We start from the raw sequence: 115,343 nt of genomic DNA, 5'->3' as shown, positions 1-115,343 counted from the left end.
TCACTAATATGGTATCCCATTTATATGCCGTTTCGATAGAGTAAGACACATTTGGAACATACTGGCATAATTCCGGAGCTAATTGTTTTTCTAAGTTTGTTAAAATTTTCACTAGTCCAAATTTCTGTCAGGGATTGATGGTTTAAATCTCCGATCGCAAGTTCAGGAAAAAACTTACTACAAGTACCGACTTTGCCATTTGCTAATACTTCCGCCCGATTAGCTAAAGCAAAACAGCGTTTAGGTGAGTCGTATTTGTCAGTTATAAAGTTCATGATCTCATGAGTTTCAATTTCCTGGCTAAACCTTACCCTTGATTTCCAAACCCTTTTATTCATACGTTTAATCTGTTCCTGCAGAATAACCTCTGAGCTTTCGCTTAGCTGAAAGGTATAAGAGTGCCAGCTGGCAGGGCCAGAATTCTGATCAGGGTTTATCCATGTGAGGTTATTTGAAAAATAATTATCCATTTCCAGTGCGCGTTCGGGTGATATATACCATGGATAATTTAGATAGATTGAATCTACTTGCTTGGCTTCGAAGTACTCTACAAACTCGTATAAATGTGGAATAAGATCGTCATTAAGGACTGCGCTTACCGAAATGGAACCTCGATAATTTCCTTTTCTTTGCTCCTCCAATATAATGTCCATTTGACGTACCAGGCGTTCGAAAGTAGATTTTCCGCGTAGTGCATTATTGGCTTCAGAAAGGCCGTCAACACTTATCAATAGTGCCAAATGTGGTGAGATTTTTAATAGGGATTCCATATTTTTCTCAAGCAATATCCCGTTGGTACAGATTACAGTGTGTCTTGGATCTTCAACAATACAATCAGCAATTCTATCCCATTCTGAATGATACAAAGGCTCTCCACCCCACAGATATAGCCTCGACTTTACCTCTTTTGTTTCTTCCAGAATGTTTTTAAAGGCTTCCACACTCAGCTCTTTATTTTGGATTTCCTGATTGTAGCTATGGAAATACCCATCATCATTCCATTGGTAACACATTTTACAACGGAGGTTACAGGCATGTGTCAGTTGAATATTGACCTCTGTCGGGACAGAAAGTGCATATGCGCCGTTCTTTTGAACTTCCCGCCTGGTAACAGCAATATCTTTGATCCTTTTTTGTAACCTGCTGAAAGTTTCAGCATTAAATGTGGTAGTTGATTTAAAGCCCATGATTGATGATATAAGAGTTGATATAATTTTCTGTGCGGGCCCTGATATTGAGCAGGTTTAAATGCATCTGTTCCAAAACTTCTGAGGAGAAGCCAGTCTTTTTCCAATCCTCAAATAACATTCCCAACCCGTATTTTATCCACAACAGCCCGTTTTTATTTTCACTGTTTCCATAAGGTTCCAGGATGATAATCGGGGTAGCAGAAGATAACGAATCAATTAATGTGCCCGCCCCTGGTTTACTGATTATAGCTTTACTTTTTCTGATGATCTCATACAGTGGAGAGAATTGACTGTTGTCTAAAAGTTCCATCTTATTCTCCCCGTTGCTGTCAATTTGAAAAAGAGGAGGGAAGTGATGTTGATTATTTTTCTGGTCCCAGATGTTCCATTCGGGATCCAGAAAATAAAAATGGAACTTTTCATTTTCTTGCACTAAATCCTGTTTATCATAAGCTATGATGGATAGGGTAAATTCCGTAGATGAAAGCGCTTCGCCTTTCGCCTGGTAATCTCCTAATCCCCAGCCCCCGCCATGAATAATAAGGTTGTTATCTCGCTTCTTAAAAGGAACAGGGGATAAGCCATCTACATTCATGTAATAATTAATCTGTTGCTTTTCCCAGCTATGGAACCATACGGTATTGGCAGTAGCTGATGTGCAATTATACATCTTCCATGATACCGAGTAATCGGCGTCTAGGTGGCATAAATCAATTTTGATATCCTTATGGTCTGTTATCTCCAGAAACCTGTTTAAAATTGATAGCCAAAAACCAGAGAATACAACAAAATGGTGTCTTTTTTCTTTCAGCCAGGTGTCAAGAAGTAGCGTCACCATTTCTTCGTTCAGCGCGCTACTGGGATCGGTGGCCATACTTTGCCCCATCAATGCAAATGAAAAGTTTTTATGGAACTTGGACTTCATTCTAGGGATGATGTTTTTTTTATCCCCTTTATAAAAATTTTCAAATACATGTACAATGGTAGGAATGCCAGCCTCCTTTAATTGCTTGGCCATAATTACCCCGGGAACATAAAATCCCATACCAGGACCAGCATTTAATATTGTAACACAAGGTTTGCTCATATGGTTGATTAATGTTTTTTTAGGTCTAATTTGTTGCAGAATGTGTACATGTTTTCCTGAAGCGCATCAAGCTCAGCAATTGTCGTATAGATGATATGGTAATATAAGCGCCCTTTATACGGCCCATCGGTTATTAACCTTGCATTAATATCTACCGTGTTAGCTGATAATGGTAGTATGCCCTTGGTTTTACCTTTAGAAAAAAGTAAACCATCTTGATCGAGTTGTTCCAGTAAGTGATCAAAGCTTAGCCGGTAGTCAACCATGAAACTAAGCGTGACCATTCTACAGCGCAGGTTTTTATCAAATTTATTGATAAAAGCGCATAAGGCATGATTGATGAGCCCCATTGATTTTCTGGCATTGATTTCTACGATAGGGATAAGCCTGTCATCAGATAATATCATCGAATCGATGCATACAGGACCAAAATAGCCAGATTCAGCGATGTACATTGCTGCTTTTTCTATATACACTAAATATCCGGATAGTTGTATTTTTTTTATAAAAGACTCATCGGCTTGCTCGATACCTGAAAAGCGAAACTTTTCGTTGTGCATGATATGAAAGGAGATGATTTTAAAGTTTCCGCTCTGCTCAATCATCAGCTGACAGGAGAAGTCAGTCAGTTTGTCTAAATAAGGTTCTATAATAAACTGGATTAACTTTCCCTGCTGTTCCTGATGGTATAGGTGCTTTACTATGGATTTTAGCGCAAGCTCCCTTTTAATCAGGATGTTACCGCTTCCAGATACGCCAAAAGGGTCTTTAATAAGTACTGGAGATTCCTTTAGCATATCTTGCCCATATTGCTGCAATGATGCAGTAGAATTAACAACATAGCCTCCGCTTCCTGTTTTTAAGGTATCAGAAATACGAGTGGAAAATATTTTAGAATTTACTTTCTTTACAGCTCCGGTATTAGGAAAATGCACTTTAGTATTAAAAATATCCTCTGAAAGACGGGGATCACTAACAATTGCATATGAATCTAATTTCACCGATTCATATTTAAACGACTTAAACAGATCTTTATATTTTTCCTTTAATTGACCTATTATATCTTTTTTAATGTTTATTTCCTGGCCAGTGCTTAAATCTTCGTTGATGCCCATATTGGAAAAATTAAAACCCAGTTCTGAAAGATACCGGAGATGAGCATTATTCATTTTAAACCTGGTGATGATCACACTGTCTTGCTGCTCAGCAAAAACAAATTGCATTTCATCCATTGCCTCTACAATCATATTTGCCTGATTGTCCTTGAAAAACGGAAGAGTTGCGTAGTGCTGGTCCCGCCAAAAACGTTCTGCATTAAATGAACCAAGTATGATATGCTTTTGACGATCGGACATACAGTTAGAATATTATGCTGCGGGAATTTGAGTCATGAGATAGTCTGCCAATATCCTAATCGAGGTGAGATGACTAAAATCAATTTCATCGAAATTGATCTCAATTCCAAAATTTTCTTCAATCTCCAGCATAAACTCAATCATTTGTACAGAATCCAGGGCAATGTCAGTGATAATATTGGCATCATCACTAAACTCCTGGGCAGATCCCGGATTTTCCGTAACTGTTTCTAAAATTGTTTTCAGTTTTTTTATAATATCATTGATTTGCATAGGTATAGGTTGGACGATAGGTTTGGGATTGGATATTAAGTTTACTTGGATAAGTAAAGTATTACTAAATTACTAATTTTTGTTCAAGCAAACAATTTTAAATTAGATTTAAAAGGTCTATGATTTACCATGATATTTAATTCGAAAATACTACATTTAGGTTTGTCAAAAAAATGTTCCTTTTTCTTAAAAGTAACTGGCTATAAAATTTGTAATAATTATTTCCTGGTTTACATGTAGAGTTATGCTAAAAATAGATAGTTGCGGTCCGATTACTTTCCAGCAAAAGCAATCCTATGATTATCATATGTCCTTAACGGATCTAAATAGTTCCGAGATTATGCTTTTGAATCTGGATGTCAGTGATTTAAATCCGGTTTATTTACCTTTGACAATCAATCGGCTCTTTAAAGATATTGACTCATTCAGGACTGTTTTTGCCAGTGAAAATGGTGACGTTTTTCAAAAAATTTTGAAGTTTGATGACCTTGATGATTTTTATTTTGATAGCCTGGATAAGTCTGATGAAAAATACAATGAAGCAGTTGCAGATGAATTGATTGCAATGGTAAGTAGTGCAATGGGATTAAGGGGAAACTCCCCGCTTTGCAAATGTTTAATTGTAAATTTTGAGGGAGGAATACGCAGATGCATGTTTTTTATCCATCATATTATAGTTGACTTGTGGTCGATATTGATTATCAAAAATAAATTTTATGAATTATATAACAGTTATGTAAGCAATCAGAACTACCCGGATGCATTGGCCGGCAGGTCTTACAACATGATCGACTATGCAAAAGAACAGAAAGAAGCCTACCACTTAAACGGGCAATCGGCAATAGCCTATTGGAATAATAAATTAGCACCCATTTTTAAGGACCGCAGTACATCGTTCACTGATATAACAGGGCAAAAAGTGTTAAAGTTTAATGACGAAAGTGGTGTTAATTCAGTGCTGGATCATAGCGAATGTGGATTTATAGCATTAAAAGTACAAGGTAAACGGCTTGAAATCATCTACCAGATATTAAAAGAATCAAATACCAGTTTTATGGCATTGTTTAACGTGGTTTTTAGTCTTTTGCCCTGGTATCACGGTGCTAGTAAGGACGTTTTAATTGCCTCACCAGTTAATAATCGCTTAAACAGTAGGTTAAAATATGTCGTTGGATTATGTGGAGGATCTATTTATACCTATTTACATATGAAACCAGAGCTTACAGTTTCCAAGATCCTTAAAGACGCTTACATAGATATTTTGAGGTCTTTTAAATATGCCATAACGGAACATACTGTTTATGAACTGGATGGTCGGCATTTAAGGGAGAAATGTGATCTGTTTTTAAACATAACAGCCAAAGAGTTTGAGAATAAGATACCTGAAAATTATTACAGGGGCGAAGGTTTTGAAGGAAAGAGGACCTATTATGCTTTGCAATGTTCCATTCATGAGCAAAAGGATCATATCAGCATGATCTGGGGGCATAACAAAAGTATCTACACCCAAGGACAGGTTGAGCACTTGGTAGCGTCTGTTTTTAACTTACTGGAATTGGTTAAAGCCCGTATGGATAAGCCCTTAACTAATTTATATACCAGTAAAAAGAGCCATTAATATAGAATTTTATTTATGTCGGTTAAAAAAAATCCCTATATACAGCTTGCAAAGTTTTCCTGGAAAATTGGTAAGGAATACAGAAATAAACAAATAATTTATTATCTCATATTCGTTTTATCGATGACAGTTTCGTCTGTTAATCCATTTTTATATAAGTGGCTTATAGATGAAATTCAGACAACAGATCATGTAATGAAAGCAATCTGGATATTTGCTTTATTAAGCGTTTCTCTCAAGCTCGTGGATTGGATCATTTATGCTCCGATATATTTGAAAACAAGAGATATTGCTTTTGAACTGAGTACAAAATTTCTTGTCGATCTTCAGCACCGCGTGATAAACCTGTCAACGAAATGGCACCAGTCCAATCATACAGGTGCTACTGTAGATAAGATTAAAAAATCTTCTGATGGCTTCAAAAAATTTTTGAATGATGATTTTCACTATATCAAGGTTTTTTTTCGGTTTGTTTTCGCATTGGGGGGCATGATCTATTTTGCTCCATTGTACGGAATGGTTGCATTGCTAATTGGAGGAATAATTGTATACCTCACAACAATGTTAGATCATAAGTATTTCGCACAATTGAAGCAGATTAATGAAAAGGATTATATTGCCACTTCTGTGTTGCTCGATAATTTAGCTAACCATAATACCATTACCTCCCTGAAGCTGCAAAAGCAGATCACAAATAATTTTCAGGATAAAGTGCGTCAGATTGGAATACCCTATTTTAAATCGGTTAAAATTGATGCGTTGAAATGGGCTGTTGTCGAAATATTAGTTGTACTGATATACGTAATAATGGCAGTTGGTTATGTATCTGAAAATTTTCATCCCGGGCAAAAGTTTTTGGTTGGAGGCTTGGTAGCGATGTTGGCCTATGCCTTACAGTTTACCAGTGGTTTTCAGGAAATGGCCTGGCTTTATGCCTTGGTAATTGGGACCTATGCAGATTTCTCGGCCTCGGAAAGCCTAAGGTTAAATGAGAAAGGAAATTTAAGCAACGGACAAACATTAGAAAAAACTTACTGGTCAGCGCTTACGCTAACTAATGTCAATTACGTCCATACTGGCGATGACATTCGTCAATTTACGTTATCAGACATCAATTTTAAAATCAATAATGGAAAAAAGATTGCTTTAGTCGGAACTAGTGGTAGCGGTAAAACCACTTTTTTAAAATTAATTAGAGGTTTATATGCTCATCAAAATGGTTCTGTTATGCTCGATGGTGTTGAAATACAATGGAATCAACTCGAGCAGTTGGCATTATTCCTGCCACAGGAAGCCGAAATATTTAATGATACGATACTTTATAATTTGTGCCTGGATATTAAATTGGATCTTCAGGAAATCGAAAAAGTTTGTAAAATGACCCTGTTCGATAGGGTGGTGAAAAGGCTTCCTGATGGTTTGCATACCGTCATAGACCAGAGTGGCAGTAATCTTTCCGGGGGAGAAAGGCAGTTGTTAGCAATTACCAGATGTATTCTGCTTGACAGTTCTTCTTCAGTATTATTATTTGATGAGCCTACAAGCAGTATCGATCCTTCCAGTGAAAAAATATTATTGAAAAACGTCTTCAACCATTATGCTGATAAATCAATAATTTTTACGCTGCACAGGCACTACCTGCTTCCAATGTTCGATTATATTTATGTTATGGAGGAAGGAAAGGTGATATGGGAGGGAAGTTATCAAAAAATGCTGATCGATGAATCCGTGAGTAAATATATTTATGAAAACTATAGCGACTGACCTCATGAAAGAAGATTTGATTAAATCTAAAACGCATCCCAGTAATCCACCATTAGTCTCCTGCCTGTGTGTAACCCATCAGAAACCCTGGCTACTGGCAAAAGCCGTCGCCTGTTTTTTACATCAATCTTATCCGTTTAAGCAGCTGGTAATGGTTTATGAAAATATTGATCTGTTGACAGAAGCGTATGTGAAAGAATTGCGCTTTATTGCTAATGTTAAATTAGTTAGAGTAGATTCCTTAGCCGTAAAAAAAACTTTAGGGGAGTTAAGAAATATTGCAGTTGAGGAAGCCGATGGCGAATATGTTTGTCAATGGGATGATGATGACTGGTACCACGCTGATAGAATTTCCCGCCAGATGCAGTCAATTTTGAAGTCTGATAAGCCTGCATCAATTCTTAACCGTTGGCTCATCCATAACGCTGTAGAACAGCGGTTTTATTATTCTCATCAAAGACGCTGGGAAGGCAGTATTGTGTGCCGCAAAGATATATTTCAGTTAAAAAAGTATTCGGCGGTGAGCAAAGGCGAAGACACCGATATAATAGATTTTCTGGATGAACATCATTACCTGATTTATTTAGATGCACCTTATCTATACATATATACCTACCACAATGGAAATACATGGACTATCGATCATTTTAAAAAGATTTTTGAGGCCAGTAATGAAATGCCCAAGTCCTTCTCTGGTGTGATACAGCATATCCTTGAGAGTAATATTTCGCCAGTGAGGAGATCAAAATATCTTGAGAAAGCCGTCAAGTTATTTGCAACTGTATACAGTTGAGTAATTAAATATTTTATAAAGGAAAATAATTTACACTATCCGATGTATGAGGAAGATCAATTAGCCATCATTATACCGGCATATAAAGCTAAATATTTACGGTTGACGATGGAGTCTATATGTAAACAGACCGACCAGAACTTTCATCTCTATATCGGTGATGATGCCGGAGATAGTAAAATTGCTGATATTGTCAACTCTTTTAAAGGAATGATCAAAATGACTTATAAAAGGTTTGAAGAGAATCTTGGTAAAAGCTCATTGGTCTCTCATTGGAATCGGTGTTTCGAGATGGTTGGATCTGAAAAATGGCTTTGGCTATTTAGTGATGACGACTTAATGAGCCATAATTGTGTGGAAAATTTTAGAAAAGAAGTTAAAGGAAATCAAGCATCCAAAATTTTCAAGCATGATTCCGTAAAATTTATCAATGATCTCGAGATCGTCAGTAGAAATGCTTTTGATGGTAATGTAACAACAGGCCAATTTTTAAAATCAAAATTCACCTATTCCATAGAAAGTTATGTTGTCGAATATATATTTGATCGTGAATTATTAAAAAAGATTGGTGGGTTTCCTGATTTTCCATTGTGTTGGTGCGCTGATGATCTTTTTTGGGTGTTAGCCAGTCAGTACTCGCTGATCGTAAAAATCAGAAAGACAACCGTATTTTGGCGCTACAGCGAATTAAATATTTCAGGCGGATCAAATTCACGTTCAACCAGCAAGAAAAAATTGCAAGCGTGCCATATGTTTTTAAAGGCGCTCAAATCTTCAAACGTGTTTACCTCAGAACCTCCTTTAAGAAGGTTGGCAGTTTTCTGGTATCTGGAACAATATATCTATTTAAAAAAAGGTTTAAACTATTTCGATCGGATGTTCTTTCTGTTAGAACTGTTTTGGCTTTTTCCGCTTCAAATCCTGAATCGCATCAGTTTAGGGAAGTTTTCTGTGAAGAATATTTGATGGTTTCCCTAATATGCTGTGTCGGGAATGAGATATGCTTTTTAATTTTTATTTTAGAATATTGATCAATGGATTTATTGAATACAGGCTTTATGAAGGAATTCCATATACTAGTTATAGGTAAATGTTTATGGTAAATATTTTAATTACCGGTGGCGCGGGGAATTTAGGAAGTTCTCTCGCTTGTAAGTTGATTGAAAATGGCAGCTACAATGTAATAGTAATAGATAACCTCATAACTGGCAATATAGGGAATCTACCAATTGGGTTTAAAAACTTGACATTTTTGGAAAGCAACGTAAATAATTATACGCAATTGTCTGAAATCATGCGGAAAAGGAAGTTTGATTATATCTTTCACTATGCCGCTTTAGTCGGTGTGAAGCGTACATTGGATAATCCGATGCTGGTTTTAGAAGATATAGAAGGCATTAAAAATGTGCTTGCTTTAGCCAAAGAAACTGGTGTTAAACGGGTATTTTATTCATCCTCTTCAGAAGTTTACGGTGAGCCAGTATCGCTACCACAAAATGAAAATACTACCCCCCTTAACTGCAAATTGCCTTACGCCATTGTTAAAAATGTAGGAGAAGCTTTCTTTAGATCGTATCACAAAGAATATGGGTTAGAGTATAATATTTTTAGATTTTTTAATACTTATGGGCCAAATCAGAGTGAGGATTTTGTAATTTCAAAATTTATAGATGCAGCGTTGCAAAATAAAGATATTACTATTTACGGAGATGGAGAACAAACCCGCACATTTTGTTATATTGACGACAACGTGGAAACAGTAACAAGAGTTTTTGAAGAATCTTTGTATGTTAACGAAGTAATTAATGTGGGTAACACTGTGGAAATTAGTATCAATGAATTAGCATCTACCGTGATCTCCTTAACCCATTCATCTTCTGCAATAGTTCATTTGCCTGCTTTAAAGGAAGGAGATATGTCAAGACGCCAACCTGATAACTCAAAAATGATGAAATTAATGAATAGGTCCTTGCTTGGGATTGAAGAGGGGATCAAAAAAATATTATCAATTAGATATGATATTCCTCCGAGATAGCAAAAACCTGAGGTATTACTTTCCGTCATTGTACTGGTAATTATGGTGCAACAAATAGTGCTCAAACCATAAAAACATTGTTAAGTATTCATATGACCTGTCGTAATTGACAGGAAGGTTCATTCCGTATTTCCGGCTCTTTTAGGATTTAATTCTATAGATATTAATTCGAGATCGTAAAAAATCTCCAGATTCATACTGATGATGTAATGCATTAAACTGGATTTTTATGTTTAATATTTACGTTTCCAAATCTTACTGAATTTTCCCATTTAAAAAGGTCTCTGCTTATTATTTTATATATAATTATGATGTATGTGATGAGTATTAATTGCCTGAGCATCAATCTTTGCGGTACGATATATATAACTTCCTTACTTGTCTTGTTTTTGATCAGAATTATCGAACAAATGATCGAATCAAACAGGATAAATGCAAAGTAATAATATAATAGATCTGATTGATCGGGAGTGAGCATAGCGTAAACAAAAATGTAATCAGCAATTGGGGTTATTATGGGTAGTATGAAACTAAACATAATCAGATAAGGGATTACTAAATATCCAAATAGCTTATTTTTAACGTTAAAGATTGTACTACTATACTTATATAGCACCTGCATACTTCCAACTTTCCACCTGACCCTTTGTTTGATGAATGCCTGAATATTTTCTGGAGCTTCTGTATAGCCTTTTACATCATATGCATTCCGGATAATGTGGTTCTTACACAATAGCCTTAAAGTCATTTCATTGTCTTCAGTAAGTGTATCGTTTGAATATCCTCCCAGTTTTACTAAAACAGACCGTCTAAATGCTCCAATTGCACCAGGGATAACTAAAATTCCATTTACATACTGAAAAACGTGTCTTTCATAATTAGGGGTAGTAATATATTCGACATACTGCAAGTAGGTGATCAGATTTCGCTTATTTCCAACTTCTATTTGACCAGCCACAGCGGCAACCTCCTGATTGTGGAAGTAAGGAAGTATTTTTTTGATTACGTTTGACTCAACCTGTGTATCTGCATCAATGCATATAACGATATCCTTATCGGATAGGGAAATGGCATTGTTTAGTGCCAATGCTTTTCCCTTATTTTGTTGATTTAATATTTTAATGTGTGTATTATCTCCAAACCTGCTATTTACCAGTTGTAAGCTGTCGTCTGTCGATCCATCATCAATAATTGTTACAGAATAATTTTCATAATCAATATTTAATGCGCTTTCGATAGTCTTAAGGATAACAATTTCTTCATTATACATCGGAATTATAATTTCGACACTTAATAAAGATGAGATAGTACTCGGTGAATGTTTTGGAAGCTTTTCCTCGTTCCTGAGCATGATATAAAAATATCCAACAGTTTTAACTGCGTAAACGAAGAGTAGTATTTGTACTAATAACATGTTATAAATTTATATAAAAAATTAGTATTTGTTTAATATAAATAAGTACAAGTTGGTATCTATTAATGTATATTTTCCTTTTTGATAAACGAGAATTCTCTCACAGTCAAACAACCTTTGTCTGAAAATACAAAAGATGAAGTCATAAGGAACTTTATGCTTGGTAGTGATTGGGTATACTTTAAGATCTATACTGGCAAAAATGGTGCAGACTTGCTTGTTAAAGAATTGTTTAGCATTGGTTGACAAATGGTTTTTTATCAGATATTCAGATCCAAACCATCACCTTAGGGTTTAGGTGGTGATTCCGTTGGAAGTTTTCTAGTGGGTGGAAGTAAGGTCGGATGTGGATGACTAAAAATTGAAGCGCCAGAATTTAACCCGACAGAAACGTTGTTTAATGATGCTGTATTGATCCGTATCTTAAGGTTTTCCTGCAATTATAGAGACAAAAGCCTCCTGCAACTACTTGCTCAAAATGCCGAAATGGCTTATGCTACTGAACCAGCTGAGTTGGCCTTCTGCAGTATAGGTTCTGACTTTGTTGCTGAGGTGATAAATAAAGGAGATGGTGTCACGGACTTGGAAATCGGTGATTTAGTCATACCTGATTCCACTTATCCCATCAGCACTTCTGGCAACATACCGGAGGGGATTCCAACTAATGAATATTCCACTAGGCTTAATCAATACACCCTAATCGAATCTCTCAGAGCATGGAAATAGCGATTGCTTCAGGTTTCTCTTTAGCTGCACAAACTGCTTCCGCAATGATCAGAAAAGCTGAAATATCATCTGAGCAGAGGGCTGGTTGTAACTTTTCTGGAGATTGCTGATATGAATGCTAGTGGTGTTAGCACCTATTTCAGCTGTATGCACCGCATTGAATAAAAAAAGAAATTAAACTGGATGGATTTCTGATGTTATTGGTGCATTGGTTGATAGGGAATCAAGATGCAGAGGACTGTGTTGAAAAGCCTGTTGCTGATGCGGTTCTTTTTTAGCTTGCTGTGATTTCATTCATCACCTTATCTTCAATGCTTAGTGCTTCGAAGGTGATGAGCATAAAACCTGATAGCAGAAGCACTACTGCTAAAAACTGCAATACCCTTTCGGTGCTTTTGGTGTTGACCATTCTGTCTGAGCAGGTGAATGCACTAATTCCAACGAGTTTTCGCCGTTTGTTTCTTCTCCAGATGGCGAAGGCGAAAATAAAGGTCCCGAAAATAAGGGCTAAGATGCCACTCACCAGGGGCATTGTGGTGTAATTAAAGGTTTCCTGTGTTGTTAACATATAAATTAGACGGATAGGAGGCTAAAAAAGTTTGAAAATATATTGTTCTGGCATTTATACTGGGGGTATAACTGGTTGTGCATCTGATTTCCCGGGAGGCATTTGCTGATCGTGTTTTTTGAGCATTTTTTCGGGAAAAAGCTTTAGGTTTCACATCTGTTACAGTAATTTAACTGGATTCTGTAGTGCGATTTGTAGTTTTGCATCCAAATCAGTGTGCATCGATGGTTAGAACAAGGGAAGATTCATTCTTTAAAATCCATTCTGCTGTTGCGGAACATTTTCCGTTGCTGCTATTGCTGCTGCTGGCTTCCTGTTTTTTACGTTTTTCCCCGCTAACCGGGGATCTTTCCCGGGAGATTTCGGCTGTTTCGGTGAAGTTTACCACTATTGTGAGCCCCGTTTCAGGGGAGGATTATGCGCAAGCTTCGCTATCCGCGGTAGACCAGAAAGAGCCAAAGTACCGTAAGAAATTTAAGCACGTTAATGATGCCGCGAGTGACCTTCAGCCTTTCGAGAAACGCCTGCAGGTGCGCTACCATTTTCCGGTTTCAACTTTAGCTGGTTATGAGGCGCCACAATTTGTTTGTGGTCAACATGCCTTCCTGTACAGGCTGACTTATTTCTAGTTTTTCCCGCCCATGTATTCCATTTGGAACACATTATTTGCCGGATTAAATTAAATATCAGTTAAGCTGCTGTGTGCTAACCTTTGGTTATGGCCACGGCATGAGAAAAATAAGGAAAACACACGAATGAAAATTAAATGGATGGCCATTCCTATCCTTGCTGCCGCATTGCAGGCATGTACAGGGGGGACGGCCCAGAAAAAAGATAATGAAATTGCCGAGATACCGGTATTAAAGCTGAAACAGCAGGATACTTCACTTTTCTTTGATTACGTAGCTGATATTCAGGCTTACAAGAATGTGGACATTAGGTCTAGGACGCATGGCTTTATTGAGAAAGTGCTGGTAGATGAGGGAGAAAAGGTTCATAAAGGACAGCTGCTCTTTCAGCTGAACGACCGGGAACATGTTATTGCACTCAATAAAGCCAAGGCAAACCTGGCCAGCGCGGTTTCTGCAGCCAGTATTGCCCAGGTTGAGCTGGAAAGGATTTCTACACTTGTGGATAAAAAGGTGATCTCTCCATCTGAACGCTCGCTTGGACAGGCCAGGCTCTCTGAGGCTGAAGCGCAGATCAAAACGGCAAAGGCGATGATCGATGATGCCAACCAAAAGCTTTCCTATTCGCGTATCCGCTCTCCTTTCCAGGGGACCATAGACCGCATTCCTTTGAAGGCCGGGAGCCTCATTGATGAGGGTGCGCTGCTCACCACCATTTCTGATACCAAAGAGATGTATGCTTATTTTGACATCTCGGAAAATGAGTACCTTCAATTTACGCGCAGTGGAAAAGGGCGCTTTGAGCAGAATAAAGCGGTTCAACTTATCCTCTCGGATGGATCAGTCTACCCGGTAAAGGGCAAGATCCAGACGCATGAAAATGCATTCTCGGGAAATACCGGGTCAATTGCCTTCAGGGCCGTTTTCGCTAACCCCAAAAATATCCTGAAGCATGGAGCCTCTGGAAAAGTGCAGCTAAACTCTAAACTTGCAGGCAGCCTCCTCATTCCCCAAAAGTCAGTGTTTGAAATCCAGGACAAAAACTATGTTTTTGTGGTGGGTAAGGGCAATATGGTCAAAATGAAAAGTTTCGTGCCCAAGTTGCGTCTGCCTGGTTTTTTTGTCTGCTCAAGTGGCCTTGATGCGGGGGAGACCATTGTTTATGAAGGTATACAGAATATCCGGGATGGCGCTGTCATTAAACCGGTCTATACCTCGGATAAACCTCTGCTGGCCAGAAAGTAATTCTTTTTTTCATTTTCCATCCCTCCTGCGGAAATTTTTCCGGCGGGACAGGATGGGTATAACCCAAAATAAATGGTTGAAACCTTCATCAGAAGGCCAGTACTATCACTGGTCATTTCACTTATATTGATTTTATTGGGCGTCCTTGCCCTTTTTAAGCTCCCGATTACGCAGTTTCCGGACATTGTTCCGCCTTCCGTGGTGGTCACGGCGAGCTATAACGGCGCGAATGCGGAAGTTTGTGCCAAGGCTGTGGCCACCCCGCTTGAGCGCGCAATTAATGGTGTGCCAGGCATGACTTACATGAATACGGTGAGCAGCAACAATGGCGTAACCTTGGTTCAGGTGTTTTTTAATGTCGGTACTGATCCTGACCAGGCGGCGGTGAATGTACAGAACCGGGTAACCACTGTGCTTGATGAGCTTCCCGAGGAGGTCATTAAGGCTGGTGTGACCACGGAAAAAGAGGTAAACAGCATGCTGCTCTACCTGAATATCACCAGCGGCGATAAAGAAATGAACGAGGAGTTCATTTATAACTTTGCGGATATCAATGTGCTGCAGGAACTCAAAAGGATAGACGGGGTAGGTTTTGTGGAAATTATGGGTGCCAGGGACTATTCTATGCGGGTATGGCTGAAGCCGGACCGGATGCGCTCGTACAATATTTCCGCTGAAGAGGTTATCGATAGGATGCGTCAGCAGAATATTGAGGCGGCGCCGGGTGTGGCTGGTGAGAATTCCGGCAAGGGCAAAGAAGTAAAGCAGTATGTGCTGCGCTATAGCGGTAAGTTCAATAACAAAGAGGATTATGAGAATATGGTGCTTCGTGCCGGGCGGGACGGGGCGCTTGTACGGTTAAAGGACATCGCGGACTTGGAATTCGGAACGGTCAGCTATGACATGGTTTCCAAGACCGATGGTAAGCCTTCCGCCTCGATTATGATCAAGCAGCGCCCGGGCTCAAATGCGAGTGAGGTCATCGACAACATTAAATCCAAAATGGCTGAACTTAAATCAACCAGTTTTCCTCCGGGCATGGAATATAATTATGCCTATGATGTTTCCCGTTTTCTGGATGCCAGTATCCATGAGGTTTTAAGGACGCTTTTGGAAGCTTTCATACTGGTATTCATCGTTGTTTTTATTTTTCTTCAGGATTTCAGGAGTACGCTGATTCCAGCGCTTGCTGTTCCCGTTGCGTTGATCAGTACGCTGGCTTTTCTCCAGGTCATGGGGTTCTCCATCAATATTCTGACCCTTTTTGCGCTGGTGCTGGCTATAGGGATAGTGGTGGATAACGCGATTGTCGTGGTCGAGGCCGTGCATGTGAAAATGAGTGAAGAACACTTGCCGCCGATGGAAGCAACAATCGCTGCGATGAAAGAAATTAGCGGGGCAATTGTGGCCATTACCCTAGTGATGTCGGCGGTATTTATTCCCGTAGCCTTTCTTTCCGGGCCTGTAGGGGTGTTTTACCGCCAGTTTTCACTTACTTTGGCCATTTCTATTGTCATATCGGGCATTAATGCGTTAACGCTAACCCCGGCGCTTTGCGCCTTGATGCTCCGGCATAATGTTGAGACTAGCAAAAAGGGGTTACTCCAGCGGTTTTTTAATCTGTTCAATAAGGGATACGAGCGGACGGAGAAAAAATTCGGACGGTTGGTCCGGTTGATCATTTCCCGAAGGGTGGTCACTATCGGCTTGCTCTTGCTTTTTATTTTCCTGAGCTGGCTGGGCTCGAGCATGCTTCCGTCAGGATTTATTCCAACTGAGGACCAGGGTATGATTTATGTGAACGTGACCACCCCTGCGGGCGCTACGGTTGAACGTACAGAGCAAGTGCTCGATGAGATAGCGCGGGTGACAAGCCGTTTCCAATCCGTTGAAAACATCAGTACTTTGGCAGGATACAGTCTGATGAGTGATATCACAGGGGCTTCCTATGGCATGGCGATGATCAATCTTGCCGCATGGGACGGCCGGGAGGAGAGTGTGGATGAGCTTATGGTAGCGCTTAAAGCCAAGACCCGTGGAATCAGTGATGCTTCTATTGAATTCTTTTCCCCGCCTACTGTTCCCGGTTTTGGAAACGCGAGTGGTTTTGAGCTCAGGCTGCTGGATAAAAATAAAAGCGAGGATATGGCGAAAACGGCGAAGGTAACCAGTGATTTCCTCGCCGAACTCCGTAAAAGCAGCGCCATTTCCGGCGCATTCACGAGTTTTGATCCTAATTTTCCGCAATATATGATCCATGTCGATCAGGACATGGCAGCGCAAAAAGGGGTGACGATCGATAATGCAATGGGTACCCTGCAGACCCTTGTGGGAAGTTACTATGCCACCAATTTCATCCGTTTCGGGCAGATGTATAAAGTGATGCTGCAGGCTTATCCCCAATACCGGGGCAAGCCTACAGACCTGTTAAACCTTTATGTGAAAAACGACCGGGGTGAGATGATACCTTACTCGGCATTTATAACCATGGAAAGGGTTTACGGTCCTGAACAAATCAATCGATATAATATGTATCCCTCGGCGATGATCAATGGCGATGCAGCAGCAGGTTTCAGCAGCAGCGATGCGATTGCGGCAGTGGAGAAAACTGCCAGGGAAAAGCTTCCACGTGGTTTTAGTATCGAATGGTCTGGAATGACCAGGGAGCAAATCCTTTCTGGAAACCAGGCGATTTACATTTTTATCATTTGCCTGATATTCGTTTACCTCATTTTGGCTGCGCAGTATGAAAGCTTTCTCTTGCCGCTGCCTGTTCTGCTCTCGCTTCCTGCCGGAATTGCCGGGGCATTTTTTACCCTGAAACTGGCAGGACTTGAAAACAATATCTACGCCCAGGTGGCGCTGGTCATGCTGATCGGACTTCTTGGAAAGAATGCGATTCTGATTATTGAGTTTGCCGAACAAAAACGCAAAGCTGGCTTTTCAGTGGCCAGGGCTGCAGCCCTCGGCGCAGTATCCAGATTGCGCCCGATACTGATGACTTCTTTCGCCTTTGTTGCAGGCCTGATTCCACTTTGCATAGCCTCTGGCGCAGGCGCGGTAGGAAACCGTTCGATTGGTATGACTGCTGTAGGTGGAATGCTCATCGGAACGCTCTTTGGTGTAATCCTGATCCCGGGACTATACGCGGTATTTGCAGCCCGGAAAAAACAGTCGGCAGATAAAAGTTCTACGCTAAAAATTAATTAAAATGAAATTCAATATTAAAATCATTATCCCTTTTTCGATCATGGCCTGCCTGATCGCAGTCATCACTTCTTGTAGCTCCGTCAGGCCGGCAAAACTTCCTGAACTTAAAAAGCTTCCTGATTCCTTTAGCCGGCTCTCTTCTGCGCCTGCTGAGGCTTTGAACTGGAAGGTGGTCTTCACGCAGCCTGATCTCAGGGGGCTTATTGATAGCGCCCTTAAAAACAACCTTAGCCTGCAATCCGGGGTTCAACGGGTATTGGTTGCAGGGCTGAATCTCCGCCTTAGCCGCTCAAAGCTCTATCCCTCACTTAGTGCTGGCATATCTACCAGTCTTGACCATTATGGTGACTATACCATGAATGGGGTAGGGAATTATGATACCAATTTTTCGGATAACCTGAATGACAAGCAGCGCATTCCCAGCCCGACGCCGGATTATTTTGCGGGTTTCAGGAGTTCATGGGAAATTGACATCTGGGGAAAGTTATCTGAGAAGAAAAAGGCTGCCTATAACCGCTATCTTTCGAGTCAGGCCGGTCTGCAGTGGTATAAAACACAAATGGTCAGCCAGGTTGCAACACTTTATTACGAACTCACCGCTCTTGATAAACGTCTGGAGATTTTGCAGCGAAACATCCAGCTGCAAAATAAGGGACTTGAAATTGTGGAAGCTCAGATGGCAGGCGGCCGGGCAACTGCTCTTGCCGTCAGCCAGTTCCGGGCCCAGCGCATGGCCACTCAGGGCAGGCAGTTTGAAATCCGCCAGGGGATCAATAGGATTGAGAACGAACTGAACCTGCTGTTGGGCAGGTACCAGGGAAACCTCGAGCGTGACACCAGTGCGATTGCCAAAGTCTTGCCTAGGGAAATTTATGCCGGGATTCCTGCAAATGTGATTCTCTCCAGGCCGGACGTAAGGGAGGCGGAACTGCAACTCGCTGCCTCGAAGGCAGATGTAAATGCCGCAAGAAAAGCATTTCTGCCCTCGCTGACCCTTGATGCCTATGCTGGCTATAACTCCTTTAAGCTTCCATTACTTTTCTCGCCTGCTTCAATGGCTGCGGGCTTCCTTGGCGGAATCAGCGCGCCTTTACTCAACAGGGCAGCACTCAAAAACAGTAGTCTTGTGGCAAACTCCGCACAACTTTCCGCCTTTTACAACTATCAGCGTAGCATCATCAAAGCCTATCAGGAAGTCTCTGTTCAGCTTTCAGCGATAGAAAACTATAAACAGGCATACCGTTTGAAATCAAATGAGGTTGAGGAATTAAAGAAAGCGGTCTTGACGGCTAACGACTTGTATTTATCGGGATATGCCAGTTATCTGGAAGTCATTGTTGCCCAGCGCAGCGTGCTTGAAGCGGAAATGCAGCAGGTTGATCTAAAACAAAAATCCTACTCCTCTCTAATTAACCTTTTCAGGGCGCTTGGAGGATGAAAGTCGTCAATTCGCTTTTAACAAATGATACATTACCCTGGGATTTATGTTGCGTAGATCTCAGGGTTTTTATCACGCGCCATCTTATTTTTGTTTACAGTGCCATTACAAAGGCTATTCTTGCGCCCTGGAACGATGTGGATTCACCGTTTCTTAACCAGCTGCCCTAGCGGATGAACGGTTCGTATGAAAACACCATAAGGCAGATGTTAAGAAAATCAGAATCAGTCGGAATTTCTATTGATCAATGAGCTTTATTTAAGAGGAAGTTTGTCCAGGGCTATCGAAAATTGAAACACCCGGTACATTTCAATTTTTAGTCTGTAATCGGGTGAACTTTCTTCTGCCTGAAAAAAACGCATATTCAATAGTGGCGATAATCAGCGAAAGCGAAGAAAGTATCGCCGTTAGCGCATCAATTTTTAACATACGGACTGGGATACCTACCAGGATAATTGTTGCATAAAAAAGTACCAAATAACGGAAAGGTTTACCCTACATCCTTATGTGTCATGTCTGATTATGCCACTTTTCGCCCTGGCCAATTCCGGAATAATCATTGGTGCTGATTTTTTTTAGCGATACTTAATCCGGTTTCGACAGGGTTGACAGCGGGCTTTGTGCTAGGTGAGTTTACCGGCATATTGCTGTTTGCTTTGTAATGGTCAGGCTGGGTATTGCCAAATTGCATGAGGGCAGGACCTGGAAACACCTGATTGCTTTTTTGCTTAAAGCATCCAAACCGATAATAGGCTGGCAAATGTTCGAAATGACATGCTTAAGGTGCTTTTAAATGCAGTACCGTTGTTGATGATTTATTGCGAAAAGGTTGTATTGATTTGTTATTTCTTATGATCCAATCGAAAAAACTATCTAATTTAATTGTCTTTAAGTTGTGTGAAATTTTACTCATCCCAGAATGGATAATCAGCATAACCCTTTTTCCCGCCCCCATACATTGTTGCCCTGTCAGGCTCAATCAGTGAGGCATTTTTCTCGAACCGTTCGGGCAGGTCGGGGTTTGCGATGTATAGCCTGCCAAAAGAAATAAGCTTTGCAATGCCTTTTTCAAGTTCTAATTCGGCAGAAGCCTTGTCATACCCTGCATTGGCAATAACTGTCTGGCGGATCTTCCTGCCAAAGAATTCGATCTCCTCGTCAGCGGCATAATGTTCAGGTGAAGGAAAATTGGCATTTCGCCTCATGAGTTCCACATAGGCAAAGTTCATTTCGTTCAGTTTTTCGATCAGATAGGTATAGGTAGCGGCAGGGTCATCCAGTACCATCTCACCATAGGAATGGAGAGGAGCTATTTTAATGCCCACCTTTTCACCGCCCACTACACCGATCAGTTCCTGCATCACCTCCAGTACGAAGCGGACTTTATTGGGGATGCTGCCGCCGTAAGAATCCGTCCTTTGGTTGGAACTTTCAGCTAAGAACTGGTTGGGCAGATAGCCATTGCAGGCGTGAAGCGTAACCCCGTCAAAACCTGCTGCTATCGCATTTTTTGCGGCCTGACCATACTCCGTTATGGTTTGCCTGATTTCCGTGATAGTCATTTCCTGAGGTATCTCGAAATCTTTCTTGCCCTGAGAAGTAAAATGCTGCATTCCCAGGATGGGCAAGGGGGATGGTGCAAGTGGGAGCTTTCCATTCCGGTCAATAGAATGTCCCATACGACCGGTGTGCCAAAGCTGGGCGATTATCACCCCGCCTTTGTCATGTACGGCTGTGGTTACCTTCTTCCAGGCTGCTATTTGCTGATCGGTAAAAATACCTGGCGTAAGCGGACTCCCGGTAGCCTCTTCACTGATTCTGATGGCTTCGCTGAATAGCAAACCTGCACTTGCCCTTTGTGTATAGTATTCTACTGTCATGTCACCCACCAGGCCATTAATGTCCGAGCGGCCCCTGGTCATCGCTGCCATGGCTATTCTGTTTTTCAGGCTGACCTTGCCCAACTGTATTTTTTCTAAAAGCTTCATAGGACTAATTTTTCTTCTTTTCGCCGGGCCATAGCCTGAGCGATGATGCTGGCGGCAATCAATTGCAGGGCATGATAAAGCATGAGTGGCAGCAATACAATACCGGTGATGGTACTGTGCTGAAAGAGCACTTTTGACATGACAGTACCATGTACCAATGACTTTTTAGAACCACAAAATAATACCGTGATGCGATCTTCATCTGAAAAGCCGAACAAACGGCTGAGTAATCCGATGCAAAAGAATACGGCAAAAAACAAGGCTATCATCCCTGCGGCAAGTCCTGCAAGTTCAAGCGCGGTAAAGCCTGCAAATAAATGTTCGGAGAATGACTTACAGAACGAGGTGTAAATGATGGTAAGGATGATTGCCTGGTCGAAATATTTCAATTGTTTCTTATACTTTTCAGCAATGGTGCCAAAACGTGCGTTAAGACTAATGCCAATGATGACAGGCAACAACACTTGAAGAACCAACTTGATGACGATATCGGTAACATCAAAATCGCCTGTCGCGGGAGCGATGAATAGTCCAACCCAGAGTGGTGTTACCACTACGCCGATCAAACTGGAAATGCTCGCATTGAATATGGCTGCAGGAATATTGCCTTTAGCGATGGAAACCATGACTACCGAAGAGGAAACTGTTGATGGTAAAGCTGCAAGAAAAAATATACCCAACCAAAGCACTTCGAAATCGGTACCAACCAACAGCGGGCGGAACGCCAGAATGATGAGCGGAAAAAACAAAAAGGTCGTCAGTTGGACGATGATGTGCATCTTATAGTTGACCAGCCCGGCTTTTAATTTCTCCACGCTCAGTCTTAGGCCATAAAATAAAAAGATCAACGAAACGCCTGCATTAGCGATCTGCTCCAGGGAAACAGGTTCTTTGACCATGCCCGGCTGCGGTAAAAAATAGGCCATCAGTATCATGATGCCTATCATGAGCAGGAAACCGTCGAAACCTGCTTTACTTAATATTGCTAATAATTTCTTCAATGTCATTCCATATATTATTAACCCGCATTTTCTTTGCGTATGATCTCTGCGCCAGCGCTCAAAGCGATTAACTTACCTCTGGCTACGTTTCGGGATAAAGGAGCCATACCACAGTTTGTACTAGGGTAAAGGTTTTCGATATCTACGAACTCAAGGGCTTTACGCAACGTATTGGCTACTTCTTCAGGTGTTTCGATCTTGCCTGTTGACACGTCAATAGCGCCGACCATCACTTTTTTACCGCGAACAAGTTCCATCAGATCTAAGGGCACCTTTGAGTTGTGGCATTCTAATGATACCACATCAATCTTAGATTTTTGAATTTTAGGGAAAATTTCCTCATATTGACGCCATTCTGAACCCAATGTTTTTTTCCAGTCGTTATTGGCCTGTATGCCGTAACCGTAGCATATATGCACCGCAGTTTCGCATTTTAAACCTTCAATTGCCCTTTCCAGCGTTGCCATTCCCCAATCGTTTACTTCATCGAAAAAAACGTTAAACGCAGGTTCATCAAACTGGATAATGTCTATCCCAACATCCTGCAATTCTCTGGCTTCTTGGTTGAGTACTTTGGCAAATTCCCAGGCCAGTTTTTCCCGGCTTTTATAATGGCCATCGTACAACGTATCGACCATGGTTAATGGTCCAGGTAATGCCCATTTGATGGGTTTATGGGTCTGTTTTCGCAAAAATTTGGCATCTTCAACAAAAACTGCTTTTTGTCGGGCAACATCGCCCACAACCATCGGAACACTTGCATCATAACGGTCACGTATTCGCACGGTTCTGCGATTTTCAAAATCTACACCGCTCAAATGTTCGATAAAAGTGGTCACGAAATGTTGGCGTGTCTGCTCACCATCACAAACGATATCCAGTCCTGCCAATTCCTGTTCCTGAAGTGTAATGCGCAGCGCATCCTGTTTTCCTTCTATCAACTGGTCGCCTTCTAATTTCCATGGTGACCATAATTTTTCGGGGGGGGCAAGCCATGCAGGTTTTGGTAAACTCCCTACAATTGAAGTGGGTAATAATAATTTCTTGGTCATAGCATAATTTTAAGGTGTTGTATTAATTAAAGTGCGAAATTGGCAGACCATTGCTCAAGGATATCCTGATAAGGCTTGATGAAATGTTCTTCAGCATATCTGCCCTGTTCAACAGCCAAACGGCTGCGCTCTTCGCGGTCATATTCCACTCGGGTCAGTGAATAATCTTCGTGCTGAAGACTAGGCCTATAGATTTTGCCGGCCACTGAATTTGCATTGTAAATTTCAGGGCGATAGATCTTCTGGAAAGTCTCCATTGTGCTGATTGAACTGATCAGTCCAAGATCAGTATAATCAGAAAGCAGATCTCCGGAATGATAAAAAGCCATCGGTGCCACAGCGTTCGCAGGCATGAAAAAACGAACTTTTAAACCCATTTTAGAGAAATATTCATCGGTGAGTGAATACTGATCCTGTTTATACTCAAAACCCAGAACAGGATGATGGTACTCCGTGCGGGTATACGTTTTGTTTCCTGATACACTCAGGCACATGATCGGAGACATCTTAAAGTACGCTTTATAAGTTGCCGAATTCACAAAGCACTTATAAAGTTTTCCATGCAGATTGCCAAAATTTTCAGGAATAGTAAAACTGGGTTTATCTTTATTGTAGTCGATTAATAAAACACTGAAATCATAATCACGCACATAAGAAGAAAAATTATTTCCGGCAACACCTTCGATTTGCTGATTAGTCTTACGGTCAAAAATATTGGTTTTTAAAACCTCAATCATCGGCAGATCGTTAATGCCTTGCTTATCATCGATGCGCATCGTTACAGTGAGGATTTCGAGTTCTACATGGTAACGATCGCCTTTTGGATTATCCAGATAAGCCAGTGCATTGAATCGATTATTAATCATATTTAAGGCATTACGCAAGTTTTGCCGGCGGTTAGCTCCCCTGGCCAGGTTTGCGAAATTGGTGGTCAGCCGCGTCTGACTTGAAGGGTGGTAGTTTTCATCTAAGCAAGTGCTCTTTAGGGTGAACACAAATTCATTCCCCTTGGTATCCTGGATGTTTTCCATGTATTTCTTTTAACTTTTTAAATGGTTAATAATCAGTAAAAAGCCCTTGATTATTCAGGATACGACAGGCCAGAAAAAAGGATTTGAGAAGGAGAGATAGACACAAAAGGGCATGACCAACCCATGAGGGTTTGCACCTTTAAGCGCTACAATCTGATCAATAACCTCTTTACGCGGAAGTATCGTCAATTCGGTAAAGGCAGGTATCCTGACTTGTAACGGCTTTTACCGGCCTTCCCGTTTTGCACAGTGACCGTCATTGGTAAAACCTTTTGTGTTACTTACAGTTGCGCGACAGTTCGTGATTTACACACGATTCCCTATTAATCCACAGCGAAGTAAAACCTTTCCCGATTGCTGAAAAAAGCAAAGAACCACGAGTTTTAAACTCTGTACAAACCTACAAAACAGCGATTAAAGTCAAATAATAAATCCGATTTCGAATTAAATCACTTTAAATTGAGGATTTATTGAATTTTTATGCGGTTTGTGCGTAATTTTAGATGCTGGAAAAGTGATTTATGCTATGGAACAACTGGATGAGATCGATCTGAAACTATTAAAAATCTTAGGCAATGACTCAAGTCATACCATCAAGGAGCTCGCTGCGAAGGTCAATTTGACCGCTTCGCCGGTTGTCCAGCGTGTAAAACGCCTGGAAAATAGTGGTTATATAAAGAAATATATCGCGCTGCTTGACCCGGAAAAATTTAACCAGGGTTTTATCGTGTTCTGCAATATCAGACTCAAACAGCATGACCGGAAGGTGGGCCACAGCTTTGTGGAGGATATTCTCAAGATCGAGGAGGTTGTAGAATGTTATAACATATCCGGAGATTACGATTTCTTTCTGAAAGTCTTCGCCCGGGACATGAAGCATTACCAGGACTTTGTTTTTAATAAGTTAGGCTCGGTTGAAAGTATTGGCAGTACACATAGTACATTCGTGATGGCCGAGATCAAGAATACCCACAATATCAGTTTTTAATACCGGCGGAAGTTAGGGTTAATGGGTATCCTTATTTCATTGCCCCAATCTATCAACACCCGGTACAGAACAGGTATACTGAAAGGGGAGCCCAGGCAATCCGTTAAAGCGGCCATTAATTTATTCAGTTCAGATGGCGATATTTTTATTCGAGGATGGCCGCTAAAAAGTTGCCTGGCTGCTTTTTTCAGAAGAAGTACATCGCCAAAGTAAAATTGGCCTGGTTCAATACCAGCTATTTTCAGATGACTGACCATGCATAAATAATCCAGCTTGATCTGTTTCTTAAAGCTGGCGTGCGCATTCATGGACAAATAGATCCGATCAAACGCTGTGGTTGACTGCCCTTGACAATCTGCTATTATATTTTGAAACAGTTGGGTGTAGTCACCGGCTGATTTGACCCAGGTGATATAACTTTTGACCCCTTCGCCCATTGCTTTGGCGCGATGTGGGTCAAACGCCTGGTATTTATGTACCATCCTTAAATAGCCGGCGTTTTTCAGCTCTCCCTGGTTATCCATAAGCCATCTTTCAAAGCCATCTACATCTGCAATAACTTTTTCCCAATTCCAGGATTGATAGATAAGATTTAATAGCCCGGAGCTGCCGATATAACAGTAAAGAAATAACAACCAGCAAGCTTCATCAGTTGCTGACTGTTGCTGGTAGTTTAAAATTTGAGTCAATACAGCATCATCAAGGAATTCTGGCGCAAGCAGCGAACCTTTTGCCGAATCTACTAACAGCGAAACAAATCTTTGCAAATCACCGTGCCCGGAAAGGCCCAATAGAGGATGTGATAGGCGATGAAACTCAGCCAACCGACTTTCAATATATCGCGCTGACACTGAACTGTTCAGGTCAGCTACCATAATAGTTTTCACCTAATTTTATCTTTCCACGCCCATTCTCCATGCGCCACTTATTGGTATCGCGAAGGGAATAAGCACACCTGCAGTATTCCTGCATATAAAAGTTCTTGCCTTTGCTGATCTCCGGCATACGCTCGGAACCACCTTTTGTACGCCAGTTATAGGTCAAGTAGGTCAGGGGAGGGTAATGACTTGCGGTCCGTAAACCACTGTCGTTGATCTGCTCGATGTTCTTCCAGCGGGAAATACCCAAAGCGCTCGAAACGGTATCAAAGCTGTTCTCATGGGCATACATGGCCATACGTTCAAAGCGCATATCAGAACACATCGTGCATTGGATGTCGCGTTCCTGTTCCAGCTCCAGGCCTTTAGCGCTCTTAAACCAGTTATCTAGGTCATAATCGGCATCGATAAAAGGGATACTGTGTTTTTCTGCGAAACGGATATTTTCCTGCTTGCGCAGTTCGTATTCCTTTTTGGGACGGATATTGGGATTGTAAAAGAAAACGCTGAACTCAATACCAGAGGCCCTTATGGCTTCCATTACTTTGCCCGAACAGGGCGCGCAGCAGGAATGTAGCAACAATTTTTTGCCGTTATCCGGCAAGACCAATTTTTCTCTGACCATATTTTTTAAATATAGCCCGCGCAAACTGATGGGAGTGAATACCTCTCAGACAAACCTATCCCAGCTTCGGTCCGCGAAAGCTTTGATGTATGATGCATTGGCAGGTCTTCTGACTTAATCCCCTGGGCCCGGTCTTCCCATCCGTTGGTTAACGAACAGTGACCCTTGGAATGAGCCTCGGTTTTAATGGAGCTTACAGCTGCGGGACAGTCCCGGATTCTCACCGGAGTTCCCTTTTAATCCCGATTGTGAGTTCGGGAACCAAAAGCGGGTCAAAGGTAAAAAATATTCTAACTAAACAGCAAATGGCCTGGAATTAAGAATCAGCTTGTGTATTTCGGCGAGTTAGTTCGTCTGTTTTTCATATACCGATGCAAGGGTCATGTTCACGTTTCCTTTTACAGTTGGTCTGATAGGTTTTTCCTTTACACTTCGTCTAGTACGGGAAAGTCTATACACTCAAAGGTGACAGGCTTATTATCCGCCAAGGACTCGATGCCAGCGCAAATGTGGATTTTTTACCAGTCAAGGTCAGTATTATGAAGGATGTATTTAACTGTTATTCTCTGGCAAAGAAAAGTGTATCTGAAAATAAAAAAGAATACAAAATGCCGGAGATCAGCGAAGAGATCAAAATTTTGTTCACTGTAATGAAAAGTTATCGTGTGGCCAATACCATCTTCATGAATAACAATACCCTTAAGCGGAATACTGTTCTTCAGTTTACTGCGACCCTTGCAGGCAAAATGCCGGATACGGATAAAAACAGAATGGAGAAGTGGCTTAAGGTGAGGTTCAATTCTGATAAGCTCAAAGTCGTTTTAGAATAAAAAATAAATCAGTTTTTAACTTCAATGATATTCATTTTCATTGACTATCTGGGTATAGTTATTCAGTTAGCTAACTCTTAATTAGCATTAATTTTATTTCTACAAAAGGATGAGCTGATGCGAAATATTTTACAACATTCAGTAGTTTCGCCCCCGATGAAGATGATAGTATTGAAGTTAAGGTTGATCAGCTGGTAAAGGATTACCTGGGTATTAGTGGGAGGGTATTGGCAAGCGGGATCGTAAAGCAGGGTCGCCTGAAGCCTGTTTGATTATTGCCGATTTGAATAGTCAATAGATACCAATAATCAATAGATATCAATAAGTTGTGAAGTTGTGCCATCTTGAAACTAAATGCAAGTTGCAAAGCTAATCTTGCTGTATCACTAGAATTATTACCGGCCGGTTTCAATTTGATAATATAAATTTAACTTCTATATTAGCCAAAAAGTATAGCGATGCACGTGCCTGAGGAGCATTCTGATGAAATTCTATTTGAGCAATTGAGGAAGGATAATCAAGGTGCATTCAAAATGCTTTATAATCGATATTGGGATAAACTGCTCCAGGTTGCTTATGCTAAACTTAAAGTTCAGGAAGAAGCGGAAGAAGTTGTACAGGAGGTTTTTCTGAGTATATGGGCTAATCGCCATAAAACTACTTTAAAATATTCTTTTAGAACCTATATTTCTGCCGCGCTTAAATATTCCATTTATTCCAAAATTGCCTCCAGATTAAAATATCAGAATGTAGAAATCGGAGCGGATATGGAGAATCGGTTAATGGATCATAGCACCGAACAATATTTAGCATTTAGTGAAGCGATCATTCAGATCGAAACCTTGGTTGCGCAACTTCCTGAGAAATGTCAGATGGTTTTTCGTTTAAGTCGTGATCAGGGGCTCACCACCAAGGAAATTTCAACCGAACTTGATATTAGCGAGAAGACAGTCGAAGGACATATTACCAAGGCCGTTAAATATATTAAAGGTAATTTGAACGGATTTACATCATTTTTATATTTTTTTTAATCTGGAGCAAGGGTCTAGTGAGGTTTTTTATACAATAGAGGTATAAGACCATGAAAAACGCTGACAACCTACCTCCTGAAATCATGAATCTAGCTAAAAAGCTGGTTAACGGAACAATCAATGCCGAAGAAAAAGAGCAATTAGAGGCTTGGTATTCCAATCATCCGGCGAAAATTCCGACTTGGGAGCTTAAAAATGAAACTAAAGTTCAGTTAAGCGAGCGATTATATCAATCTATCGCATTTAAAATAGAATTGGTTCCTTCAAACCGGTCAAAGTCGTTGATCAATTATTTTGCAATAGCGGCTTCCATCCTCCTCGTTTGTGGTATCGGTATTTTCCTATGGCTACAAACAGCAAGGCGAGAACCAATTGTTAAGAACATTAGTGCTTTTTCCAATGGATTGATCACTAAAATCCATTTACCTGATCATTCCATTGTATGGTTAAAAGGAAATAGTAAGCTGGAGTACCCAAGTAAATTCAGCGACAGCACCCGTAATGTTACGCTTCAGGGCGAAGCGCTCTTTGAGGTTGCAAAAGATAAAACACATCCTTTTGTGATCAAAACAGGAAATTACCTGGCCCGTGTTTTAGGCACGAGTTTTAATATTAAAGAAAGTGTAGAAAACAAATCATTTAAGTTGACCGTACTTACTGGCAAGGTTGCCATCGTATCTGCTAACCGTCAAAATAGTAAATCTGCGAAGCCTATAATCATCACGCACGGAACTGAATTTGAGGTTAACGGACATCAAAAATCACCAAAATTAATCGCTGCGCCAGTTGCTGAAAAAGTGCTGATTTTGGATGGTACAGAATATGACATGAATTTTGAAAATATCGCCTTTAATGATGTGAAGAACCGGGTAGAGAAAAAATTTAATGTGAAAATTAATACAGGAAAAACTAACTATTCGAATTGCTTGCTATCTGCTGATGTAACTGATCAGTCTTTGGAGAATACCTTAAAAGTAATTTCGGCTGTTATTAATGCTCAATACACCATAAACAAAAACCAAATTGACTTAACTGGAGGAGGATGTAACTGATGAAATAAACCTATATACAAACTATTTTAAAAAAACAACAGCAGGCGTGCTGTAACACCCTGCTGTGAAGATTTAGAAGCCTAATACTTTACTACTAAAACCAAACAAATGTACAAAAAATTGTTCAAAAGGCCAGCCTGTGCCCTAAACTTTGGGCTGGTTAAACAAGAGATAAGTAAGTATCTCTTTGAAGCAGCAGCGCTCCCCATTTTAACTAGGATTATGAAATTTTCTATACTGCAAATTTTGGGTATCGCCATTGCTGTTCAGTTTAGCTGGTCATCATCAGTTAATGCGCAGCTAACTGAAAAAAGGTTATCCATTGAGTTTTCTGACCAAAAACTCGAAAATGTACTAAAAAATATTGCTCATAAGGCGAAATTCAGATTGGTATACAATAATCAGATCAAAAAGAATATTAGCGCGATTAGTGGCAGTTACAATAATGTAAAACTTAAAGATCTTCTTGATGAAATTCTGAATGCCAATAAACTTACCTACGAGGTGATTAATGATCAGTTCGTAGTGGTAAAATCACAAAGGGAAAAAGAAATTGAACCCGTTAAACCATCTAATGCACTAACAGACAATTTTTTTGGTAAACGAGATGGTTTTGTGGTAAACGGTAAAGTAGTTGATGAAAAAGATGAACCATTGGTTGGTGTATCTGTCCGGGTTAAAAATGGCAATCAAGCTGTTTCAACCAATGCGAAAGGTAATTTTGCCATTGGCATAGCAGGCCCAAACACTATAATAGAATTTAGTTACATTGGCTACAGCACCCAAAATATGACCGTAAATACAGCAGAGATTGTAACGGTTAAAATGAAACCGGATCCTGCTAAGTTAGATGAAGTTCTTGTTATTGGTTATGGCACTACAACCAGAAGAACCACCACAGGATCACAATCGGGAATTACCGCTCAAGAAATAGAAAAGCAACCGGTAACCAACCTCCTGCAAACGCTTCAGGCCAGAATGCCTGGTGTATCTGTTGTGCAAAGTAATGGTCTGCCAGGAGCAGGGATGAATGTCCAGATTCGTGGAGCCAATTCAATTGGTAAAGCGAACAGACCACTTTATATTGTTGATGGTGTGCCATTCTTATCAGAACAAATTAACTTGGCTGCATCCCCATCAGGAACTACTGGATTGCCCTCAGCAGAAGGCCAGACCAGTCCACTAAATATCATTAACCCTGCTGATATTGAAAGTATTGAAGTATTGAAAGATGCAGATGCAACTGCGATTTATGGCTCAAGAGCAGCAAATGGTGTGGTTTTAATTACTACAAAAAGAGGCAAATCAGGTAAAACCAAGTTCGGTGTAAATGCCTCATCGGGCGCTTCTGTCGTTCCGCGTTTTGTAGAGATGTTGGGCATAGATCAGTATCTTGCTTTACGTAAAAAAGGTTTTGTCAATGCAACAACAACGCCGGCGGCGCACTCAGCTACCACTGCTCCTGATTTATTGGTGTGGGACCAAACCACAAATACAGATTGGTTAAGGGAGATTTTGGGTGGAACTGCCAGAACAAACGACGTCAGCGCCAATGTTTCTGGTGGAGATAGTCGGACGAATTTCTACATCAGTGGTACGTATCATAAGGAAGGCAATGTGTTTCCTGGCGATCAGTCTTATCAGCGTGGTGGTTTTAATGTAAATCTTAATCATAGCTCACTCGATCAAAAGTTCAATATGGGCTTTTCTGCTATCTATTCTACCGATAAGAATGATATTTCGACTACAGATTTGGCCACATTTGCCTATAATTTGCCGCCAAACTATCCGCTGTATAAAGCAGATGGAAGTTTATACTGGGTTTCAGGTTTAAATAATCCTCTTGGCTTTTTATACCAGACTAATGATAACAGAAGCAGTAATTTATCGTCAAATTTAAATTTGAAATACAATCTTTTAGATGGTTTGGATGTCAAAACGTCATTTGGTTACAGTAAAACGGATATGAAGCAAATGACCATCAGGCCGTTAAGTTCTTTAAATACTGCGTTTTCTGTTCCTACTTCCGGATCAGCATCATACGCTTACACTTACACCAACACCTATATCTTAGAGCCGCAAATTACCTACAACCGTAAAGTTTGGAAAGGATCGCTAAACGTTTTAGCAGGTGGAACCTATCAATATAGAAAATCAGAACAGCCTTATTATTCAAGTGCGACAGGTTTTCCTTCTGATGACTTCTTAAGAAACTTATCTTCAGCCACTACTATTTCTACAAGCGCTTCTTCAAACGAGTTTAAATATGCCTCACTCTTTGGTCGGGTGAATTATAACGTCGAGAACAAATACATCGTCAATGCAAACTTCAGAAGAGATGGTTCATCTAGATTCGGGCCGAATAAAAAGTTTGGTAATTTTGGTTCGATAGGAGCTGCGTGGATTTTCACTGAAGAGGATTTTCTAAAAGAAAAAACAAACTGGTTTAGCTTTGGTAAGCTGCGTGGAAGTTATGGTACTGTTGGTAGCGATGATATTGGTGATTATGCTTATTTGGCAACTTATTCAACTTCTACAGCGGTTTATAACGGAAACTCAAGTTTAAATCCATCCCGTATTGCTAATGATGATTATCAGTGGGAAACCACCAAGAAACTGGAAGTCGCCTTGGAATTGGGGTTTTTCAAGGATAGACTATCATTGGTTACTTCTTACTATAGAAATAGAAGTGGAAACCAATTAATTACTTATCCATTAAGTCCGCAAGCTGGTTTTACAGGTTATCAAAGCAACTTGGCAGCAAATGTGCAAAACTCAGGTGTAGAATTGAGTTTGATTAGTACCAACATTAAAAGCAAAAAATTTGCCTGGACTTCATCATTCAATATCAGTAAGAATGAGAACAAGTTATTGTCATTTCCAGGTATTGAAAAAACATCGTATTACACCACCTATTTAGTCGGCAAACCGATTAGTTTTATTGCTGGTTACCAGTTTTTGGGCATCGATCCGACTACTAATTTACCAGCATATGCAGATTTAAATGGAACAGGGGGAACTGCTTCTCCTACCACAGGATTATCAGAAATTGGAAGGGGAGATCGATATTACATTGGAACCACTTACCCAAAATTCTTCGGTGGCTTAACCAATTCAATTACTTATAAAAACTTCAACCTTGATTTTACCTTTCAATTTGTTAAACAGCAGGGTAGAAGTTTGGCTAACGCATCTTTTTATCCTCCGGGATATATGTACAACTCGGCAGCTAGTGTAGTGAATGATTATCTGGCTTTAGGGTCTCAAGATTATTTGGTAACCGCCGGAACTGCCGGTGTAAATGGCAGAGCTGCTTACTTTGGTTACAGCAATTGGACAGGATCTGATGCTAATGTGGTTGATGCTTCCTTCATCAGACTTAAAAACGTAAGCTTATCGTATAACTTGCCTGCTCAATGGCTATCAAAAGTGAACGCAGAAAATATAAGGGTATTTACTCAGGCGCAAAATTTATGGACCATAACAGGTTATAAAGGTTTTGATCCGGAGTCACAGGGGGTAGCTACTCCGCCATTGCGTACCATTGTTGCAGGTTTACAATTCACTTTTTAACATTTCGATCATGACAAAATCATTTCATAAAATATTGCTTTGTAGCATGGCTCTAGCCACATTGATTTTTTCTGCCTGTGAAAAAACAGTGGAGATTGATCCACCTTTAAATGAGATTACAACAGCTGTTGTTTTTTCTTCTGATAAAATGGCTTCGAATGCTTTGGCTGGCCTTTACACCGGTTTGGCATCTACCTCTACACAAAGTGCAGCGCTGCCGGTCTACAGTTCTGTACAGGCAGATGATTTGCTGTATATTGGTGTCAATCCAACATATCGTGAACTTTTCGATAATTCATATACTACGGTTAGTTCGGCACAGGGAACTATTTTTTCAGATTGGTATGCCATTATTTACAGGGCTAATTCAATTATTGAAGGACTACAAAAGTATTCTGGTACCTCAGGTCAAGTAAAAAAACAATTAGCCGCCGAAGCGAAAGTAATCAGGGCTTATTGTTATTTCAATCTGGTGAATACTTTTGGAGGTGTTCCATTGGTTTTAACCACTGATGTGAATGTGAGTGCCATGTTAGCAAAGGAAACTGTGGCAAACGTTTATGGTCAAATCACTGCGGATTTAACAGAAGCTAAAGCCGACCTTTTAGCTAATTATTCTGCTTCATCCAATACCAGGTTAGGTGTTAACAAATTTGTAGCTGCTGCTTTACTGGCTAGAGTAAGTTTATTTACTGAAAATTATGCTGCTGCGGAGAATAATGCTTCCGAAGTGATTGCTTCAAGTTTATATGCAATGATTCCCTCTGCAAATATGGCGACCGGAGTGTGGACAAAAAATAACGCAGAAAGCATTTGGCAAATGTCATCACCATTAGCGGTAACTAACCAATATACCGTGGAGGCCGGTACATTTTTACCATTTACCGGTAGTGATCCACAATTTGAAATCCGTCCGGCTTTTTTAAGTCTTTTTACCAGTACTGATCTTCGTCGTCAGCGTTGGATGACCAATTATACAGTTGCTGGAAAGGTTAAAGTTGTGCCTTACAAATACAAATATACCACCCAGGCATTGGCCGTGGCTGCAGGTGTGGCAGAATCGCCTACGGTTTTGCGTTTAGCTGAGCAATATTTGATCAGGGCAGAAGCACGAGCCAGAATCGGAACCAACTTAAATGGGGCATTGAGCGATTTAAACGTAATCCGTTCAAGGGCACAAACTGCCGCCAGTACAACTACTGCACAAGCCACACTGTTGGATGATATTTTATTAGAAACCAGGAAAGAGTTTTTCTGTGAACAGGCACACCGCTGGTATAATTTAAAAAGAACCGGTCAGGCTGATGTTGTTCTTGGCGCCTTGAAAACGAGTTACCGGCCAGCAGCAAAACTACTTCCATTACCCAATAATGCCATTGATGCCAATCCTAACCTCATCCAAAATCCGGGTTATTAAATAGAAACATGAAAAATAACATATTCCACCTTCACACGGGGCCTAAATGCCTGGTGTTAGCTACCGCTTTGCTTATTATTACGGCAAGCTCTTGTAGCATTTTTAACAACAATAAGAAGAAAGCAGTTGCTGCAAAAGCCGCTGCTGCAATCGCGGCGAAACCAAAAGCCGATAGCACAAAAAACGCAATAAAACCTTATGCGGAAGTTATTACCGCTAAAGCGGTAACCCAAAAAGGTTTATTCACGGTTCACAAACTGAATGATAAATATTTTTTTGAAATCCCTAATCAGCTTCTGAAGAAAGAAATCCTGGCGGTTAACCGCTTGAGTAAATCTACGCCTGGTGCAGGTAATTACGGGGGAGAGGAAGTTGCCTCGAAAATTATTTATTGGGAAATAGGTCCAAATAATAAGTTGTTTTTAAAAGTTTCAGCAACGGTAAGTATTGCAGATTCTACGGACATGATTTCCAAAGCTGTGGAGAGCTCAAATCTGAACCCGATTTTGGCTGCTTTCCCTATTAAAGCAAAAAGCAAAGATTCATCAGGAGTTGTGATTGATGTTACTGATTTTCTAATCAGTGAATCGCCGTTACTGGCTTTTAATGGCGAGAATAAAAAGGCTTATGGTCTTGGAATGCAGGCTGCCGATCGATCGTATATCGAAAGTGTGAAAAGTTTTCCTATGAATACAGAAATTAGAAGCATCAGAACATATACAGCCACTGGCGTCAAATTGCCGGCAGTAAGTGAAGCTGGGGCAGTAACGTTAGGAATGAATACCTCCTTTATCAGACTTCCTGAAAATCCGTTAAGGAAACGTTTATACGATCCCAGAGTTGGTTTCTTCGCCAGTGCTAACGTTAAATACAATGATAATCAGCAAAAAGTAGAGCAGGAAGCTTTCATTCACCGCTGGAGATTGGAACCAAAATCCGAAGATTTAGATAAGTTCAGAAAAGGCGAATTGGTTGAACCGAAAAAGCAAATAGTTTATTACATCGATCCGGCAACCCCTAAGAAATGGAGACCATTTTTAATCGCAGGCGTTAACGATTGGCAAAAAGCTTTTGAACAGGCTGGTTTTAAAAATGCAATTGTGGCTAAAGAATGGCCAGAGGCAGATACTACCATGAGTTTGGATGATGCCCGCTTTTCGGTAATCCGTTATTTCGCATCGCCTCAACAAAATGCCTATGGTCCAAACATTGCTGATCCAAGAACTGGTGAGATATTGGAAAGCCATATTGGCTGGTATCATAATGTGATGAATTTAGTTCATCGCTGGTACATGATCCAGGCTGGTGCTATTGATCCCAGAGCCCGTAAAAATAAGTTTGACGATGAGTTGATGGGGCAGTTAATCCGCTTCGTTTCTTCACACGAAATCGGCCATACTTTAGGTTTAAGGCACAATATGGGTGCAAGTAGCACTGTTCCGGTTGAAAAACTGCGGGATAAAGCGTGGGTTGAAGCGCATGGTCATACCCCTTCTATTATGGATTATGCACGTTTTAATTATGTGGCACAGCCCGAAGATCATATCAGTGAGGCAGGCATTTATCCAAGAATCAATGATTACGATAAATGGGCAATTCAATGGGGCTATAAACCTATTCTTGATCAGCCCAGCGCTGAAGCAGAAGCTAAAATATTAAACAAAATAACGATAGATAGTTTAGCGAGCAATAAGCGTCTTTGGTTTGGTGGTGAAGGCAAAGATCACGATCCTCGATCCCAATCTGAAGATTTGGGCGATGATGCAATCAAAGCGAGTTTATATGGGATTAAGAACCTTAAAAGAATTGTTCCGCAGTTAATCAACTGGACAAAAGAGGATGGAAAAGGCTATGGCAATTTAGATGAAATGTATAAAGAAGCCGTTGGACAGTATAGCCGCTATGCATTTCATGTTTTGAAATATTTAGGCGGTGTAATGGTTACGGAGAAAACAACCGACCAGCCAGGTGCTGTTTATCAGGCTGTAAGCTTAGCTAAACAAAAAGAAGCCATAAAGTTTTACAATGATCAGGTATTCAATACGCCAAAATGGTTAGCCAACAAAGAGATTTTAAATAAAATCGATCCTGGTTTTAGTTTTAATGCCGTACAAGTTGTACAACAAGGTGTAGTAGCATCAGTGACTTCGCAATCACGACTTTATAGGATGATGATTAACCAGAGAGATCATGGAAAAGGCGCATATTCACCAACGGAATGGTTAAATGATTTAAAAAAAGGGATTTTTAGTGAGTTAAAAAGCGGTAAACCAACAGATGAATATCGCCGGGCACTACAAAAAATGTATGTTGGCAGTATCATCACCATGTATAACAAACGTTTTGCCTTACAGGGATCTACCGATAATATTTTAGCATCCGTAACGCCGACTGATGTATTGTTGTATTCGAATGTGAAGGCTTTGGCTTTTGCACATCTTAAAGATTTACGTATAGATATCGGAAAAGGTGCGATTACGGCAAAAGATCAAGACACCAAAATTCACTTTCAATATCTAAAACACATGTTAGATAAAATTATAAACGAAAGTCCGATTCCAGGCCTAAATTATTAATGCGATGAATAAATTCAAGCTATTAGGAACTGTCATTTTGATCTTAGGTTTTATGGCTGATCTACATGCACAATCTACTGTGCATGTAGCAGCCAATATTAGTGGATTAAAGAATGGAAAAGTGATATTTGCCTATGAATTGGATGATGTTTTTAGTCGGGATTCTGTTTTGGCCAACTCAGATATCTTCTCGAAAGACATCATGCTGGTCGAATCGGTGCGATGCACTTTAACCAACTCCGTAAATAATCAAATGCGTATATTTTTGATGGAGAAGGGTAGTTCAGTAACTATAACAGGCGATATCTCTAAATTTTTCGACTTGAAGATTGCAGGTTCTAAAGAAAATGAGGTTTTAGATAAACTTAAGGCATCCTTATATGCTATTCCTGGAAAAAGACCTAAGGCAACAGGTAAGGATGAGGAAGATAAAGAAGCACGGAGGAAATTTGCAAACAAGCAACAGACTCTAAGAGATAGCGTCTTCCACACATTTGTAAGCGCAAACCCTGCGCAAGTCGCTACCGCAATAGCAATTTTTGATCAGTATATCACTTATCCAAATAGAGCAAAGGCTTCAGAGAATTATCATCTCTTATCGGAAGAAATAAAAAACACTTCTTATGGTAAGCGGATTAAAACCTTTATTGATGCCAATTTTAATACCAGTATCAGTTCAAATGCCATCGAATTTTCTCTTGAAGATGCAGATGGGAAATGGTTTAGCCTAAAGGATTTTAAGCGTAAATATATTTTGCTGGATTTTTGGGCCAGCTGGTGCGGTCCCTGCCGGTTAGAAAATCCAAATCTGATCAAAGCTTACAATCGATATCATTCAAAAGGTTTTACAATTATTGGTTTATCAATGGACAGCTCAAAGGAAAATTGGTTAAAGGCAGTTGAAGATGATGGCTTGATCTGGAAACAGTTAAATGATCCAAAATCTGTTAATGGAAAAACTGCGGACCGTTATGGTGTTAAAAGTTTGCCCGCCAACTTTTTAATTGATGCGGATGGCAAAATAATAGCCCGTAATTTGAGGGGTACTGCGCTTGAAGAGAAGCTTGAAGAACTTCTGAAATAGCTCCTAAAAAAAATTAAACATTAGTTAATGATGACAAGCGCAGCTGGTGGATGCCGCTGCGTTTTTTATTAAATCAAGATTTACACTTACTATGAAAAAGAGTTTATTAATATTGAGTTACCTCATTTTTAACTTGTCATTCGCAAAAGCGAATGAAATCCGTTTTGAAGCAGATACGATCCTTATTTTAAAGGATGCCAATGTTATCGATGTTTCAAAAGGTAGAATTCAAAGGGGTAAGTCCATCATCATAAAAAATGGAAACATTTTTAAAATTGGCTGCATTCCTAAAAAAATGAAAAATGCTAAAATTTTAGATTTGAATGGTCAGTTTATTATTCCGGGGCTGATTGATACCCATATCCATGTTACCTCGCCGCACAAGAATTCAATCGAAAAAACGTTTGATCATCTTGAATATTACTTAAAACATGGCATCACCAGCGCTAGAGATGCAGGTGGGGATGGCAGTGCTCTTTTACAGGCTCAAACTCAAATCCGTAAAGGAAACCGGATTGGAACGGATGTTTTTTTCTCTTCTTTTATGGCTGGAGACTGGTATTATAACCGTGGTCAGAATATCAGGACTGATCCATATTCTCCCTGGGAGCAACGGTTAGTGCCTGGCGATGATTTGGATAAAGCCATGAGTGAAGCAAAAGCTTGTGGTGCAACCGGCGTTAAATTGTATCATTCATTTGATAAAGATTTTTTGGCCGATGTTATTGCCGCTGCGAAAAAGCATCACCTAAAAGTCTGGGGACATACCATGTTGTATCCTGCCAAACCTATCGAAGTTGTAAAGGCAGGTATGGAGGTGCTTTCACATGTTTCAATGTTGGAAACGATGCGCACAGATTCACTTTTTTATCGCAGATCTACTCCAATGTCTTATAAAGATAGTGTTATCGCAGGTATCGATATCATTCCGTTCTGCGATGCTATGAAAAAACATCATGCCATTTTGGATGCTACGTTATGTGTTTCTGAAGCAAAAGATCCATGGGTATTTACCTTACTGAGAAGGGTTCATGAGCAGGGTGTTAAAATTTCGACAGGAACCGATCAAATTGTTGATTTGAATAGCGCATACCCACGCCTGATAGATGAACTGGATTATTTTGTGAAGAAATGTGGGTTTACATCTGCTGAAGCATTATACTCAGCAACGCAAATATCGGCAGAAGTGATAGGCCAGGAAAAAAACCGTGGAAGTATTGAGGTTGGGAAAAGGGCAGATTTATTAATTCTACTGGAAAATCCTCTCATCGATATTACCAGCTTAAAAAATGTCAACATGGTGATTCAACGCGGTAAGTTGATTGATAAATAATGCCTAGCGGTAATCGACTGAGAAACTTCGTTTAGTGTGATCATACTATTTAGAAGGTATGATTTTTTCCTTTTTAGAAGGAATTCATGAATTCGCCATGTAAGTGGTCCTTTAGCAGAGGCAAATAAATGCAAAAAGGGCTAATATTCGCATAAACCATTATCATAATTGCATATACCAATAAATTTGACCCCCTTTCGCCAATTTCAAATTGACCCCCAGAGTTGTTGCTTGAAAAAAGCAGAAGTTGTTGTGCAAAAAGGCCTTTTAGAGTTGATCTTTTAAGTCCTGTTTAACAACTGTTATTTTACAAAAATACGTTTTCAATCTTAGAGTTTCTTCTCCTCATTGATTCGCCGAATAATTCAAACCTCAAGGAGTGATGAACTATACGGTCAAGAACAGCGTCAGCTATTGTTTTCTCGCCAATTATATCATACCATTCCTTTACTGGTATCTGCGATGTAACTATTGTTGAACGCTTCTGATGCCTGTCTTCAATGATATCGAGCAAAGTAACCCTTTACTGTGGGTCGAAGGGCTGAAGTCCGAAGTCGTCAAGAATAAGAAGATCAACCCTTTCAATCTTTTTCAGTTCTGCCAGGATGGTACCCTTAGCCTTCGCCAACTTTAGCTGCCCCATGAGCTTTGCAGTATTGACATACAGAACCTTGTATCCACTCTGACATGCCTGATATCCAAGAGCGGTTGCCAGGTAGCTTTTCTCGGTACCGGTGGAACCGGTTATAAAAATATCCTTGTGCTCCTTAATGATCCAGGGCCGCAAGCCTGTGTACCTGGTTCCTGTCGAGGCCTCGGTCAATGGAGTAATCAATATGCTCAAGAGATGCGTTATATCTGAACGCAGCCGCTCTAATTGTTCTTTCCACTGAACGGTTGCGCCTGTCATCCCACTCGCAGGCAACCAATACGGATATAAACTGATCAGTGGTCAGCGATTCCTTTACCGATGATTCCAGATTGGTCCTGAATGCATCGTACATCCCAAACAGCCTTAGCTGTTTCATTTTTTCTAATGTTTCATTGTTCATTTCTAATTGCTGTTTATTGTTACTGGTAATATTCCTTACCTCTGATGTTTCCATGCTCAGGTATCTCTATCGTCTGTTCTTCTGCAGATAGCTGATCAAGCTGCTTTCGCAGTATCTCCTCAATTATACGGTAGTTTTACTGCCCAAGATTATCTGCCCAACGGCAGGCATTTCTTAGCCGGACCGTCCCAACGCGACGTGCAAAGTTCGGTATGCCCGAACAGGATTTATGGGCCTGCTCCGGATGTCCCTTATACTCAAGTACCTTTGATATATAACCGGCAACATCACTATGGATCTCTTCTGCCTGCCGTATAAAGTTTTCAGGGGTCCATTCTGAGATATACCGGTGTTGTGGCGCCAGATGGGTTTCCTGAGTGGTATAATGGTGCTTTGTCCGAACTCTTTGATGAAAGGCTATCATGGTATAGTTGTAATAGACTTTTACTGAGCCGGAAGTGTACAGCAACTTTACCTTTTTGCCAACATAGTTATAGGGAACACTGTAGTAGTGAACATCTTCGCCCAGCCGTACATGCCCGTTTCTCATTACGGTAACCATCACCTGCTTGTGCACCTCATATCGAACCGGATTAAGCAAGACAAGTGCTTCACGTTCTATTTCCTCAAACTGTTCCCTGCGTGAGTAGTTTCTGCCGGAAAAGGGTTTGTTATTATGGATTTCCAGCAATGGGACAATCGCAGAATTGAGCTGCTCCAGAGTCTCAAATCGGCTGTTGTCAAGCTTATTATAGATGCTTCGGTAGATAAGCTTTACAGCTCCTTCTACAAGTGATTTGTCGCGAGGTTTGTAGGCACGTGCGGGAATAACTGTTGTGGCATAATGTTCCGCAAACGCTGCAAACTCATCGTTCAGTACCGCCTCGTACCTGCTTCCCCTTGTAACAGCAGAGCGAAGGTTATCAGGGACGATCGCCTCCGGTACACCTCCGAAATAGCGAAGTGCATTTTCACAGGCGGCGATGAGGTCCTCTTTTTTTTGTGAGGCCACAGCCTCAACATAGGTGAGCTGGCTGCAACCAAGGATCGCCACGAATACCTCCACATCCTGCCTGATATTATCAATCCTGCTAAGAGATAGCTTTTTACCGGCAAAATCGATATACATTTTATTGCCAGCCTTATGTTCGATGTGCATTACCGATCTGGAAAGCTGCAGATAAACCATTATGGCATTATTGAAGTGTGAACGACTATATCCATCCGGGTGTTTCTTTACATACTCCTCATGGAGAGATTCCCTTGTAACATCCTTTTTCTTCTATCTTTTGCAGTAATCAGGCAGTAGTGTTTGGAGAATCTGCATACGGGGTGCGCTGGAGATCCTGGCCACGGGGGGAGTGAAAATGATGGCCAGATCGCTATCGCTCTTGGCATTGAACTCCTCATAGCCAATACCAAGTGTCTGCCAGATGCGAATATACTTTTTAATGGTATTGCGTGAGGTTGATACCATTTCATGGATGCGCTTGGTCCCAATCCCCTGACTGTACAGACGGATGATCTGTCTTAGTTTATTCATTTTGATAGGCTTATTGGACATTGTAATCAGCAGTTTTTTTGTTCAGCTAAAAGCTAAACAAAAACATATTCCTACAAACCATTCAGCACAAACGAATCTGCGATTTCAAGGGAGTCAATTTGGATCGGCGCAAAGGGGTCTTTTTGCTTTGGCGGACCTTATCAAATTAACTCGGCAAAGGGGGGCTTTTTTGGGGGTCAATTTGAAGCGGTTTATCCACCGTGCGCATCAGACATGCTGAAAATATCATCAAGAGCATTATTGCAAATAACGGATATGAGGTGTGTACCTCTAAACGCAGGGGAACTTATTTAATCAGACAAAGATCATAAGAACCAATTTTTTTCAAGCCTTACAATCTCTGCAAAGTGCAAGGGCATGGCTAATCAATGTTAGCTTCTGCGCAGAGAATGAATTACTCGTTTCTGTTCTGTTAAAATCTCAGGAAGGAGTAAATCAAAAATGCCAGTTGCCGCCAATGGTTTTTAAAGGCACAGCACAGGAGATTGACGAGGAAATCCTCGAGGGTTTGACGCAACCTGTTACGGAAACCAGACCCCTTTTTGCCAATATCTCCGCTTACAACAAAGATATAGAAGAAGCAAAGTCAAAACTGCTGGCTAAACCAAAAGCTGAAAAACAGGCTGCGAATGTTGAAAAGCATAAACCTTCGGAAACTATTTTGAATAAGCCAAAATTCGAGGACATCCTTGAGGAAATCAATGCACTGAATGCATACTGTAAATATGCAGAAGCCATGGGCATCATTCCAAGTGCAGAAGATTATCCAGATAAAAAGGCAGATATTCAAAAGCTCAAAACTGATCTGTAATGGAGAATGAAACAATTAACCTTATTGATTACCGAGTGCAGCCAATAGCCATTTTCAAGTAGTGCGGGAACCCAGGGCTTCTTTACTTCTTTGGCCAGATCCATTTCTTTGTTTTCCTGCTCAATGGCATCCCACCTGTGCCTGATCCTGATTTCCTGGACACCCTCATTGGCCAGTTGCTGTACATGGAACCGATCTGAAACAAGCTTTGCCTTTGGAAAACTCCTTTTTACTATCCTGGCCATGGTCGGGGCCAGATCAAGAGTTACTTCCTTTACCTTTTTCCTTATTCGCTCCTTGATCCTATGAAGGACTTTTATTACAGACTCGCTTTCCGTGCCTTTTACAATGGCTACCAAAGCACGTTTTTTACCTTTTGCACCTTTATTGGTAAGTACCGTATATAATTTCCCTTGTGAAAGGCTAGTTTCATCAATAGATAAATACTCACCTATATTGTCAGGAAAAAGCAGCCAGTTCTCCGCATGCTCAGCTTGGTCCCAGCTGGTAAAGCCACTTAAATGACTCGCATACTGCTCTTGCAGCCGCTTGCCGTCCACGCCAAAGAGACTGCCAAGGGTTTTACAGCTTATTGGGCTTGAATCCAAATAGGCTTTCAAAAAAAAAGGCAAACTCCTGAGTCATTTTTGTGCCTTCGGCAACCACATTCCAATCTCTGGATACTATTTTACCTGTACTGGTATTTAGCCATTTACGACGCTTAAGGTTCAAAAAACAGGGCTTGCCGCGTAAAGGAAAGTCCCTAACAGAAACCTCATCGAAGAAGCCCTTGGATAACAGCTCCTCGCCTAAAAATTCCTTAGGATGAATGTTCTTTTCGATAAGATAAATGTATGTTGAACCGCCGACGGTCTCCACTTTGTCGAAAGCAAAATATTCACTAAGCCCTACAGGTAGAATAAATGAAAGTAAAGTAGAATCCAAAATAATGATTGTATAAAGCAAAATTTAAACCTCCCCAACTTTTTCGCTTGATCCCTGAAAACGAGTAATAGCCCATCAAATGGCTTTTAAAGGCATGAAAAAGCCCTTCAGTGTAACTGAAGGGCGACTTTTTATTAGTGGGCCCAGCTGGGCTCGAACCAGCGACCAAAAGATTATGAGTCTTCTACTCTAACCAACTGAGCTATAGGCCCCGAAAAAACATTTGTTTTTTGCGAGTGCAATGTTACAAAATTGCATCGGCTTTTGAAAAACTTTTTTTCAAAAAATATCGTAAATCTGGCATCGGCTTTATTTTCAAGGTATTGTAATCGTTTTGAAAAAGCATTGCCTGGTTTAGGCTTGGAATTATAAAACCATCCTGATTAAATTGCGTTGATTCCATTTGCATAACAATGAAGCCTAAATTTTGTTAAATGTTAAAAGGCTGTATTTTATTTAAATTTAGCGTAGTTTTATATCCATTATTACCAGTAATTTTTAGTTTTAAAAGATTTACAAAACCGTACAGGCGTACCATAAAAAAAGATCACATTACAGCCATATGCCCTTAGACTATAAACAATTGCAACACGAGGTAGAAAAATACGTTGGCAATTACTTTCATACCCATCATGATCCAAGATTGGTTTATCACAACCTCGAACATACGCAGGAAGTGGTAAACGCTGCGCAGCAAATTGCCAATCATTATCAATTAAATGAACAGGATTTTTTCACCATTACGGTTGCAGCCTATTTTCACGATACTGGTTATTTTGACGATGCGCTAAAACATGAAGAAAAAGGTGCAGAACTGGCTGAAAAATTTTTAACGGAAAATCAGGTTGGTAACGAAATTAAAGAAAGCGTTAAAAGCGCTATTTTAGCCACCAGGATTCCACAAGATCCAAAAAATCAGATCGATAAAATTATTTGTGATGCAGATTTATTTCATTTGGGCTTACCTGATTTCCGCAAGAAGGGAAAACTGATGCACAAAGAAGTTGAACTGATTTATAATAAAAAAATCAGCAAACTGGATTGGCGAAAAAGAGACATTCAGTTTATGGAATCTCATCATTACCAAACCGACTATGCTGCGCTGTTACTCACCGATCAGAAACAGGCCAATATCAGTAAACTTAAAAGCAAACTTACCACGCAGGAAGAAATTGCGGTTGAGCAGGAAGAACCTAAAAATTTTGCGCCACAATTGGTGCCAGACAACAAGGATTTTAAAAAGAAGAGCAAAGGTGATCGACCGGATAAAGGGATCGAAACCATGTTCAGGATTACCTCAGCCAATAATCAAAGATTGAGTGATATGGCCGATAATAAGGCTCATATTTTAATTACCGTAAACTCAATTATGCTATCGCTGATTGTGAGTTTGCTTTTAAGAAGATTGGAAGATCATGGCAACCTCATTATTCCAACCTTTATTTTATTGATTGTGAGTTTAAGCTGTGTAGTGGTTTCCATCTTATCCACCCGTCCATCCATTCCTGAAGGAGAATTTACACAGGAGGATATGGATAACAAAAAGGTAAACCTCCTGTTTTTCGGTAACTTTTATAAAATGAGTTTGCCTCGCTATACCGATGGCATGATCCAGGTAATGAATGATAAGGACTTTTTATATGGCACACTGATCACAGATGTATATTCTCAGGGGGTAGTTTTAGGCCGGAAATACAAACTGATCCGCCTGGCTTACAATATTTTTATGTTTGGGTTAATTGCGGCGGTATTGGCCTTCGTTATTGCATATGCAGCTTACGGTAAACTTTAATGGAACAAACTACTGAAACTGCTTTTTTCAATAGAGATTTAAGCTGGTTAAAATTTAATGAGCGGATTTTAACAGAAGCTGGCCGAAGTACCGTTCCATTGCTGGAGCGGATTAAATTTCTGTCTATTTTCTCCTCTAATCTGGATGAGTTTTATCGCGTTCGCATGCCTGTATTACTCGCACTCGAAAAATTGAGCAATAAAGAAAATAATGATATTCACATTGAAGAAGATCTGCTGAAAAGTGCCAATCATTTGATTTCCCGTCAGCAGCAGCAATATGGTAGAATCCTGCAATTGGAAATTATTCCACAGTTAAAGGAACAAAATATTAATCTGCTTTACGGGCAACCATTTCCAGCCGAAATTCAAAAGCCAATTAAAAGATATTTTTTGAGTCAGGTGATGGCCTTTTTACAACCTGTTTATTTAGACGAGGAAACTAATTTTTTTCCCGCAAATAATGAGCTGTACTTCCTGATTACTTTAAAAAATGGTGAGGAAACCAAGTCTGTTATTTTAAATATTCCATCAAATGAGTTGCCCAGATTTTATAAAGTTGATGGTGAACAAGAAACATTTGTTGTTTTCCTGGATGATATTATTCGCTTTCATTTAGATCGTATTTTTCCTCATGATGAAGTACTGGGTTGTTTCAGTTTTAAAATTACCAGAGATGCAGAAATTGATTTAAAGGATGAATATGCTGGAAATTTATCTGAACAGCTTGAAAAGCAGCTGATGAAGCGTGATTTGGGCTTGGCTACCCGATTCTTGCATCAGCCAGGTATTCCTGCAAATGTTTTTGAGGTAATTAAAAAACTTTTCAACCTTAAAAAAGCAAATATGGTAGAAGGGGGGCAATACCATAACCTGAAAGACCTAATGGGGTTTCCGGTTAAGAATGACCGGTTATTAAATGCTCCCTGGGCAAAAATTTGTAATACCGATTTCGTAGAAAATACCCTTACAGCAGCCATTACTAAAAAGGATATCATTATCCATACACCATTTCAGAGTTATGATAGCGTGTTGCGGTTCTTTAATGAAGCCGCGATAGATGAGGCGGTAAAGGAGATTTATGTTACGCTTTATCGGGTAGCGAGCGACTCAAAAATTGTGAATGCCTTAATTAGTGCGGCTAAAAATGGAAAGAAAGTAACTGTTCTGGTTGAATTGAAAGCCCGGTTTGATGAAGCAAATAACATCAAATGGGCAAAAAAAATGAAATCAGTAGGAGTAGATATCATTTACAGTGTTACGGCACTTAAAGTCCATGCGAAGGTAGCCTTGGTGAAACGTGAGGTAGCAGGCCGGATGCAGTATCTGGGCTTGTTTGCTACAGGGAATTTTAACGAAAGCACTGCTTCATTTTATACCGATCATATTTTAATGACGGCTCATAAAGAAATGCTGCGTGAAGTAGAGTTATTGTTTATTTTTCTGGCAAAACGAGTGAAACCAACTTCTGCAGATTTGATTCCTTTTCAACACTTGCTGGTGGCGCAGTTTAATCTTCAGCAAGTTTTTTTACAGCTAATTGAGCGGGAAATTGAACATGCCAAACAAGGTAAGCCAGCAGCCATTACCATCAAAATGAATAACCTGGAAGAAAAGGTTTTAATCAATAAACTTTACGAGGCCTCGCAAGCTGGAGTCAAGATTGAAATGATAGTGAGAAGCATTTGCAGGCTTATTCCAGGGGTGAAAGGAATGAGTGACAATATTAAAGTAACAAGAATTGTAGACCGTTACCTGGAACATGGAAGGATTTTTATCTTCCATAACCTCGGAAAAAATGATGTTTATCTGGGCTCTGCCGACTGGATGAACAGGAATATTTACCGCAGGATAGAAGTTTGCTTTCCTATTTATGACGAGCAAATTAAAAAAGAAATTCTCGAAATTATTGAGATTCAAAAACAGGATAACGTGCAGGCTGTTATGATAAATGATCAAATGGAAAATGTTCCTGTTTTGGCTGGCGAATCAGCCATTGCTTCACAACAGGCCATCTATCAATTTTTAAAAAACAAGTATTAATTTTTATGAACAAGAATAAAACAAAACTGACATCGATCATTATACTTTTTGCCATAGCATTTATTGGGGTTTCATGTGTAAACGGTCAGCACGATGATAAAGGCAGCAAGAAGAACAAAGTAACGACAGAAAATAGCGCTTCAAATACGGGAAATGCAGATTTTCCTTATGATCTGGCCAATCCGGTTAAATATAATATGCCACAAAATTTGTTCGAAATATCTGGCATTACTTTTCACAATGGCGATCCGAAACAGGTTTTTGCTATTCAGGATGAGGATGGAGATTTATTTCATTTAGGCTTAAATGATAAAGAGGCTAAATTCACCAAATTTGGTGGGAAAGGCGATTATGAGGACCTGGCGATCATTAATGATCAGGTAATTGTGTTAAAAAGCAATGGAGAACTGCATACTTTTCCGATTTCAAAAATTAATACAGCTGAAATAGCTGATGTTACTAAAACAAAAGATTTGGTGCCAAAAGCTGAATATGAAGGTTTAGCTACAGATGAAAAAGCCGGAATGGTTTATATTTTAACTAAAGAGGTAAAAAAGGGCAAAAAGGGTAATACTGAAATTTTCGCTTTTAAATTTAACCAAGGCACTTTCACACCCTCGGGCACTTTTGGCCTGTCTCATCAGGAAATTGCTGCTGCGGCAGGTACATCTAAAATGAATTTCCGCCCCTCGGCATTAACTAAAAATCCGAAAACAGGAGAGTGGTACATCCTTTCTTCTATGAATAAGTTATTGGTGATTACAGATGCAAACTTTAAAATAAAATCAACTCAAGCTTTAAAGGGAGGTGCTTTTAACCAACCCGAGGGTATTGCTTTTGATCGGGATAATAATCTTTATATTTCAAATGAAGGTGGATCTTTGTCTGCAGGGAATATTTTATTGTTTAAGGGTAAATAGCCTTTCTCAAAATTAATTATCTTTATATCAATTAAGCCCTAAGCGATGATCAAAACGTTTACCCTAATTATTACCTTCTTTTTTATATTTGTTTTTAATTCTTTCGCTCAGGATGATGTTAAATACCGTGTTATTCTTTTCGGCGATGCCGGAGAAATGAATCCCGGCCAGATGCAGGACTTAAAAAATGCTGCCAAGCAAATTATTCCAAAAAAAACCACTGTGGTATATCTTGGTGATAACATTTATCCCACCGGGATGGGCTTGCCGGGAAGCATTGAAGAAGAGGAAACAAAAAAAATCTTACGCTCTCAGTTTGAACCCATGCGCAATATGGGTGCAACAGTTTATTTTATTCCGGGCAATCACGACTGGGATAAATCCGGACCAAATGGTTTGGCGAAAATTAAAGCACAGGATGATTATTTAAAAGCGCAGAACGATCCTTTATTAAAATTAGTTCCCGCAAATGGATGTCCTGATCCGGTAGCGATTAACCTTACTGATAAACTGACCATTATTGCTTACGACAGTGAGTGGTGGTTATTTCCTTATAAAAAATCCAATCCGGCAGGCGAATGTGATTGCAATACCAAAGACGAAGTGCTGGTGCGCATGGAAGAACTGCTGGAACAAAATAAAAACAAAGTGATTTTATTGGCTTCACACCATCCATTCCAAAGTTATGGTCCGCATGGTGGCTATTTTAATTTGAGGAATCACCTTTTTCCACTAACTTCATTAAATAAGAATTTATATATCCCAATGCCGGTTTTAGGCTCAGTTTATCCTTTTCTGCGTTCTACACTTTTAAGCCCTGAAGATTTGAATCATCCGGCATATAAAGATATGATCAAGTCTGTTAATGGTGTTTTTGGTGATTATCCGAATGTAACTTATGTAGCAGGTCATGAGCATGGTTTACAAATGATTAAGGGTAAACAGTTGCAGATTATCAGTGGTTCTGGATCAAAGGTCTCTCCAAATAAAAAAGGAAAAAATTCCTTATTTCAGGAAATGCAACAGGGTTATGTTATTGCTGATCAGTTAAAAAATAATGATATGCGCTACGAATATTATGTTTATTCGGATACCAGTGTTAAAAAGGTTTACAGCTATGTCAAAAAGTTTGAGGAAATTCCTTCAAAAATTAAAAACAGAGATAAGCCGCTTACTGCCGATAGTATTTTTGTACGCATTAAACCGGAATATGATAGTGTTGGACGTTTCCATCGTTATGTTTTTGGAGAAAATTACCGAAAAGAATATGCAGAAAGAACCAAAGTTCCGGTGTTGCACGTCTCAAAAATGAAAGGTGGACTTAAAGCCACTCAACGTGGTGGAGGTAATCAATCACGTTCTTTAAGATTGGAAGATAAAGACGGCAAGGAGTATGTATTGCGGAGTATCGAAAAATATCCGGAGGTTCTGCTTCCAGAAGCTCTGCGCAATACTTTTGCTAAAGATGTGATTAAAGATAACATGTCTGCCCAGCACCCATTCTCAGCATTGGTTGTGCCTGATTTGGCTGATGCTGCGAAAATTCCGCATTCCAATCCAATTATCGGCTGGGTTTCTCCAGATGATGGTTTAGGAGAATTTGAATCAGCTTTTGCCAATACGCTATGCTTATTTGAGGAGCGTGAGCCTGTAGGTGAATCAGACAGTTCACCTAAAATGGACAAAAAATTAACAGATGACAATGATAATAAGTTAGATGGAGCGGCCTGGGTAAAGGCAAGATCACTTGATGTATTATTAGGCGATTGGGACAGGCATGAAGATCAATGGCGCTGGAAAGAAACTAAAACCAAGGATGGTTCAAATTACACGCCCGTACCAAGAGACCGTGATCAGGTTTTCTTCCGTTCGGATGGTTTTTTACAACGCTTTACACAATCATCTTCCTTGCTGCCGATGATGCAGGGCTACGAACGCCCAATACAAAACATCAACTGGTTTTTATGGGAAGGAAGGGAAATCAGTAGCCGCTGGACTGCAAGCATAGATGAAGAAGAATTTAACCAGATCGTTAAAGATTTCTGCGCAAACTACAACGATGCTGTTTTTGAAAAGGCATTGCGAAAACTTCCTGAGCCAAGCTATTCACTGCATCATGATGAATTTTTAAAAAGGTTGCGTGAGCGGGTGGCCAGTTTGCCTAAACTAATGAATGATTACTACCACTTTTTTAACCGAATTGTTGATATTGAAATCACGAATAAAAATGAATTAATTAAGATCAGCGATACCAAAGACAATGGTTTGCGGGTGAAGATTAATAAAATATCAAAAGAAGGCAATATCAAAGATGAACTGTTCGATCGCAAATTCGACCCGAAAGTAACTAAAGAAATTCGGGTATATATGCACAACGGGAATGACAGCTTAATTCTCGATAATAAAAATTCTGCCATCAAAATCAGGATTATTGGTGGTAAAGGGAATAAGTATTACGATTTTGCCAATAGTAAAGGTACCGTTAAATTATACGGACGCACTGATAAAGCGACTTACACAGGTGATGATCAAAATAAAATCAGCAAAATTATTTCTAATGACACAGCAAACTTTAGTTACATCCCTAAAGATATGTATGTAAGAAGATCTTATAACTTAAACGCAGGTTATAACAGAGATGATGGTATTTTATTGGGTTTAATTTACAAGCAAACTAATCCGGGTTTCCGTAAGCAGCCTTGGGGAAATTCTCAAACAGTTTCTTTTTTACATTCTTTTTCTACAAAGGCTTTTCGCTTTAATTATAAGGGAGAATGGTTAAAGGCATTGGGTAAGGGTGATTTACTTATCAATGGTAATGCGTATGCACCAAACAATAATCAGAACTTTTTCGGGTTAGGTAATGATACCCATTTTGATGAACATGGTGATGATATTCGCTATTACAGGGCCAGGTTTAACTTGTATCAGTTAGATGCAGCCATCAGATGGCGCAAGCCGAAATCAACTTTTTCGGTTGGTCCGTCTTATCAATATTATAAATTTAACCGGGAGGATAATGATGGGCGCTTTATCCTTAATCCGGAGCAATTACATTCTGCAGATAGTTTAACGGTTCGCAATGAAAAAATGTTTGCTGGTGCCATTGTTAACTTTACCAATAATACCAGAGATAACGATTTGCTTCCTACTTTGGGCAGTTTTGTAGATTTTAAATTGCTTGGTTATAAAGGTGTTAATCGATATTCCAATTCTTTTGGGCAGTTTACAGCAAGTATTGCCTTGTATAAAAATTTAGATGGAAGGAAAAACTTTATTCTGGCAGATCGTTTTGGCGGAGGAATAACTGTTGGAAAGCCAGCATTTTATCAGGCCTTATATCTGGGCGGACAAGGAAATCTTCAAGGTTACCGTCAGTTTAGATTTGCCGGTGAACATATTTTCTACAATAATTTAGAACTAAGGGCAAAACTGGGTGATTTGGTTAGTTATGTTTTACCCGGACAAATTGGCTTACTTGGGTTTTATGATGTTGGCAGGGTTTGGCAACGTAATGAGGTTTCCAATACATGGCACCACGGTGTTGGAGGAGGGCTTTATTTTGCTCCGGCATCACTCACAGTTGTGCGATTTGTGATGGGACATTCATCTGAAGGCTGGTATCCTTACGTCTCTTTAAACTTTAGGTACTAAATTTGTAACTGAAGGATATAAGGCATTAATTTAAGTATTACGTTTTACAGACCTATAATAGCGAAAACTGTTAATATCTTTGTACTGAACAAGATAGCAAATCAATTTATTCCATAGAAAGGAAACCCAGGCATGAATACCAATGTAATACAGATAAATAAAAACGAATGTGTTAACTTTCAGATAGATTCTTCTTTATCTTTTCGTCCGCTCGTTGAATATTTAAAAGGCAGATTGAAGACAGAAAAGTCTGTAAAATCTGAATTTTACAGGTTCCTTTTGGAAAAAATTGAAAAAGAGAAAGTGCTTTTAAACAGTATTAAAGCAAAAGATCTGGTTCAATATAAAGATACACTGGAATTAATTTTTACCATTCTTACACCTTTAATGGATAATGAGGATGATTTATTCTGGGCCTTGAGTACGCCGGTTCCGGATGAAATTTTCTTTAGCACCAATGCATTTTATAATTTCTTTAAAGATCACGACCCTAAAAATAAAGTAACTAAAGATAGTGATCCGGTAGAAAAGAAGCAGCTCAAATTCATTTACAACATTATCTTAAACCGTTTCTATAACTTCACTACAGTAATTAAAAGTGAAATTATATACGGACATGTTAATGTAGAAACCAAGATTACACAGTATTACAATATCCAGACAGATACCAAATTTGTAGATATTCAACATAAAGGTGAACTGCCCGAACTAAATTTCGAAGAGCTTGGCAAACATTTTCAGGATGATAACGAACTGGATTATTTACTGAAACATTTACCGCTTAAAGATTTTATTTTCGATGGATTTAGTATTATTTCCATCACTGATGTAACGCTTCAACACTCTATTGATGGAATCCGTGATGCATTGGTGAACCACAATTATCAAACAGAAGCTTATACACACGTTATTCAGGCTTTAAAAAGCTTAAGTGGCGATGGCAATCTGGAGTTTGGATTGATGCCTTTTTTAACGGTAAATAACAAACTTGTTTTTGATAATAAAGAATTTTCTCAAAGTAAATTAATTAATTCTGCCAAGGCATCTAACCTCGAAGAGGAGGTATTTTATTCGTTGGTTGATAAGTATAAAGAAAATCCTAAGGCTATTTTTGTGAGTTCCATTAGTGACGATCAGATTACTAAAGATCCATTTCTAAGGGTGCTTAAAGAGGCCGGCGTATGTTCATACTCTGTATTGCCCGTTTATTACAATACGCAACTGGCTGGTGTATTAGAAGTTTATTCTGATCATGAAGTAATTATTGATGATAAATTATTATCAAGATTGCGCCCGGCAATGCCCCTAATCGGACAGCTTTTTCAGTACAACATTGAAGATTTTAATGCCAAGATGGATGAAGTGCTGATGGATAAATTTACAGCCTTACAGCCATCGGTACAATGGAAATTTAACGAAGCCATCTGGCGTTTTATTCAAAAAAATAATGGTAAAGCTAAGATCAACGAAATCGAAACGGTCACCTTTAAAAAGATGTACCCGCTATTTGGTGCCATTGATATCCGCAACTCTACCGTTGAGCGTAATAAGGCTTTAAAAGATGACTTAAATGTACTTTTAAATCATTTAACCAGTGCCCTAAAAGCCATTAAAAAATTGGTGACATTGGAGATTACAGATAAAATTTTGTTTAACTGTAAAGATTGGATCAAGAGAATTGGTGACCTATCATCATCAAACGATGAAAACCAGCTTAATGAATTTTTAACTGTTGAGGTTTATCCATTTCTTTCTATTATCAAAGGCAATTACCCACAAACCGCTGATGTTGTAGATGATTATTTTAAGGTAATTGTTCCGGAAACTGGTGCAGCTTATGCCAACCGCAGGCAGCTTGAAGTTTCCATGCAGTTGATTAATACAGAGGTGAGTCAATACCTTGAAAAATCACAGGCAAATTTGCAGGCTTCCTATCCTTGCTATTTTGCCAAATTTAGAACAGACGGGGTTGAATATGACATTTATATCGGACAGGAGATTGCGCCGAATAAACCTTTTGATTTATTGTACTTAAAGAATATTCGCTTGTGGCAATTAACATCAATGGTGGAAATTGCAAGGTTATCTAAGGGATTAATCGGAGAGATGCCATTTCCTTTGGAAACTACCCAGCTGATATTTATACATTCAAATGCTATCGATATTAGTTTTAGAAATGATGAAAGAAGATTTGATGTAGAAGGTGCTTATAACATTCGTTATGAAGTAGTGAAGAAACGTATCGATAAAGTGTTGATTAAAGGAAAAAATGAACGTTTAACCCAGCCACATAAAGTTTCAATGGTTTATTTCAATCCTGACGAAGCGAAGGAATATATGGAATATATTAAGTACATGCAGGTGGAGGGGTATTTTAATGATGATTTAGAACAACTCGAACTGGAAGAGTTACAAGGTGTTTCTGGTTTAAGCGCACTACGTGTGGGCGTTAAATATCTGGAAAATAAAAAAGATCCGGTTAAAAAACTCAAATCAAAAGAGATAGAATCTATTGAGAAAGAGATTGCCTCTATGATGGAGAATTAATTTTATTTTAAATAAATCTTATAGGTTTTAAAGCCTATAAGATTCATTTGAGTTTCAATTTTCCATCCTTAAATAAATCAAAGGCTGTTTGATAATTTGCAATGCCTTCATTCACCACTTTTTTCGATAGTTGATGAGGAATCTGTATATTTTTAGATTTATTATATAAATAGGTATCTACCTTTCTATGTGGACTTAACAACAGTAAACTGTCGCCTTTAAGATAGGCCAGCTTTTGATAGGTACCCAGGAATACACGTGATTGGTAATGATCATCCAAAACGTTCTGACCGTAAAATTCACTCGTATAATTCCAGCCCAATAAATGCCAAAGTGTTGGAAACAAGTCTATTTGTGACGTCATTTTAGAAATGTTCATAGCAGGCTGGTTTTTTAAATTAAAAATCATACAGGGAATCTGATATTTGGAAATATCAACTTCATTTTTACCGGCACTACTGGCGCAATGATCTGCAACAATGATAATAATCGTATTTTTAAAATAGGGTTTGGTTTTAATCTGCTCAATAAATTTCCCAATTGCATAATCAGTATATCTTACAGCAGCCTCTCTGGTGCCTGATGGAAAGTTAATTTTATTGGCAGGAAAGGTAAAAGGCCTGTGATTGGAGGTGGTCATCACAAAATCATTAAACAACTGCTGATGCTTATATTTTTCATCAGCATCTTTCATTACTACATTAAAAATATCTTCATCGCAAATGCCCCATGCGTTTTCAAAGGTTACATCCTGATCTGCAATTAATTTTCGGCTACCCTGATAAGTTTCATCCAATAATTTTCTTCCTCTGTCTACAATATTATAGCCGTTATTGCCAAAAAAGTGATTCATGTTATCAAAGTAGCCATCACCGCCATAAAAGAAAGTATTTATATATCCCTTTTCCTTAAATACATGGCCAACTGTAAATAGATTCTCATTGTCATTTCGTCTAACAATACTGCTCCCTGGTGTTGGCGGTATAGATAGGGTGAGTGCTTCCATTCCCCTAACGGTTCTGGTACCTGTTGCGTACATATCACTAAAGAAAACACTTTTATTGGCAATCGTATCCAGGTATGGTGTAAGCTTTTGAGTGTTTCCATAATGAGCTAAAAATTCAGCACTTAAACTTTCAACCGTAATCATAATCACATTCGGCTGATAAATTGATTTTGCTCCTTTAATCTCACGCGAAATGGTTAAACCTTTTTCAAAGGATACTCCCTTTTGAGCCAGTTGATTTCTTATGATAGTGAAGGCATTTTTGTTGTCAATAAGCTTGTAAAATTCATGGTAGTTTAATTCGTTATTTTTAAATGCTGCAAAGAAGGAATAAATACCAGCTTTACTCAATTCATTGGCATAGCGATTATTGCCTCGCTCTGTGGCACTATTTTTAACAACAAGAGAAAACAAAATTGCCGTCAAAATTAGTGGTACAGTATAAATTAATCTGCTCTTTAAAGGCGTTATGCCTTCAAAACTTAATTTAAAAATCTTTAATCTGCTGAAAATATACGTGATGATCAAAGCAATAATCACCATTATTGAAATTAAATAGGGCAATGGATAAGACTCATTAATGTTATGAATTACCTCATAAGTATAGATAAGATAATCTACAGCAATAAAATTGAATCTGCTTTCAAATTCTTGCCAAAAAGTGATCTCAGCGAAGAAAGAAAAAAGCGTCAGTAAAAGAAAAAGAAAAAATGCAGAGAAGGTAATTACCTTATTCCATTTAGTATGATATAGCCGATCTGGAAAAATCAGTAAATACAAGGCATAAAATGAAGTGATAATTAAAGCTGTCCCAAAATCAAAGAAAAATCCAAAAAGATAACATCTGCAGATTTCCAAAAAAGTAAAATCAGCATGTGGAAAGGATAGCACAAATAAAATGGTGCGAATAATGAAAGAGAAGGTAATAAAATAGATAATAAAACCAATAAGTATAGAATATCGGCTTTTAAATATATGGCTCATTTAATTAGAAATTTGAGCAAGTTACAGATCATTTCTGAAGATAATCTGAAGTTCGGCAGGCCTTAAATAAAAATGGCTTCCTGAAGAATCAGAAAGCCATTTCTAGAATTGTGCTTTTAAATTAGTTGATTGATGCTATTTCTTTTCCTACTGCTGAAATTTCTATTGAGCTGATATTGGTTTTTAAAGCAGCAAACTTATCAATGGTAAGTTTTTGTGTGTTGCCCATTACCAATGTATGGTTATCAGTTGAGCCACTTAATTTTAAATCTGCGTTATCCTGAATAACGGTATATAAGCCTTCTGTGGTAGTATTAATCTCTGCATGTGCATTTCCTTTTAAAAAGATTTGAAGATATTTTGAGTTTAATTTGCCTTCTGTTTTAACCACAGCATTTTCTGCTGCTTCAATTCTGTAAATGTCTGTTACGTATACAATTACTTTTGCAGTTGTTCTGTCGGTAGAAGTAATACGGAGAACATCGCCATCGTGCATAATTTTAGCAGTTCCTGCATTGTCTTCTGCATAAGCAACACCATTGTTGGCGCGCTGAATTAAAATAACTTCTACATTTCCTTTTACTGAGACTTTTTTGAAATTGCCTACTGCCGAAATTGTTAAGGGGTGAATTTCTGAAGCAGAAACTCTTGTTGAAAATACAGCTGTAGATAAAACGATAGCTGTTAATGAAGTTGCGATTAGGGTTTTGATTGAAGTTTTCATAATGTCTTTTATTTAATAATTAAATGTTAATTAATTGTTATTGAATTGTTTAAGTCTTTTTATTGTTGTTTTGTAGATAAGACGCAACGAATGAGAAAACGTTGCAGGCCATTTGTCGCTTTTATACCATTGATGTAAAATTCTCGACGAACGGGCTTTAATTCAAGACGAAATCATGAAAAATTTTTGAACCAATTGTAAAAAAACGAAGGATTGAATTTTGAATAGTTCCTTTTTATTATCTTTAAAAAAATATTCTTACAAACTCTATGAAGAAAAAGGTTGTGCTTGTTCAGGACAATAAAGAAATTCTTGAAATAATGGACCAGGTATTGGAAGAAGAGGGGTTTGATGTTACCGCATCATTAACAACTGATCCAGTAGAAAGAATAGATGAAATTGAACCGGATGTTGTGATTGTAGATGACCACATCAAAGGTAAAAAGAAAGGATCAGAAGTAATTAAAGAATTAAAATCTGATCCTGAAACTGAAGATGTTTCTGCTGTACTCACCTCTACCTCTAATAAACTTCCTGAAGAGGCAAAAGAATGCAAAGCTGATGATTATATCGAAAAGCCATTTGATATTGACCATATGATCAATGTGGTGAAAAAAAACAGTTAATTATCTATTTAAAGTCGGCTCATAAGTATCCGTATTCACCATCGCTTTTAATTCGTGTAAAATTTGATATAAGCCAAAGTTTGTACGGTTTACATAAATGAAATGTTTTACACCTCTGGCTTGTTTAAATTCGGGCATTTTTGAAATCTTCTCACCATAAAGATATAATTGTTCAAAAAATTCTGTTTTGCTAAAATCAAATACCTTGCTGATGTAAGGTTTTGCAAAAAGACTAATCATTTCCTTATATGCCTTATAGTAAAATTCTACCTGCTCATCTGTATCATCCGAATGAATCATATCCAGCTTTCTAAAGGCATCAATCGTTTTGGTTTTATCATTAATTACATCTGTAGAAATCAACGAGAAGAAAGGGTAATAGAAATCATTAGGCAATTCTTTAATGCAGCCAAAATCAATTACACCTAAATCTTCATCTGGCGTAATCATAAAGTTGCCAGGATGCGGGTCTGCGTGAACAGCACGAAGTTCATGCTGCTGAAAATTATAAAAATCCCAAAGAGCCTGACCGATCTTATTCCTCAGTTCCTGAGAAGGATTTGTTTTTAAAAACTCTTTTAAGTGTAATCCATCCAGCCAATCCATCGTAATAATTCGTTTACCAGATAAATCCGGATAGTATTTTGGAAAAATAACATGATCAAGGTTTTTGCAGTCTTCAGAGAACTGGATTGATCTTCTTACTTCAAGCTCATAATCTGTTTCTTCTAATAAGCGTTCTTCCACTTCTTTGATGTAGATATTCAGTTCCCGCTCAGACATTCCTAATAACCGGAAAGCAAATGGCTTTACCAGTTTTAAATCTGATGAGATACTGTCACCAACACCGGGGTATTGAATTTTAACGGCAAGTTTTTTGCCATTAAGCGTAGCTTGATGCACTTGTCCGATAGATGCGGCATTGCTGGAGTTCAAATTAAATGTATCAAAAATTTGCTCAGGCGTTTTGCCAAAGTTTTTGGTAAACGTACGCACAATTAAAGGGCCTGAAAGGGGAGGTGCATTGTATTGCGATTGCGTAAATTTATCTACGTAAGATTTTGGCAGGATATTTTTATCCATACTCAACATCTGCGCTATTTTTAAAGCACTACCTTTAAGTTCACTCAATGATTTATAAATATCAGTTGCATTATCTTCATTTAACTGATCTCTATCCATATCCGGATTGAACAGTTTTTTTGAATAATGCTTGATATAGTTTCCGCCAATTTGAAAACCTGTTTTTACAAATTTTGCCGAGCGCTCTACTTTAGTTGTTGGAATACTCTGTTGTGTCTTCATTAATGATTATAATCCCATTTTTTCTTTAAACTTCCCGTTTCTGGATAGAAACTTCCCATAATCAATCAGGTTATCAATAGGTGAATGCTGAAAAAGATCGAAGGTAACGTTGATTCCCTTTTCAATAGCTTCGTCACTTTTCTCAAAGCCATCACTATCATCATTGATCCAGAAATTAAGGATAAATGAAAACTGAATCCAAAGGGCATCTTTATAACGTTTCGTTAAAAATTTACGCTCAGCCAATTCGCCGTTTTCTAGACCTTCATCAATAATTTCCTGAGCAAAATTCTCAAAAATAGGCTTAACACCAGCTAATATATCTGGCGTAGAAAACTTGCCCCTATAATTTTTTAAACTATAAATAACGAAGCTACGTTCGCTTTTTAGATTTTCGAGATAGCTATAAAAAAAAGAAAGCATTTTTTCACGTGAGGTATATTGCAACCAAACCTCTTGCTCCTTTATTTTACTAATGGTTTCAAAAGTGAATTCAAACCAGATGGTTTTCTCTATACTTTCAAAAGATGAAAAAAACTGATAAAATTCTGCTTCGGTAATTTTAATCTTCTTTGCAAAAGAATAAACCGTTTTTGGTTTTTCATCATTGGTTAAAACATAATCTATATATGCTTTTCTAATCTGTTGAGCAGTTGCCATATTATCGTTTATTTACAATAATAACGTTTTATTAATTTGCTTGTTTTGTATCTTTTGAAATGTAGATCATTATTTTGTAATAATAGATTTCAAAATATTTGAAAGTTGTTTTTTAACTAATTTGAATAGCTTAAATGATAGGTAAAGATTGATTAATTCTATCTTTTTGCTAAATAAATTAGTATATTTGTGCTTCAATATTTATTCCCATTTATATGATTCAGCTAAATGATTTTTTATACGGAAAAATGGAATTTCCAAAGGTATTTGATGCGCTTTTACAAACAGATGCATTAAAACGTTTAGCTGACATACACCAGAGTGGAGCAATTTTTCTGGTTAATCCATCTATTTGCCATTCACGCTTAGAGCACGCGATAGGTGTAGCCATGCTGGTAAAAAAAATGGGCGGCTCTGAACTAGAACAAATTGCCGGCTTGCTACATGATGTTTCTCATACCGCTTTTTCTCATGTTGGTGATTATGTATTCGATCATGTTGGAGAGGATTATCATGAAAAGATTTTTGCTGAAGTGATTTATAAATCTGAAATTCCGGATGTTTTGCTTAAGTATGGCTATAATGCAAATCAGATCATTTATGGCATTTTTAATATTTTAGAACAGCCTATGCCATCGCTTTGTGCAGATCGGTTAGATTATACCCTACGGGATGGGATTCATGGTGAAATTATAACCAGGCAAAGGGCAAGACAGTTTTTAAATGCTGTTGTATTAAAGAATGGGATAATAGCAGTAAATGACGATGCAGAGGTGCAATGGATCAATGAGGCATTTAAGAAATTAAATAATGAAGTATTTAAACTCCCACTCCATCTTTACGCAAATGGAAAAATGGCAGAATTGATTAAACTCTTCTTAAAAAAAGGAATGCTTACCGAAAGTGATATGTTTAAAACGGATACACTATTGCTGAATAAGATCAGAACTACTTATGAGGGTTATGAAGCTATTAAATCCATCAAACAGTTGCGTGGCTTTGCGGAATTTATCAGGCATGGTAATGTTCCACAAATTAAGGACAGAACATTAAATGCGCTGTTAGCTTAGTTATGAATTAAATGCATATTAAAAATAATATATTTCATTTTAGCGTATCTTGTTTAAAAATAAAAATTATGTCAGTTATAGAAATCATATTAATTGGGGTGGTAATTCTCTTAATTTTTGGGGGTAAGAAGTTGCCGGAATTGATGCGTGGAATGGGGAAAAGTGTGAAGGAATTTAAAGACGCAAAGGATGAGCCTGTTAAAAAATAATAAGGGCTGTATAAACTTTTTTCTCATCGGAGATGTTTTAATTATAAATAACCATAATGGAAAATCAAAACAAAGATCAGGACAAATCTAAATTCTCAAAGCAAGCCCAGGAAAATCTTTCTAAAGGTTTAAATGATTGGAATGATCGTTTGGATGAGAATTTAGAGCCAGAAAAACAAGGTGATACAGCAGCAGATGATCGGGCAAAAGATTTTTCAGAAAAATTGGGCAGTGGTGATCAGTCAGATCAAAGCGAAGATTAAATATTCATCTATCGGTGTTTCACTTTAGTTGTTTAGAATATTATTCTATCCGTCGGTTGGTGTCTCACTAACCGAAAATTTATCTTCATAAATTCATCATTATTTATTTATCGGTTGGTGTCTGGCCAACAAAAAATTATTTCTATAAATTAATTAGTATCGTAATGTTAATGGAAGTAAAACTTAATCTGGTTGGTGTGATAATAGCTTATAGGTTGAATATATTTATTAATCAAACGATTTAGGGTATATGAAATAATACATTTTTTTCAGAATGTGTTAAATTTTTTCAATTTACTTTCGTTATCCCTGATAAATAGTATATTGCATATCTATTTAACCAACAAATGTATAGCGATTCTCAATTAGTCAACAAGCATGAATAAGAGTTTTCTTTGGGCTATTATTCTGGTACTATCCATTTCTTTCCAGGCATTTTCTCAAAACATTTCAAACGAAGGGACAGATTTTTGGGCGGTTTTCCCATCACACGTTCCAACGGGTGGTAGTTTAGCTAATTTGGAGGTATTTGTCACTTCCAAATTTGATACAGAAGTTACCATTACCTGTGGGAATTACAACTCTGGACTAGTTACAATCCCTGCAAATACGTCTGTTGGAATTACTGTTGATAGAAGCGCGGCGTATATAAATATTAATGATGCAAACAGCAAATTAATCAATAAAGGTATTCACATTGTAGTTTCAACAGGTAAACCAAAAGTAGCGGCATATGCACATATTTATGCCGGATATCGTTCTGCAGCATCATTAATTTTGCCTTTCGAAACTTTAGGGCAAAAATATTTTTCAGTTAATTATCGGCAGAATGAGTGGTCGAGACTTGAAGAACAAGGATATAATTATTTAACTGTTGTTGCTGTAGAAAATAATACAAAACTTAAACTTAAAGATAAAAGTGGTAGGGAGATTGATCTTCCGGAGTTAAATGCAGGGGATGTTTATGAATATACTGCTGGCTTAAGTGATTTAACAGGTGTTTCCGTTTATGTTGATCCACAAAGTTCTTCATGTAAGAGGTTTGCCGCCTTTTCTGGCTCATCAAATATATTAATTGCCGATTGTATTGGTGGAAATAGTTCCGATCCATTATATCAACAGGTTTATCCTACTTCAAGTTTAGGTAAAACTTACGGTATCGTGCCTTTTAAAGATCAGGCATATTTTTATAGGGCAGTTGCAGTAGAAGATAATACTCGTATTTATCAGGATGGAGAATTAATTAGTACCCTGGCTAAAGCTGGTGATTTTTATACATCTCCACGTTCAATTAACGGAACATTTGTTTCTGCTGATAAAAATATATTATTGAGTCAATACATGTACTCTGCAGGTTGTGCAAATCAATCAGGAGGACGTGCCCCGTTAGGAGATGCAGATATGGTTTTACTTAATTCTGTTGAATTTAATGTAAATAACATCACCATATTTTCATCCCCTAAGCAAGAAATACCCACACGTTTTTTAAACGTTCTAATTAAAACGAATAAAACATCATCATTTAAAATAAATGGTGTTGCACCATCTGTTACGTGGAATGTGTTACCAGGCAATGCTGCTTATTCTTATGCGCAGATTTCATTGGTGAGCGAAAGCGCAACCTTATCTGCCAGTGAAGGTTTTAATGCAATTGCTTATGGTTATGGTACAACTGAATCATATGCCTATTCTGCCGGAACAAACTTATCCTCTAATAATTATTTAACAGTCGTAAATAATGTTAGAAGAGACGAAAGTCCGAATGGATGTGTAGGACAGAATGTAGATTTTAAAGTGAATTTACCATATCAACCCGATAAAATAACCTGGACACTGGAAGGCGGAACGCCGGAAGTAATCAATCAACCAGTGCCAGAAGTGAGAACCATAAATGGCCAAACTACATATGTTTACAGCTATCCGGTTAACAAAGTATATACAGAAGTTAATGAATATCATTTACAGGTTTTAGCGCATGTTCCGGCAAATGCCAATAACTGTACCAGTGGCGATTTAATTACCAACTATGTGTTTAATATTTATGATTTACCTGTAGCAAATTTTACTGCTCCAGTAAGTTCTTGTGCAAATTCAGAAGTGACTTTCTCTGATCAAAGCGATGCCAGAACCGCTGACTTCTCCATCACAGAATGGCAGTGGGATTTTAAAGACGGAAGTATTTCCAGAGAAAAAAATCCTCAGCATCGCTTTGTACAAGCTGGTAGATACAACGTTACATTGATTGTAAAATCGGGTACTGGTTGCTATTCTGATCCTGTTGAAAAAGTAATAGATATTTATCCATTACCAGAAGCCAACTTTACAGCACCTATTGAGACCTGTATTAATACCAACTTTACAGTTCAGGATCAGTCGACTATTAATAATACCACATCTACAAATACCATTACAAATTGGAATTGGGATTTTGGTGATGGCACTGCACCTTCAAATGATCAGTATCCTACGCACCAGTATACCTCAGCTGGACTGTATACAATAAAATTAACCACCACCTCAAACAGAGGCTGCATTAGCGCGGAGAAAACAGCAGTGATTAAAGTAACCGACTTACCACAAGCAGATTTTACGATGCCAGATATTTGTTTAACTGATGCTGTGGCTACCTTTACCAGCACAGCTGTTAACGAATCGGGCAGTTCAAATGGGTTAACTTACTCCTGGAATTTTGGTGACCGATATTTATCTGCAGCGAATTTAAGTACAAACACTTCAACAGATCAAAATGGAGTACACACTTATACCGTACAAGGAGAGTATCAGGTTACTTTAACCATTACCAATGCTAACGGATGCGTGAATGTAAAAACACAGAGATTTGTGGTCAACGGTACTGTGCCAAGAGCAGATTTTGAAGTTCTTTCCAGTGGTTTGCTTTGTAGTAATAATACCGTAACCATTAAAAATAAATCAACAGTTGATTTTGGAAGAATTACCAAAATTGAAGTTTATAAAGATGCAGTAGGAGAACCTTCCAGTTTTCAAACCTTTGACATCCCGGTTCAGGGTCAACAAATTGACTTAAATTATACGGCTTTCGGCAGCCCGGCAACTCAGGATTATCAAATAAAAGTTGTTGCTTTTTCAGGAGGACGCTGTTTTGATATCTTAAGTAAGACGATTACACTAAAAGCAGTTCCCATAATAACTGTTGATGAGTTTCCTGCGGTTTGTGAGAACGATGGGAATATAGCCTTCAACCAGTTTCATGAGGTTTCGGGCATTGCCGGAAATGGTGGAGTTTATTCAAGTGATGGAAGAGGCTTAAGTGCAAATGGTACTTTTAATCCAAAACTCGCTGGTATAGGTTCACACAATATTACTTATACTTTTACGGCAGATAATGGTTGTACTGAATCAATTACAAAAAGCATTATGGTTTATACGTCGCCAAGGGCTGATGCGGGCTCAACCGTATTTATTTTATCAGGAGGAGAGGTACAGCTTCCGGCTGTTGCTGATGGAGAAAACCTCACTTATGAATGGACTCCTGCCCGGGCCTTAAGCAATAACAAAGTTTTAAATCCTGTTGCCAGTCCGGAAGAGGATACAGAATATACGCTAACGGTAAAGGCAAACCCTAGTGGTTGTCAGAATACAACCAAAATATTGGTTAAAGTATTACAGGTATTATCGCCTCCAAATACGTTTACGCCTAATGGAGATAATGTTAATGATGTTTGGAACATCAACTATCTGGAAAGTTATCCTAAGGCAACTGTAGAAGTTTTTAACCGAAATGGAAGCAGGGTGTTTTTTAGTAATGGATATCGAATTCCCTTTGATGGTACCTTTCAAAATGAACCGCTCCCTGTTGGCGTTTATTACTATATTATTAACCCTAGAAATGGGAGGAAATCAGTAACCGGACCGCTCACCATAATCAGATAAATCAATTGAAAAAATATTTACTTTTACTCTCATTCTTGGTTTCGGTGAGTGCTTTTTCTCAGCAAAAGCCACAGTATACGCAGTATATTTTTAATCAATATTTATTAAATCCTGCACTATCTGGTATTGAGAATTATATCGATTTTAAAGCGGGTTACCGTAAACAATGGGCTGGAGTTGCTGATGCGCCTCAAACAACATTTGTTTCGGCTAACTGGGCCTTAGGCGATCAACAGTTATGGAGCAATGCCTTAACCTCATTTCCAGAACAAACTGGAAACCCTATGGACCGAAATTATACACAGAATTATATGTCATCTCCATCACATCATGGAATGGGGGTAACTGCAGTTTTAGATAAAACTGGTCCGTTAAAGCGGCTTGATGCCAATCTAACTTATGCCTATCACTTACAGCTGAATAGTCATTTAAATCTTTCTGCGGGTGTTGCGGCTGGTATATCCAGTATCTCATTAGATATTAATGCCCTAACTTTTGATACGCCATATGATCCGGCATTATCCAGGGCGTTGGTTAATCAGGTTAAACCTGATTTGAGTATGGGTTTGTGGCTTTATGGAGCAAGGCTTTTTGCCGGTATTTCTGCACAGCAGATTTTGCCACAAAAACTAAGCTTTTCCGGAGATAACCAATACAATCAAGGTAAAGAAGTGCCGCACTTTTTTGCTACCGCGGGTTATAAGTTTTTTGTAGATGAAGAAATTGCGGTAATTCCATCTGTGATGGTTAAATATGTTCAACCCTCACCAACATCAGTAGATCTGAATGTGAAATTTGCTTTTAAAGATAAACTCTGGCTTGGAGGGAGTTATAGAAAAGATGATTCTTTTTCTGCAATGGCCGGATTTAATATTAGTAAATTGGTTAACCTCACTTATTCCTATGATTTTACAACATCTGAGCTTAATCAAGTGAGTAATGGGAGTCATGAAATTGTATTGGGCTTATTACTCAATAATATTTATAAAGTGCCATCTTATATTAGAATGTGGTAATAGTAGTTGGTTGTTTGGTAAACGGGTGGTTAGTTGTTTGGTAATTATTCAACAAGGGCTAAAAAGCCAACCAACTAAAAGACGAAAAACCAACCAACTATAATTCTTTTCTTAATCTGGCAACAGGAATATTCATTTGCTCACGATACTTGGCAACCGTTCTTCTGGCAATATTATAACCACGTTCTTTTAAAATTTCTGTCAGCTTCTCATCGGCTAATGGTTTGCGCTTATCTTCATTTCCAATACAATCTTCCAGAATTTTCTTAACTTCTTTATTGGAAACTTCTTCACCATTTTCAGTCTGGATGGCTTCAGAAAAAAATGACTTTAATAAAAATGTGCCAAATTCTGTTTGAACATATTTAGAGTTCGCCACTCTGGATACTGTGGAGATATCCATATCAATTTTATCGGCAATATCCTTTAAAATCATTGGGCGCATTTTGCGTTCATCAGCGGTTAAAAAATATTCATACTGATAATGCATAATCGCATTCATGGTTTTAAGCAAAGTTTGTTGTCTTTGTTTAATTGCATCAATAAACCATTTTGCAGAATCTAGTTTTTGCTTTACAAACTGAACTGCTTCTTTAAGCTTTTTATCTTTTGAAGATGCTTTATCATAATGCTCAAACATTTCCTGGTAAGAGCGACTTACTTTAAGTTCTGGTGCGTTTTTAGAGTTAAGGGTTAAAATGAGGATGCCATCATTATTGCTGATGTGAAAATCAGGAATAATTTGCATTTGCTTGGTTGTTACCTGATTGGCATCTCCAGGTTTTGGGTTTAAGCGAAGAATTTCATTCACCACTTCTTTTAATTCTTCACTATACAGGCCGAGGCTTTTCTCCAGTTTGTCATAATGCTTCCGCGTAAATTCATCAAGATAATTCTCAACCACATTCATTGCCTTAACGATAATTGGATTGGATGGATCTTTTCTTTTTAGCTGGATGAGTAAGCATTCTTTTAAATCTCTAGCACCAATACCTGGAGGATCAAAGCTTTGAATCAGCTTAAGCATTTCCAAAACATCTTCCTCTTCAACCATTACATTTTGTGAAAATGCCAGGTCATCAATCATGGAACCTAACGGACGGCGTAAATAACCATCATCATCTAAACTTCCAATGATTTGCTTGCCTATAATGAAATCTTGATCTGAAAGAGGAACAAGGTCTAATTGTTCCTGAAGACTTTCGAAGAAAGTGCTTTCAATAGCGATTGGCGTTTCCTTTTTCTCCTCGTCATCATCGCCATTATTATAATTGGTGCTATAATCATTGGTATTGTCATCCTGTAGATAGTCATCTACATTAAACTCATCCATGCTATTATCTTCAGCAGGCCCATCAAATTCTTCTGGCCCGTCGTTAAGATCGTCATATTCTCCTTTTGGTTCTTCCTGAGTCATTAAACTAGGGTCTTCCAAAGCAGGGTTTTCTTCAAGTTCTTCCTTAATTCGAGTGTCTAAAGCAACGGTTGGCACCTGCAACAATTTAATGAATTGAATTTGTTGTGGTGATAACTTTTGTAATAATTTTTGTTGTAAGTGTTGCTTTAGCATATTATATAGTAGAATGGCGTCAAAAATAAACAAATCATTTCAAATTTTTTGGAATAACACCAAATGACTTTGCTTGCTCATTAAATTATTCGCTAAACGTTTGTATTGACTTTAATGTTTGCTACTTTAGTAGATAAATAAACTAAAACGACTAAAAATGGGCTTTGTAAAAGAATTTAAAGAATTTGCAATCAAGGGTAATGTAATGGATTTGGCAGTTGGTGTAATTATTGGCGGCGCTTTTGGAAAGATTATAGACAGTGTTGTAAACGATTTAGTGATGCCACTTGTTGCTGCATTAATAGGGAAACCTGATTTTAGCAATTTATACCTGGTATTAAGAGGTGCCGTACCAGAAGGTACAGCATTAGCCGATGCAAAAAAAATAGAAGGAGCAGCTATTTTTGCTTATGGAAACTTTATTACAGTAGCTATTAATTTCATCTTATTAGCTTTGGTAATCTTTATGATGATTAAGGCCATCAATAAAATGAAGCGTAAGGAAGAGGCCGTTGCGGCTGCGCCTGTAGCGCCACCAAAAGAAGAAATTCTGTTAACCGAAATCAGAGATTTGCTTAAGGCAAAAGCTTAATAAAAAATCTGCAAGTATTAAACCTTGCAGATTTTTATTTTAATAGCTTCTTTTAACTATTGGATTGGTGATGATAATGTAATCGCCTAGATTTGAAAACCTACTCCAATCTGCTTTTTCAAAGTCTTGGTCTGAAAAAGCTGATATATTCAGAATTTTAATTTTTGGTGAGTATTGATGTAATTTAGCCAGGGTGCCCAGTTTTTCATCACTGTGGAAACGTCCGTTTATGTGAAAAACTTTTATGCCTTTATTTGCATTGATAAATCTGGAAATAGACCAGGCCATAGTCGCATCCCAAAAATTCTGTGTTTGATAAACTTTCATCGTGCCCATATTGTGGCCACCTAACAATGCCGTAAATTTTTGATAGTATCTTCCTGATGCAGTATCTACAGGTAGCGGTGGTAAAAAGTTTAAAGATGTTTTTGGGAAATCTTTAAGCACAATTAAACCACCTTTGGTAACTGCATTGCTATATCGGGCTGCAGCATTTGCGGCAACAACTTGTAATTTATTGAACTTGGCATATTCTATAAGCGGCCTGTAATCCTGATAATTATCCCAGGCCCGTGCTTCTTTAATAAAATTTTTTTCGGAGATTACATTGGCCAGGTATTCATTCATAACAGGCTGAACATCGGTATGAAACATCTCCATGCTAAGTGCTACTTGTTGAGGATAGGTTTTATTGAGCTTTTCCAATATTTTTGCTTCCAGATCATGACCAACAGAATCATTATGTTCTTCGCCGAAAAATAATACATTCACATTTTTCATGTCAGCAATGATCTCATCAGCTGAGATTTCCTTTTGTTTCCTGACGTCGTATATTTTATATGGCAGGTTAAGGTCTTGCGCTTTTAATCCAATCGCGGCAGTCAGGCAAAGCAAGATCAATAAATATTTCATGGGCTCAAATTAAGAAATATTTTTTACCGATAAAATAAGGCTGTTCACCGCTGTTTGCCCAGTTTTTATATGGCAAGTATATAGAAGAACATGATTTATAAACATCTTTGTTCTTAAATAGTAATCGAAATGGAAAACATCAATCATCATAATCAAAATACTTCGGGCAGGGTTGTGGGTGGCCTCGTCATTGCAGCTATCGGGATCATATTTCTTTTAAATAACCTTGGTCTGGATATTCCGGGATGGGTATTCAGCATTTGGAGTTTGCTTATCGTATTGGGAATATATATAGGCTTTCGTCGGAATTTTAAAGGTATAGGCTGGCTGGTTTTAGTACTGATTGGGAGTTATAATACTATAGATAGAATGGGGTTTGATTTTGACCTTTCCAAATATGCACTGGGCTTTGGTTTAGTAATTATTGGTGGATTTTTAATCTTAAGGCCCAATGAACGCATTAGGGTTAAGCGAAAAATGAAAGCCAAGTTCAAAAATCAATTCAATACAGTTGGTGCGGATGAAGAAACATTTAAAACGGCCGATCAGCATGCTTCTGATCATGATATTATTGATGTTGTAGCCGTTTTTGGCGGTAATACACAAACCGTTTATTCTAAAAACTTTAAAGGTGGAGATATTTCGGCTGTGTTTGGTGGAGCAGATATCATTATGACGCAAGCAGATTTTGCCGAAACAGCTAGTTTGGATGTTACTGCAATTTTTGGTGGTATCAAATTAATTGTTCCGCAGAACTGGGCGATTAAATCGAATGTGACTGCAATTTTTGGAAGTGTAGAGGATAAAAGATCGCATTTAACGCCTACAGGCGATATTCAAAAAACCTTGATTTTAGACGGAACCGCGATGTTTGGCGGGATAGAAATCAAAAGTTTTTAATGGACATTGATGATAAAGAATTACCAATTTATCATCAATAAATACCTACATCACTTTCGGCAAAGATTTTTCTTAACCAGCTGATTGCGTTAACCTAATCATACCTTTAACTAAACTAAACCGTTTTGACAACCAGACCTTTATCTATTCCGCAGATACAAAAGATCTCTTTCAGCTTTGCTATAGCATGGATTATATTGTGCGCCACAGGTTTGCATTATGTAATTAACTTTTCGTGGATAATAGCCTTTACTGATAGTACGGTAAGTAACGTCCTTTTGGCAGCGGCCTGTATCGTGATCAGCAATATGCTGGGTTATTATCAGCCAAAAAATGAACGTATTCTTTATGTGCTCATTGTAAGTTTGGCACTAACCTTTGTGGTTCTTTTCACGGCAAAGTATATTACGTTCTATCTGTTCGCTGATTTTAAGGAATACAAAGAATTTTATAACTTTTCTTTTGCATTTCGTGGCCTCATATCTTTTATGTGTCTCGGTTGGTGCGCATTGGCAAACATTCTCTGGTATAGACTGGAGGAACAGACTGAAACACACGAACGCCTTACAGCGGCTAAAAGTTTGGCAAAAGAAGCTGAACTAAATAAGTTGAGGCATCAATTGCAGCCACATTTTCTTTTTAATAGTTTAAATTCTGTTTTCGCTTTAACGATGATTAATCCAAAAGAAGCAGGTGTGATGATTACTAAACTGGCTTCATTTTTAAGGGGTACGCTTAAACGTGATGATGAATTGTGGGTGACGGTAGAGGAGGAGATGGAATACATTCAACTGTATTTAGATATAGAAAAAGTGAGGTTCAGCCATAGGTTAAATATTGAAGTTAATGTTGCCGAGGATACATTAAACTTAAGCCTGCCCGGAACATTATTGCAGCCCATTGTAGAAAATGCCATTAAATTTGGATTATACAATACATCTGCAGGAATTACAATAAAGGTTGATGTTACTTTAGCGAATCATGTTTTATCGTTAAGGGTTCAAAACCCATTCGATCCGGAAATGAAGGCTGCGAGCGGAACAGGCTTTGGTTTAAGTGCCATCAAGCGTAGACTTTATCTTTTATTTGCCAATCCGCACCTGCTACAAACAGAAATTGAGGCAAATAATTTATATATTACCACCCTAAAAATCCCGCAAAAAAATGATCAGAACGATACTCATTGATGATGAACCTTTAGCCAGAGATATTGTTAAGTTTTATTTAACAGATCATCCTGAAATAGAGGTTGTTGCTGAATGTTGTGATGGTTTTGAGGGATTAAAGGCCATAACTTTACATAAGCCAGACCTTATTTTTCTGGATATTCAAATGCCTAAAATAAGTGGCTTTGAAATGCTGGAGCTGGTAGATGATAAGCCAGCAGTTATTTTTACCACCGCTTTTGATGAATATGCCATTAAAGCATTTGAGGTGAATGCTGTTGATTATTTACTTAAGCCTATTGATAAGGGTAGGTTTGAAGCTGCTATGAAAAAACTTCCCGGCCGGTTGAATCAACAGGGAAATACAGAAGCTGTTTTAGATGCTGCTGCCTTAAGTCCTGCGCAGAACAATAGGGTGGTAGTTAAAAAAGATGGTGTAATTAAAATTATCCCAACGGCAGATATTAATTATCTTGAAGCTGATGATGATTATGTGAAAATGAATACGGTAGATGGGGTTTTTTATAAAAATAAAACCATGTCTTATTTTGAGCAAACGCTAGATGTAAATCAGTTCATTCGTATTCACCGTTCTTATATTATTAATCTGGCCCAGGTTACTAAAATTGAGTTGAAAGAAAAAGACAGTTACGTGGTATTGCTTAAATCAGATATTTGGTTGCCGGTAAGTAAGACAGGATATGCCAAGTTGAAGGTAGCATTGGGACTATAAAATTTAAAAATATTAAGATATTGAAAGAAGAACTGATAAGATTTGCAGCAAAATGGCACGAGGGGCAAAAGCGAAAATATACCTTTGAACCTTACATAAACCATTGTATTGAAGTTGCTGAATTAGCAGAGGCTAACCATATTCCATTTGGGTATGAAATTGGTCTATTTCATGATTTATTAGAGGATACGCTATGCTCAAAATCGGATTTGAGATTATTGTTATCTTCAAATTATTCCATAAGTGAGGTAGATTTTATTATTAATGGTGTTATAGCATTAACAGATATTTATATTCCTGATAATTTCCCCAGTTTAAATAGGGGAAAGAGAAAGGTTTTAGAAGCTGAAAGGCTAGCTGGTATTTTACCAACTTACCAAAGTGTTAAATATTGTGATTTAATAAATAATACAATCTCAATTGTTGAGCGGGATCCTAATTTTGCTGTAGCTTACTTAGCTGAAAAAAAATATATTTTAAGTCTAATGAATAAAGGTAATATTGATTTATATAACGCTGCACTTAATATTATTGAGGTATAAGTCTTAAAGAGTACTGATTTGATATATTCAAAGTAATCCAGTGTAAGAACATCATTAAGTCTGATTTTTCAAAAGTTTTTTTACATTTGCAATTGAATAAAAAATAAAAACTAAACACTCTTGCATTTGTAGAGAAATCACTTTATATTTGCACCTCTTAATTTTGAAATTAATAAGATAATATACAGTCATGAAAAGAACATACCAACCTTCGCAAAGAAAGAGAAGAAACAAACACGGCTTCCGCGAAAGAATGGCAACAGCTAACGGCAGACGAGTATTAGCATCACGTCGTGCTAAAGGAAGAAAAAGATTAACAGTTTCTGACGAACGCAAGCATAAAGCATAGTTTTTGATTGCTTTTCCGGATTCGGAATCGGCAGAGCAAAATCTGCAATTATCAATCAAAAATATATGTACACATTCAGGAAAGAAGAACGGTTATGCAGCAGAAAACATTTAGATCTGCTGTTTAAAAACGGTTCTTCTTTTTTATTATACCCATTTCGCATCTCTTATCTTTTTATTGATGAACCTACAAGCATTCCTGCTCAGGTGGTCATTAATGTTCCTAAGAAAAGATATAAACGAGCTGTAGATCGTAATCTGCTTAAGCGTCGCATCCGTGAAGCTTATCGTTTAAATAAGCAAGATCATTTTTATAATCAACTTCCAACAGAAAGGGGCTTATTATTGTTTTCTATTCAATATGTTGGAAAACAGAAATATGAATTTATCTTCATTCAAAAGAAGTTAATTGCTACTTTTAAACGTTTTATAACTTTAGTTCAGCCACATGAAGTTGTTGAATAAGGCTTTCTCCTGGCTTTTTTTGGCGCTGATCAGGATTTATCAATATGCAATTTCTCCTATGCTTGGTGCCAACTGCAGGTTTACGCCTACGTGTTCTCAGTATGGAATAGAAGCCATCAGGAAATATGGGCCATTTAAAGGGGGCTGGATGGCTTTAAAAAGAATTGGGCGATGCCATCCCTGGGGTAAACATGGTCATGATCCGGTTCCATAAGATTATTCGTCATTAGTTCATGAGGCACTAATCTATCTTTTATAGATGATTATTTAATCAACTCATCACTTCAAACTCAAAACGATAATATCTTCGTCCATTTTACTATTTTTGATACATTTGCGACATGGCTAAAATACTTCAATTAGAAACAGCTACACAGGTTTGTTCTGTTGCTTTATCATTCGATGGAAAAACAGTTGCATGGAAAGAAGAAAGTGGACAAAACCTACACGCCGCCAATTTGACACTTTTTATTGATGAGGTGATTAAAAAAGCAGGTTTAACTTATCAGGATTTAGATGCGGTTGCAGTGAGTAAAGGGCCAGGATCATATACCGGATTAAGAATAGGCGTCTCTACTGCTAAAGGATTGTGTTATGCCTTAGATAAGCCGTTAATTGCCATTGAAACACTAGAAATGATGGCTGCAGGCTTTATGGTGGAAAACCCTGCATATGCTGGTTTAATTTGCCCAATGATTGATGCCAGAAGAATGGAAGTTTATACTTCGGTGTTTAATTCATCATTAGAAATTATTGAGCCAACGTCTGCCAAAATCATCGACGAAACCAGTTTTGCTGATTTATTGCTACAAAACAAGATTAGCTTTTTAGGTGATGGTGCTGCAAAATGTGCTGAAGCGCTGAATCATCCAAATGCATTTTTCGATGCAAATAACTTTAACGCTTCAAAATATATGTCGGCTTTATCCTTTGATGCTTTTAACCAAGGTCGATTTGAAGATGTAGCGTACTTTGAGCCTTTTTACCTGAAAGATTTTGTAGTTACACAGCCTAAACCAAAAGTTTAATTATTTTCTTTTAAAGATAGAAAAAAGGTTTTTGAAAAAGCTTCCTTCCTGTTGATCATTAATTCCTGGCATTACATCACTAAATTGAGGATGATTAACAATATTACCAAACTTAATGCCTACACCCATATAAACTGAAGCGCCATTGGGGCCGCTCCCAATATCTGCATTGCTGTTATAAATTCCTCTGGCTTGGTTAAAAGTAGAAAACAAATTGTCTGTACCTCCAAAAAGTTCGAAGTTAGGCGTTTGATATTTTCCTTGAATGCCAATCATAAAAATATGATTAAAATTATAGAGTGGCGTTACACTGGCAGATATGTTTTGATGAGTAATGGTATTAACAAAAGCAATATCGCCACCTTTATAAAATAGATTCTTTGAAACGATAAGCGCAGGTTTATAAAAGCCATATTGTTTGGAAACGTAGGCATCAAATTTAGCATTAGTAGCCGCTAAAAATTTTTCGCTTTGTTGAGATAACAGAAATATATCTCTGATCTCCTGATTGTTATTGGAAGATTCACTATTAATTTCGGTTAAAAGTTTAGATTGATTTACTGTGGCTTTTTGCGTTCCGCTTCTCCACCAGATAAAACCTAAATCTTTAATATTTGCCATCAAATAAAGGCCTTTCTTTGTAGTATAATTGGTTCCAAAACTTAACGATAAGCCTGGATTTTTAAAGTTAGGTAGAAATGTATTTTTATTAATTTCATCTGTGTCAGAGAAATTACTGGCATAGGTTCCATCCAGTCTAATTGCCAATGCATTTATACTATTATCGATGTAAAGATTAGAATTTCTAATGTCCAGTTTATTGTACAAAATTCCACTCAATAGACTTGCTTTCACACCAAAAGCCAATCTCTTATTGTAATTTTCTCTGTATGTAAAGCTAAACTGGTGATAGGATTGCTGGTAACCTCTGGTGTTAAAAATTCCATCAAGCTGTGTATCAGATTTAAATCTACTGTAAGAATCAAAAATAGCCAGCGTTTCATTCGTGTAGTCTAAATTTACATCAGAGCGAATTTGCCAGGAAAGCCCAATCTCTTTGTGGTATTTATATGATTTGAATAAACGGAAAGTAGCTACATATATATTGCTGTTTTCATAGAGGTGATTGATGGCGCCAGTACCAATTGGAAGTGTTCTGGTATCGTTAACACCTTGCTGTGTTAGCTTTCGCACCACGTATTCTGCATCTCCAACATTTGCTGCATTAACACCAAAATAGGGTAGGAAGAAATTGGATGAAAATTTACGTGAAGAATCCAGCGTGAAAGATTTTTGAGCAACATTTTCAAAAGCATCGAACATGGTTTTCGTGCCAAAAAGGGCATATTGCTGCGCATTCGCAAAATAGCCACTAGCCATTAAGGTGATGGTAAGTAATAATTTCTTCATTTAAATTAATTTTGTGGCTATCGCTTATTTAATGATACTCGATGAGTCTGATGTGTTTTGCTTGATGTATTTATTTAAAAGCATGTTTGTAATGAATTTGTTTTGATCAGCACTCATTTGATAATAAAAGCTATCAAATTCTTTCAATCCACTATCTGCCTGTAAATGTTTATAGTATTTTAACAGAAGCTGACTTCTGAAGATATCTTTAGAATTTTTTAGGTTAATATAAAAACCAACATTTGAGGTATTGGATAACTGATTTAGGACATCAAGATAGGCGGGCTCCTGGATCAGCAATTTGTTATTTTTATAACTATTTAAAAAAGACTGCACTGTACTAGCATTATTGGCGATAACAAGCTGATTGTCAATAATGAGGTAATAAGGTTTGGTGAAATTTTTAAAGGGCTCACCCAGGTAAGTGAAAAGGATATCAGCTGGTTTAAAATGTTTAATCTCATCATTGTAATCTTCACTTACATCAAACAACAGTTGTTTCACCTTTTCTCCATTAATTAATGATATGGCGGCTAATTTTTCTCCCGTATTTAATTGAAAGGTAGCAAATTGATTTTTAAGGTATGTTGGAAATATAGCATTTAAGTCTGTGCGGTACTCGTTTTTGACCTTTTTAATCAGTGAATTTCTTTTATCAGTTAATTTTTTAAGTGTTTGCCAGCTGATTAACTTGTGTTGCCAGGATTGATAGTTATCATAAGCATATATGGTGTAATTGGCCGTACGATCCGGAAGTATATTCTGAATATCAGTGGTTTGAACAGGTGTGTGCTCAAACAGCTTTAGGTAATTATCTGCTGACTTAATTTCTGTGTTTCCATTAAACAAAATTTTTTCTTTACTGAAATTGTAATTTAAAGTGGCAAAGCTATTTTGTGTTTTAAATAAAGCCATTTCGCCATTCAAATTCCCGGTAATAATATTCTTTAGCAGTAGGGGTGCCTGATTAAAGTTAATGTGCAACTGTGCCAATATATTTTTGTTTAGCAACCTGGATTCTTTAATATAAGCTGTAAAAGGATTTTCATTAAGTCTGATTGCCGCATTTTTTATTAACTTTAGTGAAGTGGATACCGTTAAAACCTGATGCTGAATGCCCATAAAAACATTCAGGCTATCATTTACCTTAAGGGTATAAATGTTTTTTTCCTTTAATACTGGCTTAACGATTGGCTGGAGTATATTTTGAAAATTGATCAATTGCTGATCTGGCTTTATCTGAACGGTAAGGAGAAAATTAAGGGTATGATTGGAATCTGGGAGTAAGCTAATATAAATCTCCTGATCCTGTACAAAGTTATTGATCGACTTTTTATTAACGAAACTTTCTTTTAGTTGTTTAAGTAAGTTTGTTTTTTCTTCACCAATGAATTGCTGTAAAAGGCCTTGTCCTTCAATAATTTCGTAAAAAGCTTTATCATTCTGAAATGAAAAAAGGATTGCAGCATTGTTGGTCGCCGATTGGAGTGCCAAATCTTTGGCATCGTTTTCTGTACCCAATTTAGAAAAATATAAATAGGACATTGATGCTACACCCAACAATAAAACACTCACTAATATTATGATCTTTCTCATCTGCTACGCAACAAATTTAATTTAATTACATTGATTAGTGAGAAGTTCTTTATCAATTTATTAATTTAGCCATTGCTTCAGGCAAAAATACCTATGAATAAACGAATAATACTTACTGCTTCTTTTTTCGGATTTGTTGCTGTTTTGCTAGGTGCATTTGGTGCTCATGCATTAAAGGCATTGGTAGATGGTTCATCATTAGAAATCTGGCAAAAAGGCGTTAATTATCAATTCTATCATACTTTTGCCTTATTATATTTATCAACATTTGCCCGTTACAGAAACAAGCTGATCAATATTGCTTATTTTTGTTTTACCTTCGGAATCATCCTGTTTTCCGGTTCACTTTATCTACTGGCTACGCGAAATATTCTGCATTTAGATTTTGTGAATTTAATTGGTCCTTTAACACCAATTGGAGGATTGCTGTTTGTTTTGGGTTGGATTATGTTGTTTTTTGCTGCAATTAAAGATAAATAATGGAAACTTTTGAGAACGATATTTTTGCAGAGAGAGAAACACTTTTTGTGGAAGTGATTTTGCCTTTATCTTTGGCGATAAACTATACCTACAGAATTCCTTTTGATTTAAATGATCAGGTTGCAATTGGTAAAAGGGTAGTAGTTCAATTTGGGAAACATAAAATTTATTCTGCCTTAATAAGTGGGATTTCTAAAAACCCGCCTACAGCTTACGAAGCCAAATATATTATTGATGTAATTGATGCCGAACCTATTGTAACCGCCACTCAACTCAAGTTCTGGACTTGGATGACCAACTATTACATGTGTAATGAGGGCGATGTAATGACTGCTGCTTTGCCAGCCAGCTTAAAACTGGCCAGTGAAACCATTCTTATGCTCTCTGAAAACTTTAGTGAAGATGTAGTGCTAAATGATAAGGAAGAATTGATCATCACTACGCTTAAAAAGCAGGAAAAGTTAACGGTTAATGATGTTTCAAAGCTTTTAGGTCAGAAAACGATTTACCCAATTATTAATAACCTGTTAGAAAAGGAACTGATTTTGGTGGCTGAAGAGGTGGTGCAGAAATATAAACCATTGCTTAAATCCTTCGTTCTGCTAAATGATTTTTATAATGATCAGGAAAATTTAAAGCAACTTTTCAGTGTTTTAGAACGTGCACCTAAACAGTTAGATGCATTGCTGGCTTATCTTAAACTACAAAAATCTACTCAACCGATTTCTAAGGAACAACTTTTAGAAGAAAGTAATTGCGGAGCTGGCGCTTTAAAAGCTTTGATTGATAAGGATATTTTCATTATAACCAAAAAGCCTATAAGTCGTTTGGCTGCGAACGATGAAGAATTTAGTGTAAATTTTAAGCTCAGCGAATCACAGGAACTGGCACTTACGAAGGTTAATGAGCACTTTAAAGAAAAGGATGTGGTATTGCTGCATGGTGTTACAGCATCTGGAAAAACGCAGGTTTATATTAAGCTGATTGAAGAAATTATTCAACATGCAAATGGTCAGGTTTTATTTTTATTACCAGAAATTGCGCTTACTACTCAGATCGTTGAACGGATTAAGCGTTATTTTGGCAATGCCATTGGCGTATATCATTCGAAATTTAACAATAGCGAAAGAGTAGAAATCTGGAATAAGGTTAGAACAGGTGCATTTAAAGTTATTCTTGGTGCGCGTTCAGCTGTTTTTCTTCCCTTTCAAAATCTAAAATTAATTGTGGTTGATGAAGAGCATGAACCTTCATACAAACAATATGACCCTGCGCCGAGATACCAGGCACGGGATGCTTCCATTTACCTGGCTCACCTGCATCAGGCCAAGGTCGTACTGGGATCAGCTACTCCATCTCTTGAAAGTTATTATAACGCTTTACAGGGTAAATACGGCCTGGTAGAAATGAAAGAAAGATTTGGTGGCGTGCAGCTGCCGCTTCAGCAGGTGGTAAGTATTTCTGAGGAAACCAAAAAGAAAACCATGGTTTCCTATTTTTCAAGTGTATTGATTAAGGATATAGATTTGGCACTTTCTAAAAAGGAGCAGATTGTACTTTTTCAAAACAGAAGGGGTTATGCTACTATTTTAATTTGTGCAACTTGCGGATATACGCCCAAGTGTGTGAATTGTGATGTTAGTTTAACGTATCATAAAAGCAGTGGCAAACTACATTGCCATTATTGTGGTTATCAGCAAAGCAGTGTAAATATTTGTCCGGCCTGTGGCTCTGTACATGTAGAGCAAAAGGGTTTCGGTACAGAAAGGATAGAAGAGGAACTGAAATTATTGTACCCTGATGTTTCCATTGCCAGGCTGGATATGGATAGCACCAGAACAAAAAATGGATTACAGCAAATTCTAAATGACTTTCAGGATAAAAAAACCGATATTTTAATTGGTACGCAAATGGTGGCCAAAGGGTTGGATTTTGATAACTTAAATTTAATCGGCGTAATTAATGCAGATACGCTGTTAGGTTATCCTGATTTTAGGGCTTATGAAAGAAGCTACCAGTTATTGGCACAAGTAGCTGGCCGGGCAGGCAGGAGAGCTGATCAGGGGAGCGTATGTATCCAAACATATGATGCCGGAAACCGGATCATCAAACAGGTGGTGGAGAATGATTATGAAGGCATGTATCATGATGAAATTGCGGAGCGGGAGAAGTTCCTGTATCCTCCGTTTTCAAGAATGATCTTTCTCTATATCAAACATAAAGATTCGCATGTGCTGGATCATGCCGCACTTACCCTGGCCAATATTTTGAAAGCAAAATTTGGAAAACGGGTACTGGGGCCAGAGCAACCATTGGTAAGCCGGGTGCGTAACCTATACATTAAACAGGTAATTATCAAAGCAGATAAGCATACCGCTATTCAAAAGGTTAAGGATGCTTTACGAGAAACCCTCACAAAGTTTAATGCTACAAAAGAATTCAAGGGTGTTTTTATGCAGATTGATGTAGATCCCTATTAGTTTTTTCCATTTAAACTAAATTGCAAACCTACGGAAACCGGATTTAATAAAAACTCCCATTTTTTATAGGTAGTAACTGTTCTGGCCACACCACCAGTTTCAGTGATATCTTGCTTTTCGTAAGAATAGTAGAAATCCAGATTGCTCTCGGCGTAGAAGTTTAATTGAGGAAGAATATTCACTTTTAGGCCAATTAAAGGTGTTAATACCAAGCCATTTTTGCTGGCATCAGCAGTTTGTGTTACATTACTGGCCATTGGATTGCGTTGCGCAATAGTACCTGTGAAACGATTGGAGCGGTAGCCTAAGTCGAAACCAAAATAAGGTTGGATTTTTGAATAATTAAAGTTTTTTTCGAAACCAATTTTGAAAGAGTAATCGGTAACTTTTCCATTCGCAATCTCACAGGTAGCGCAGGTATTATCAAACTGGATGTCATCCCTGTAATAAGCTCCACTAATGCGATAGCTGATCTGGTTATCATTAAATTTAAGCATGGCTCCATTGGCGAATGCTTTGGTATAATCCTGAGTATTGGTTTGATTTAATATTTTTGGCAATTGCATTAAGCTAAATGCTCGAAAACCTATAGTGTAATTATAGTCGGCTCCAGTTTGTGCAAAGGATGTTAATGAGATAAATAGCGTAAATAAACTAAGTAATATTTTCTTCATATATAATGATACTGATTTTCTTGCAAATTTGTTGATCCCAAAAGTAGAAATAATTCCGCACTTCAGTATTATGATTGAACCAAACTTATGAATAGAATATTTAGCTTTTGATTTTCTGCAACTTAGGCTAATGTGGATTTCTTTATCTTGTATCACCATATAAAAAAGCTAATTTTGAGACTTCATGGCCTATAAATTTGTTGATAATTACCGAGAGCGTGGTGCGAGAAAGAAACTGGTAGAACTGTTACGATCTCGCGGAATTGAAGATGAGCATGTATTAAAAGCAATGGGTAAGGTTCCCCGTCATTTCTTTTTTGATGAAACTTTCTGGAATCAAGCTTACAAAGATATTGCTTTCCCTATAGGAGATGGACAAACCATTTCACAACCTTATACCGTGGCTTATCAAAGCGAGCTGCTGCACATTAAAAAAGGCGATAAAGTTTTGGAAATAGGAACGGGCTCAGGCTATCAAACTTGTGTTTTAATGGAGCTTGGTGCCAATGTAGTTACCATAGAAAGACAGCAAAATATTTATAACCGTACAATTCAGGTTTTGCCTGGCATGGGTTATAAACCCATTTTCTGTTGTGGCGATGGCTCCAAAGGCGTGGCAGAACACGCGCCTTATGATAAGATTATTGTAACCGCCGGTGCGCCATTGGTTCCCGAAATTTTATTAAAGCAACTTAAAATCGGAGGGATTTTAGTCATTCCGGTGGGTGACGAAAAAACGCAGAAAATGGTTACGGTGATCAGGGTAAGCGAAACCGATTATGAAAAAATAGTGCTAGACACCTTCAGGTTTGTGCCTTTAGTCGGCGATCAAGCATGGTAATTATAGTTGGGAGTTTTGAGTCTTTAGTAGGGATTATTGGGTCTATTCGACTCCCTTTTAGATTAATGACTTAAAACTCTAAACTCACAACTCCAAACTTAATACTACCTTTTCATCGCCCGATCCAGCTCACGTTTGGTATCTCTATCTTTAATGCTATCGCGTTTGTCAAATTCCTTCTTACCCTGTGCCAAAGCAATTTCAATTTTTGCGAAACCACGTTCATTTACAAAAATACGAAGGGGTACAATCGTATAGCCTTTTTCTTCGCCTTTTAATTTCAGTTTTCTGATTTCTTTTTTTTGAAGAAGTAATGCCCGGTCTCTCTTAATATCATGATGATAAAATGAGCTGTGGCTATATTCAGAAACATGCAAATTTCTTACGTAGAGGTTGCCGCCTATAAACATGCAAAATGCATCGGTCATATTGGCTTTTCCTTGCCTGATTGCTTTTATTTCAGTTCCTAAAAGCGCAATTCCGGCTACGTATTTATCCAGTAAATTGTAATCGAAATAGGCTCTTTTATTTTTTATATTAATGTCGTTTTTCAAAGCTAGTATTGTTATTAATGGTTGCAGCAAATGGCGCTACATTTATCCAGACTTATTTGCCGGGCTGCAAATATCTTAAAAATTGATGTGATATCGTGATTTTATTCAATATCATCATCGGCTAAATTAACAAATAGAAAGTTCATCTGTTTGTAAAAGCTGAAAGGAATATGATTATCTTGCTCATAAATCAATTATGTTTGGGTTTAAACTTTAAAAATGAAATTTAAAAACTTTCTCTTAGTTCTTCTTCTAGCCATCACATTTCAGGTTAAAGCGCAACAGCCTAGTTTGCTACCTCAGTTTACTTTCTTCAAATTGGATGGTAAATCATTTTCTAACAAGGATTTAAAACAGGGTAAGCAAAATTTATTTATTCTTTTCGATTGTACCTGCGAGCATTGCCAACGGGAGATGAAAGCCTTAAACGCGAATTATGCTCAATTCAAGAAAGCCAATATCTATCTGATCACTTTGGATGAAGCTTATATTATTCCACAGTTTTTTAATACCTATGCCAAAGGGTTAAATACAAAGCCGAATGTAACTGTGATGCAAGATAAAAACCAGATGTTTATTCCCGCATTTCTTCCAAAAATGTATCCTGCAATGTACTTGTATTCATCTACTAATAAATTATTGGTTTATAACTCCGGTGATGGTGGCATTAAAAAAATAATGAAAGTCATCAATAAATAAGTTATCGGATAATGAGTACGGGGATGTTAACTTTATGTCTAACTGAGTTAACTGTCGTTCCAAAAATCAAATCTTTTAAACCCTTGTGTCCATGAGCACCCATTACTAAAAGCTCCAGTTCATTTTTATTGCTGATTTCTGCTATCGCCTTTGCTGTGCTTCCAAAGCCAATAAATGGTGTAGAATCAAATCCTAAATCTTCCAGATTAATTCTGTATTTCTCCAGGTTTTTGGCATCACTTTCTGTTTCATGATCCATTACTTCCTGACCATGGTACCGTGCGGCAGCAGTTTCTACCACATGAATTAAGTAATAATGTGCATCCTTACCACCTTGAATGAGGGCATGCCTGATCGTGTTGCCATCATTTTTGGAAAAGTCTACTGCAATACCAATTCTGTTATAACTGATTTTTTCAATTTTACCAATATCGAGCGCATTGCCATGGGGAACCATTTGCCTCTCCCGGTTTTTCTTCTCAATTAATGGATGGAAAAAGACATACAATAGCAAAAACACAATAAAAATTAATGCAGGTACCACTATAACGTAAATCCACCAGTTATTAGCACTCTGAGCCCAGCCACTTATTTCTTCTATAACTAATTTTACGTTTAATGCGATAATGGTTACCGCACTTGCCCATGCTAAAACTTTTACCCAGGTTTTGATGGCGAAATCCTTCATCAGATTTTTATCTGAATTGAAGTGAATTAATGGAATAACAGCAAAGCCTAGTTGCAAACTTAACACCACCTGACTTAAAACCAGTAAGCCACCAAGCGCATCATCCCCATAGTGTAAAATGGTGAAAAATGCTGGAATAATGGCTAGTAAACGGGTAATCAATCTGCGTAACCAAGGCTGAATACGAAGATTGATGTGGCCTTCCATAATAATCTGACCCGCTAATGTACCCGTAACAGTTGAGCTTTGGCCGGCAGCGATTAATGCAATCGCAAATAGGGTTGGGGCTATGTTTCCGAAGATATTAGAAAGCAATTTATGTGCATCCTGAATCTCTGCCACCTCATGCAAACCGTTTTTATAAAAGGCGGCTGCTGCCAGTATTAAGATAGCTGCATTTACGAAGAACGCTAGATTTAAGGCAACGGTGGTATCAATCAGGTTAAATTTCAAAGCTTCTTTAATGCCTTTATTACTGCGCTCTATTTTTCTGGTTTGAACCAGTGATGAATGCAGGTAAAGATTGTGCGGCATAACGGTTGCCCCAATAATTCCAATGGCAATGTATAATGCATCTCCATTAAGTACAGAGGGTTCAAATCCTTTTGCAATTTCCTTTAAAGAGGGTTCTACAATAAACATTTCCACCAGGAAAGATATACCTACAATAAAAACCATAGATACAATAAACCCTTCCATGGCCCGCATGCCTTTATTTAGCAGGAATAATAGTAATATGGTGTCAAAAATAGTAATCGAAATTCCCCAAATTAAGGGCAGGCCAAAGAGCAATTGCAAACCAATAGCCATTCCGATGATTTCTGCCAGATCACATGCAATGATAGCCGTTTGTGCTAAGCCAAATAGCGGAATATTGGCCCAACGTGGATAAGCTTGTTTAGAGGCTTGTGCCAGATCTAAACCTCTGACAATGCCAAGTCTTGCACTTAGTGACTGAAGCAGTAGTGCAATAAGGTTCGACATCAATAGCACCCAAATCAGCTGGTAACCAAATTTGCTTCCTCCGGCTAAATCGGTTGCCCAGTTTCCTGGATCCATGTAACCAACACTAATTAAATAGGCCGGTCCAATAAATGCTAAAATTCGTCGCCAGCCTTTTCTTTTACTCGTATTTACGCTCTGATGTACTTCGCTAAGCGATTCAGTTTTTGCCATTACTGCTTGTTAAAATGTGTTTTGCTACTTCTCTACTGATATTGATTTGCTTCCCGGCGATCAGGATTTCTACTGACCCATCGAAATCGGTAACATCACTAATTTCAATTTGTTTGCCCAGGGTTAATCCCAATTTTTCCAGATGCTTTAAAAAAGCAGAACTGTGCTGACTTACGCCTGTAATCGTGCCTTGATCACCAATTTTTAAATCAATTAGTTTGGTAAATTGTGTTTTCGCAAAGCGCCCGTTCTTATCTGGGATAGGATCGCCGTGTGGATCTGACTTTGGAAAACCTAAAAATTCATCAAGCCTTTCTATCAGTGCAGTAGATTTAATATGTTCAAGTTCTTCAGCAACATCATGTACTTCATCCCATTTAAAATTAAGCTTGTCTACTAAAAAAACCTCCCATAAACGGTGTTTGCGCACAATCTCAATTGCTGCGTTTCTTCCTTTTTCGGTTAGGGTCACACCTTGATATTTGATATAATCCACAAAGCCTTTTTCAGCTAATTTCTTAATCATATCGGTTACAGATGCAGGTTTGGTTTGCATCTGCTCTGCGATGGCATTGGTTTGAACGTTACCTGTTTTTTCTGCTAAGTGGTAAATTATCTTTAAGTAATTCTCCTCAGTGAAACTTTGCATTTATATTTATCTAATTATATTTTTAGGTAAATCTAAAAATTATTTTTTAAAATTTATTAGATAAATTATGTTAAAATTTAGAATTTTATTTGGTTATGTTTGTGTTCTCAATACCTTTGAATTTATATGGCATCAGAATTAGATAAAATTGATTTTAAAATTTTAAGAATTTTACAAGAAAATGGTCGCATTACTAATTTGCTACTGTCACAGGAAATTGGATTATCTCCGGCTCCAACATTAGAACGTGTTCGTAAATTGGAAACAGCTGGTTTTATCAAAAGCTATCATGCCTTAGTAGATGAAGAGAAACTTGGTTTGGGCATTAAAACTTTTATCCAGATTCAACTTGATTTCCATAAGAATAATACCATTCAAATCTTTTTGGATGAAGTGAATCAGATCAAGGAAATTACAGAATGCCATCATGTTACCGGTCAGGCAGATTTCCTTTTAAAAGTATACGTGAAGGATATTAAATCTTATGAGCGTTTAATTATGGAGAAGATTAGTAAAATTTCTGTAGTTAAAACTTTTCAAACGATGATGATCATGTCGACTACAAAGAAGGAACCTATTGTACCCTTGGAGTATTAAACCCCAAACCCCTGAAGGGGCTTTTCCTGGCGATCGTTATTTAGAATCATTAAGGGAAGCAACTTAATAATATGGATTGTGCAAGAGAGATTGCTTCGTCGTTCCTCCTCGCAAAGACGTCCATCTCGTGGATTCGTAATTGCGAACCGAAGGGTAGGACTTAGTAATGGAGTGAAGCAATCTAATTCTTGAAAAGAGATTGTTTCGTCGTTCCTCCTCGCATTGACAAAACCGATTAAATGAACTTCGAGATTAATTTATTAATGATTTCTGAAATCTTCCTTGCATTCTGATAAATCATAAAATGCGTTCCTTTATTAATTATATAATCGACTTTTGCGGCTTTGGAATATAAAATTCTATCACTCTTACCGTGAATTTGAACAAGATTATTTGGTTTAATTGCGTTTTGCCAAGTAATAATACTACCAATTGCCCATTTCAAAAATTTCGGATTAGTGTCTGCTATAATTTTGCTTAATAATATTTTCTCTTCGATTGTATTTGCCCCAAAAAAATAATTTCCTGTAATTTTATTAGATGATTTTAATATCCATGATGGTATGAGTTTAATTAAACCAAATTTCCCGACTAGGCGATACATAAATGGCAATTCATCACTTAAAACGGTGCTGGATATTACAAGTGTTAGCTTTGGATTTAATGTTTTAGCCATTTCTACGGCAATCATTCCTCCAAATGAAACACCTACCAATATAAATGGTGATGAGACATCTACGATTTCACTTAATCGTTTTGCATAATCTGGAAGTGATTCTTTTTTTAATGGTTTAATCCATTCTACATGAATGACATGAATCCGTTCATCAAGTTTGATTCTAGAAAAAATCCTTTTATCGGCACCTAAACCACTAATAAAATAAGCGTTCATTAAGCCGGTAATTTCCAGTCAATAGGTGCCAAATTATTCTGGATGAGCAACTGATTTGCTTTCGAGAAATGTCTGGATCCAAAGAAACCGTTATAGGCAGAAAAAGGAGAGGGGTGAGCTGCTGTAAGTACATAGTGCTTTTTTTGATCAATTATCGAAGCCTTTTGCTGTGCATATTTTCCCCAAAGTAAAAAAACAATATGTTCACGTTTTTCAGAAAGGGATTTTATAATCTCATCGGTAAAGATTTCCCATCCACGATTCTGGTGAGATCCGGCTTCAGAGGCACGAACAGTTAATGTGGCGTTTAAAAGCAATACTCCTTGTTCTGCCCAATGCATTAAATTTCCATGTTTTGGTGCCCTAAAGCCTTCAATATCACTTTCTAATTCCTTATAAATGTTTTTTAAAGAAGGTGGAACTGTCATGCCACGTTGTACGGAAAATGATAGGCCATGCGCCTGACCAACTCCATGATAGGGATCCTGACCTAAAATAACAACATTAACATGGTCAAATGGTGTGGTGTTTAATGCTTTAAATATATCTTGTCCTTTCGGATATACTGTTGCACCTTTTTCCTTTTCCTCTTTTAAGAAAGATTTTAGATTTTTCATGTAATCTTTCTCAAATTCTTGATCTAAAACGGCTAACCAACCGGGTTCTAATGCAGCAGACATAATAATTTGTACTTTGTAATTAAATAAATTTAAAAGCGATATAGGTAAGGGTATTAACCTCAATCAGAGAGAGATAGTTTATTGTTTCTTTTTATAAATAGCCAATAAATCTCCTTCAAGTGTTGTTTTTGGACCTTCAATAATTCTGCCCAATTCTATTCCTTTTTGATCATAAATAATAAATGTAGGAACCATTTTAATATCCATGCCATCTATGATTCCATTTTCAGCTTTCTTATTTCCGTCAACCGCAATAAATTCAATATTTTTTTCTTTAAAATGTAATGCATCCATAATCTTTAAAAAGTTTGGAACATTTACTTTACTATCTCCACACCAGGTACCGAAAACGATTTTTATTTTTTCCTTTTTAACCAGCTTTTTTAATTCAATCATGGTGGCAGCGTCTGGAGTATATGCTGCATACAATGGTTCATACATCTCCTTAAATTCTGGAAATGTTGCCATGCCCTCTCGTGTGCAGGCGTTGATTAGGATATCTTTATTATGAACCTGATCATGTATTTTTTTATTGACTTCTTGTGCGGAAACATTCATTGCTGATATGATTAATATAATAGATAGGAGTTTGTTCATGTTAAAAAAGAGAATTGTTGTATGAGTGAAATTTTTAATGAAATTATTGTTTTAAAAACTAAATTCTGCCATTTAAAAACGATATTTGCAAAAAAAAATAATTAGAATAAAATTTATGCCAAATATTATCAGATTAATTGCGGGGTTTGCTTTACTGGGTGGCGCAGTAGCTTTATTTATTTTCGGTTTTTGGCCTTGGGGCATTGTGGCCATTTTACTGGGCATAATTGTATTGGTAACTTATTTCTTTAATGAAAACATGCTATTGGCACAATGGTTTTTAAGAAAAGACAATATGCCAAAAGCCAAAATGTTTCTGGATCGAATTACCAATTATGAAAGTCAGTTAATTAAAGTTCAACATGGATATTATAATTTATTGGTGGGTTTAATTGAAAGTAGAACAGCGCCAATGAAGTCTGAAAAATACTTTAAAACTGCTTTAAGTTTAGGGATGCAAATGGATCATAATATTGCATTGGCTAAATTGAGTCTTGCTGGAATTGCCATGGCGAAGCGTAATAAACGTGAGGCTACGCTTTATCTTGCTGAAGCTAAGAAGGCAGATAAGAACAAGTTATTAGCAGATCAGATTAAACAAATGAAAGATCAGATGGGCATGATGGATAAGCAACAACAAGTTCGTTATCGCTAATTCAATATCTTATTATATAGAAAGGAGTCAAATTTATTTGTCTCCTTTTTTTATGTCCATAAATGGTGTTCGATGTCATAATCTAAATATAATTTTAGACGAGTCGAAATTTTTTAATATTTTGGGGGTTTACCGGTACTCATTACTATTATGGAATTATATTACTCCTTTTCGGTGCTTATTGTTTTAGCATCATTTTTCTCTTATTTAAACCTCCGATACCTAAAACTACCATCCACTATAGGAATTATGATCATTGCTATGATCAGTTCAATCGTATTGGTTTTAACCGGTAGTTTATTTCCAAAAACCTTCGATCATTTTTCTACATTACTGCAAGATGTTGATTTTACTGAAGTATTGATGGGGGCAATGTTAAACTTTTTGTTATTTGCCGGTGCCATTCATATTAACCTGGTTGATTTAAGAGAGCAAAGGGCACCTGTGATTATATTCTCAACAGTGAGTGTAGTCATTTCTACTTTTGCTGTTGGTGCATTGGTTTTTTATATTGCACCATTCTTCGGGTTTAAAATTCCTTTTATTTATTCGCTGTTGTTTGGCGCACTGATTTCCCCAACTGATCCTATTGCTGTTATGGGGGTATTGAAGGATGCCAATGTACGTAAGTCACTGGAAACGAAAGTTGCAGGTGAATCTTTATTTAATGATGGTGTTGCCGTAGTGATCTTTGCTGTGATCCTTCAATTGGCACAAGGTAGTGATATTGATATCAGTGCGACTAACATTTCATGGTTATTAATTAAGGAAGCTTTGGGTGGTTTTGCTTTAGGAACTATTTTAGGTTTAGGGGCTTCCAATGCCATGCGAAAAATTGATGACTATAAAGTTTCAGTTTTAATTACTTTGTCAGTTGTAATGGGCGGGTACCTGATAGCACATTCCATTCATATTTCCGGGCCGCTCACCATGGTGGCTGCTGGGATTGTAATTGGTAACTATGGTAAAAGAACAGCAATGTCTGCCGTTACAAAAGATTACCTCAACAAATTCTGGGAGTTAATTGATGAGATTTTGAATGCCATTTTATTCCTGTTTATTGGATTTGAATTGCTGATCATTCATAACATTACCGACTATTGGTTAATTGGTTTATGTTGTATCATCATTGTATTGTTCTCCAGGTTCTTATCTATTTATATTCCGGTGGTTCTTATTCCGTTTAAAAACAAATTTAGCAGTGGTACCATTAAAGTTCTGGTTTGGGGAGGTTTACGTGGAGGGGTTTCCATTGCCTTGGTTTTATCTATGGATGAAGGACCATATAAACCCTTGTTGGTAGGAATTACCTATTTCGTAGTGGTATTCTCTATTATTGTTCAGGGTTTAACGGTGGGTAAATTGGCTAAGAGAGTGCTGTCTGTAGAAGAGGTTTAGTGTGTTTGAAGGTTAGGACATGGGGATTCTACTTTCAACTTGATTTTATGGCACTAGCGATAATACGCTTGCTGTCATGATGAAGTATGAAGCATCTCTAACTTATGGAATTTGGAAGTTCATTCATTCACTGTATTAAATCCCAGGGTTACTGCAATTACTTGTTTTTTAATAGGTTTTATTTTGTCCTAGCCAGACGGGCTCTCTTCTTTGGGCAACCAAAGAAGCAAAGTTGCCAGCTCGCAATTTTTCTGTTTAAGTCAGTGGATGGGCTTGTTCATTGCTATCCCGAAAAATTGACCATGCCGGTTTAATAGCATAACGAAGAATCAGTGGTTTGGCCTAGTTGGATGGTACATCAATTTATATAATCCCTCACTTTCATACTAAGGCAAGAATCATCTGCAAAGATCCTCAATCAAGTTCAGGAGGACGGGCGAGGGGTGTTTGATGAATAAATTTTAACAGGTCGCTGTAATGCTGAAGTATGGAGCATCTCTAACTTATGGAATTTGGAAGTTCATTCATTCACTGTATTAAATTCTAGGGTTACTGGAATTACTTGTTTTTTAATAGGTTTTATTTTGTCCTAGCCAGACGGGCTCTCTTCTTTGGGCAACCAAAGAAGCAAAGTTGCCGGCTCGCAATTTTTCTGTTTAAGTCAGTGGATGGGCTTAGTCATTGCTATCCCGAAAAATTGACCATGCCGGTCTAATAGCAGAACGAAGAAACAGTGGTTTGGCCTAGTTGGATGGTACATCAATTATATAAACCCTCACTTTCATACTAAGGCAAGAATCATCTGCAAAGATCCCGAATCAAGTTCATTTATGAAATAGTTAAAACCAAATCAAAAAATATTTTGTAGTCTATAGAAAATCTTATACCTATGGCAACATCACAAGAAGGAAGTACAAATAATACTCAGGAAGAAGGCAACATTCAGGATTTAGGCGGAAAAGAAGCCATTGAAAAGCTACGTGGTTTGGCAGAGAAAGCAGAAAGTTGCTTTTTTTGTACGAACATTAAAACAGGAGTACCTTTATCAGTAAGGCCTATGGCTATTCAACAGGTTGATGATGAAGGAAATCTTTGGTTCATGAGTTTAAAGGATAGTCATAAAAACGACGAAATTTCTTCAGATCCATTTACCCACCTTTTATTTCAGGCTAGTGCTCATTCTGGTTTCGTTAATATTTATGGGATCTCTGAAATTAGCCGAGACCAGGCAAAAATAGATGAACTTTGGTCTCCATTACTTAAAACCTGGTTTCAAGGGGGTAAGGATGATCCAAACATCACCCTCATCAAAGTTATTCCTTCTGAAGGATATTACTGGGATACTAAAAACGGCGCTGCAGTTGCTTTCTTAAAAATGGCAGCTTCTGTAGTAACCGGAAAAACAATGGATGATTCGATAGAGGGATCTTTAGATATCGACTAAAATGATTAAGGGTTAAAGGTTTGAAGTTGTACGTTCAGGTTTACCACATATTTGCGATGTTACACCGGAACTTATAACCCGAAACCTTTAACCTATTTATCATCTAAACTATCGTAGCCTTCCAACTCTTCTCTTTGAGATCTTTTGCTTAAGATATCATCATCTTCATGCTGTGATCTGGAGAAAAATAATGCTTCGGCCTGGATTCTTTTAATCAGTTGGCGAACCAAAGTTAAATCAAATGCATCTTTACTCAGTTTGATGCAATATTCTCTTTCGTTAATTTCTAAACTTGAAGTATTCATATGGCAATGATTTAATTATCAATTGCTGTAAATATAGAAAAGGCTTGCTAAACAGTTGTTAGCAAGCCTTTTAATTTTATGTTATGTTTTTGTTAAGATCAGTTACGCCCTGGCGTGTGTTTACTTATGCGAAAGGAACAATCCTTCATCAGTTTTGGCAACTTTTAAAATCCCTTTGGAAGTTAATGCTTTCAATGTGGTATCCCACTTTTTGTTACTCCAATCAGTTAACTTACTTTTAATATCAGTTAAAAGATGTTGCTCATCTTCAGTGATAAGTGAATAAAGTTCTGTTTCCTCAGCAGTCATCTCAATTTTCTTTTTCTCCGGACGCATTTGGGGGAAGAACAATACTTCCTGAATGGTACTTTGATTGGTCATTAACATTACAATACGATCGATACCGAAACCTAGACCTGAAGTAGGAGGCATACCATATTCTAATGCACGAACAAAATCATCGTCCATCGCCATGGCCTCAGCATCACCACGATCGGCAAGTGTTAACTGATCTTCAAAACGTTCTCTTTGATCAATAGGATCATTGAGCTCAGAATAGGCATTTCCAATTTCTTTACCATTTACGAAGATTTCAAAACGCTCTACTAAGCCTTCAGCTGAACGGTGCTTTTTGGCTAGTGGCGTCATCTCAATTGGATAATCTGTGATGAAGGTAGGCTGAATTAAGTTAGCCTCTACCTTTGCGCTAAAAATTTCGTCTACTAACTTACCACGACCCATGGTAGAATCAGTTTCAATATCTAAATCCTTACAAGTTTGAATCAGTTCATTTTCTGTCATGGCAGAAACATCTATGCCAGTATATTTGTGAATGGATTCATACATGGTAAGCTTCTCGTATGGCCCTTCAAAGTTAATGTCATTTTCACCTACCTTAACTACAGCAGATCCGTTGGTGGCTATAGCTACTTTCTCTAAACATTCTTCCACCATAGCCATCATCCAGATATAATCTTTATAGGCTACATAAATTTCCATAGAGGTGTATTCTGGATTATGTGTGCGGTCCATTCCTTCATTACGGAACATTTTACCGAACTCATAAACACCATCAAAACCTGCTACAATTAATCTTTTTAAATACAATTCATTTGCAATGCGCAAATAAAGTGGCATATCTAAGGTATTATGGTGGGTGGCAAAAGGACGTGCAGCTGCGCCGCCATGAATGGGCTGTAGAATTGGTGTTTCTACTTCCATCCAACCTTGATTATCGAAATAATTACGCATCGAGTTAATTACCTTGCTGCGTTTAATGAAAATCTGTTTGTAATCTGGATTTACCGTTAAATCTACATAACGCATGCGGTAACGCAATTCAGGGTTAGTGAAACCGTCATATACATTTCCAGCATCATCACGTTTTACTATGGGTAATGGACGTAATGATTTAGCTAAAACCTTAAATTCAGTAACATGGATAGAAATTTCTCCGGTTTGGGTAGTAAATACATAGCCCTTTACACCGATAAAATCTCCAATATCCAATAATTTTTTAAATACCGTGTTATATAGGGTTTTATCCTCGTCAGGACAAAGTTCATCTCTTTTTAAATAAACCTGGATACGGCCTGTTGAATCTTGTAATTCGGCAAATGATGCGGCACCCATGATGTTGCGGCCCATAATCCGGCCTGCTAAACTTACCGTCTTGTAAGCAGTTTTATCTTTTTCGTAATTAGCTAAAATATCTGCAGCAGTTACATTAACTTCATAAGCTTCTGCGGGATAAGGTTCTATACCTAATTGACGTAATTGTTTAAGTGATTCACGTCGTAATATTTCTTGTTCTGATAATCCTATACTCATTTCGGGTATTTTTTGCAAAAGTAATGATTTTGAAAATATAATTGCATCTGATCAAATATTTATCAGGCATTAAAAATCGATTTTAACTTCATCAAGCTGATTTTGTATCTCTGTTTGCTTAAATCAATACGTCAAGTTATTTTTTAGATAAGGGCGGTTTTTCCTGAAGATAAAAAGTGAGCAAGCCTCCGCTAATCAATTGTTGATGCGTGATCTCATTGTTGTGCAGTATTTTTCCATTTAAAATGACCTTAGAAAGGTAGATGGCATTTTTGCTTAACCTAACTGTTTTAACATCTAATTTCTTCCCCGTGTTAAAAGAAATAGTAGTTTGATTAAATGTCGGATTGGTAATTTGATAAATGCCGGAAACCGGATCTACCGGATAAAATCCTAGAGATGCAAAAACATACCAGGCTGACATTTGTCCTGCATCATCATTTCCACTTAAACCGCCAGCACCTTCATCATATTCTTCATTTAAAATCTTAGTTACTTGTTTCTGCGTTTTCCATGGATTGGAAGTATAGTTATATAAAAACGGAATCTGATGTCCAGGTTCATTTCCATGCCAGTATTCTTTTTTCAAAAAAATAGAATCAAGTTCGTTTTCCAAATTCTTTTTGCCACCCATTAGGGTCATTAATCCTGGCATATCATGAGGAACATAAAAAGTATATTGCCTTGGTGTTCCTTCCGTAATATAAGGTTCACGGTGATCGGCAAGATAAGGTTTATACCAAGTGCCATTACTGTATTTACCCCTTACCATACCAACTTCCTGATCGAAGATATTTTTGTAGTTTAACGCTCTTTTAGAAAGTGTGTTATAGTCATTCTGCTTACCTAAATCTTTTGCTATTATCGAAAGGGCATAATCGTCATAAGCATACTCTAATGTTCTGCTTACCTGTTCCTTTTTATGGAAGGCATTTGGAATACTGTCTTCCATAGGGATATAACCATATTTTAAGTAACTATTAATGCCTCGTCTGCCTTTTCCATTCAGATAATCAGCAGAATCTGGCATTTCAAAAGCATTTTGTCTCATTAAACGGTACGCTTCTTTAATATCATAATCCCTGATCCCTTTTTGATAGGCAGAGGCAATAAAGGCAGTACTATGGTCGCCAATCATGGCTGCAGTATAGCTATTCCAGCAAGGGAAAATGGGGAGCCATCCACCTTGACTTCCCTTAATAATTAATGAATTGACGAAAGAATTGGCCAGTTGAGGTTGCAATAATTCAACGAGTGGCAACTGCGCCCGGTAAATATCCCACATCGAAAAATCATCGTAATAGTTGCCTCTACTTATCTTTTCGTTTTGATAGTTGCCTGCAAAGCGGGGATAGGAGCCATCAACATCATTAAAAAGCCTTGGATGTTGCTGAGCATGATACAAAGCGGTATAAAATATTTTCTTCTTTTTCTCATTACCATCATTGATTTTAATCTGCGCCAATGACTTTTCCCAGTCTGCTTTGGTATTTGTCCTTACAGCATCAAAGTTATTAGAATTGAATTCTTTTTCCAGATTTGCCTTTGCTGCTGCGATACTCGTGAATGAAGTTCCCGAGCGAATAATAAGTTCTTCTCCCTTTTGCAGTTTGAATCCGGCAAATACACCAATATCTTTTTTATCGCTAATGGATGGCTGATTGGAATGGGTTCTTTCAGTATAAGTACCACTGATCGTAAATGCCTTTTTAATTTGAATAAAGAAGTAGCCACTAAAACCAGCCGGTTGTCCCCATCCCTGATAAATCCGATGCACCGGATTATAACCGGAGATTTCACCTTTTTTCTGATCAACTTTAATGAAACCCTTATTTTGATCACTGTTTGGGCTAATTAAGATATATACACTATCGCTTTTCAGCGCAGTGATTCTTATCATTCCACATCGAAGCGTGGCTGTAATTTCTGTTTTTAGCTGATGTTTGGGTAAAGTAATGCTATAATAATCCGGGCTAGCAACCTCATTATCATGGCTGTAATTATCTGCCACTTCATTCCAGCTGGTTCTTAACTGACCAGATATGGGGGTGATGGTGAAGCTTCCGTAATCTTGAGTACAGGAGCCACTAATCCAGTGTGTTGCCCTAAATCCATAAATTTTCTTGTTGCTATAATAGTAAGGAGCAAGACATTTAGTCTCTGTAAGCTGTGTTTGTGGCGTCCATTGTGTCATAGCGAATGGAGGTGCAACGGCTGGTATGGTATTCGCTAACCTTTCGGTTTTATCTTCAATATGCTGACTGGCCATCGTTGTACTGGCAGAGGTGCCTGAAAATGGTTGTACATATTTTATGCGTGATTGTTGCTGCCCATATGAAAAATAGATAAGCAGGTTAACCTGAAAGAAGACTAACAAAAAGATGATCCCAGATTTTATGTAATGCTTATCTATCATGGTAATTAATAATAATTTGGTTTATGTGTGCTAAGATATTAGGTAAAGTACAAAACAATAATGAAATTACGGGTGCGCTATGGCCATTAATCTACGGTATTTTTGGTACATTTTAATTGAAGTATTTACTGGATTGCCGATAGGCTGCACCGAATAATCTTTTCTTTGATTTACCCATTTCCATTCCCATTCACTTACTTCTTCATTAAATTTTTTGAGGTCAAAAGTTGTTTTTTCATTTAATGATTGAGCAGCATGGTTAAAAAAAAGTTCCCATCTGGGTTTGTAGAAATCATTTAATAAACCGCTCCATTGCCGGCAAGCATATTCATTAAGCGGATTTTTAGCGTCTCCCCAAAGGGTAATCAAGTCTTTAGCATTCATTTCGTAAAGGGCTTTTTCTTCAGCATTTGTACCCCACTTTCTGGCTTCGCTTACCCATGGTCCAAGCAGGAAATCTTTTCTGGTTGCGAGTAATTTATCCATATCGGTAATGAGCTGAATAAAGTTTTGACTTTCTGTCTGAAATCTTTTTGAATCTTTTTTTTTGTAGGCATCAACCACTTTTCTTTGAACCGAAAGTGCATAATTAGCCATCACCTGGCGGGTTACATCTACGATATCATATTGAAAACCATCGCTTTGTTTGCAGGTTGGTGCTGCTTTTATAAATTCATCCCAGGCGGGCAACAGATCACGTTCTTCATAATTGAGTGTTGTCTTAGCCCAGCGCGTAAGAGAATCAAAAGTTGGTCTGGCTTGTATGATGGATTCTGCACCATCCCTGATGTATTTATTTTCAGGAACGGTATATACTGTTTTTCTTAAAATTTCCCAGGCTTTTAACGCATGGGGGTTTTTGTTTCCATATCTATTGAACACGAATTTTGGCAACCAAGTATTTAGGTCGATAGGAGTGGTTCGCCAGGTATTTTCCATCATAAGTTCATAGAGAACAGGATTTTGCTCAATCCCTTCCATCGTTAAACCAATTCCCTTCATCTTTCCGCTCTTTGGATCATTTAAGGCCTGGGCCGGAGCAGTGGCAACTACATCCATTCTGCCAAACAAGTTGGTGTTTCCACCGAAATTATGAAGCATATTCCAAATCCATGGCTTACCATAAAATCCTGCAGTACGTTTCCAAACTGGCTCAATTTCTGTTGCCAGATCAAGTAAAATCATTTTATCATTTGGAACTGCTTTTAAAAGTGCTTCTGTTTGTGCTTCCTTCCAAAATTTCCTGTCGCTATAAAAAAGCCATCCCTGCATCACCCATACAGCTTTTGGGTCAGCGGCCGACATGCCGTCGTATATTCTGGCACTTAGCTTACTCAAAAATTCAGGTTCGGCAGAAGGTGGTTCATTTTCATTGAAAGTATCGGCCGAATACAGGTGATCGGTACCTAACATTTCTGTTTGCTTTTGAAGGAATTTCTTTCCAATCATTGCAAACATCGGGTCTTCTGAATCCAGGATGTACGTGTCTGCAAATCCATTAGTCCAGTTGGTTGCTTTTAATTTTGCATTAGGGAATTTATTTTTAAAAGCAGCAGGTACGTGCCCTGTAAAGGCAGGCAATACAGGTTTCATTCCCAATGAACGTTGTCTTTGTAAAATTTTCTTTTGTAATTCGAAGTGGCTTTTCATCCAGGTTACCGGAAGCGGACCGCCCCAGCCATCTATATTACCCATCCAGAACCACGAGAAATAAGCAGGCCCGGTGAAAAAGCTTTTAAGCTCTTCATCTGAAAAACCCATTTCTTTGTAAAGTAAATACCATGTATATTCTTCTCCTGTTATCGCCAATGGCATATTAATGCCATGTAAGGCCATCCAGTCTATTTCTTTTTCCCATCTTTCCCAATCCCACCAGCTCATGCTGTAATTAAAGGTGCAATAATTAAGGTAGTACCGGTATTCATACGGCGTTTCTTTTCTTATTTTTCGGGTTACTTCAGGAAGGTTTTTAGGTACATTAAGGTTGGTGCCGTTCCAGGTGATCTGGCAATGTGCATATTCGGTGAGGTAGTAATAAAAGGCTGATGCCAGGGCTACACCACTGCTTCCCCTTAAAACAACTTTCTTATTTTTACTTTCTATCTCGAAAACATCCATTCCGTTTTTGGAGGCAATACCTTCTGTAATAAAGGAGCCATGCAGTTTTGGTAGTACCCTTTGAATTAGATTATTTGAAGATGCAAGATAATCTTGTGACCAACCCTGGTTGGATGTCAGGATGAAAAGTATAGCAGCGAATATAATTTTTAATTTCATGTTAGATTTTTAGGAACCACTTTTTATCGTAAAGAAACTTTAAGAGTAATAATTGTATGATTAAAATACCTGTCCATAAGCCTGCTTGTTGCCAGGCTACTGGTATTTGGTTAATGAGTCCTCCGAAAAGAAATTGCGATGAAGATTCAAAATTTAGAAAACCATGCGCAAAAATATAAATGAGAATAGAATTTGTACCCATCCATACAAAAGGCATACTCCATTTTTTTATCGATTTTACATCAATGATGTAATAGAAAATTGCAAAAAGTAAAATGCTCCAGCCCCCTGCAAAAAGAACAAATGAGCTGGTCCACATGGTTTTGTTAACGGGAAAAAATAATCCCCAAGTTAACCCAGTAGTTAAGCATAAAACACCTGTAATAAATAGGCCTGCCAGCTTTTTTGAAGTATTGAAGAGAGGAGAGGCAGATTTGATAAAAGTACCAACAAAAATACCCATCATTGCCGAACAGATTGCAGGGATGGTGCTGAGTAATCCCTCAGGATCATATACCACCCGATGCAATTTGCCAGGTAATAAAAGCCTATCAATATAGGCGGAAAGATTGCCTTCGGCTGTTAACACTCCACGACCAAAATGGGGCACAGGTATATAAACCATAAGCAGGTAATAACCAATGAGAATAGCGAAGAACCAGATAATTTGCTTTGGCAGTGAAAAATTTAAATAAATTAACGCGGCAAAAAATGTAGATAGTCCAATTCTGGCGAGCACACTGGCAAACCTTGTATTTTCATATCCATTCCATTTAAAAAGGCCATTTACAATAACGCCGAGCAAGATTAAAATGAGTGTTCGTTTAATTAAAGCTTTATAGATGGGCTTTGAAGAATGATTTCCTATGTTTTTTTGGACGAAATATTTTTGATAGGAATACGGCATAGATACTCCCGATATAAAAATAAATAGCGGGAAAATCAGGTCATAGAAAGTGAAGCCATTCCATGGTGAATGGTGTAACTGATTGCTGATACCTATTAAAATCCGTTCAAAAGTGGATAGATTTTCATTGGTGGCAATTGTCCAATCTTTAGGACTTTGCACCAAAGCATATTTTTCTTTAACACCGTTTGCCAACCCATGAAAAATTCCTTCGCCACTTACAATCCAGAACATGTCAAAACCCCTCAAGGCATCCAGTGAAATCAACCGTTTGCTTTTCTGATCAGGCAATTCTGCTGCTGTGGTTGGTGAGTTGTCCATTTTGCTGGTATAAATTAATATGGCAGGTATCCAGTTATAAAATTTTATTTTTTAATCAGGGTATTATAGATGATATAACCCTCATCATTTAATACCTGAACACGTAATTGGTTATTTGTAATAGAAAATAACATGAAACCATATTCTGAAGCCACCATTTGCGCATCAGGAATTAATTTTACAGGTGTTTTTTCAGATGCCGCGCCAGAAATAAAGTGATGGGTTTTGCCTTCTGGTTTGATGTATTGTAAGCTATGTTCGTGCCCGGTAAGGTAAACATCTACACCATAACGATCCAATACAGGCTTAAGGGAACTTCTAATGGCTTTAGTATCATATCCATCTGTTCTGCTCCCTCCGGTATACATGGGATGGTGGCCAACCACTATTTTCCATTTGATAGAAGGATCTTTATCCTCCAGGGTTTTAACTAGCCAGCGTTTTTGAGCTGTTGTGTCCTGCCCTTTAACATTTGGGCCATATTCTGCATTTTTATAAAATTCTGGAATCAGGGGATTGGTATCAATGAATGCGATTAAAACATGATTGTTACTGTCGCCGTTGATAGGGAATTTTTTGGCAAAATAACGAGCTGGCATCTTCCACCTCCGGCTGATTTTTGAATAGGCTACCTGTGCATCTGGATTGGATTTATAATCGTGATTACCTAAAATCACATACCAATCCCACTGAAGTGAAAAATCAGTATAAATATCTTCATATGAATATTTAAAGGATGGGTCTTGGGGACTAATTACGCCACTTGGATAGAAATTATCACCTGTAGAGATGATAAACTGTGCTTTAACATCAGCTGCGGTAATGCCCATTTGTTTGGCCACCTGTTTTTGATGGTCTGCACCATTACGTCCCCAATCGCCCATGGCAATAAAATTTAAGGCGGCAGGTTCTTTAATAAGCGATTTGGTTGTGAGACTGTTTTCTGACGGAGATTTTGTTAAAACCTGAGCCTGTAACGAAACAACGTAGAGTAATGGAAATAATAAAAGTAATCGTTTAATCATAGAGATGAATTTGAGTAATTTTTTCGAGATAAGCTGCAATGAGAAAGAACTTTCTCTAAATAGTCTTCAGAGAAAGTTCTTCTTAGTCAGAATTAATGCTAATTATAACCGGGATTTTGTTTCAGTTTAGGATTCAAAATCAATGCAGAAGCAGGGATAGGAAATAATCGATGGTATGTTTGTGCATCTGTTTTAAAACCCCATCTTCCTTCAAATTTACCAAAACGAATCATGTCATTACGGTGCCAACACTCCCATGCCAGTTCACGGCAACGTTCCATATATAAATCTTCTAAGGTTACCGTAGTCCATGCTGGTGAAGTTGTTCGTACTGCACGAACCTGATTTACTAAAGATAATGCTGTCTGTCCTAATGTCGGTATAGCGCCTCTGAGATTAGCTTCAGCTTTCATCAATAAAATATCCGAATATCTGAAAATAGGCACATCATTATTCTGATTTCTGTTAGATGAGGTACTGTCACAATAAAATTTATTATTTCGATAACCCATGTTCCAGGCCAGCTCATCATTTCCAGCATCAAATGGTCTGGAAACATCTCTTAAGGTAACATTTGGGGTAATATCTACCTGATAAGTTAATGAAGCTGAACCATCAGAACCTGTGTAATATTGATCATAACCTTTCTTGGTGGTACTTACTGTTACTGGTGTACCATTATTATTAAACTGTAAACCTTTAATCCATTGTGCATTTCTTTTATCATTTGGATCATTAAAGTTTGCGTAATACTCTGGTAATGTGCTCATTGGTGCGCTTGGTGTATGTTTCAAACTAAATTTTGCCTGTAATGATCTTGGTAAAGAATAACGGGCATAGAACATATATCCATTACTGAAACCCGGATCATAAGGAATAGCAAAAATAAATTCCTTAATCTGAGGTCCGTTATCAATAAAAAACATTTTTTTATAATCGGTTTCTAAACTGTAAGGCGTGCCTGTTGCAGAAATAATAGCATCACACATGGCAGCGGCTTCATTGTAACGTGCTGTTCCGGTATAAACTTCGGCATTAAGATACATTTTAGCCAATAAGGCATAAGCGGTGTATTTGTTGGGTCTGCCATAAGTTGGTGCACCTGTAATGATACTTAAGTTGGGTAATATTTCCTTAAGTTCAGCTTCAATAAAATTGAATACTTCAGTTCTGGATTTTGTTTCCGGTGAAGTGGTTTCTCCGAAGGATGTAACAATAGGCACGTTACCCCAAAGATCCATCATCATAAAAAATGCTAGCGCTCTTGTTGCTCTTAATTCTGCCACTGCTGTTACCTTAGCGCTTGATTCCGGCGCATTTTTTAGTAAGAACAAACTTTGGTTTGCCTTGCTGATCGTGCCAGAAAGCCAAGACCATCCGCTGCTTACATGCCCATTATCTTTATCCCAGCTATGTTTGTGATGTTGCTCAAAGCGGGCTCCATCATACCAGTTACCACCTCTTGCAGGCATGATTGATTCATCAGTACTTAACGACTGCATAAAGAAATAATCGGTACTCCAATTTTGACGTAATTGTACATAAACCTGACCTGTTAACTGGATATAGTGCTGATCTGTTTGCGGAAATGTTTCTGGAGTCAACTGTGTTTCGACTTTCAAATCCATTTTATGGCAGGATGTTAAAACGGTTAGTGAAAAAATAACCCCTGTTATATTTTTAATAAGATTGTTCATCTTCCTAATGATTTAATTAAATGATACGTTTAAACCGAACAGAAATGTTCTGGTTTTTGGATAAAAGTTATTGGTATCCACACCCGGTGCAGTGCCTCCCTGATTAATCTCCGGATCAATGCCTTTGTAACCAGTAATTACAAATAAATTATTTGCCGTAGTGTAAAGACGTAGATTATTTATACCCGGGATTATACCTTTTTTGAAAGTATAGCCTAATGTAGCATTATCTAATCTCAAATAACTGCCATTTTCTATAAAACGACTGGAATATTTGTATGAGTTAAAATCAGCCGCAGACTCATTTTCCACTTCAACAGGTATATTTGTAAATTGTGCAGTGTTAGGACGAAAAAGGTCGGCACGTGTAACATTCATAATTTTGTTACCTAAAACCGCTCTAAAAAACACGCTTAGATCAAAGTTTTTATACCTTACGTTGTTTGTCCAACCAATTAATGCTTTTGGTTGTGCATTGCCTAAAATATAATAATCTGTTTTATTCAATAATCCTTGTGTTTTAAGATTTCCTGCCGCGTCATAATATTGAGAAACCCCATTGGCATCTTTACCTGCATATTTAAATGTATAGAACGTACCTATAGCCTGGCCAGGTGCCAAAATCTGAAGTGTAGCACCACTTTGTCCGGCTCCATCAGGTTGAACAGTTAATCTGTTATCGATATTAAATTGACTGTCAGATAGTGTAAGTACTTTATTTACATTATGCGCAAGGTTAATTCCCGTCGTCCAGCTAAAGTTGTCAGTAGCAATGGGAGTACCATTTAATACGAACTCTATACCTTTATTACTAAGTTTACCAACATTTGCAGTCAATTGACCGGAAGGATAGAGATTTTGATCTACATCAAAAGCCAGAATCAGGTCTGTTGTTTTCTTATTATACCAATCAACTGAACCACCTAATCTACCTCCAAATAAACTAAAGTCAACACCTAGATTAGTTGTTGCAGTCTTTTCCCAGCGTAAATCTGGATTTTCATTCTGGATAGCGCCATAAGCGCCTTCTCTTGGAGAACCATTATAGTAAAACTGACCAACGGCACCATAAATTAATTTAGTAGTTAAGGGTGCAAAACCTAATGAATTTCCTGCAATACCATAACTTCCACGAAGTTTTAAAGTTCTGATTACATTTTGATTTTTTAAGAAATTTTCCTGATCAATGTTCCAGCCGGCACCAATAGAAGGGAAATAGCCCCATTGCTCATTTTTACCAAATACATTAGAACCATCCCTTCTGATGGAACCCTGAATTAGAAATTTATTTTTATAGTTGTAGTTTACTCTGGCAAAATCAGAGATCATCAGAATTTCCTGATACACCACATCTGGATTAAAGTTTACCCTGAAATCACTTACCGCATATGGGTTGCCCAAGCTCAGGTTATTGTAGCTTACTTCATTAACTGGAAAGTTGGTAGAAGTAGCTTGCAAACCATCATTGTTTAATGATTGCTGGTAAGAGTAACCAATTACCGCATTGATATCATGATCCCCAATTTTTTTGTTCCAGGTAAGGTAGGTTTCTAAGATTTTGTTGGTGTTTTGGTAAGCATTTCTTACGGCAACTCCATTCTGTCCCACTAATGAAACAAATGTAGGATTGGCTGGAGGATCTGGTGTATTTCTGACGTTATTGTAGCGTGAAGTATATATGCTATTGTAAAATGCGCCATAAACATTCTGGCTGTTTTGGTATGAAACAGAAACATCATAAGTAAAGCCAAACGGCAACTTTAAGTTGGCGGTAAGGTTTCCTAATATATTTTTATTTTTTAAATTCTCTTTTCCATTTTCCAGCATCGATACTGGATTGTAATAGCTGGTTTGAACCAAATTGTCAAAATAACTTCCGTCTGGATTTTTAACAGGTGCAGTTGGCAAATAAGTTAACATTTGTGAAAGAATCGTATTGCGGTAAGGAACCAAATCAGCATCGCTTACAGAGTTGCTTAAATTAAAACCGATTCTCAATTTATCATTAAATGCTTTTTGTTCTAGACCTATACGACCAATAAACCGACTTAATCCACTGGTTTTAATAATACCCTTTTGATTAAAATAGTTGATGCTTGCATTATAGGTGGTTTTTTCTGAGCCTCCACTTAAGGAAAGATTATGATTGTGTGACATCGCATCATTGCGTTGTACTTCATTTTGCCAATCGGTATTTGCACCTTTATCATTTGCCGGCGTTAATGCAGAATTGTTTTTTGCCAGGAAAGCACGCAATTGGTCTGCATTCATCATCTCATATCGGTTTGAAACATTTTCTATACCAAAGTAGCCACTGTAAGATAATTGTGTTTGGCCGGAAACACCTTTTTTAGTGGTCACCATAATTACGCCATTTGCAGCTCTATTACCATATATTGCAGCAGCGGCAGCATCTTTTAATACATCAATAGAGGCAATATCATCAGGCGCAAGAATAGAAATGTCAGCACCTACTACACCATCAATTACAAATAATGGAGACTGCGCACCTTCGCGTAAGGTAGAAGCACCACGCATAATAATGGCTGCATTCCTGTTCGGATCGCCACTACGGCTGATGTTTAATCCCGGAACTTTACCTTGTAACATTTGCCCAACATCACTAATCGCTCCCTTATTTAAATCATCACCTTTAACCGTAGAAATTGAACTGGTTAAGGCCTTCCTGGTGCTTTTACCATAACCCACTACCACTACATCTGTAAGTGATGAACTGGCTTCGGTAATGATTACCTGATAGGTTGATGCAGCAGCTACAGTTATTTCTTTGGTTTGATAACCTAAAAAACTAAAAACGATTTTGTCTCCGGTTTTTGCTGAAATACTGAATGCACCAGCTCCTCCGGTAGAGGTTACTTTATTCGTCCCTTTAACAGAAACTGAAGCGCCGATAATGGGCTGATTTGTGTTGTCTAATAAATTTCCAGAGATTTTACGCTCCGTTTGCGCGTATACGTTATTGAAAGATTGCCCTATCAGTAAAAGGACCAGAAGAACAAAACTATACTTAAAGTGTGTAAAGTTAATTCCCATGAGTGAGTAAAATTAAGTTCATAAATAATTGGTTTGATTTAGTTATTGTTAGTTAAAATTTAATTGTAGGAGGGAGGTATTTAGCAACCAATGCCTTGTAGTAAGGCTGTAATTCTTCCCAACTCTTTTGGTTGGGATTTTTAGAATATAAATCATATGGATTGAACAGTCTTACCCACTTAAACATTTCATGGTCTTTTTCACTCATCAAATGATCATATGCATTTTCCCGGTGTTGCGAATAAAACGAATGATAACGCAACATATATAATCCAGATTCAGGTAAATAAGGCTTCATCATGTGGTATACGTATTCATCATGCCCCCATGACATATCCACGTGATCAAGTCCGCAATTTTGCTTATAAACACCAAGTTTGGTTTGATAAACGGGATTATGGAAATCAGGGTTTGCACTAAAAAATTCTGAATACACAATTTTATCTGAATAAGCACATCCCACCGGAAAGGTATCACCAACCACTGCCCATTGCGGCTCGCCATATAAGCAAAGCACTTTGCCCATATCGTGAATTAGTCCAACCAGTACCATCCAATCTGGGTGACCATCATTACGTATTGCTTCAGAAGTTTGTAAAAGGTGCTGCATCTGATCTAAATCTGTATCAGGGTCAGAGTCATCAACCAGTTTATTTAAGAAATCAAATGCACTCCAGATCGGCATTTCTTCTTTATCAAACTTTAAATAATCAGCTTTTTTCTGCTGAACAAAATCATAAGTTTGATAAGTATGATTTAATCTGTAAAATTCTTTTACGCCATCTTTTTCAGTTTCTTCATAGTTCCTGAACTGGTCTTCTTTCTTATCTGCATTAATGCTGGTTGGATCTGGATAACGGACTAATAAATCCTCTTCCCATTGATCAAGATTTTTCAAAGGATTGTGATTATCCTTCGAAACTATGTTTTTGTTTCTCATAAGATTAGAAATGATTTGGTTAAAAAAATTATCTTTTGATTTCATAAAGTTGAGTTTTTGAATGCTTAAAACTTTATGATTTACCGTTTTTATTTACTTAAACGATTACGTAAAATTCAGTAAACATTGACCCAGGCATATTAATGAATATGCCACTAAAGATATAGTGGGAGATTAATTAGCTTATAGTCAGTGTATTTTGATAAAGCATGCTCCCTTTCTGCTGTGGTATTATTATGACAATTATTTTATATTTTCGTAACTGGAATTTGATAAACCAAAAAGAATTTATCATTCTTAGCGAATCAAATGGATAACCCTAACTAATCAATTCTATATGCTTTGTTAAGGAGAACTATTTGTTATCATAACCATAAGAATCAAACAAAACATAAATAACGAATAATGTCTGGAGAGGTTAATATTAAACGATTAGCACAAGAACTCAATATTTCTATTGCAACTGTTTCTAAGGCACTTAATGATAGCTATGAAATTAGTTTAAAAACTAAAAACAGGGTTTGGGATCTGGCTAAACAGCTTAATTATACGCCAAATCCGGCAGCCAGTAATTTAAGAAGTAACAAGACTAAAACCATTGCTGTGATTATTCCTTTTGTGGCCAACAATTTTTTTTCGAGGGCAATTAAAGGTATTGAAGAAATTGCCAGAAAATATGGTCACCATGTATTGATTTATCAAACGCATGAGGATATTGAAATGGAAATGTCTTTCACCAATAGTTTACTCAATGGGCGGGTAGACGGGATTCTTACTTCAGTATCTAGCAGTGAATATAATTTAGATTATTATAAAAATCTGGTGAAGAAAGTACCATTGGTGTTTTTTGATCGGGTTTATAAAGATTTGGATGCTTATAATGTAGCCACCGATGATTATGAAATTTCATATGATGCCACTGTTCATTTAATTGAGTGTGGCTGTAAAAAAATCGCTTATTTATATGGCTTAGAAAATTTGCCTGCTGGTAAAGCGAGGTTTTCCGGCTTTGAGGATGCTTTGCATGATAACGGATTAATTGTAGATGATCAGTTGGTGATCAAATATGTGGAGGATGAAGAACAAAATTTAAAACAAATCAGTGATCTACTAAGTCGTCATCAACCGGATGCACTTTTTTCATCCATAGAAGAGTTTGTAATTCCAGCTTACACCGCCTGCAAAGCACTCCGGTTCCAGATTCCGGAAGATATTAAAATCATAAGCTTTTCCAATCAGGCTACAGCGCATCTTCTCAATCCATCATTAACTACAATAACACAACCCGCTTTTGAAATTGGCCGTGAAGCCGCTACCTGTCTGTTTAAGATATTAAACAAAAAAGGTCATGGAGATGATCAGGACATCATTCTTAAATCAACCCTGATCAAAAGGGAGTCTACAGGGTGTTAGTGATTATTCAAATTGATTCATCGGACAGAATACCGAAAACGTTTACGTAATTAAATAAAAGTATTCCGTAGTTAAGATCATTTTTTTTCTGATTTTTAGAAAAAACCAGATATATAAATCCCCTATATGAACCACCTTTCAGCGCTTGATTGTGCCGTATTTTTTATATACTTCATTGTTGTATCTGCCTATGGCTATTGGGTTTATCGAAGTAAAAAAAAGAAGCAAACCGATACAAAAGACTATTTTTTAGCAGAAGGTTCATTAACGTGGTGGGCCATCGGGGCATCCATTATAGCATCTAATATATCTGCTGAACATTTTATAGGAATGTCTGGCTCTGGTTTTGCAATGGGGCTCGCCATAGCCAGTTACGAATGGATGGCTGCGGCAACATTGATTATTGTTGCGGTGTTTTTTCTTCCCATTTACCTGAAGAATAAGATTTATACCATGCCTCAGTTTCTGTCTCAACGATACAATAATACAGTAAGTACGCTAATGGCTGTTTTCTGGCTTTTGGTTTATGTTTTTGTAAATTTAACCTCTATTTTTTTCCTTGGTGCTATTGCCATCGAAACCATCACCGGAATCCCATTTGGTACTTGCATTATATTTCTGGCTATTTTTTCTGCCATTATTACCCTTGGCGGAATGAAGGTAATAGGATATACTGATGTGATTCAAGTAATTGTTCTGGTGGCTGGCGGATTAATAACCTGTTACATGGCTTTAAAACTGGTTGCCGAAAAACTAGATACGCAAACTGTGATGGCTGCGCTTCCATTATTAAAAAGTGAAGCCTCAGATCACTTCCATATGATTTTTTCAAAAGGTGATCAATTTTATAATGAACTCCCAGGAATTGCAGTACTGGTGGGTGGCCTTTGGATTAATAACCTAAACTATTGGGGTTGTAATCAATATATTGTTCAAAGAGCATTGGGAGCTGATTTAAAAACGGGTAGGAGTGGGCTAATTTTTGCCGCATTTTTAAAATTATTAATTCCTGTTATTGTGGTAATTCCAGGTATTTCGGCATTTGTACTTTATCAACGTGGTTATTTTCAACAGGAAATGCTTGATGCCAGCGGCGTGGTAAAACCTGATCATGCTTATCCTGTACTGATGAATTTATTGCCCGTAGGTATAAAAGGCTTGGCTTTTGCAGCCCTTACCGCTGCAATTGTAGCTTCACTTGCCGGAAAATCAAATAGTATTGCCACTATTTTTACATTGGATATTTATAAAAAGTATATTAAACCGGGAGCATCTGAAAGAAGATTGGTTGCCGTAGGACGATGGTCTGTGATAGTTGCTTCTTTGATTGCCATAGTGGTGGCACCTGCACTGCGTAGTTTTGATCAGGTTTACCAATTTATTCAGGAGTACGTAGGCTTTATTTCTCCAGGGATTTTTGCCATTTTCTTGCTGGGATTTTTCTGGAAAAAAACGACATCTCGTGCTGCACTCACTGCTGCATTATTAACCATTCCACTATCAATGCTATTTAAATTTCTGCCAGTATTAACCAATGGATGGATTGCACCGATTCCTTTTTTAAATCGAATGTCATGGGTATTTGTCATCATTATGATATTGATGATTTTAGTCACCTTAACTGATCCCAAGAGTAAAAATAATTCACAAGGTCTTGAAATTGATCGCAGTATGTTCAAAGTTACGCCAGCTTTTACCGTGGCTTCCGTAATCATATGCGGGATTTTGGCTGCCTTATACACATTATTCTGGTAAGGAATTCAAAATTTTCGAAATCAATTCTAACTATAAAAAGATAAATCAACATATAATGAAATTCAAGATCCTGATTGTTTTTGTGCTACTGTTCTCTATTCATGCCGTTGCACAACAAAAGTATAATATAAAAAAATTCGGTGCAGCCGGAGATGGGAAAACCAATGATGCTAAAGCCATTCAAAAGGCCATTGATGCCTGTTCTGCTGCAGGCGGTGGACAAGTGTTGGTGCCAGCAGGTTATGTGTTTCTGAGTGGCCCGTTTGATTTAAAGTCTTTTGTTGAACTGAGAATCGAAGGTGGAGCAAAAATTTTAGCCAGTCCGGATGAGAAGCTATACACCAAAAGTGCATTTAGGGAAAATAAAGGTGAAGGAACCATTTGGATTGGTGGCGAAAAACTAGAACAGGTAAGTATTACCGGAACAGGGATTCTGGATGGTAATGGAATTTCATTTATGGGAGAAGAAATTTTTGATTCATATGTGTTAAAACCTTTTGAAATCGTAGACCCGAGGCCTCATCTGCTTACCCTTACTGATTGTAAAAAGCTAAACATTGATGGCGTTACCTTTCAAAATTCAGCCTACTGGACAGTTCATCTCATTGGTTGTAACGATGTTTCCATTTCCAACATCACTTTATTAAATAGCATCAAAATACGAAATAGCGATGGAATAGACCTCGATCATAGTAAAAACGTAAGAATCACAAATTGTTATATTGAGTCGGGGGATGACTGCATTTGTCTTAAAAATCGCCGTGAGTTTGAAGAATACGGTGCCTGTGAAAACATTGTGATTAGCAATTGTACGATGACTTCAAGTTCTTGTGCCATTAAAATTGGTTCTGAAAATATGGATCGGATCAGTAAAGTTTTAATCAATAACTGCAACATTGTAAATAGTAATCGTGGAATCGGAATCCAAAACAGAGATGAAGGAACGGTAAGTGACGTTATTTTTTCAAATCTGGTTATCGAATCGAAGCTTTTTTCAGATGTATGGTGGGGAAAATCCGAGCCTATTTATATTACGGCCTACCCAAGGGCAACTGCAAATAATAAGGATGCTGGCTGGCGTTTACCTAAGGGCCAAACAAAGGGAAAGGTTGGTGCAGTAAGTGATATTTATTTTAGTAATATTCGCTGTATGGGAGAAAGTGGTGTTTACATCAGTGCTGAAAGTCAGGATAAAGTTTCCAATGTTCATTTCGATCAGGTAAGCGTTAAGTTAAATAAAACCACTCAAGAAGCTGGTGGCATTTACGACCGCAGGCCAAGCAATGTAGAGGGGTTAGTAAAAAGTGATATTGCAGGTTTTTATTTTGAAAACACAGGTAACATCAGCTTAAATAACAGCGAAGTAATTTGGGGCTCCAATAAACCTACTTATACAGGAAAGGCTTTAGAACAGAAAAATGTAAAGAAGATTAGCGTTGTGAATTTTCAAGAAAATACCACTCATGAATAAATAAGATTCAAATTTTTTCTATATACTTATCTGGTAATTAGCAGTGTTTATAATAAAAAGATAAGGCATTAAGCTTAAATGCAAAGTTTAATAAATTTTTTAAAAGCAATTTTGTTGCATTTATTTGGAATAATCAATTTTGATCTCTATTTTTGATCAGATTGTTAGGTTAATTAGTTGATTTATAGTGGAGGGGTAGTGGTTCACCCCTCCTTATTTTAAGCTTTTGACAAACAGTTTCTTTCACATTATTTCTTATTTTGTGAGACTACTCATTAAGGCATAGGAGAGCAGATTTCAATTAGAAATCCATTAATATCCTGTACATAAGCTACTGCCTGCCCCCAAGGTTTTACTTTTATTTTTTCTAAGGGAAGGGCACCCATTTTCACTGCATGATTAAAAACTAGTTCTACATTTTCTGTTGTGAACCCCAGTTCTATACCAAAAGGTGTTTCGCCTTTTACACTTACCTTAAAACCATTTGAAAGGTTTGAGCTGGCAAGTTGCAAATCAGCAAATGAAATGGTCGTATCACCACTTATTAGTTCTCCATAATTATTTTCTGGGGTAATAAATTTCCTTTTAAAACCAAATGCCTTTTCATAAAATTCAATTGATTCGGATACATTTTCTACGTAGAGTATTGTATAGCTAAATTTCACCATGATTTTGATTTATATTTCTTCAAATATACTGCGTATACCAAGACTTGACTTTGTAAAAACACGACAAAATCTAAAGCTGTGAAGGAACTGATCCGGTAAATCTTTTTATTTCTTTTGTAAAGTGGGCATGATCATAGTAACCAGATTCGAATGCGAGTTCGGCTAAACATTTGCCTGAAGTATTGTTTTTTATTTTCTTACTGGCAAACTGATAGCGTACAAGGCCGATAAAGTCTTTTGGACTTACACCAACCGAATTTTTAAAATATCTTTCTAATTGCCTCGGAGTGGTAAAGTGTTTCTTAGCGAGATTACTTACTTTTAATTGGCCATTTTGTTCCTGTATATCCTTAATCATCGGGATAATCGAATATTTAGGCGGAGATAATTTATGAATAAAAAAGCGATCAAGATAAGCTGATGTATATTCGTTGATATGATGAATTACAGGGAGTTCAATATCTTTAATCTCAATGCTTTGATCTGTAAATTCATGTAATGATGAAAATTTAAAAAAATAAGAAAATGCTCCGGGTTTAAACCGAACGCCCAATAGTTTGGCGTTACCAATCGTTTTATATTCTTTAAAGCACATCATTGTACCAATAAGGTAAATGGCTTCGCTTTTCATCAATATGGTGCCTGCTTCGTTACGATAATCATCCTCAATGTTAAAGATAATGTCTACACAGCCATCAGGTAGTATTTTGGTTTTGTTAGGTGCACTGCCAGTCATTTCAGAAATCCAATAGGCATCGATATAAGGCTGCAGTGCCAGGTGGGGCTGTATTTCTAAGTATGCCAATGAATTAAATCCTGTAATTATTTTTGATAGGAATCTTATTTATATTTTAAATACAGGCAAGATGACTGTTTAATTTTAATAAAAAGAAAATTCAAATAAGGGAAAGATATCAAATTCAGATTTTTTATGACTCAACCTCAATACCTTCTTCGTACATTTCATTAATAGCGTCGGTATATTTCTTTTCTACCACTCTGCGTTTAACTTTCATGGTTGGCGTAATTTCGCCTTCATCTATATTAAATGGATTGCGTTTAATTTTAAAGTTTTTTATTCGCTCAAATTTTGCCAACTCATTGGAGATTTTTTTGATATCCAACTCCATCCAATCAATAATTTCTTTTTCACTAATAAAAGCCTCTGGTTGTTCAAAAAACTCAGGCTTTAATTTAAATGTTTCTTCTAGTGTTTCTGTGTTGGGAATAATGATCGCTGTGATGAATTCGCGTTTATCTCCAATTAAAAATAGCTGATCAATTTTTGGACTCTTTAAGTAGATATTTTCAACAGGAGTAGGGTAAACGTTTTTTCCATACGCATTAACAATCATATTTTTTAAACGATCGGTAATTTGAAGATTCCCTTTATAAAAACGGCCAATATCCCCGGTATGAAACCACATGTCTTTATCAATAGCTTCGGCGGTTTCAGCAGGTTTGTTAAAATAACCTTTCATCACACAATGTCCACGAACAATCACCTCTCCCTCTTCACATTCAAATGCTTCATTAAAAGTATCGTGTGTTTGGATATTAATGATTTCTTTAGTTTCCACATCTTGAACACCTACTTCAATTCCTGGGATCACACGGCCAACAGTACCATAAACCTGTCGGTGATACTCCGTAACCGACATCACTGGTGAAGTTTCCGTTAAACCGAATCCTTCTAAAATTTTGATACCTAAATCTCCAAAAAACTCACCTACATTCTTGGGCAATGCTGCACCACCAGAAATCATAAACTTTAAGCGACCGCCGGTTTTCTCTTTTATTTTACTAAATACTAATTTTTCTGCAATGGCTTTTTTCCCAGAAAGGATTAAGCCAGGGCTATTTCCGGCTTCTTTAATTACCCGATAGTTTTTTCCAGTCTCCAATGCCCAGGTAAATATTTTAGCTTTTGTACCACCTGCGGCAGTTCCTGATTTGATGGCCTTATCATGGATGCGTTCCAATAGCCTGGGTACACAACTCATTACAGTCGGGCGAACCTCACCCATGTTTTTCGCCAACAACTCTAAGCTTTGTGCAAATGCAATTTTACAGCCTTGTGCGCAACAAACATGATAGGTTGCGGTACGCTCGAATACGTGAGATAAAGGAAGAAAGGAAAGGAAAGTTTCTGTTTGATCGATTACTGGAATTTGTTGCAAACAAACTTCTACATTCTTTACAAAATTGTAATGGGTAAGCATTACACCTTTTGGTGTTCCCGTCGTACCGGATGTATAAATAAGTGAAGAAACATCATTCGGCTCGACTAAATTTCTACATTGCTCAATTTCAGCTTTTTCTGCTGCGGTAACCTGATGTTTAAGTGCAAGAATGTCTGAAAATGCAATAACCTCAACATTTACATCAGCTGGAATGGTTACTTTTTCGAAATCTTTAAAAGCCGGGATTATATATTTTAATGCTTTACAGTTAGCGGCAACCTTTAATACTTTTCGATATAAAAAGTTATTACCTACCAGGATGCCTTTTATTCCCGAATCATTAATAATGTATGCCACTTCCTGTTCAGAAAGCGTTGGGTAAATAGAAACATTAATAACTCCTATTTGC

At 37.7% G+C, this 115,343-nt stretch carries 95 protein-coding genes, 1 tRNA gene, 2 pseudogenes and 2 riboswitches (1 of these 100 cut by a window edge); of the genes and pseudogenes, 52 read left to right on the top strand and 46 right to left on the bottom strand.

Annotated elements, in window-relative coordinates; translation table 11 throughout:
- Nucleotides 1–20: 20 nt before the first annotated feature.
- Genes AN34_RS09115 through AN34_RS09100 form a run of 4 tightly spaced genes read right to left on the bottom strand, consistent with a single transcriptional unit; the run spans nucleotide 21 to nucleotide 3,905 of the window.
- Nucleotides 21–1,187, bottom strand: coding sequence for a radical SAM protein (locus tag AN34_RS09115; RefSeq protein ID WP_029284517.1), 1,167 nt, complete (start codon nucleotides 1,185–1,187; stop codon nucleotides 21–23).
- Nucleotides 1,177–2,277, bottom strand: coding sequence for a hypothetical protein (locus AN34_RS09110; RefSeq protein WP_029284515.1), 1,101 nt, complete (start codon nucleotides 2,275–2,277; stop codon nucleotides 1,177–1,179). Before AN34_RS09110 ends, AN34_RS09115 begins: the two co-directional genes overlap by 11 nt.
- Nucleotides 2,278–2,285: 8 nt before the next feature.
- Entirely contained in the window at nucleotides 2,286–3,632 is a 1,347-nt protein-coding gene (locus tag AN34_RS09105; RefSeq protein ID WP_029284513.1) for a hypothetical protein, read from the bottom strand.
- Between the two features lie 12 nt (nucleotides 3,633–3,644).
- Nucleotides 3,645–3,905, bottom strand: a complete 261-nt coding sequence (locus tag AN34_RS09100) for an acyl carrier protein (RefSeq protein ID WP_051666367.1) — start codon at nucleotides 3,903–3,905, stop codon at nucleotides 3,645–3,647.
- A gap of 244 nt (nucleotides 3,906–4,149) precedes the next feature.
- Between AN34_RS09100 and AN34_RS09095 the strand changes: the two genes are divergently transcribed.
- From AN34_RS09095 to AN34_RS09075, 5 genes are all read left to right on the top strand, one after another.
- A complete protein-coding gene (locus AN34_RS09095; RefSeq protein WP_029284509.1) occupies nucleotides 4,150–5,523 on the top strand; it encodes a condensation domain-containing protein in 1,374 nt (457 codons plus the stop codon).
- A gap of 15 nt (nucleotides 5,524–5,538) precedes the next feature.
- A complete protein-coding gene (locus AN34_RS09090) occupies nucleotides 5,539–7,287 on the top strand; it encodes an ABC transporter ATP-binding protein (protein WP_029284507.1) in 1,749 nt (582 codons plus the stop codon).
- Nucleotides 7,268–8,080 (top strand): glycosyltransferase family 2 protein, encoded by an 813-nt coding sequence (locus AN34_RS09085; protein ID WP_082468355.1) that lies wholly within the window; start codon nucleotides 7,268–7,270, stop codon nucleotides 8,078–8,080. The genes AN34_RS09090 and AN34_RS09085 overlap by 20 nt, the downstream gene beginning before the upstream one ends.
- 42 nt (nucleotides 8,081–8,122) lie before the next feature.
- On the top strand, nucleotides 8,123–9,046 hold the full coding sequence (locus AN34_RS09080; protein WP_029284503.1) for a glycosyltransferase family A protein: 924 nt from the start codon (nucleotides 8,123–8,125) through the stop codon (nucleotides 9,044–9,046).
- A gap of 130 nt (nucleotides 9,047–9,176) precedes the next feature.
- Nucleotides 9,177–10,115 (top strand): NAD-dependent epimerase/dehydratase family protein, encoded by a 939-nt coding sequence (locus tag AN34_RS09075; protein WP_029284501.1) that lies wholly within the window; start codon nucleotides 9,177–9,179, stop codon nucleotides 10,113–10,115.
- 214 nt (nucleotides 10,116–10,329) lie between these two features.
- Here the strand turns inward: AN34_RS09075 and AN34_RS09070 are convergent, their stop codons facing one another.
- Nucleotides 10,330–11,529 (bottom strand): glycosyltransferase, encoded by a 1,200-nt coding sequence (locus AN34_RS09070; protein ID WP_029284499.1) that lies wholly within the window; start codon nucleotides 11,527–11,529, stop codon nucleotides 10,330–10,332.
- A gap of 202 nt (nucleotides 11,530–11,731) precedes the next feature.
- On the opposite strand from AN34_RS09070, the gene AN34_RS22105 reads away from it, so the two are divergent.
- Nucleotides 11,732–11,827 (top strand): lantibiotic dehydratase C-terminal domain-containing protein, encoded by a 96-nt coding sequence (locus tag AN34_RS22105; protein WP_157263261.1) that lies wholly within the window; start codon nucleotides 11,732–11,734, stop codon nucleotides 11,825–11,827.
- A 702-nt stretch (nucleotides 11,828–12,529) separates the two neighbouring features.
- Here the strand turns inward: AN34_RS22105 and AN34_RS09060 are convergent.
- Nucleotides 12,530–12,823 carry a hypothetical protein gene (locus AN34_RS09060; RefSeq protein WP_029284495.1) on the bottom strand — a complete coding sequence of 98 codons (294 nt, stop codon included), beginning with the start codon at nucleotides 12,821–12,823 and terminating at the stop codon, nucleotides 12,530–12,532.
- Nucleotides 12,824–13,047: 224 nt separating this feature from the next.
- Here AN34_RS09060 and AN34_RS09055 point away from each other — a divergent pair, with 224 nt between their 5' ends.
- The 5 genes from AN34_RS09055 (at nucleotide 13,048) to AN34_RS22100 (ending at nucleotide 19,924) form a co-directional block, all read left to right on the top strand.
- Nucleotides 13,048–13,452 carry a hypothetical protein gene (locus tag AN34_RS09055; RefSeq protein ID WP_029284493.1) on the top strand — a complete coding sequence of 135 codons (405 nt, stop codon included), beginning with the start codon at nucleotides 13,048–13,050 and terminating at the stop codon, nucleotides 13,450–13,452.
- Nucleotides 13,453–13,578: 126 nt separating this feature from the next.
- On the top strand, nucleotides 13,579–14,697 hold the full coding sequence (locus tag AN34_RS09050; protein WP_029284491.1) for an efflux RND transporter periplasmic adaptor subunit: 1,119 nt from the start codon (nucleotides 13,579–13,581) through the stop codon (nucleotides 14,695–14,697).
- Between the two features lie 72 nt (nucleotides 14,698–14,769).
- Nucleotides 14,770–17,907, top strand: a complete 3,138-nt coding sequence (locus tag AN34_RS09045; RefSeq protein ID WP_029284489.1) for an efflux RND transporter permease subunit — start codon at nucleotides 14,770–14,772, stop codon at nucleotides 17,905–17,907.
- Between the two features lies 1 nt (nucleotide 17,908).
- Nucleotides 17,909–19,345 (top strand): TolC family protein, encoded by a 1,437-nt coding sequence (locus AN34_RS21895; RefSeq protein WP_029284487.1) that lies wholly within the window; start codon nucleotides 17,909–17,911, stop codon nucleotides 19,343–19,345.
- A 462-nt stretch (nucleotides 19,346–19,807) separates the two neighbouring features.
- A complete protein-coding gene (locus AN34_RS22100; RefSeq protein WP_157263276.1) occupies nucleotides 19,808–19,924 on the top strand; it encodes a Na+/H+ antiporter NhaA in 117 nt (38 codons plus the stop codon).
- Nucleotides 19,925–20,250: 326 nt separating this feature from the next.
- On the opposite strand, the gene AN34_RS09030 is transcribed toward AN34_RS22100, so the two are convergent.
- Genes AN34_RS09030 through AN34_RS09015 form a run of 4 tightly spaced genes read right to left on the bottom strand, consistent with a single transcriptional unit; the run spans nucleotide 20,251 to nucleotide 24,417 of the window.
- Nucleotides 20,251–21,333, bottom strand: coding sequence for an alkene reductase (locus tag AN34_RS09030; RefSeq protein ID WP_029284483.1), 1,083 nt, complete (start codon nucleotides 21,331–21,333; stop codon nucleotides 20,251–20,253).
- The gene (locus AN34_RS09025) at nucleotides 21,330–22,340 is read right to left on the bottom strand and encodes a bile acid:sodium symporter family protein (protein ID WP_231625516.1); all 1,011 of its coding nucleotides are present in this window, start codon (nucleotides 22,338–22,340) and stop codon (nucleotides 21,330–21,332) included. Before AN34_RS09025 ends, AN34_RS09030 begins: the two co-directional genes overlap by 4 nt.
- 11 nt (nucleotides 22,341–22,351) lie before the next feature.
- The gene (locus AN34_RS09020) at nucleotides 22,352–23,386 is read right to left on the bottom strand and encodes a methionine synthase (RefSeq protein ID WP_029284479.1); all 1,035 of its coding nucleotides are present in this window, start codon (nucleotides 23,384–23,386) and stop codon (nucleotides 22,352–22,354) included.
- A gap of 26 nt (nucleotides 23,387–23,412) precedes the next feature.
- On the bottom strand, nucleotides 23,413–24,417 hold the full coding sequence (locus tag AN34_RS09015) for a DUF1852 domain-containing protein (RefSeq protein WP_029284477.1): 1,005 nt from the start codon (nucleotides 24,415–24,417) through the stop codon (nucleotides 23,413–23,415).
- Nucleotides 24,418–24,597: 180 nt separating this feature from the next.
- A riboswitch (cobalamin riboswitch) is annotated at nucleotides 24,598–24,781 on the bottom strand.
- 162 nt (nucleotides 24,782–24,943) lie between these two features.
- On the opposite strand from AN34_RS09015, the gene AN34_RS09010 reads away from it, so the two are divergent.
- Nucleotides 24,944–25,405 (top strand): Lrp/AsnC family transcriptional regulator, encoded by a 462-nt coding sequence (locus AN34_RS09010; protein WP_029284475.1) that lies wholly within the window; start codon nucleotides 24,944–24,946, stop codon nucleotides 25,403–25,405.
- On the opposite strand, the gene AN34_RS09005 is transcribed toward AN34_RS09010, so the two are convergent.
- Both AN34_RS09005 and AN34_RS09000 read right to left on the bottom strand, forming a co-directional pair.
- Nucleotides 25,402–26,280, bottom strand: a complete 879-nt coding sequence (locus tag AN34_RS09005) for a hypothetical protein (protein ID WP_029284473.1) — start codon at nucleotides 26,278–26,280, stop codon at nucleotides 25,402–25,404. The two genes, AN34_RS09010 and AN34_RS09005, sit on opposite strands and share 4 nt — an antisense overlap.
- Complete coding sequence (locus AN34_RS09000; protein WP_029284471.1) at nucleotides 26,270–26,908, bottom strand: epoxyqueuosine reductase QueH; 639 nt, start codon at nucleotides 26,906–26,908, stop codon at nucleotides 26,270–26,272. The genes AN34_RS09005 and AN34_RS09000 overlap by 11 nt, the downstream gene beginning before the upstream one ends.
- Nucleotides 26,909–26,989: 81 nt before the next feature.
- Nucleotides 26,990–27,189: riboswitch (cobalamin riboswitch) on the bottom strand.
- A gap of 258 nt (nucleotides 27,190–27,447) precedes the next feature.
- Here AN34_RS09000 and AN34_RS08995 point away from each other — a divergent pair.
- The 8 genes from AN34_RS08995 (at nucleotide 27,448) to AN34_RS08960 (ending at nucleotide 39,804) form a co-directional block, all read left to right on the top strand.
- Nucleotides 27,448–27,738, top strand: a complete 291-nt coding sequence (locus tag AN34_RS08995) for a hypothetical protein (protein ID WP_029284469.1) — start codon at nucleotides 27,448–27,450, stop codon at nucleotides 27,736–27,738.
- A 458-nt stretch (nucleotides 27,739–28,196) separates the two neighbouring features.
- Nucleotides 28,197–28,769, top strand: coding sequence for an RNA polymerase sigma-70 factor (locus AN34_RS08990; protein WP_029284467.1), 573 nt, complete (start codon nucleotides 28,197–28,199; stop codon nucleotides 28,767–28,769).
- A gap of 50 nt (nucleotides 28,770–28,819) precedes the next feature.
- Nucleotides 28,820–29,821: a FecR family protein gene (locus tag AN34_RS08985; RefSeq protein ID WP_029284465.1), complete on the top strand. Its 1,002-nt coding sequence runs from the start codon at nucleotides 28,820–28,822 to the stop codon at nucleotides 29,819–29,821.
- A gap of 108 nt (nucleotides 29,822–29,929) precedes the next feature.
- Nucleotides 29,930–33,394 carry a TonB-dependent receptor gene (locus tag AN34_RS08980; protein ID WP_051666365.1) on the top strand — a complete coding sequence of 1,155 codons (3,465 nt, stop codon included), beginning with the start codon at nucleotides 29,930–29,932 and terminating at the stop codon, nucleotides 33,392–33,394.
- Nucleotides 33,395–33,404: 10 nt separating this feature from the next.
- Nucleotides 33,405–34,811, top strand: coding sequence for a RagB/SusD family nutrient uptake outer membrane protein (locus tag AN34_RS08975; protein ID WP_082468354.1), 1,407 nt, complete (start codon nucleotides 33,405–33,407; stop codon nucleotides 34,809–34,811).
- Between the two features lie 8 nt (nucleotides 34,812–34,819).
- Complete coding sequence (locus AN34_RS08970; protein ID WP_029284459.1) at nucleotides 34,820–37,387, top strand: zinc-dependent metalloprotease; 2,568 nt, start codon at nucleotides 34,820–34,822, stop codon at nucleotides 37,385–37,387.
- A gap of 4 nt (nucleotides 37,388–37,391) precedes the next feature.
- The gene (locus tag AN34_RS08965) at nucleotides 37,392–38,471 is read left to right on the top strand and encodes a TlpA disulfide reductase family protein (protein ID WP_051666363.1); all 1,080 of its coding nucleotides are present in this window, start codon (nucleotides 37,392–37,394) and stop codon (nucleotides 38,469–38,471) included.
- A gap of 91 nt (nucleotides 38,472–38,562) precedes the next feature.
- Nucleotides 38,563–39,804: an amidohydrolase family protein gene (locus tag AN34_RS08960; RefSeq protein ID WP_029284455.1), complete on the top strand. Its 1,242-nt coding sequence runs from the start codon at nucleotides 38,563–38,565 to the stop codon at nucleotides 39,802–39,804.
- A gap of 307 nt (nucleotides 39,805–40,111) precedes the next feature.
- Here the strand turns inward: AN34_RS08960 and AN34_RS22095 are convergent.
- From AN34_RS22095 to AN34_RS21765, 4 genes and pseudogenes are all read right to left on the bottom strand, one after another.
- A pseudogene (locus tag AN34_RS22095) lies at nucleotides 40,112–40,591 on the bottom strand (ATP-binding protein).
- Nucleotides 40,572–40,910 (bottom strand): ATP-binding protein, encoded by a 339-nt coding sequence (locus AN34_RS22090; protein WP_255353649.1) that lies wholly within the window; start codon nucleotides 40,908–40,910, stop codon nucleotides 40,572–40,574. Before AN34_RS22090 ends, AN34_RS22095 begins: the two are co-directional and overlap by 20 nt.
- A gap of 82 nt (nucleotides 40,911–40,992) precedes the next feature.
- Nucleotides 40,993–42,126 (bottom strand): annotated as a pseudogene (istA, locus tag AN34_RS08950) (IS21 family transposase); the annotation flags it as partial.
- 12 nt (nucleotides 42,127–42,138) lie between these two features.
- A complete protein-coding gene (locus AN34_RS21765; RefSeq protein ID WP_197285507.1) occupies nucleotides 42,139–42,399 on the bottom strand; it encodes a helix-turn-helix domain-containing protein in 261 nt (86 codons plus the stop codon).
- 325 nt (nucleotides 42,400–42,724) lie between these two features.
- On the opposite strand from AN34_RS21765, the gene AN34_RS08940 reads away from it, so the two are divergent.
- Nucleotides 42,725–43,231 carry a PRTRC system protein E gene (locus AN34_RS08940; protein ID WP_082468353.1) on the top strand — a complete coding sequence of 169 codons (507 nt, stop codon included), beginning with the start codon at nucleotides 42,725–42,727 and terminating at the stop codon, nucleotides 43,229–43,231.
- On the opposite strand, the gene AN34_RS08935 is transcribed toward AN34_RS08940, so the two are convergent.
- From AN34_RS08935 to AN34_RS08925, 3 genes are all read right to left on the bottom strand, one after another.
- Nucleotides 43,207–43,839: a transposase gene (locus AN34_RS08935; protein WP_231625515.1), complete on the bottom strand. Its 633-nt coding sequence runs from the start codon at nucleotides 43,837–43,839 to the stop codon at nucleotides 43,207–43,209. The two genes, AN34_RS08940 and AN34_RS08935, sit on opposite strands and share 25 nt — an antisense overlap.
- Nucleotides 43,814–44,176, bottom strand: coding sequence for a transposase (locus tag AN34_RS08930; protein WP_029284447.1), 363 nt, complete (start codon nucleotides 44,174–44,176; stop codon nucleotides 43,814–43,816). Before AN34_RS08930 ends, AN34_RS08935 begins: the two co-directional genes overlap by 26 nt.
- A gap of 138 nt (nucleotides 44,177–44,314) precedes the next feature.
- Nucleotides 44,315–44,388 (bottom strand) — tRNA-Ile (locus tag AN34_RS08925).
- Between the two features lie 350 nt (nucleotides 44,389–44,738).
- Here AN34_RS08925 and AN34_RS08920 point away from each other — a divergent pair.
- The 5 genes from AN34_RS08920 to AN34_RS08900 all read left to right on the top strand — a co-directional run bounded on the left by AN34_RS08920 (nucleotide 44,739) and on the right by AN34_RS08900 (nucleotide 55,131).
- Complete coding sequence (locus tag AN34_RS08920; protein WP_029284445.1) at nucleotides 44,739–45,968, top strand: Pycsar system effector family protein; 1,230 nt, start codon at nucleotides 44,739–44,741, stop codon at nucleotides 45,966–45,968.
- Nucleotides 45,968–48,010: a polyphosphate kinase 1 gene (gene ppk1, locus AN34_RS08915; RefSeq protein WP_029284443.1), complete on the top strand. Its 2,043-nt coding sequence runs from the start codon at nucleotides 45,968–45,970 to the stop codon at nucleotides 48,008–48,010. The genes AN34_RS08920 and ppk1 overlap by 1 nt, the downstream gene beginning before the upstream one ends.
- Nucleotides 48,011–48,015: 5 nt before the next feature.
- Nucleotides 48,016–48,930, top strand: coding sequence for an SdiA-regulated domain-containing protein (locus AN34_RS08910; RefSeq protein ID WP_036676840.1), 915 nt, complete (start codon nucleotides 48,016–48,018; stop codon nucleotides 48,928–48,930).
- A gap of 45 nt (nucleotides 48,931–48,975) precedes the next feature.
- Complete coding sequence (locus AN34_RS08905) at nucleotides 48,976–52,584, top strand: BamA/TamA family outer membrane protein (RefSeq protein ID WP_029284439.1); 3,609 nt, start codon at nucleotides 48,976–48,978, stop codon at nucleotides 52,582–52,584.
- Nucleotides 52,585–52,716: 132 nt separating this feature from the next.
- Nucleotides 52,717–55,131: a GAF domain-containing protein gene (locus AN34_RS08900; protein ID WP_051666360.1), complete on the top strand. Its 2,415-nt coding sequence runs from the start codon at nucleotides 52,717–52,719 to the stop codon at nucleotides 55,129–55,131.
- A gap of 43 nt (nucleotides 55,132–55,174) precedes the next feature.
- On the opposite strand, the gene AN34_RS08895 is transcribed toward AN34_RS08900, so the two are convergent.
- Both AN34_RS08895 and AN34_RS08890 read right to left on the bottom strand, forming a co-directional pair.
- The gene (locus AN34_RS08895) at nucleotides 55,175–57,121 is read right to left on the bottom strand and encodes an LTA synthase family protein (protein ID WP_029284434.1); all 1,947 of its coding nucleotides are present in this window, start codon (nucleotides 57,119–57,121) and stop codon (nucleotides 55,175–55,177) included.
- A 121-nt stretch (nucleotides 57,122–57,242) separates the two neighbouring features.
- The gene (locus AN34_RS08890) at nucleotides 57,243–57,845 is read right to left on the bottom strand and encodes a GIN domain-containing protein (RefSeq protein WP_029284432.1); all 603 of its coding nucleotides are present in this window, start codon (nucleotides 57,843–57,845) and stop codon (nucleotides 57,243–57,245) included.
- 269 nt (nucleotides 57,846–58,114) lie between these two features.
- Here AN34_RS08890 and AN34_RS08885 point away from each other — a divergent pair, with 269 nt between their 5' ends.
- The gene (locus tag AN34_RS08885) at nucleotides 58,115–58,471 is read left to right on the top strand and encodes a two-component system response regulator (protein WP_029284430.1); all 357 of its coding nucleotides are present in this window, start codon (nucleotides 58,115–58,117) and stop codon (nucleotides 58,469–58,471) included.
- Here the strand turns inward: AN34_RS08885 and AN34_RS08880 are convergent, their stop codons facing one another.
- Entirely contained in the window at nucleotides 58,472–59,776 is a 1,305-nt protein-coding gene (locus AN34_RS08880; RefSeq protein WP_029284428.1) for an AarF/ABC1/UbiB kinase family protein, read from the bottom strand.
- 6 nt (nucleotides 59,777–59,782) lie between these two features.
- Nucleotides 59,783–60,436, bottom strand: a complete 654-nt coding sequence (locus AN34_RS08875; RefSeq protein WP_029284426.1) for a TetR family transcriptional regulator C-terminal domain-containing protein — start codon at nucleotides 60,434–60,436, stop codon at nucleotides 59,783–59,785.
- A gap of 215 nt (nucleotides 60,437–60,651) precedes the next feature.
- Here AN34_RS08875 and AN34_RS08870 point away from each other — a divergent pair, with 215 nt between their 5' ends.
- The 5 genes from AN34_RS08870 to AN34_RS08850 all read left to right on the top strand — a co-directional run bounded on the left by AN34_RS08870 (nucleotide 60,652) and on the right by AN34_RS08850 (nucleotide 66,906).
- The gene (locus AN34_RS08870) at nucleotides 60,652–61,506 is read left to right on the top strand and encodes an HD domain-containing protein (protein WP_051666358.1); all 855 of its coding nucleotides are present in this window, start codon (nucleotides 60,652–60,654) and stop codon (nucleotides 61,504–61,506) included.
- Between the two features lie 68 nt (nucleotides 61,507–61,574).
- Nucleotides 61,575–61,715, top strand: a complete 141-nt coding sequence (tatA, locus tag AN34_RS08865) for a twin-arginine translocase TatA/TatE family subunit (protein ID WP_082468368.1) — start codon at nucleotides 61,575–61,577, stop codon at nucleotides 61,713–61,715.
- A 56-nt stretch (nucleotides 61,716–61,771) separates the two neighbouring features.
- Nucleotides 61,772–61,978 carry a hypothetical protein gene (locus AN34_RS08860; RefSeq protein ID WP_029284422.1) on the top strand — a complete coding sequence of 69 codons (207 nt, stop codon included), beginning with the start codon at nucleotides 61,772–61,774 and terminating at the stop codon, nucleotides 61,976–61,978.
- Nucleotides 61,979–62,356: 378 nt separating this feature from the next.
- Complete coding sequence (locus tag AN34_RS08855; RefSeq protein ID WP_029284420.1) at nucleotides 62,357–65,890, top strand: T9SS C-terminal target domain-containing protein; 3,534 nt, start codon at nucleotides 62,357–62,359, stop codon at nucleotides 65,888–65,890.
- Nucleotides 65,891–65,895: 5 nt separating this feature from the next.
- Nucleotides 65,896–66,906: a type IX secretion system membrane protein PorP/SprF gene (locus AN34_RS08850; protein WP_029284418.1), complete on the top strand. Its 1,011-nt coding sequence runs from the start codon at nucleotides 65,896–65,898 to the stop codon at nucleotides 66,904–66,906.
- A 97-nt stretch (nucleotides 66,907–67,003) separates the two neighbouring features.
- Here the strand turns inward: AN34_RS08850 and rpoN are convergent, their stop codons facing one another.
- Nucleotides 67,004–68,476 (bottom strand): RNA polymerase factor sigma-54, encoded by a 1,473-nt coding sequence (rpoN, locus tag AN34_RS08845; protein ID WP_029284416.1) that lies wholly within the window; start codon nucleotides 68,474–68,476, stop codon nucleotides 67,004–67,006.
- Nucleotides 68,477–68,633: 157 nt separating this feature from the next.
- On the opposite strand from rpoN, the gene mscL reads away from it, so the two are divergent.
- Nucleotides 68,634–69,068, top strand: a complete 435-nt coding sequence (gene mscL / locus AN34_RS08840) for a large conductance mechanosensitive channel protein MscL (RefSeq protein ID WP_029284414.1) — start codon at nucleotides 68,634–68,636, stop codon at nucleotides 69,066–69,068.
- 39 nt (nucleotides 69,069–69,107) lie between these two features.
- Here the strand turns inward: mscL and AN34_RS08835 are convergent, their stop codons facing one another.
- Complete coding sequence (locus tag AN34_RS08835; RefSeq protein ID WP_029284412.1) at nucleotides 69,108–69,980, bottom strand: ChaN family lipoprotein; 873 nt, start codon at nucleotides 69,978–69,980, stop codon at nucleotides 69,108–69,110.
- Nucleotides 69,981–70,109: 129 nt separating this feature from the next.
- Between AN34_RS08835 and AN34_RS08830 the strand changes: the two genes are divergently transcribed.
- From AN34_RS08830 to tsaB, 8 genes are all read left to right on the top strand, one after another.
- The gene (locus AN34_RS08830) at nucleotides 70,110–70,880 is read left to right on the top strand and encodes a LiaF domain-containing protein (protein WP_029284410.1); all 771 of its coding nucleotides are present in this window, start codon (nucleotides 70,110–70,112) and stop codon (nucleotides 70,878–70,880) included.
- Between the two features lie 125 nt (nucleotides 70,881–71,005).
- Nucleotides 71,006–72,067: a sensor histidine kinase gene (locus AN34_RS08825; protein WP_036676834.1), complete on the top strand. Its 1,062-nt coding sequence runs from the start codon at nucleotides 71,006–71,008 to the stop codon at nucleotides 72,065–72,067.
- Nucleotides 72,045–72,779 (top strand): LytTR family DNA-binding domain-containing protein, encoded by a 735-nt coding sequence (locus AN34_RS08820; protein WP_029284406.1) that lies wholly within the window; start codon nucleotides 72,045–72,047, stop codon nucleotides 72,777–72,779. Before AN34_RS08825 ends, AN34_RS08820 begins: the two co-directional genes overlap by 23 nt.
- A gap of 20 nt (nucleotides 72,780–72,799) precedes the next feature.
- Nucleotides 72,800–73,321 carry a hypothetical protein gene (locus AN34_RS08815; protein WP_029284404.1) on the top strand — a complete coding sequence of 174 codons (522 nt, stop codon included), beginning with the start codon at nucleotides 72,800–72,802 and terminating at the stop codon, nucleotides 73,319–73,321.
- 190 nt (nucleotides 73,322–73,511) lie between these two features.
- On the top strand, nucleotides 73,512–73,670 hold the full coding sequence (rpmH, locus tag AN34_RS08810) for a 50S ribosomal protein L34 (RefSeq protein WP_010601723.1): 159 nt from the start codon (nucleotides 73,512–73,514) through the stop codon (nucleotides 73,668–73,670).
- A gap of 65 nt (nucleotides 73,671–73,735) precedes the next feature.
- Nucleotides 73,736–74,134, top strand: coding sequence for a ribonuclease P protein component (locus AN34_RS08805; protein ID WP_036676831.1), 399 nt, complete (start codon nucleotides 73,736–73,738; stop codon nucleotides 74,132–74,134).
- Nucleotides 74,118–74,348: a membrane protein insertion efficiency factor YidD gene (yidD, locus tag AN34_RS08800; protein ID WP_029284400.1), complete on the top strand. Its 231-nt coding sequence runs from the start codon at nucleotides 74,118–74,120 to the stop codon at nucleotides 74,346–74,348. The genes AN34_RS08805 and yidD overlap by 17 nt, the downstream gene beginning before the upstream one ends.
- Nucleotides 74,349–74,475: 127 nt before the next feature.
- Nucleotides 74,476–75,162, top strand: a complete 687-nt coding sequence (tsaB, locus tag AN34_RS08795) for a tRNA (adenosine(37)-N6)-threonylcarbamoyltransferase complex dimerization subunit type 1 TsaB (RefSeq protein WP_029284397.1) — start codon at nucleotides 74,476–74,478, stop codon at nucleotides 75,160–75,162.
- On the opposite strand, the gene AN34_RS08790 is transcribed toward tsaB, so the two are convergent.
- Together AN34_RS08790 and AN34_RS08785 are read right to left on the bottom strand one after the other, a co-directional pair.
- The gene (locus tag AN34_RS08790; protein ID WP_051666353.1) at nucleotides 75,163–76,572 is read right to left on the bottom strand and encodes a DUF5723 family protein; all 1,410 of its coding nucleotides are present in this window, start codon (nucleotides 76,570–76,572) and stop codon (nucleotides 75,163–75,165) included.
- Between the two features lie 24 nt (nucleotides 76,573–76,596).
- Nucleotides 76,597–78,168: a hypothetical protein gene (locus tag AN34_RS08785; protein WP_157263260.1), complete on the bottom strand. Its 1,572-nt coding sequence runs from the start codon at nucleotides 78,166–78,168 to the stop codon at nucleotides 76,597–76,599.
- A gap of 93 nt (nucleotides 78,169–78,261) precedes the next feature.
- Between AN34_RS08785 and AN34_RS08780 the strand changes: the two genes are divergently transcribed.
- Nucleotides 78,262–78,648 (top strand): DUF423 domain-containing protein, encoded by a 387-nt coding sequence (locus AN34_RS08780; protein WP_029284390.1) that lies wholly within the window; start codon nucleotides 78,262–78,264, stop codon nucleotides 78,646–78,648.
- The gene (priA, locus tag AN34_RS08775) at nucleotides 78,648–81,128 is read left to right on the top strand and encodes a primosomal protein N' (RefSeq protein ID WP_029284388.1); all 2,481 of its coding nucleotides are present in this window, start codon (nucleotides 78,648–78,650) and stop codon (nucleotides 81,126–81,128) included. The genes AN34_RS08780 and priA overlap by 1 nt, the downstream gene beginning before the upstream one ends.
- Here priA and AN34_RS08770 read toward each other — a convergent pair.
- Nucleotides 81,125–81,802 carry a hypothetical protein gene (locus tag AN34_RS08770; RefSeq protein WP_029284386.1) on the bottom strand — a complete coding sequence of 226 codons (678 nt, stop codon included), beginning with the start codon at nucleotides 81,800–81,802 and terminating at the stop codon, nucleotides 81,125–81,127. The genes priA and AN34_RS08770 overlap by 4 nt on opposite strands.
- Nucleotides 81,803–81,986: 184 nt before the next feature.
- On the opposite strand from AN34_RS08770, the gene AN34_RS08765 reads away from it, so the two are divergent.
- Nucleotides 81,987–82,643 carry a protein-L-isoaspartate(D-aspartate) O-methyltransferase gene (locus AN34_RS08765; protein ID WP_029284384.1) on the top strand — a complete coding sequence of 219 codons (657 nt, stop codon included), beginning with the start codon at nucleotides 81,987–81,989 and terminating at the stop codon, nucleotides 82,641–82,643.
- 104 nt (nucleotides 82,644–82,747) lie between these two features.
- Here the strand turns inward: AN34_RS08765 and smpB are convergent, their stop codons facing one another.
- The gene (smpB, locus tag AN34_RS08760) at nucleotides 82,748–83,197 is read right to left on the bottom strand and encodes an SsrA-binding protein (RefSeq protein WP_029284382.1); all 450 of its coding nucleotides are present in this window, start codon (nucleotides 83,195–83,197) and stop codon (nucleotides 82,748–82,750) included.
- Nucleotides 83,198–83,416: 219 nt separating this feature from the next.
- Between smpB and AN34_RS08755 the strand changes: the two genes are divergently transcribed.
- Nucleotides 83,417–83,896 (top strand): redoxin domain-containing protein, encoded by a 480-nt coding sequence (locus tag AN34_RS08755; RefSeq protein WP_029284380.1) that lies wholly within the window; start codon nucleotides 83,417–83,419, stop codon nucleotides 83,894–83,896.
- A gap of 1 nt (nucleotide 83,897) precedes the next feature.
- Here AN34_RS08755 and AN34_RS08750 read toward each other — a convergent pair whose 3' ends face one another.
- Together AN34_RS08750 and AN34_RS08745 are read right to left on the bottom strand one after the other, a co-directional pair.
- The gene (locus AN34_RS08750) at nucleotides 83,898–85,760 is read right to left on the bottom strand and encodes an Nramp family divalent metal transporter (protein WP_029284378.1); all 1,863 of its coding nucleotides are present in this window, start codon (nucleotides 85,758–85,760) and stop codon (nucleotides 83,898–83,900) included.
- Nucleotides 85,747–86,409 (bottom strand): metal-dependent transcriptional regulator, encoded by a 663-nt coding sequence (locus tag AN34_RS08745; RefSeq protein WP_029284376.1) that lies wholly within the window; start codon nucleotides 86,407–86,409, stop codon nucleotides 85,747–85,749. The genes AN34_RS08750 and AN34_RS08745 overlap by 14 nt, the downstream gene beginning before the upstream one ends.
- 126 nt (nucleotides 86,410–86,535) lie before the next feature.
- On the opposite strand from AN34_RS08745, the gene AN34_RS08740 reads away from it, so the two are divergent.
- On the top strand, nucleotides 86,536–87,006 hold the full coding sequence (locus AN34_RS08740; protein WP_029284374.1) for an Lrp/AsnC family transcriptional regulator: 471 nt from the start codon (nucleotides 86,536–86,538) through the stop codon (nucleotides 87,004–87,006).
- Nucleotides 87,007–87,241: 235 nt separating this feature from the next.
- Here AN34_RS08740 and AN34_RS08735 read toward each other — a convergent pair whose 3' ends face one another.
- The 3 genes from AN34_RS08735 to AN34_RS08725 form a co-directional block, all read right to left on the bottom strand.
- Nucleotides 87,242–87,898, bottom strand: coding sequence for an alpha/beta hydrolase (locus AN34_RS08735; protein WP_029284372.1), 657 nt, complete (start codon nucleotides 87,896–87,898; stop codon nucleotides 87,242–87,244).
- A complete protein-coding gene (ung, locus tag AN34_RS08730; protein WP_029284370.1) occupies nucleotides 87,898–88,578 on the bottom strand; it encodes a uracil-DNA glycosylase in 681 nt (226 codons plus the stop codon). The genes AN34_RS08735 and ung overlap by 1 nt, the downstream gene beginning before the upstream one ends.
- Nucleotides 88,579–88,656: 78 nt before the next feature.
- The gene (locus AN34_RS08725; RefSeq protein ID WP_029284367.1) at nucleotides 88,657–89,175 is read right to left on the bottom strand and encodes a thioredoxin family protein; all 519 of its coding nucleotides are present in this window, start codon (nucleotides 89,173–89,175) and stop codon (nucleotides 88,657–88,659) included.
- 115 nt (nucleotides 89,176–89,290) lie between these two features.
- On the opposite strand from AN34_RS08725, the gene AN34_RS08720 reads away from it, so the two are divergent.
- From AN34_RS08720 to AN34_RS08710, 3 genes are all read left to right on the top strand, one after another.
- Nucleotides 89,291–89,830, top strand: a complete 540-nt coding sequence (locus AN34_RS08720; RefSeq protein ID WP_029284365.1) for a DUF2892 domain-containing protein — start codon at nucleotides 89,291–89,293, stop codon at nucleotides 89,828–89,830.
- A 150-nt stretch (nucleotides 89,831–89,980) separates the two neighbouring features.
- Nucleotides 89,981–91,228, top strand: coding sequence for a sodium:proton antiporter (locus AN34_RS08715; protein ID WP_029284363.1), 1,248 nt, complete (start codon nucleotides 89,981–89,983; stop codon nucleotides 91,226–91,228).
- Nucleotides 91,229–92,117: 889 nt separating this feature from the next.
- On the top strand, nucleotides 92,118–92,672 hold the full coding sequence (locus AN34_RS08710) for a pyridoxamine 5'-phosphate oxidase family protein (protein ID WP_029284361.1): 555 nt from the start codon (nucleotides 92,118–92,120) through the stop codon (nucleotides 92,670–92,672).
- Between the two features lie 92 nt (nucleotides 92,673–92,764).
- On the opposite strand, the gene AN34_RS08705 is transcribed toward AN34_RS08710, so the two are convergent.
- The 9 genes from AN34_RS08705 to AN34_RS08665 all read right to left on the bottom strand — a co-directional run bounded on the left by AN34_RS08705 (nucleotide 92,765) and on the right by AN34_RS08665 (nucleotide 107,444).
- Nucleotides 92,765–92,977 (bottom strand): hypothetical protein, encoded by a 213-nt coding sequence (locus AN34_RS08705; RefSeq protein WP_029284359.1) that lies wholly within the window; start codon nucleotides 92,975–92,977, stop codon nucleotides 92,765–92,767.
- Between the two features lie 120 nt (nucleotides 92,978–93,097).
- Nucleotides 93,098–94,807 (bottom strand): lysine--tRNA ligase, encoded by a 1,710-nt coding sequence (gene lysS / locus AN34_RS08700; RefSeq protein WP_029284357.1) that lies wholly within the window; start codon nucleotides 94,805–94,807, stop codon nucleotides 93,098–93,100.
- Nucleotides 94,808–94,943: 136 nt separating this feature from the next.
- Nucleotides 94,944–97,223 carry a GH92 family glycosyl hydrolase gene (locus AN34_RS08695; RefSeq protein ID WP_036676827.1) on the bottom strand — a complete coding sequence of 760 codons (2,280 nt, stop codon included), beginning with the start codon at nucleotides 97,221–97,223 and terminating at the stop codon, nucleotides 94,944–94,946.
- Between the two features lie 66 nt (nucleotides 97,224–97,289).
- Nucleotides 97,290–99,500 carry an alpha-N-acetylglucosaminidase gene (locus AN34_RS08690; RefSeq protein ID WP_029284353.1) on the bottom strand — a complete coding sequence of 737 codons (2,211 nt, stop codon included), beginning with the start codon at nucleotides 99,498–99,500 and terminating at the stop codon, nucleotides 97,290–97,292.
- 1 nt (nucleotide 99,501) lies between these two features.
- Nucleotides 99,502–100,728, bottom strand: coding sequence for an acyltransferase family protein (locus AN34_RS08685; RefSeq protein ID WP_051666349.1), 1,227 nt, complete (start codon nucleotides 100,726–100,728; stop codon nucleotides 99,502–99,504).
- A 44-nt stretch (nucleotides 100,729–100,772) separates the two neighbouring features.
- Nucleotides 100,773–101,753, bottom strand: a complete 981-nt coding sequence (locus AN34_RS08680) for a tartrate-resistant acid phosphatase type 5 family protein (protein ID WP_029284349.1) — start codon at nucleotides 101,751–101,753, stop codon at nucleotides 100,773–100,775.
- Between the two features lie 98 nt (nucleotides 101,754–101,851).
- On the bottom strand, nucleotides 101,852–103,381 hold the full coding sequence (locus AN34_RS08675) for a RagB/SusD family nutrient uptake outer membrane protein (RefSeq protein ID WP_231625514.1): 1,530 nt from the start codon (nucleotides 103,379–103,381) through the stop codon (nucleotides 101,852–101,854).
- A gap of 81 nt (nucleotides 103,382–103,462) precedes the next feature.
- Nucleotides 103,463–106,504, bottom strand: coding sequence for a TonB-dependent receptor (locus tag AN34_RS08670; RefSeq protein ID WP_051666347.1), 3,042 nt, complete (start codon nucleotides 106,502–106,504; stop codon nucleotides 103,463–103,465).
- A gap of 52 nt (nucleotides 106,505–106,556) precedes the next feature.
- Nucleotides 106,557–107,444: an inositol oxygenase family protein gene (locus AN34_RS08665; RefSeq protein WP_029284344.1), complete on the bottom strand. Its 888-nt coding sequence runs from the start codon at nucleotides 107,442–107,444 to the stop codon at nucleotides 106,557–106,559.
- Between the two features lie 405 nt (nucleotides 107,445–107,849).
- On the opposite strand from AN34_RS08665, the gene AN34_RS08660 reads away from it, so the two are divergent.
- From AN34_RS08660 to AN34_RS08650, 3 genes are all read left to right on the top strand, one after another.
- Complete coding sequence (locus AN34_RS08660; protein WP_029284342.1) at nucleotides 107,850–108,857, top strand: LacI family DNA-binding transcriptional regulator; 1,008 nt, start codon at nucleotides 107,850–107,852, stop codon at nucleotides 108,855–108,857.
- Between the two features lie 126 nt (nucleotides 108,858–108,983).
- On the top strand, nucleotides 108,984–110,612 hold the full coding sequence (locus AN34_RS08655; protein WP_029284340.1) for a sodium/sugar symporter: 1,629 nt from the start codon (nucleotides 108,984–108,986) through the stop codon (nucleotides 110,610–110,612).
- Between the two features lie 55 nt (nucleotides 110,613–110,667).
- Entirely contained in the window at nucleotides 110,668–112,083 is a 1,416-nt protein-coding gene (locus AN34_RS08650; RefSeq protein ID WP_029284338.1) for a glycoside hydrolase family 28 protein, read from the top strand.
- Between the two features lie 275 nt (nucleotides 112,084–112,358).
- On the opposite strand, the gene AN34_RS08645 is transcribed toward AN34_RS08650, so the two are convergent.
- The 3 genes from AN34_RS08645 to AN34_RS08635 all read right to left on the bottom strand — a co-directional run.
- A complete protein-coding gene (locus AN34_RS08645) occupies nucleotides 112,359–112,751 on the bottom strand; it encodes a VOC family protein (protein WP_029284335.1) in 393 nt (130 codons plus the stop codon).
- Nucleotides 112,752–112,821: 70 nt separating this feature from the next.
- Nucleotides 112,822–113,556 (bottom strand): helix-turn-helix domain-containing protein, encoded by a 735-nt coding sequence (locus AN34_RS08640; RefSeq protein WP_029284333.1) that lies wholly within the window; start codon nucleotides 113,554–113,556, stop codon nucleotides 112,822–112,824.
- Nucleotides 113,557–113,680: 124 nt separating this feature from the next.
- Nucleotides 113,681–115,343, bottom strand: the 3' portion of a protein-coding gene (locus tag AN34_RS08635) for a long-chain fatty acid--CoA ligase (protein WP_029284331.1). It continues 254 nt past the right edge of the window; the window shows 1,663 of its 1,917 coding nt (coding positions 255–1,917); the start codon falls outside the window, past its right edge; the stop codon is at nucleotides 113,681–113,683.

It is taken from the genome of Pedobacter sp. R20-19, assembly GCF_000708265.2.
Lineage (GTDB): Bacteria > Bacteroidota > Bacteroidia > Sphingobacteriales > Sphingobacteriaceae > Pedobacter.
The sequence above is the reverse complement of the archived record's forward strand: the minus strand, read 5'-3'. Positions and strand labels throughout refer to the sequence as shown.

Coding starts and splice junctions, on each gene's coding strand:
- AN34_RS09115 (WP_029284517.1), bottom strand. CDS start 1,187: ATGGGCTTTAAATCAACTACCACATTTAATGCTGAAACTTTCAGCAGG.
- AN34_RS09110 (WP_029284515.1), bottom strand. CDS start 2,277: ATGAGCAAACCTTGTGTTACAATATTAAATGCTGGTCCTGGTATGGGA.
- AN34_RS09105 (WP_029284513.1), bottom strand. CDS start 3,632: ATGTCCGATCGTCAAAAGCATATCATACTTGGTTCATTTAATGCAGAA.
- AN34_RS09100 (WP_051666367.1), bottom strand. CDS start 3,905: ATGCAAATCAATGATATTATAAAAAAACTGAAAACAATTTTAGAAACA.
- AN34_RS09095 (WP_029284509.1), top strand. CDS start 4,150: ATGCTAAAAATAGATAGTTGCGGTCCGATTACTTTCCAGCAAAAGCAA.
- AN34_RS09090 (WP_029284507.1), top strand. CDS start 5,539: ATGTCGGTTAAAAAAAATCCCTATATACAGCTTGCAAAGTTTTCCTGG.
- AN34_RS09085 (WP_082468355.1), top strand. CDS start 7,268: ATGAAAACTATAGCGACTGACCTCATGAAAGAAGATTTGATTAAATCT.
- AN34_RS09080 (WP_029284503.1), top strand. CDS start 8,123: ATGTATGAGGAAGATCAATTAGCCATCATTATACCGGCATATAAAGCT.
- AN34_RS09075 (WP_029284501.1), top strand. CDS start 9,177: ATGGTAAATATTTTAATTACCGGTGGCGCGGGGAATTTAGGAAGTTCT.
- AN34_RS09070 (WP_029284499.1), bottom strand. CDS start 11,529: ATGTTATTAGTACAAATACTACTCTTCGTTTACGCAGTTAAAACTGTT.
- AN34_RS22105 (WP_157263261.1), top strand. CDS start 11,732: ATGGTGCAGACTTGCTTGTTAAAGAATTGTTTAGCATTGGTTGACAAA.
- AN34_RS09060 (WP_029284495.1), bottom strand. CDS start 12,823: ATGTTAACAACACAGGAAACCTTTAATTACACCACAATGCCCCTGGTG.
- AN34_RS09055 (WP_029284493.1), top strand. CDS start 13,048: ATGGTTAGAACAAGGGAAGATTCATTCTTTAAAATCCATTCTGCTGTT.
- AN34_RS09050 (WP_029284491.1), top strand. CDS start 13,579: ATGAAAATTAAATGGATGGCCATTCCTATCCTTGCTGCCGCATTGCAG.
- AN34_RS09045 (WP_029284489.1), top strand. CDS start 14,770: ATGGTTGAAACCTTCATCAGAAGGCCAGTACTATCACTGGTCATTTCA.
- AN34_RS21895 (WP_029284487.1), top strand. CDS start 17,909: ATGAAATTCAATATTAAAATCATTATCCCTTTTTCGATCATGGCCTGC.
- AN34_RS09030 (WP_029284483.1), bottom strand. CDS start 21,333: ATGAAGCTTTTAGAAAAAATACAGTTGGGCAAGGTCAGCCTGAAAAAC.
- AN34_RS09025 (WP_231625516.1), bottom strand. CDS start 22,340: ATGACATTGAAGAAATTATTAGCAATATTAAGTAAAGCAGGTTTCGAC.
- AN34_RS09020 (WP_029284479.1), bottom strand. CDS start 23,386: ATGACCAAGAAATTATTATTACCCACTTCAATTGTAGGGAGTTTACCA.
- AN34_RS09015 (WP_029284477.1), bottom strand. CDS start 24,417: ATGGAAAACATCCAGGATACCAAGGGGAATGAATTTGTGTTCACCCTA.
- AN34_RS09010 (WP_029284475.1), top strand. CDS start 24,944: ATGGAACAACTGGATGAGATCGATCTGAAACTATTAAAAATCTTAGGC.
- AN34_RS09005 (WP_029284473.1), bottom strand. CDS start 26,280: ATGGTAGCTGACCTGAACAGTTCAGTGTCAGCGCGATATATTGAAAGT.
- AN34_RS09000 (WP_029284471.1), bottom strand. CDS start 26,908: ATGGTCAGAGAAAAATTGGTCTTGCCGGATAACGGCAAAAAATTGTTG.
- AN34_RS08995 (WP_029284469.1), top strand. CDS start 27,448: ATGAAGGATGTATTTAACTGTTATTCTCTGGCAAAGAAAAGTGTATCT.
- AN34_RS08990 (WP_029284467.1), top strand. CDS start 28,197: ATGCACGTGCCTGAGGAGCATTCTGATGAAATTCTATTTGAGCAATTG.
- AN34_RS08985 (WP_029284465.1), top strand. CDS start 28,820: ATGAAAAACGCTGACAACCTACCTCCTGAAATCATGAATCTAGCTAAA.
- AN34_RS08980 (WP_051666365.1), top strand. CDS start 29,930: ATGTACAAAAAATTGTTCAAAAGGCCAGCCTGTGCCCTAAACTTTGGG.
- AN34_RS08975 (WP_082468354.1), top strand. CDS start 33,405: ATGACAAAATCATTTCATAAAATATTGCTTTGTAGCATGGCTCTAGCC.
- AN34_RS08970 (WP_029284459.1), top strand. CDS start 34,820: ATGAAAAATAACATATTCCACCTTCACACGGGGCCTAAATGCCTGGTG.
- AN34_RS08965 (WP_051666363.1), top strand. CDS start 37,392: ATGAATAAATTCAAGCTATTAGGAACTGTCATTTTGATCTTAGGTTTT.
- AN34_RS08960 (WP_029284455.1), top strand. CDS start 38,563: ATGAAAAAGAGTTTATTAATATTGAGTTACCTCATTTTTAACTTGTCA.
- AN34_RS22090 (WP_255353649.1), bottom strand. CDS start 40,910: ATGGAAACATCAGAGGTAAGGAATATTACCAGTAACAATAAACAGCAA.
- AN34_RS21765 (WP_197285507.1), bottom strand. CDS start 42,399: ATGAATAAACTAAGACAGATCATCCGTCTGTACAGTCAGGGGATTGGG.
- AN34_RS08920 (WP_029284445.1), top strand. CDS start 44,739: ATGCCCTTAGACTATAAACAATTGCAACACGAGGTAGAAAAATACGTT.
- ppk1 (WP_029284443.1), top strand. CDS start 45,968: ATGGAACAAACTACTGAAACTGCTTTTTTCAATAGAGATTTAAGCTGG.
- AN34_RS08910 (WP_036676840.1), top strand. CDS start 48,016: ATGAACAAGAATAAAACAAAACTGACATCGATCATTATACTTTTTGCC.
- AN34_RS08905 (WP_029284439.1), top strand. CDS start 48,976: ATGATCAAAACGTTTACCCTAATTATTACCTTCTTTTTTATATTTGTT.
- AN34_RS08900 (WP_051666360.1), top strand. CDS start 52,717: ATGAATACCAATGTAATACAGATAAATAAAAACGAATGTGTTAACTTT.
- AN34_RS08895 (WP_029284434.1), bottom strand. CDS start 57,121: ATGAGCCATATATTTAAAAGCCGATATTCTATACTTATTGGTTTTATT.
- AN34_RS08890 (WP_029284432.1), bottom strand. CDS start 57,845: ATGAAAACTTCAATCAAAACCCTAATCGCAACTTCATTAACAGCTATC.
- AN34_RS08885 (WP_029284430.1), top strand. CDS start 58,115: ATGAAGAAAAAGGTTGTGCTTGTTCAGGACAATAAAGAAATTCTTGAA.
- AN34_RS08880 (WP_029284428.1), bottom strand. CDS start 59,776: ATGAAGACACAACAGAGTATTCCAACAACTAAAGTAGAGCGCTCGGCA.
- AN34_RS08875 (WP_029284426.1), bottom strand. CDS start 60,436: ATGGCAACTGCTCAACAGATTAGAAAAGCATATATAGATTATGTTTTA.
- AN34_RS08870 (WP_051666358.1), top strand. CDS start 60,652: ATGATTCAGCTAAATGATTTTTTATACGGAAAAATGGAATTTCCAAAG.
- tatA (WP_082468368.1), top strand. CDS start 61,575: ATGTCAGTTATAGAAATCATATTAATTGGGGTGGTAATTCTCTTAATT.
- AN34_RS08860 (WP_029284422.1), top strand. CDS start 61,772: ATGGAAAATCAAAACAAAGATCAGGACAAATCTAAATTCTCAAAGCAA.
- AN34_RS08855 (WP_029284420.1), top strand. CDS start 62,357: ATGAATAAGAGTTTTCTTTGGGCTATTATTCTGGTACTATCCATTTCT.
- rpoN (WP_029284416.1), bottom strand. CDS start 68,476: ATGCTAAAGCAACACTTACAACAAAAATTATTACAAAAGTTATCACCA.
- mscL (WP_029284414.1), top strand. CDS start 68,634: ATGGGCTTTGTAAAAGAATTTAAAGAATTTGCAATCAAGGGTAATGTA.
- AN34_RS08835 (WP_029284412.1), bottom strand. CDS start 69,980: ATGAAATATTTATTGATCTTGCTTTGCCTGACTGCCGCGATTGGATTA.
- AN34_RS08830 (WP_029284410.1), top strand. CDS start 70,110: ATGGAAAACATCAATCATCATAATCAAAATACTTCGGGCAGGGTTGTG.
- AN34_RS08820 (WP_029284406.1), top strand. CDS start 72,045: ATGATCAGAACGATACTCATTGATGATGAACCTTTAGCCAGAGATATT.
- rpmH (WP_010601723.1), top strand. CDS start 73,512: ATGAAAAGAACATACCAACCTTCGCAAAGAAAGAGAAGAAACAAACAC.
- AN34_RS08805 (WP_036676831.1), top strand. CDS start 73,736: ATGTACACATTCAGGAAAGAAGAACGGTTATGCAGCAGAAAACATTTA.
- yidD (WP_029284400.1), top strand. CDS start 74,118: ATGAAGTTGTTGAATAAGGCTTTCTCCTGGCTTTTTTTGGCGCTGATC.
- tsaB (WP_029284397.1), top strand. CDS start 74,476: ATGGCTAAAATACTTCAATTAGAAACAGCTACACAGGTTTGTTCTGTT.
- AN34_RS08790 (WP_051666353.1), bottom strand. CDS start 76,572: ATGAAGAAATTATTACTTACCATCACCTTAATGGCTAGTGGCTATTTT.
- AN34_RS08785 (WP_157263260.1), bottom strand. CDS start 78,168: ATGAGAAAGATCATAATATTAGTGAGTGTTTTATTGTTGGGTGTAGCA.
- AN34_RS08780 (WP_029284390.1), top strand. CDS start 78,262: ATGAATAAACGAATAATACTTACTGCTTCTTTTTTCGGATTTGTTGCT.
- priA (WP_029284388.1), top strand. CDS start 78,648: ATGGAAACTTTTGAGAACGATATTTTTGCAGAGAGAGAAACACTTTTT.
- AN34_RS08770 (WP_029284386.1), bottom strand. CDS start 81,802: ATGAAGAAAATATTACTTAGTTTATTTACGCTATTTATCTCATTAACA.
- AN34_RS08765 (WP_029284384.1), top strand. CDS start 81,987: ATGGCCTATAAATTTGTTGATAATTACCGAGAGCGTGGTGCGAGAAAG.
- AN34_RS08755 (WP_029284380.1), top strand. CDS start 83,417: ATGAAATTTAAAAACTTTCTCTTAGTTCTTCTTCTAGCCATCACATTT.
- AN34_RS08750 (WP_029284378.1), bottom strand. CDS start 85,760: ATGGCAAAAACTGAATCGCTTAGCGAAGTACATCAGAGCGTAAATACG.
- AN34_RS08745 (WP_029284376.1), bottom strand. CDS start 86,409: ATGCAAAGTTTCACTGAGGAGAATTACTTAAAGATAATTTACCACTTA.
- AN34_RS08740 (WP_029284374.1), top strand. CDS start 86,536: ATGGCATCAGAATTAGATAAAATTGATTTTAAAATTTTAAGAATTTTA.
- AN34_RS08735 (WP_029284372.1), bottom strand. CDS start 87,898: ATGAACGCTTATTTTATTAGTGGTTTAGGTGCCGATAAAAGGATTTTT.
- ung (WP_029284370.1), bottom strand. CDS start 88,578: ATGTCTGCTGCATTAGAACCCGGTTGGTTAGCCGTTTTAGATCAAGAA.
- AN34_RS08725 (WP_029284367.1), bottom strand. CDS start 89,175: ATGAACAAACTCCTATCTATTATATTAATCATATCAGCAATGAATGTT.
- AN34_RS08720 (WP_029284365.1), top strand. CDS start 89,291: ATGCCAAATATTATCAGATTAATTGCGGGGTTTGCTTTACTGGGTGGC.
- AN34_RS08715 (WP_029284363.1), top strand. CDS start 89,981: ATGGAATTATATTACTCCTTTTCGGTGCTTATTGTTTTAGCATCATTT.
- AN34_RS08710 (WP_029284361.1), top strand. CDS start 92,118: ATGGCAACATCACAAGAAGGAAGTACAAATAATACTCAGGAAGAAGGC.
- AN34_RS08705 (WP_029284359.1), bottom strand. CDS start 92,977: ATGAATACTTCAAGTTTAGAAATTAACGAAAGAGAATATTGCATCAAA.
- lysS (WP_029284357.1), bottom strand. CDS start 94,807: ATGAGTATAGGATTATCAGAACAAGAAATATTACGACGTGAATCACTT.
- AN34_RS08695 (WP_036676827.1), bottom strand. CDS start 97,223: ATGATAGATAAGCATTACATAAAATCTGGGATCATCTTTTTGTTAGTC.
- AN34_RS08690 (WP_029284353.1), bottom strand. CDS start 99,500: ATGAAATTAAAAATTATATTCGCTGCTATACTTTTCATCCTGACATCC.
- AN34_RS08685 (WP_051666349.1), bottom strand. CDS start 100,728: ATGGACAACTCACCAACCACAGCAGCAGAATTGCCTGATCAGAAAAGC.
- AN34_RS08680 (WP_029284349.1), bottom strand. CDS start 101,753: ATGATTAAACGATTACTTTTATTATTTCCATTACTCTACGTTGTTTCG.
- AN34_RS08675 (WP_231625514.1), bottom strand. CDS start 103,381: ATGGATTTGAAAGTCGAAACACAGTTGACTCCAGAAACATTTCCGCAA.
- AN34_RS08670 (WP_051666347.1), bottom strand. CDS start 106,504: ATGGGAATTAACTTTACACACTTTAAGTATAGTTTTGTTCTTCTGGTC.
- AN34_RS08665 (WP_029284344.1), bottom strand. CDS start 107,444: ATGAGAAACAAAAACATAGTTTCGAAGGATAATCACAATCCTTTGAAA.
- AN34_RS08660 (WP_029284342.1), top strand. CDS start 107,850: ATGTCTGGAGAGGTTAATATTAAACGATTAGCACAAGAACTCAATATT.
- AN34_RS08655 (WP_029284340.1), top strand. CDS start 108,984: ATGAACCACCTTTCAGCGCTTGATTGTGCCGTATTTTTTATATACTTC.
- AN34_RS08650 (WP_029284338.1), top strand. CDS start 110,668: ATGAAATTCAAGATCCTGATTGTTTTTGTGCTACTGTTCTCTATTCAT.
- AN34_RS08645 (WP_029284335.1), bottom strand. CDS start 112,751: ATGGTGAAATTTAGCTATACAATACTCTACGTAGAAAATGTATCCGAA.